Below are 115,343 nucleotides of genomic sequence, written 5' to 3' on the forward strand. Positions count from 1 at the left end.
TCCTTGCCGTACGCAGGAATGGTAGACAAAATGCTTGTACCTGGTGCAACAATATCCGGTTTGATGTCCAGCGTTACCTTTGCAGGTCCACGTGAACTGGATGAACTCATTTCATCGCCCGGAGTTTGGGAACGTTCAAAATCACTAAAGCTCACTTCAACGGCTTGGCCTGCGTCCAGCTCAGCCTTGATCACATCTCCATCTTCCTTGGACATGCTCAGTGTTGGAATGAGTTCAAAGTTATCTCCCAGACTTACACCGATTGGACCGGGAATGTTGTTATATACAATAACAGCCAAGGCTCCGGCTGCTTTAGCATTGGCGATTTTCTCTACAAATGCGAGTTCACCACGCTGTATTAATGCCACTTTACCTGTAAAATCCTTGCCTTCAAAATCAGTTGGCTTACCCAGTGCTGCATATTCAAGCTCATATTTTCCTGTCAAAACAGTTTCAGGGTCCGCTGAAAGGCTCCATCCCATCAGATCCAGACGGTAAACCGACTCTGTAATAGCCAGTGGAGCTTCAGTCGGAGCAATTACAGACTCTTCTTCCACAGGGGCAACTTCAGGAGAAGCTTCAACAGGTGCAGAAGGTGATACAGATGGAGTATTTTCTTCTGTTGTAACCTCTTCTACATTCGGAACTTCAGCTTCGTTAGAAACTGTGTCCTCCACAGCCGCTGCACTTTCCTCATCAGCAGTTGCAGGTACACCTTGCTCTGAAACTTCTGGTGCTTCTGTTCCAGGTGCCGTCCCCAGTTCAGGAGATTGTTCAACCTCTGGCACCGGTTGTTGTTCAGGTTGTGCCTCTTCGCCTTCCTCACCAATCCAGAAGTGAGTATCGGCTGTAATCAGCTGGCTAGGTCCTGTAGAGTTACCTACCGTAATGGCCATTGCAGACGCACCCGGAGAACCGAGTGTATAACGGTTAGGTCCACTGTTACCACTTGCTACAACCGCTGTCACACCAGACAACATCGCATTGTTCAGGGCAACTGAAGTAATATAACTTGGGTCGTTGGCGGCGTTACCCAACGAGAGATTGATTACGTCCATGCCATCTTGAACAGAACGATCAATTCCGCCGAGTACCCATGAGGTTTGACCACTACCATACGGTCCAAGTACACGGTAAGCATAGATATCTGCTTCAGGAGCAACACCAACAATACCGTAGTCCCCCGCCTCGCGAGCAGCAACGGTACCCGCTACGTGCGTACCGTGAGATGTGTAATAGGGGCTTCCAAGCTCGTTAAGCTCAGGCTCGCCCGATCCTTTCCATTCTTGATATGTTGTTTCATACGGATCATTGTCGTTTCCAACAAAGTCCCATCCGCCTTTGTAAGCTTCCTGCAAATTAGGATGTTCATAGTCAATCCCAGTATCAATGACGCCGACTTTAATGCCATTTCCTTTGTAACCCAGATCCCATACTTCAGGTGCACCAATAAAAGGAGCTGTGTCTTTCATGTACGGGTTCACTTCATCTGTCTCGGGCGCTATTGTAACTTCAAGGTCTGGATATACGCTGACCACGCCAGGTATTTGAAGCAATTGTCCCACCTGGTTTCCTTTAAGCTCAATCGCTACACCATTCAGGGCATATGCATATTCTTCCAATACTTCATGTTTGATTTTCTTCTGAGTGAGGCTATGTACAAATGACTGTTGTTGTTGCTCAACTTGAGTCACAGCCTTTGTTTCCATAGAGGAGGTAAAAGATTTTCCGGAGAGGGTTGATTCACCTTGCGCTACTGCAACAGGTTTATTGGAAAGCTCAACGATCACTCGGGTGTTCTCGCCACCCAGACCTTCCAAGCTTTTATCCAAAAATGGATCTGCGGCAAGTTTTGCTTCCCGTCCTGCAAGAATCTCTCTCCATTGTTTGGCTTCGGCTGTACTGGGTAAGTTGTCAAGCTGAATAACTGAATCTGCGGGAGCGGCTCCAGCCGCGGGGAGAATAATGGAAAAGACCATCAGAACACTTAATAACGTGGATAACAATCGTTTACTCAAGGCTTTGCCCCTCCTTTTAAATGTGAATACGTCACCAAATGATGGGTTCCTGCTGTTTGTGCGTACTGCAATACACACTCCAATTTCACCGCCTATCTGCAAGAAGATTGACCCTTGGTAAATTATTCTATCAAAATACCACATTTTCCTTCTAAATACTTACAAATATGATATAGAAATTACTTATATGGGTCTTGAGTATGATAAAAATATCCATTTGTAATTATTTGTCGTTTGAATATTTCATTTTTGAAATAATGCATCAAAAAAGACCAAGAGCCTCTTTATCCGAAAGAGGCTCTTGGTGTATAGGGGAAGCGTGGTTAGTATACAAAGAATACCGGAATTCGTTTAACATCGATAAAATTGCTACATATCACGAAATTTTACTTTATTCTGGCTTCACGGCTTCAATACGCAGGCGCTTGTAATCGGCATACATCGCATCATCTTTCCAAAGGTGAGACATCACGATCTGACTGGTTTCATGGCATATTTGTTGTATCTCTTCATGACTGAGACTCTCAAAATAGTCCCCTCCAAAATGAGCCAACCAGCCTACTATACCCTGCTCACCATCTGCTAGTCTCGTAGGACGGTCGTAGTGATAGGCCTGTCGCACCACAAATCCACGTTGCTCTAAAATATGGCTATATTCTCCGATCGAAGGAAAGTACCAAGGGTTGCGTTCCGATGCACGAATGCCCGTGTTTCGCTCCATAACCTGCTCTAATGCATTCACAATGGTCTGCACGTTCCCTTTACCACCGAACTCTGCGACAAAACGCCCTCCGGGCTTCAAAGATTTCCATATACTATCCACCACTAATCGCGGGCTTCGCATCCAGTGCAGGGCTGCATTGGAGAAGACTGCATCATACAGTCTATTCGTCTCAAACTGATGACCGTCTCCTTCCACGAACTCAAGTTCAGGGAATTTCTTCCTCGCACGGCGAATCATGTCCGTCGATGCATCCATGCCAATAACTTCAGCTTCGGCCAGAGAAATTTCATGCGTCAAATCCCCCGTCCCGCAACCCAGATCAAGGATGTATTCCCCTTTTTGGGGTTGAAGCCACGAAATCAAGTTTTTGCCGTATCCGGACACAAAAGCCAGTTTGTTGTCATACTCATCTGCTTGCCATTGATTTAATGATTTCATAGATACCACCGTCGCTTTCGTTATTGATGTCCTCATTGTGGCATAGAATTGTTTATTCTTTAAATATATAAATTCTATATTATTTATAGGTATAACCAATAGAAGACTTCCTCTGAACGCAAAAAACTTCCCAAAGGAAGTTTCTTTTTAATACGTCCCAGGAGGGATACTCTCCTTCCAGTCGAGACTGCGATGTAGTGCTAACGAAGCGGATGCTCCGACGAACCATTGGGGGTTCTCTTCCCCTGAACGAAAAAGAAGAAGCTTCCCGAAGGAAGCTTCTTCTTTTTTTACGTCCCAGGAGGGATTCGAACCCCCGACCGACGCCTTAGAAGGGCGTTGCTCTATCCAGCTGAGCTACTGAGACAAATATGTATAATAAATTTTCGGCGCGGTTCTTATTATACTCTGATTTCTATATTTTTCAATAGTTTTATAAAAAAATTAATAATTATACTTAAATACAGGTTCAAAAAGTCCGGTTTTCAGTACCGAGAAGATGGAATGAAGCTAGAAATGGAGTAGCGGAGCGTAGGCAAACTACGTGAGCAACGGACATTTCGGCTGAATTCCATATTCGATGTTGATGATGCCACTAGGCATCATTCGTAATCAAAGGCGATAAATGTACTTTTCGGTGTTATTCTCATACTTCAGCCCCTTTGAGAATATGATAGCTTGAACCAGGTTATATTGAGGAGATTGGGACATTTAGAGTAAGATTAACATCAGACATTTTCAATGTCAGAATTGCTGGGTAATCTTTTGCATACATACATTTCAATGATCCATTGAAGGAGAGAATCGTCATGAGACAGCTTTTATCAGCCCTATCCTATTTCAGTATTTTCTTTGCCCCGTTCCTGTTTCCGATCATTATATGGATTGTTGCCAAGGATGATTACATTGAGGGACATGCAAAACGCGCCTTATTCTCACATGTATTCCCCTTTCTCGCTGCCATTCCGTTATTTTATTTCTTCGTGACTGCGCATAGTCTGGGTTCCGCCGTTGGGTTTGTCATTCTATTCTTTGTGATTTACGGATTAAGCTTTGTGTACAATGTGGTTAAAGGGATTCAAGTGCTGCGCGAGTATGCTTGATCACATCTCCACCTGATCTGACCATCGCATAACAAAACCCGCCGTTCAACAACGGCGGGTTTTTCCAGTTACAAATACAGTCAGAGCAACCAGCAACAGGTCACATCTACATATAGCTCAACATCGAACTCTATCCCACTATCGCCACATGTGTTGCTGGAGCGTTACCTGTTAAGCCTGCCCGATCAGATAACGCTGAAGTGTTGGACCAAGCAAACCAAAGGAAAACAACTCACTTTGAAACCGAGCTTTATCTTCTTCTACTGTCATACCTTCGCTGTTCTCAAATGCGGTATCTGTCGCCTCTTCAAACGCAGTATGCATATTATTGTTATACCAGTCGATCGCCGAATCGGAGTGATTGCGTACAATCCGAACCACTTCCAGCGAATTTCCGGGCTGTGTTGAAGCCACGTATACAAGTAACGATGGATCTCCGGCATTTCCAGGCTGCACTTCAACCTCTGCACAAGACAATCCATCCACCTCGGTTAATCTGCGTATTTTGGCATCTTGAATGGCATACATTCGTCATCGCGCTCCTTTTCCTTTGTGCTTATCATGTACTTTGTTCAATCTGGTATCGTGTCTCTGGTGTGCCCAATCGGTAAATCTCTCGATACACCTGTTGTAATACCGTTTCATAAGCTTGGTTTACGGACTCCTCCGGTGTATCTGGCCATGGGAATACCATGCCAGGAAAGGCCTCTTCCTCCTTTTCCTGCATGAGGCTCAGCAGTCCCAGTAATTGCTCCGCTTCCTGCGGCGTTGCCTGAATGATCCATTCATATGATGTTACCGACGGATCCGGAATAACGGAGCGGCCCATGACAGACACATAATACTTCATACTGTCCATTGCATGTTCTCTCCTTCACAGGCATGTTGAGGCCGTTGTCCCTAGAACTAGTTTCCGAAGAGGACAGACATTTTATGCCTGCTTTCGGCATATATTTGTTACGACCTCTGACGAAAAGACAACATTTGCTGGTTGCCAGTAACTAAGCAGCCATACGGATGAATGACTCGACCAAGAAAGGATGAACAAACCATGTGCGGTATTACCGGCTTCATACAGTGGAATCGGGATTTGACCCAGGAATCAGAGCTGCTGGTCCGTATGACGGATAGCTTGTCGAACCGGGGGCCCGACGCTTCAGGTACATGGATCTCCAATCCTTGTGCCTTTGGACATCGGCGTCTTAGTGTAATGGACCCCGAGAACGGCGCACAGCCCATGCATGCGTTACAGGGAGATACCTCCTATACCGTCGTGTATAACGGAGAACTATACAATGCACCCGAGTTGAAAAAGGAATTGCTCCAGCGGGGGCATCAGTTCCGCACGCAATGTGATACGGAAGTGTTGCTCGCCTCTTATATTGAGTGGGGACCGGCATGTGTTGACCGGTTTAACGGTATTTTTGCTTTTGCCATATGGGATGGGGGACACGAACAGGTTTTTATCGCACGAGATCGCCTTGGCGTGAAACCTCTGTTCTACAGTAATAACAAAGACACTCTCGTATTTGGTTCAGAGCCCAAAGCTCTGCTTATTCACCCGGATGTGGAAGCCGCTGTGGGCCCGGAAGGATTGGCCGAAGTGTTTATCGTAGGGCCTGCACGGACACCAGGACACGGCGTATACTCTTCACTAAGCGAACTCAAGCCTGCGCACGCGCTGATCTATAACCGAAACGGTATCCGAACCTATGCCTACTGGAAACTGGAAAGCCAGAACCACGAACATAACCTGGAAGAGACGGCAGCAGAGGTACGCTCTCTCTTGCAAGATACACTGGAGCGCCAGTTGGCTTCGGATGTTCCAGTATGCTCTCTTTTATCAGGAGGACTGGACTCCAGCGCCTTGTCTGCATTAGCCGTTGATTATTACAAGCGAACCGGGCAAGGCCAAATCAGTACGTATTCTGTCGATTATGTGGATAACGCCAAGCATTTCCAGGCGCATTCCTTTCAGCCGGGTGCAGATGGACCCTGGATTAAGCGAATGGTGGATGAACTCAAGACCGACCATCACTGGATTGAGATTGAGAACGGAGAACTGATTCATGCACTGACACAGGCCATGTTAGTCAGGGATCTGCCAGGTATGGCAGATGTAGACTCCTCGCTCTATTTGTTCTGTAAAGAAATCAAAAAAGGGGCCACCGTTGCCATTTCAGGCGAAGCAGCGGATGAAGTGTTTGGCGGTTACCCCTGGTTCCATCGAGAAGATATGCTGAACTCCGGTACGTTTCCGTGGTCTGTAGCACCTGATATGCGAGCAGCGTTGTTATCCCCGGATATTCGGGAATGGATTCGGCCACTCGATTATTTGGCAGACCGCTATTCGGATGCAGTGGCTGAAGTGCCTCTGTTGGATGGGGAAACAGGTAAAGCTGCACAAATGCGGGTGATGTCCTACCTGAATATTACACGTTTCATGCCTACACTTCTGGATCGCAAAGACCGGATGAGCATGGGGGCAGGACTGGAAGTGCGGGTACCTTACTGTGACCATCGTCTGATCCAGTATGTGTTTAACATCCCTTGGGAAATGAAAATAACGGGCGGACGGGAAAAAGGTATTCTGCGTAAAGCACTCGAAGGTGTCCTGCCTGACGATGTGTTATATCGCAAAAAGAGTCCGTATCCGAAAACACATAATCCGCAATATCTGGCCGCGGTCAAACAGCAGGTACTTGATATCCTGGATGATCCCACTTCGCCGATTTTGCCTTTGATCGACAAAACTCAGATCAGGAATCTTGCGTCTTCACCAGATGCAGCTTCCAATCTCCCCTGGTTTGGACAGTTAATGTCGGGTCCCCAGTTATTTGCTTATCTGACTCAGATCAATACCTGGTTGCGGACATATAAAGTCGCTATTCGTTAAGATCAAGTTATGCATTGATTCAGCATGATGAATTATTTAAGGGTGCCCAAACAGTAACTACTGTGTTTGGACACCCTTTTATTACTTTTTATAAGAATCTCTGTACGTATGCGCTCGTTCTTCATCCACATTCCACTCAGTTCGATTTATTGCACTTTGAAACGACTGACGGTCTGTTGCAACTGTTCTGCCATCAAGGAGAGATCATTGGCTGCGGAAGCAATCTCCTGCATCGCAGACAACTGCTCCTCTGAAGATGCACTCACTTCTTCTGTTCCAGCGGCCCCCGTTTCGGTCACTTCCATGATTGTTTTCATAGACCTATTAATCTGTTCTACCCCTGTTGACATTTGCTCAATTGAAGCAGAGACTTCCTGTGTTTGCCCCGCTACGCCCCCAACCGCTTTACGAATTTCATCAAATGTGGCTCCCGCCTGGTGAACAAGTGTAATCCCCTCTTGAACCTCTGCGGATACAACCACCATAGATTCAGCAACATTTCGCATTCCCTTCTCAATCGATGCCACCAATGGAACAATTTGATTAGCAGAAAGCGCAGACTGCTCAGACAGCTTCCGAACCTCTGTAGCAACAACCTGAAACCCTCTTCCCTGTTCGCCAGCTCGTGCAGCCTCAATAGCAGCATTAAGGGATAGGAGATTCGTCTGTGCTGATATTTCCGAGATGCTGTCCACCATTTTCACAATATCCTGAGAGTGTCTGCTCAGTTCCTGGATCACGACCGACAGATTCGACACCGTCCCTTGTATAGAATTCATTTGACCTATCGCAGACTGAACTGACTCGCTACCCGATATTGTTTTTACGGAGACTTTGGTAGCTTCTTCAGACATATGGAGTGTGTTCTCCGTAACTTGTTGAAAGCCTGTCGTTAACTCATTCATCGTCTGGAATCCATCACTCGCCATTCGAACCTGTGTATCCATACCTGTTGCAATCTCACCCATTGTGATGGCAACTTGCTCTGTGGCGGTTGCTGTCTGTTCGGTGCTTGCCGTCAACTCCTCTGAAGAGGCAGCTACCCGTTCTGCACTGTCTCCTACCTGATGAATGAGTGCACGCAAATTGGCAGACATGATATTAAAGGCTTGGGCGAGATCACCAATCTCATCCTTGTTACGGACCACAATAGGCTCACCAGTCAGATCTCCGTCTGCAATCCGGCTCGCGGATTGGGCAATAGCAGCAACAGGCAAGGATATCATTCTGCCAATGACATACGCCACAAGTGCCCCGATTAGAAGAGAAGCCACTCCAATAATTGCAATCCACCTAAGGACCTGCACAATCTGAAGATTAGCCTCCACAACGCCTGAGTTCATGGCATCTTGTTGATGCGTTTCCATACCTTCCACAATGCCTTCAAATTCAGAGATCAGACTTGGGGCTGTATCCTTCAGTAATCTTGAGATTTCACTGTTATTCCCCTGTCTTGTCAATGTCATAATCTGCTGCGCAAGTTCATAATATTGGCTCATCGCTTCATCCGATCGTGAAAGGTAATCTTTCATCTTTGAACTTGAAACTGATGATTTTAATTCTTCATTTAATGCTATGTAATCTTCATAAGCTTTATTAAATGCCTGTTCGTTCTCCGCACTGTCTTCCAGAATATAATTTCTCAAAGCAATCTGCTGTGATTTAAGATCAATCGACATATTTTTAATGAGTAATAGTTTGCTTGTTCTATCATTAATTAATTCTGTATACGTTTTCTCAACGGCTATAAACTGCGTATATGTTATAACCGTTATAGCCACCAATAATAAAAGCACAGATGAGAAACCCATAAGTAATTTACGGCTAATTGAGATTTTTTTCATGTGTACTCCCCCGAAAGTTCAGATAACGTGCATGATACTTCCTACCTCCACCCTCCTTTCAATTAAATTGAGACTTTAGACCCAATTAAAAATATAATTCGCGATTATATGTACAAATACTATTCGTAACAGGGTCTTTTTTCCTATTCATACTAACCCATAAAATATAAAATTTGAATCATAAACTTAAAAATATTATTTTTCAAAATTGTCAAGGCCCTTTTAATAAAGAACACAAACACTAACTCTAGTCCGGTAAAACAAAAAAACACCTTCCAGAAGGCAAGTCCAAACCAAAGGTCTGATCCTGCCTATACTAAAAGATGCGTTTGAAGTTACGCTGATATGTGGTTTAGAAACGAATAAACATATTCCAGCTCCCCAGTGGAATAGCTAAATATGAAATGCCGGTCAACGAATCAATACCGGATTTCGTTCAAGCAGCCCGCTGCCAAACGTTTCTCTGAACGGGGAATCCTCCATATGGATATAACCGATGTAACAGCCACATTTTTTCATGCGGCAAGGCCGATCCTCAGACAAAGCCTGCAAACCATCGCGATATAGATGTCCAATGATTCGTCGATCCTTGTAACATCTCTTCACATGCCCGGACCCCTGTACATAAAATACTTCCGAACCGGCAGCACATCGTTTGCCCAAGCTCTCATAATCCTGCAGATTACCTTCAAAAAGCGGATCAAGCCCACGTAAAAACTGAATCTCTTCCGGCGTGTAATACTTGGGCCGATCTTTGAAGGCATTAACCCACATATACACATCATCCGGCAAAGCCTGTCTCATGGACTCGATTGCGGGGAAAGCACTACGGAGTCCGACAGTACCGACACTAAAAGCAAGTCCCATCTGACGCAAGGTCAGACATTGTTTCACAAAAGAAGCCTCTTTTGTCTCACGAGGATGGTACGTCGCCCAAAAGGCCGCTTTATTCGCATCCAACTCCCTCGCCCAATCCAGTTTGACGGACAGGTTGGTTTGAATTGCAACTTTATCCACATGTGGCATATGTGACAGCTCAACCATCGCTTCCCGGTACCAACGACGCACCAAAGCTTCACCATAGGGATTAAAGAAAATCGAAAATTGATGCCCGGCACTCTCTTGCTCCCTGACCCAATTCACAAATTGACGCAATTGTTGTTCATCCACTTCCAACGTCTCTTTGGAATCCACGGTTTTGCTAAAAGGGCAGTAGGGACAGTCGTAATTACAGGAAGACAACTTCCCCCGATAATACAAAGTCGCTCTCATGAGAAAACAAACCCTTCCATCTGTTCGCGAATTTCGGCAGATATAAGCCAATCTCCAATCGCATCGGAGTAACCTAGTCCTTCTTCTGTCAGACGCAGCACCTGATTGCCCTCATCACTCTCCAACTCCGCCATGCCCTCTGTCAACAGTTCAGCCAACCAGACATAGTCGGACATCACATCGGTACCAAAGCGCTGTTGGTAGTCAGACAACGTCAATCCCTCCCGATGCAGCAAGGCTTTCAGAATAAAGCGACGTCTCTGTTCCTCACGGCTTAACACGATACCATAATCCGCCACATCGTAGCGCTCGGTCGCTACATAATCGGCAATGATGCTTTGTGTGGCCTTGTAACTTACGCCGTACTTGGAAGCATAATGTACCTCACTCGTATAAGAGCGTGCGCCACATCCCAGACCAACCATGCCCTCCTCCTGACAACTATAAGGCAGAAGCACTTTGGACGACGACTGTTCCTTGGCAAATCTGCGCATCGAATATTGCACATAACCTTTACTTTTTAAAGTCTCACGTGCAGCTTTATACAGTTCCATCCGAATATCAGGTCCCTGACGGCGAATGTCATCAGGCTTCACGATTGTATTTTCCCGTGTATACAAGGGATAGATAAAGATTTCGCCCGGTTCGTAAGCCAGAACTCTTTCCAATGAATAGATCCACGATTCCACCGTTTGACCCGGCAAACCATAGATCAGATCCAGATTTAACAATGGGAAATCATACCGAGTAAGCTTCTCAAGCGCTCGTTCAACTTCCTGCGGTTTTTGTGGACGATAGATGGCAGATGCTTCAGCTTCAATAAAACTCTGGATACCCATACTGACACGATCCACACTTCGTTCCTTCATGATGGCCAGCTTGGCTTCCGTAACGGTATCCGGCGACGTTTCCACTGAAATCGATGCTTGCGCAGGGTCCAGCCCCATCACATGTTCAGCAATATCAAACAGACGATTCAACTGAACCTCATTTAATAATGTAGGCGTTCCCCCACCAATCGCGAACCGCGAATACGGTCTTCGAGATGTAATAGGTGCCCACTGCTTCGCCTGACGTTCCAGCGCATCTACATAGCGTTCATGCGTATCTTCCCGTCGATCCGGCAGTGTAAACAGATTACAGAATCCGCAACGAGCAGCACAAAAGGGAATATGCATATATAAAAAATACGTATCGGTATTCTCTCGTTCCCACAGTGGCCCTAACGGCAGTGGTGGGTCAAGCTCCCGATAGGCGGTCTTGTGTGGGTACGAGTATAAGTAAGAACGATAAGGGAATGCCAGTACTTCACTGAGACTTGTAGCTTTATCGGATCCGGACTGTGTGGAATGGCCTGTTGTTGTATGTTGTATATGTTTCTCCATCGGTTTCCTCCTGTCTCCGGTTGTTGTCCTCATAAGATCAATACATTCTATACTAAAAATTCACGGTAAGGCACCGTCCAGACGACATCATGCGCAAGCCGGTGTCCTTGATACCCGTCTTCACCGTAAGCTGTACCATGATCGGAAAAAGCCAGGCAATACGCAGGCCGGGCGCGTTTCCTCATCGCCTCGAACAATGGTCCAAGAGCCTCATCTACATATCGAAGTGCAGCACGTTGAGTCTCCACCGAGTCCTCCTTCGCTCCTTCTACAAAGTAACGATTGGGTCCATGAATGGCAGACACGTTCAAAAACATAAATATCTTTTCATCCGGCGCTGTCTGTTCAAGTAGCTTTAATGCATGCTGTACCTGATGCTCTGTCGATTTGGGGTTGGTTACCCCAAAGTTCATTCTCCAGTAGCTGTGTTGGAAATAGCCAGGCAATACTTTCGCAAGCGGGTTTTTTTTCGTAAAAAAGATGACGCCGCCAATACAGATGGTACGGTAACCTTCAGCCGCGAACCCGGATACGATATCCGGTGTATCAAACAGCCAGGTGTGCGGATGTGTTTTGAGCCCAGTATTTCGGGAATGAAATAGCCTTACATGAGATGCCTTATCTGTATTGGCAGGAGTCGGCATAAAACCACCAAAAAAAGCATGGTGTGCCGCATATGTAAAACTGCCTGGGGTATGACGCTTCTCCCACGGACCCGAACCACACAGATTAGGACAATTCTCCTCTTCCAGCTTGGCTACGTCATAGCGTAGCGTATCCAGCGTAATCATTAACAGATCATGGGAGCCCACAATGGTGTTCATATCAGGCATGTTGAATAGGCTCCTTTCGTAAAAGTTCCATTTCCCACTCATAGGTTCCGAGGCCATGATGCTCAACCCTGTATAACAGATCTCCAAATGGATTCACATCCAGCACATAGGCACGCGGATTCGAACCACTAGTAAGCATCACATCAATCCCGGCTGACCACGAGTTGGGAAATGCAGACATGGCTGCTTGCGCTGCCAACCGTACCAGCGACATCCGCTGTTCATCCAGGCCTGCTTCAGCAGGCAGCATACGCTCATTGCGCAGATGCAGATTGGTAATCGGGGTACGGCTCAGCCGCATAATCGCATGACCTGCCTGTCCACCCGCAACCAGTTGGCGGATATCATAGGCCCGCTGATCAAGCGTGGCTTTTGGCATCCATCGTTCAATCTGTGCACCTTCTGCACATAACCAGTTCATCAGCGTAGCAATCTCTTCACTGCGGGTATACTTGCGTAGACGTCCTTCATTGAAGAAAATCGTCTTGCCCTGTCTCTGTTCCATCCCCATCGTTGTTACAGCGATTTCATCACCCGTTCGAGGATTGACTTGATAGGCAACAACTCCTGAAGCCCCGGAGCCGCACGCAAGCTTCACAAACACACGATGCATCTCGGCAGACTTCATTGAGCTACGCAGGTCCATATAATTACGGATTGGCCGCGAAAATTGCAGCGCCGGAGGTACATCAACTCCATGTGAAGATAGATGTTGCTGACAAGTTCTCTTGTCAAACATCAATTGGATATCGGCGGGATCATTCATGAATCGGACTTCAGACCATATCTCCCGAGACTCACGGCCGATTCGATCCAAGCATGCTTTCCAGCCACGAAACCACTGGGCGGGAGCATAGATTCTTCCCCACTCCTGTTCCAGCGCAAGTGCCTGTTCTGCGGAAAATGCTTCTGTACCCATCCCAGCCGTTAATGTTGACGAATCATTCATAGCTCCAAGGAACAGTAGTTCACGCTCCACGTCCCAATCCTCACCAGGAGCATCAATCCGAATCAGGGGTACAGGCAGATTGAAATCTACTGTATCAGCGATGGTTCGTCCGTGTCTCCAATTCTGGAGCAATTGAGCATATGGCAGTACAACCGCAGGTTTCAGACCCAATCTATGCCTAGCCTCTTGCAGCCCTTGTGTTCGTCGGTTATCAGGGTTTCCGATCAATAAAAAGGGCTGATCTTGCGTTAGATCAGGTACATCTATTGGTTGATGCAGGCTTTCATTCATTTCCTTTACACCTGACATCAACTATTCCGTTAACGATGGATAGCGCCAGTCATCCTCATCACTCTGTTGCTGGTCGCTAACATCTACAGATATACCCGATTGGTTCCAGCGACTGATCATTTCATTGGTCATGTAATGGTAACTTAGATCAAGATGTTTCAGTTTCTTGATCTTGTCACTGGCAAGCAACGCCTCAGCCCCTTCATCGGACAACGTTCCTTGCGATAGATCCAGTACTTCAAGTTGATCCAGAATAGATGCTTCAGCTGCTGCTTTGGCAATCTCATCCTGAATTTCACTGTCTTTCAGACCCAAGTAAACCAGCCTTGGAAACAATCCTTTTTCTAACAAAGGGAGTACATCTTCAAGTGATCCATTGAAACCATAATTATCCACACCCAGGTACAGTTCCAGTTTACGCAATTCAGGCAACTTGGCATGGGTGATTGAAGATAACACTTCTTTCGGGAGACCACCACATATAATAATCAATTCTTCAAGCTTGGCATGCTGGAGTGGTTCCAGACTGAGGCCGCTACTGCCCATTACAGAGAATGATTTTAATTCTGGAAAGGCACCTAACAGTGGTGTGAGATTTGTCTGGATAATCCACGATACTTCACATTCTTCGAATCCCATATCTCCAATAAACAGTTTCTTCAATGACGGAAAACTTGGAGCCGACTCGACAAGCGTTCCTATGAACTCATCAGGCGAATTTTCATAAGCCTGTCCCCAATCTCCGATGACCAGACTTTCCAATGAGCTAGCCTCCGGTTTAGCTGCCAGTTCCTTAATTAATTTTTCCATACGAATGCCGTCCTCATAATCATCGTAAGATACAACAAGCTTCACTTCTTGCATGAGTAGATCCCTCCGTTTAAGGTTCATATGTGATTCGTTAGTTTGAATGTTAACCCATACCACACAAGGCTTGCAACTTCTTCCAACTCCAGTCCCAATGAGATTCCCAATCGTGCAATGTAAACCATTTCTCATGTAGGTACAAGAACATACGTTCTTGTATGTGGTCGCAGAAATAACCCTCACCATTAGGTATATGGATGGACCTCACCTAACCCGATCAAATACTTCATTTCATACAAAAAGCGTTAATGGCGGATGAACCATCCCTTCGGAATGCTTCTGTCCTTCCATTAACGCTTTGATGTTCACATATCATGAAGTTAAATCAAAATGTTTCGTTTAGTCTCAGCCTTCAAGTCTGGATACAAGCGCTCTCAGCGCGTGACCACGGTGGCTAATCGCCTGCTTTTGCTCAAGCGTCAGCTCTGCCATCGTCATCTCGTATTCAGGTACATAGAAGAGTGGGTCATATCCAAAACCGCCAGCACCTGCAGCTTGAGCCGTAATCCAGCCTTCCGCAGTGCCTTCTGATTCATACTTATCACCTGTTGTCGGATCGTACAGGACCAGCGCACAGACGAAACGAGCCGGACTTAGTAGCGGCTGCTCGGTGTCCTCACCGGATTTCAACGATTCCAGCGTCTCCAGCAACTTCGCATTATTCTGTGCATCCGTTGCTCCTTCGCCTGCATATCTCGCTGAATATACCCCTGGCTCACCATCCAACAGGTCTACACATAAACCTGAATCGTCTGCCAGAACGGGCAAACCAAGCGCATCACCAACCGCCTTGGCTTTCTTCCAGGCATTCTCCGCAAACGTTACGCCATCTTCTACCACATCCGGCAGCTCCGGATAGTCAAACATGCTCTTAACCTCTTTGCCAAGCGGTGCGAAAGCATGAGCGAATTCACGGACTTTACCCGCATTGCGGGTAGCAACAATGAGGATTGGGCTGTCCAAACTCATCTTAGGCTTCCCCTAATCCACGCGCGCCGATCTTGAGCGCAATCGGTCCAAGCACTTCTTTTTGACGCTCGATCATTTCCAGAATTCCCTGTTCGCCCAGTTCCAACATGTCGTTCAGCTCACGGCGATCAAATGGTGCTTCCTCACCTGTTCCCTGAAGCTCGACGTATTTACCGCCACCTGTCATCACCAGATTCATGTCTACCTTGGCTTTGGAATCTTCATCATAGTTCAGATCCAGTACAGGCTGTTCACCCACAACACCCACACTTACTGCGGCAATGAAATCCGTAATCGGGAACACTTGCAGTTTGTGCTGTTGGGAGATCTTGTTCACGGCAAGCGCCAGCGCTACAAACGCACCGGTAATGGACGTTGTGCGTGTGCCTCCGTCAGCTTGAATAACATCACAGTCCAAGGTAATCGTACGCTCACCAAGAGCCTGCAGATTAACTACCGAGCGCAGTGCCCGACCAATCAGACGCTGGATTTCCATGGTGCGTCCAGTTAATTTGCCGCGATTGGCTTCACGTTGATTCCGAGTATGTGTTGCACGTGGCAACATGGAATATTCCGCTGTTACCCAGCCTTTACCCTGCCCTTTCATAAAGGGAGGAACACGTTCCTCTACTGTAGCTGTACAGATCACCTTTGTATCTCCAACTTCAATCAGTACAGAGCCCTCGGCGTATTTATTCGTGTTCACTGTTAAATTCAGCGGGCGCAGCTGTTCGCTGGTTCGTCCGTTTGATCTCATATTTTCTGCCTCCTACGACTTAAGCATCCTGTAATGTTGAACTTATTCACACTTTTAGAGATTGTTCAAAAAGCTCGCTTTTGATTACGAAAAATGCCTTAAGGCATCATCAGCATCGAATATGGAATTCAGCCGAATAAGCATAAGCTTACGAAGGTTGTTTCCTTCGGAAACATTGTAGTTGCTCACGTAGTTTGCCTACGCTCCGCTACTCCATTTCTAGCTTCATCCCATCTTCTCGGTACTGAAAACCGATCTTTTTGAACACGTATTTTTACGAATCCCTTATATTTTACCAAAGAGTTCGGTTAAAAGCATCCTTAAGCATTCCTTGGTCATTAAATCGGAATTTCGTTGATATATTCAGGCTTGGAAACCGGCGCACTGTAATCCCTGTTGTCGTCACCCATGACCGTTTTTTGGCCGTTCCACTCGATCTGTACTTTGGCATCCTTGCTGGCTGTGTTCTCCGCAGTGGTTAATACGACAGACTGTAACAGCTCGCTTGGCACGATATCCCCTTCGGCAAACATATCATCTTTCAAGGCAACCGTGACCGTGCCATCCTCTGCCGTTTTGACCGATTGCAGCTCGGTTCCGCCTGTCATAACCTCTTCCAGTTCTCCACCTTTGTCAGGTCCTTTGATCAGTTCGTTCAATGCTGCCTGCACCCGATCTTCACCAGGTGTAACCAGACGTGTCACCGGAACATAATATTGGATGCCTGCTGGTGAAGCAGCGGAGAAATAGACCGTGACCGGGCTGCTATTCGTCACAAACGTATCACCCAGATCCAGATTGATTCCCACAGCCCGATTCAGCGGTTCAGGCAACGGCGTGCTGTTCACCGGCATTTGTGTTAACTTTTTGCCATCCACCCAGATCTGCACATTCTCCACATCAGGTGTTCCCGTCAATGTCCACGTGACAGCTTCTAGCATTTTCCGTTCTTCCTTCGCATCATACTTGGCAAAATTACCCGAGAACTCAACGACCGCCAGCTTGTCATCCGCGTGAATCGTTACATTCTGCACAACCGTTCCCTGCGGGAGAACGCCCTGGAATCCTTCAGGCAGCATACCCGCGTAGGCCCCACCTGTGACAAGTGTATCCAGAGCTGTCTTTGGACTGCTTGCGTCTGTTCCAGAAGGAAGTGTCAGGGATACCGGAGCGAGCAGCCCCTGCTGGTCTTGCAGATATACCGTCGTTAACGGGAGCATTGCGAGTGCTCCATTCCCTTCGGCCGCTTGAATCATAGCTGCTTCCTGGATGGGCGGTGGTGGATCAACAGCTTCGGAAGACTGTGCTCCAAACATGCCGCAGCCTGACAATACCATAGGAATACTCAGCAGCGCTGCTGCCGATACCGTACGCAAAGAATGGATCTTTCTCATGATCACGTTCCCCCTCATCATTTTTACAGTTTGTACTACCATGTATACGAGCCTTTGTCCAAAAAATAACTAAAAGATAATAAGAAAAATGTCTATCAACGCACTTTCACGGAAGACAGACCGTGTTTAGCTGAAATTTTCCATGTGGTAATCAAATTGTTCCACTTCACTGAAACTTATAATTTTATTATCTTAAAGAAACGTAAACCAGGTTAATAACGTATTAGGAAGCAAGAGTAGGGACATTGCTAACTTCAGAGGAGGAATCGCCCATGGAACATCCTGAGCAAGAAAAAATCCCTTACAGCCTGAATAGCCGCAAGGTGGCGGAGGCCACAAGGGAATGGCTGCATAAGCGGGGCGTCACGATCCCTGAGATCGCAGAACTGGTCATGTTATTGCAGCAAAAATATTATCCAGGTCTTACGATGGAAGAATGTATCGAAAATGTGGAGATGGTTCTCCGTAAACGTGAGGTACAGAATGCTGTTCTGACCGGGATTCAGCTTGATATTCTGGCAGAACAGGGGCAGCTCATATCTCCTTTGCAGGAGATGATTGAGAACGATGAAGGATTGTATGGCGTGGATGAGATTTTGGCATTCTCCATCGTCAATGTATATGGCAGCATTGGATTTACGAATTATGGTTATGTGGACAAGCTGAAACCAGGGGTGCTTGAACGACTGAATGACAAGAGCCTGGGCCCTGTCCACACGTTCTTCGATGATATTGTCGGTGCGATTGCATCAGCAGCGAGCAGTCGGATCGCCCATCGCAAACAATCCGAGCTTGAAGAAGCACTGGGAGAAAAACCTGTCAGTGATGACGCTGTATAATGCGTAACTTGTTTCATATCTGAAGCCATGTGGAACATTGGACATGTGTATGGATGCTTCGTGAAATAACTGTTCAATAAAATAACTGTTCATGGAAAAAGCGGCCTGATGGCCGCTTCTTTTGCATGTGTAACGATACATATTGGATAATCCACATGTTATTATTTCAGATGTTTAGGTCGTACCGTTCCCACCAAACCAAAACCTTCAACCCAATTCTGCTCGGAAGGTGAACCAGATGTTGCCCGTTTCGGTCCAATCGTGATTTCCGGACCTTTGCGTTCTCTCAACATGCCACGCAACACCGTGATACCGAGAATGCTGAGTCCGGTAAATACATATATCATCCGCATGATGATGTTGCCAGAATCCGTTCCGGTAACCATGCCGTGAACCAGCAGACCAATGAACACCGGATAGGACAACATGTGGAACATGAACCACCATTTACGGCCCAGCTTGTTCCGCAGATCACTGGATAACAGGACAATCACTAATCCGTAGAAGGCTAACGTTCCCAGACCACTGCCAATCGGATGCACGGAGGCGGTAAAAGGAATCAGAAGTTCTCCCCAGGTAAATGGGCTGTAATGATCAATATATAACGTTAATGCGTGCACGAGTCCAAGTCCGAAGGCGAGCCAGGTCGTTCGGGTATGCCATTTGAACATGGCTGCTTTTGGTTTGCCTTTGGCCATAGGCATCCCTTGCGCAATACCCAGAAACACACCGGCAAAGAGCAACACATAAGCAGCAATTCCACTAATTCGAATGATATTCCACGTTGGCAGGTAATCTACAATCCATTGTGCCATAACCGGCTCCCCCATATCTGTTAGACTTGTCCTAGATCAGACTGAAGCGATGATCCGGATCAAAACCGGGCCAATGCTCAGCAAGCGTATCCGTATTCCCTCTAAAATAAATACTCCCATCCCGTGTCATCCACAGGACGTCATGCCGATCGTAATGTCGGTTTAACCAGCCCACGGCTTCGGCACTCCCCAGAATGCATACCGTCTTGGCAATGATCTCGCATTGCGAAGCATGCTGTCCCATAACGGTACACTGCAATACGTCCGTATCTGCAGGCTCCATCGTCCGTGGGTCAATGAGGTGGTGTGCAAAGCTTCCATCCGTATTCTGCCATTGTCTGCGGGAAATACCCGAAGTGGCAACAGCTCCTCGCTGTAAACGGATCGCTCCCGACATAGCACCCTGATTCTGCAAAGGATCTGCTACTTGCAAGGTCCACTGGGAATGGTCTGGTGAACCCCATACTTGAATATCTCCACCCGCGTTAATCAACCCCGCTGGAATACGCAATGTTCGCTGCAACCAGTCTGCGATACGCTCTACTGCCCAGCCCTTAACAATGCCTCCTAGGTCCAACTCAGCTCCGGGGTCCAGATGAACCATCCGGCTACCTTCCCGCTGAATCCAGCTCGGACGGCTGTGGTCATATCGATCTTCCATCCATCCTGATGATTCAGGTGTTCTCGTTCGCAATACACGTTCAATTAATGGACGTTTCAATTGTCGTTGCTGCACCTTCTCGAAGCTTAGATCATATCCCGAAGCCTGAAGAGCCTGCGAGATACCCGGTTGAAAAATCCCTTCGGTCAGGCCAATATATCCATAGGCCAAACTCAAAACTTCATCCATCGCAGCGGAGATGGGCATCCATCCGGTTGAAGCATTCAAACGATTCAGTTCACTGTCTGCAACAAATCGGCTGAAGCGCTGCTCCTGCGTCTCAAACCAATTCTTCACCACGGTTGCTGCATGTTCAGCTTCTTCCCGCCCAGCTGACAGTTGCACTTCAACATCCGTGTTCATCGCACGGAATTGAAATCGGAGCGGACGAGCAACTTGCTCCGTGCGGCTCATGATGCACCTGTACGTGACTGATAGTTGCCACTGCTGTATCCGGAGTCTGTACCCTGGTTATTTTGCCCGATACGCTGAGAATCTGAATAATTCCCCTCGTTACTCGAGCTCTGATCTGGCCGAGCTGCTTGTGTGCTATCGGATGTTCCATTATATTGACTATCATTATTGTCATTGTCCTGCGTGTTCCAGTTGTTGCTGTCCGTTGTACTGTTGATCCATTCATCCATCACATCATCATGCGTATCCACTTGGCTTGAAGCAGTAACGCTTGTATCTGTGCCATTTGCTGCTGCATAGGCCACATCAAAGGCATCCGAAGTTCTTACATATTGAAAAAGTGCAGCCACAGTCAACGTTGCTGCCGCTGAAGCTTGCCATTTTCTCCATTGATTCCGTTTTCTTCTGGTCATCGCTCTTCCCTGCTTTCTTTAGGGTGTGTCTCAAGACATGCCCTAGCGAAGTTCATAGATGTATCATAGGCGCGCTGGCTTAAAAATAGATGAATGAACCGTTAAGAGAGGCTAAAAAGGCCCAGAACAGGTGAATTTCCTGTCCCGAGCCTCTATATAAGATCGTATTATCATTTCATATCGATATCATCATTCCGTTTAGATTTGAAAATAGAACGTGCCATCCGGTTGCTGCTCTTGCTTCACTAGTTCGCGTCGAATTAACTCCTGCAAATGGGCTAACGTCTCACTCATGGCAAACCGCAGTTGATGGGTACCCAGCCGATTGCCAAACATGTGCACACAGATGTCATAAGCATTCGCCGGTGACTCCTGAATTCGCTCCGTCATCTTCTGAAGACGTTCCTCGTGATGAGCCAGCAATTGAACTGTCCGTTCGTTGAACTGGGCAAAAGGATTCCGATGCCCCGGATACGCCTGCTTGACATTCAGCTCCCCAAGACGTTGCAATCCTTCCATATAAGACAATAATGGCTGAGGGTCACTGCCGGGTTGCAGACTGATATTCGGTGAAATCTGTGGCAAAACTGCATCTCCGCACAGAATCTCCATGGACTCCGGCGCATAAAAGGATAAATGGCCTGGGGCATGTCCACCCGTCTCCACAGCAACCCAACGTTTCCCGCCCATATCAAGCCACTCGCCATCTTCAATGGGTGTCACCTTCGGAAGTGGTGTGATCTGCGAAGTAAATGCCTTCATATGTTCATGTATCTGCTCAGTCTTGTCTTCCGGCATACCATGACGACCATAATAATCAGGTAATATTGTATTGATGCGTGAATCAGGTCCCCACATATAGTCGGCCTCTTGGCGGGAGCGTGTGGACATTCGAACGGGTGCCCCCGTCATCTGTTGCATCCAACCCGACAACCCAAGATGATCGGGGTGATGGTGGGTCAGTACAATTTGACGAATATCGCTAAAGGTCAGGCCGAGATCTGCCAGTGCTTCACTCCACTCCTGTTCTGTTTCCGAATTACGCGGTCCCGGATCTATAATAGTTATCTTCCCATCCGGTTCTGATAACACATAACTGTTCACCCATCGTAAGGGAAACGACATGCTGATCTTGACCCGGTGTATGCCCTCTGTCATGGGCATCTCTTCTGTGCGCTTCATGTTATCCCCCTTCCAGACTGTCTCTGTTCACTCCACAGGACGACGACCAACAAAAATCATGCGCGGAGAAGTCTTCTCGTCATATTTCTCTTCATCATAGCCGCCATGTACCTGATCTACCCGGAGTCCGGCGGCACTTAACATCTGACTCAGTTGTTCCCGTGTGTACAACTTCACACGTTCCTGATATACCCGCGGTTCATGTCCGGATGTGGTATCCGTAATGCGAATTTCCTTTTGCACAAACCCTTTCTCAATCTTGCGATACTCCTCAATACGCTGTCCTTCATCCTCTCGAACGGAGTGCTGCACCAGATGACGCGTTACATAAGCCGTATTCATAAAATCAATAATATAGCTGCCACCTGGGCGAAGCATGCGATGAATGGCACGTAATACTTTCAATTGTTCTCCGTCCTCCAGGAAATAACCAAACGATGTGAACAGATTAACTACAGCGTCAAAGCCACCTTTCAGCGGCAGTTCACGCATGTCTGCGTGACACCAAGATACTCGGTGTTCAGTGTCCATTAGGCGCGCTTCACGTAGAAGCACATCGGACAGATCAACTCCGGTCACTCGCAATCCTGCGTCAGCAAGTGCCATGGAGTGCCGTCCCATACCGCAGCATAGATCCAATACTTCAGAATTGGGCTCAAGCTTCAACCAATTAATCATTTTATGTACTTCCTGATGGGCACCCTGCACATCCCGGTGCTTGTATACGAGAAGATAATCTTCTCCAAAACTCTTTTCATACCATTCCGTCATCCATTCTCGCCCTCCACTTGGTCACTGGCTCTCTATCTGTAGTACGCTATGTACAGGCCTGATCATTTCCCCTAGCTTTAATGTATTGTAACGTCTTTATTCTGCAAACTCAAAAAATTCCAGTAATTTTCCAACATTGAAGAGCCAAAATGCACACGATATAATGTTAAGCATATGCCTGCAAATCGGTTAATTATAAGAGGTTGTTCAAAAAGCAACAGGAGGTGTTCTTATGATTCGCATCGGACTTACCGGATGGGGGGATCAGGAAGATCTCTATCCAAACCGTACCAAAGCCAAAGACAAGCTTAGTCTATACGGACAATACTTCTCCACCGTGGAGGTGGATAGTTCCTTCTACGCCGTTCAGCCGCGGGATCGAATGGCACGATGGGCTGCCGAGACACCCGAATCCTTTGCTTTTATCATCAAAGCCTATCAGGGAATGACCGGACATCTGCGAGGCAAACCATACTTCACCAGCACGTCGGAGATGTATAAGGCTTTTCGGGAATCACTGGAACCCGTCATTGAAGCTGGTAAAATGCAGGCAGCCTTGTTTCAATATCCACCTTGGTTTGAGTGCAATAAAGACAACGTGAAAGAGCTTCGTGAAGTAAAACTTCGAATGGAGGGCATTCCGTGTGCCCTGGAATTCCGTCATCGTAGCTGGTATGAAGGTGACATGCGCGAGCGGACGCTTTCGTTCCTGAAAGAGCAAGGCTGGATTCACAGCGTCTGTGACGAACCTCAGGCAGGTCTAGGTTCTATCCCCATCGTGCCACAGGCGACAGATTCCGAGATGACGCTGGTGCGCATGCACGGACGCAATGTGTCCGGGTGGCATCAGAATGGTGCGCCTAATTGGCGCGAGACCCGTTACCTGTACCGTTACAACAAGGAAGAATTGTTGGAGTGGAAAGGATATCTGGAGCAATTGCAGGAGCAGAGCAAGGATGTCTATGTTATTTTTAATAACAACTCCGGTGGCGATGCAGCGACGAATGCCCAGATGATGATGGACCTGCTGGATCAGCCGGTGAAGCCTTTCCCTGACCGTTCTGAACCGGAGAAGGAAGAAGGACCGGAGCAGCTGGAGCTATTTTAATACGTGCTATAAACGGAGTTATTCATATTATTGGGTGAAGGTAAGTGTATTTATCATTGCTATTATGCAGATCGGATTCGAAATTGGAAACAAACTAAAAGCGGCAAGCCCGGGGGCTTTGCCGCTTTCTTTAGCTGGTAATCTACCTATAGAAGGCTATCCACAAATATCCGTTCAGTTGCGTCAAACATCAGCGCTGCGCGGCTGTAACCGAAGAATCGATATGCGCCTCACGGAGCTGCTGGTTCATTTTATGCGCTTCAATGCCTGCCAAGAGCACAATGCCGATCCCATGGGTATCGTTTAGATTCCATCCCAGATCATCGCGATAATACAAGGCGGTAAACGAGTACCCGGAACCCCGGCATACCCCGTATATATTGCCTTTATAGTCAATCGACAAACGTGTCATGCCGTACCATCCTTTGCGTACTGCCTCCAGATAGGGCTCTGGCTGTTCCAGCCAGCCTTCCCGAATACCACGGGCATAAGCGTAGATGAACATGGACGTGCAAGAGGTTTCTTCATATGAATCCGGGCGGTTCAGCACCTGATGCCAAAGCCCATTTTCCCCTTGCAACGCTAAATAACCTTCACTTAAATCACGATAGAACTGTAATAGTTCCGACCGTTTCACATGATCATGTGGCAGGATGGATAACAATTCGGTTAAGGAAAAGAGCACCCAGCCGTTCCCTCGTCCCCATGGAATACCTGTCGCCCGACCACGTACAAAATCATACACATGGGACATGATCTGTTGATCGGGAAGGTAGAGGTATTTACGGAACATCAGGAACTGATTGACCGCATCATCCCAATACGTCGCATCTCCTGTCAACTGACCATAACGCATCAGAAAAGGTGTACTCATGTACAAGTCATCACACCACATCGTTTCCTGACGCATCTCTCCACTGCCGCGAACCCGGTAAAAGGCACCATCCTCCAGACGTTCCTGCTCATCCGTAATGTAGCCCGCAATCCGATCCGCAGTATCTCTTCCCCCACGAATATCACCCAACTCCATCGCAGCAAGCAGCGTAGACCCAAACGAACCGCAATCATCCAAACTGTCGATGGCAGACAGCTGATTATTAATCCCTGCCGCACCGTACCCTTCTCGATCCCACAGACCATAGCGGTCAAATGAAGTACTCAATTCAATATGTTGCCGTACATACTGAATGTAATCATCCCGTCCCAATTCCTGTCCCGTCTGGAGTAGTCCAAGCAGGGTAACGCCAAGCGGATAATTCCACTTTCCGTAATGTGTGTTCTCCAGATAGGGACGAACATGCGTATCAGGAAGATCTACCCGCCAATACACACCTTGTGCACCATCATCAAATACGGTATCTGTTCGCACGATGTCGGCATGCGATGGTTCAGCACCGGGAGCAAACACACCCGTGTACAGCCAGGGGTTAGAACATCCCGCAACCGGATGAGGCGATTTCAGTCTCCAGCCTTTGGAATCCGAACGCTCGGCATATTCCAACGTGAATCCCCATGAGCCGCCGACTGCCTGAATTTCACCTTTCGCTACCAGATCGGATGTACCGTAACGGCGAGGAAGTTCAACGCGGAAATTACCGCTGCTTCCAGCAGAGTATACTTCCGTGCCATCCACATACAGGGTCAAAGCTCCATCATGACATCCTTGTAAAATAACTGGCGTTGATCCGGGCAAGGTTACATCCAGTTTGGACCACGCATAGGCAACAGCCGGTTGTTCCGTTCCAAAGATGCGGGCAAAAGAACCCATGCTCTGCTCCTCATCTGTCCAGCCCCTGCGCGGATACCAGGTAAGACCCGTTTCTTCTTCCGTCATGCCGTCACGAGGAAGAGATACTACAGGTTCATCGACGGGTTCCGAATATAACCAGCCCTCCTGACCCTGACGATCTGCCCCAGGAGTGAGGAAGTGCAGCGGGAAATTTTTGAACGAGGCTGTTCCGTAGATACCGCCGAATCCCACTTCTGTTTTGACAAAACACAGCAATACATCATTCCAGCCATAGTTCACGGAAATCGGAATCTGGGTTCTTCGCTCGGGAAATAACTCCTGTAACAACTCAGACTTGAATACCTCTTCACCGTTCACGTAAATCGTCACCGGACTATAACAGTTCAGGCCCGTATTTAACGTTGCATTCTGCTCGCTCCATAACTTGCCCCATACATACACGTATTGCCCTGCATGCGCCTCTACGCATTTCTCATTCAGATTCAGGTCGTAGCAGTAGTCCCCACGTCTACGAAAACCTCCCTGATGATAGGCTCTGAACAAAAATGAATGTTTCGGATGATCGCCAATATAACGCTGAGCCACCGTTGTCAATATATCCGGAATTGAATCGTACACCTTGCCTGCAATTGCCTCGTTCTCATGAAAATAACGAATGATCGTCAGCTCCCTTCCTTATACCTTGATTCGTTCGCTTAGCCGCAATGTCTCTCCGCCCTGCACTTCAACAACCTGTTGATCTGCGGTGAACCAAACCGGGATGGCAGACGGATTATGGATGATGGAGCGATCTGCTGAACACTCCAATCGTTGCACCGCTTTCCAATAAGCAATCACTTCGATGTTCGTGGCATACCAGATATCGTCCCTGCCGCCAATCTGCTCACCGAACTGTTCGATGATCTCCCAGTTGTCGTTGTCATTGAACTCATAACTGTGACCCCAGACGTAGAGTAATAGTGGCGTACCTGTTTTGGAATGTTGGATAAAACGTTTGGCATGCCCCGCCAGATCATGGTTATGATGACACGTCGGATGCCATTCAAGCGACCGATCTGGCAACGTGTATCTGCCATGTGATTCAACGGTACGGGCATAATCAATGCCAAGCCACTCCAGCTTTGTACTTAACGCACGGTCGTACCCTCCGTTGGGATAAGCCATGCCTCGTACCGGATAACCGACGAGCTGCTCCAATGCTTTTCGGTCTTCGATAATCTCTTCGGTCAATAGTTCATTCGGAACATAAGGCAGCGTAGGGTGAGTAACCGTGTGAACGGCTACTTCATGCCCCGTATAAAGTTCAGCGACTTCCCCAGCCTCAATGCGGCCTGGATTACCCAGGGTACCGGAGTTCAGATTAAAGGTTCCCCGCAGACCATACCGATTACAGATTTCCACCAGTCTGCGATCATGCACCACTCCATCGTCATAACTGAGCGTTAACGCTTTCATCACACCACCTGGATAGCGGTCAAACTGAATACGATGTCCCATTCCTTACTTCCACTCCTTTATCCCAATTCTTCAACAGGTACATGACCTGCATCCTGTAATCGATGATGTTCTGAATCAAAATATGTACCTTCCAGCAGGCCAATTAATGTGTTCGTGATCCGTACTTCAATGTCGTTGTCTCCCGGACGCAACCAGGAGGCCTCTCCTTTCCAACGATACGGAGACCAGCATCTCACACCCAGACTATGTCCGTTCACCCGCACTTCCGTCACATCCTGCACCCGCCAATCGCTAAATTCTAATTCAAACGAGGTAATATCTTCCCCTGGCTCATCCAGCCAGAACGTGCGTTTATAACTCATTTCCCCGGCAAAATGGGGATACAGCGGCTGCGGTTCTGGTCCGATACAAAGGGCCGTGTCCGACTCCCGCACGAGCGAAGCCATGCCTTCATGATGGAACTCCACGCCGAATCTTCCCTGTAGATACAAGGGATCCACAATGCCATCCTCATCTTTCGTTACCTGTACGATGACCGTCATTTCGTTGAGACCGCTGTGCAGCAACTCCGTAATCTCACAAGCGATGTTATTGTGGTCGGTTATTTCGATTGGATCGAATTGTTCTTTTCCAAGTGGTTGCCCATTAATCTCCATGGACCAAGTGCCCGAGATCGCCGCTCTGTCCATGAATAAAAGGCATGCAGGCAATGCCGTTCTCAGTTCAAATGTGGTCGTATAACGGCACTCGATCGGGTAAGCAACGGATGCCTTTTTCGGTGTGCCAAATACCTGATTAAACTGGACTGGCAGATGCTGCTGCTCCGATAATTCTGCCGCCTGATCAATAAACGGTTTTACAGCTACATGCTGGCTTTCCAGAATCACACCATTAACATTGGAAGCCTGAAGATGGAATTGTCCCATTCGCAAAATGTTAGGCTGCACCGTTTCCAGTCGCCATGGCTCTTCCGAAGGGACCATGATCTTACTTGCTTGATTGGCCCCTGCCAAAACATCCGCTCCGAACGTCGAACCCGTTTTGTCTGTTACATCCACCTTCGTTGGTACTACCTCTGTCCCCGCAGCTTGTAAAGTAAGGCGTACAGCATGCGCTTCATAAGGCGCCAGTGTTAGTGAAATGCACCATTCCCCACCACTACTCGTATACGGCAATGTCTGAAGCTGCCCTGTCTCCAGATCAAGTCGTTCTGCCACCAGACAAGCGCCCTCTGTCAGATCCGCTCCATCCCACAGCTGTCTGGCGACCAGCTTCAATTGACCCTTCAGGTCCTGACCCTCCTGATTGGTCAAAAAAACCATGTGCTCTCCAGCCGACAATTGACGGGTGTGCATCAGCAGGGAGGCACTTTCCTCCTCCATGATCCAGCAGATGGGTTCCGGCAATACCTGATCGAGCAGGAGAGAGATTAGCTCCAGCGAAAAGTCATCTCCTTGCCCTGTTCCTGCGGGTAGAAAATAAGCATTCCCCTCACCCCGATGCCACATGGTTTCACGGTTATCGTGATCTGTTGTCACGCTACGGCCCCAGTACACCTCTTGCGGCTGCTCGCCCGCACCAAAGAACTGGGCAGCTTCCTCTCCCTCCGGACTTCCCGGCTGAATCGCAATATACGGAGGCATCCCAACAGAGATGACAGTTCCTCCCTGCCGAACAAATCGCTTCACCTGTTCCCAGGCCACGGCCTCCAGATTCAGCATCGGTGGCAGAATCAGTACGTCATAACGGGCAACGCCGATCTGAATGATGCCATCCGTTAAGTCAGCTTCAGCCAACAATTCGGGGTCAAGGTGATCATAGTCCCGTCTGTTTTCGAGCAGATGTGTCGTGATCCGCATCCAGTCCTTCGTTAGACGATCCAGTTGTACTCGCTCGGTTTCGTCCTCGCCGCTATACTCAAATCCATGGAGCGGATTACCCATCAGACTCCAGAATGTCGTCGTTGGGTCAAGCACGGCAATACGAATGTCTGCTGTTCCGGTGCTCATGAGATAGCTCAACCGTCCGGTGTAATCCCCTAACTGCCGGAAATGCTTCCAGTAGGGATTCTGCAAAAATTGAGACGGTGGTGCGTCATGCTTCGCAAGTCCACCAATCGTATAGAAAAAGGCGTGAAAGTTATAAAAATTGGTGCCCATGGCGGCCATTCGATCAATCATCCACTTGGCATCCTGTAGCGTCATGGACCAGCCTACACTGTGAAAACATTCAATCAGATTGCGGCTTCGGCCCAATTGCCGGGCAAGCGAACTGACCATCTTGGGATTGTCACGCATCTTTTGGCCATATCGTTCCAGAATCCACGATAAGGATCGTCCGATTTTCTCATGTGCCGAATCACCACCTGGCATATGGCTGAACAACTGGGTGGTCATCCGTACGCCAGGCACTTCAGCCGCATACTGGATTCCTGCTTCCTCACACCAATCATGCACCTGTTTGTGATAGGACTCCCGGAGAAGCAGGTGCAGCGACTGGTAATAGTCATACCGAATTCGATGCGCGTCCGGAACATCACCATATATCAGGGCCGGTAGCGAATCGATCAGACTATAACCACAACGCTCACTGAAATAACGGGGAAGTTGTGGCGACCAGGGGATACGACCCAGTGGTGCGATCTCATCTGAGAACATGCCTTTGATTACGCTTTCAAATCGATCTCCAACCGCTGACTTATAACGCTCATGAGTCAGTTCAATAAAACGACTCATCGCTTCCTTGTGGCATGGATCAACGAAGTTGCCGTAATATTTGAAATCATCGATCTCTTTTTCCTGAAATATAACCAACTCCCAATCACCCACGGGAACATCCCACAATAGACGGAAAGCTGTTCGGTAGGTGAAAAACCGCTTACGATTATACGAGGTGAGTCCGGTCTCCTGATAGACTTGATCGGTCTGGATATTGCCGATTTTACTGCGCAAGTCAATGGATTCCTGCCACAACCGTTTGCCCTGTACATCCTTGGGAATCGCCTTGGCAACCAACACTCGTCCCCATGGCAACTCCAGATCCACAGCTTCTCCACCCTGAACCACCAGCTGGTGATGTATGAGCTGTCGCTGCTTCGCTTCAGGGAAATCAAGGGTCACTTCTCCGCCAGCCATCCCGCTTGGATATGGATATTCGTCATATAACCATACCTGCATGCCATGGTCGGCAGCTGCCTGCACTGCAACCCGCACCTTATCGAACCATGCTTCAGAGAGATAGGGAATCTGTAGTCCCTGACGCGGACAGATGAAGAATCCGCCTACACCTTGCGCGGCCATCTCGGCCACCTGCCGCTTAATCTGCTCTTCTTCCATATCCCCGTTCCAGAACCAAAAGGGATGGACCCTGTACTGCGCCTCGGGATTTTCAAATGCATCCCCATTCCACATGTTGCCTTCCTCCCTGCATGTTCAAGAGTGGTCGTTAAACTTTACCAATAACGTTCATTTGAGTTCAAATAGGTTTGTTTCGCTTTGATTATACATCAAAAACCATATTCAGGAAGTCATAATTTCCAGAAAGTTGGATGAAATTTTTGTTCACGGATCAAGCCATTACAGCGATAAGAAAAAGCCCGGCTGTCCCCGTCACGCTGAAAGCACGGCTGCCGGGCTTTGGCTTATAAGACTACTTCAGTGCTGCGTACAGTTCATTGACTTCTTTCACATAATCGTCTCCGCCGTTGTTCTTCCACAGGGCAACAGCATCTTCGAATCCTTTCTCATCAATCTGACCTACGATATATTTGATCCGTGCATCATTAATGATGTTGTCCAGCTGCGGTCCTTTCTGAGCGTAAACATCAGAGATCAGCGGTTCGCCAGGATTGGCGATGACAATCTCTTCGTTGGCTTTCTGCACCTGTGCAACCTTTTCACGGACAGGTGTCTGTTGTACACGAAGCGTTCTGTCTTCCGGCACAAACATCAAAATCTGATTTAAGCCCTGCAGGTCGCGGAGCGCAAGCTTGTCAGTGCTCGGTACGATGTAGTCTTCTTTTTTCTCGTATTGCTTACCTTCCAGTCCGTTGTACAACAATGCCTGCAATTCCGGTTCGTTCAACTGATCCAGGAAGCTCAGTACCTTCTTCAAGTCTTCTTCCGTTTTGACACTGCTTTTGGAAATGGCAATCAGGCCCGAGTAACCGGACGTTGGCATATCACGCAATCCCTTTGGACCTTCCATCGCTTGCAGCACGTCCACACGTCCTGTCGCATTTGGGTCTTTATCCAGTATTTTCTGATCCATGCGCTGCGCATTATCTGCTACATCCACCATGACACCTGCTTGACCATTTACAAATGGATCAGGCAGTTTGGTCGCATCCATCACGGCAAAGTCTTTATTGACCAGACCTTCACTATAGATTTGACGGAAAAATTTCAGGGCTTCCATGTATTCTGGTGTCTCATGCGCCGGGATCAGGCCTCCGCTGCCATCATCTCCCCATTTGTTCGGTGCACCGAACCATACCTGCATGTTATCCCATGGGCCCGTGAATTTGCTGGCAACCAGACCGTACGTATCATCCTTGCCGTTACCGTCCGGATCATCCTTCGTGAACGCTTTCAATACATTGTAAAATTCGTCAATCGTCTTCGGCTCTTCCAGCCCCAACTTCTCCAGCCAATCTTTGCGGATTGTGACCCCATTACGTCCCAGGGCGCGTGCCCGGTAGATCCCATAGGTTTTGCCATCGATTGACGCATTGTTGGTGATGATTTCATTCATCTGGCTCAGATTCGGATAGTCTTTCAGATATGGACCAAGCTCCCAGAATGCTCCGGTTCGTGCCGCATTAATGAAACTTGGGGACTTCCCTAACACCACCATAATCTGAGGCAGTTTTCCCGAGGCCAGTGTAATGTTGAATTTGTCTTCGTACGAGCTGCTCGGCACCCATTGCAGGTTCACATCTACCTTGGTCAATTCTTCAAGCTTCTGGATGACTGGGCTATTCTCCGGCGGATTCTCCGCTTCAAAGTTCGGCAGCATGATTGTAATCTGATCGGTGCCACCCGTAGCGGTTCCTGAACCTTCTTTGTCGGTGGAGCATGCGCCCAGAATTGTACTTAGTACCAGTGAAGCAGAGAGTAGCAGTGCACCTTTTTTGAATCCCGTTTTTTGTCCCATACGTTCTCCCCCTTGGCTTTAGCCTTTGATTGAACCTAACATGACACCTTTGGCAAAATGCTTCTGCAAAAACGGATACACCAGCAAAATCGGAATGGTACCCACAACGATCACCGCCATTTTGATCGACTGCTCTGGTGGCTGTACAAAATTGGGGTCCATGTTCGCCATATCTCCGACACTGGCCTGCGAGAGTAATACGATCTGCCTCAACATGACTTGCAGCGGCCATTTGTCACTGTCGGAAATGTACAGCAGTGCCGAGAAAAAGTTGTTCCAGTGTCCTACGGCGTAAAACAAGGCGAACGTGGCGATGACCGGCTTCGATAAAGGCAGAACGATTCGCCACAGCACCCCGAGATCCGAACAGCCGTCGATGCGGGCCGCTTCCTCCAGCCCGGGCGGCATTTGCTGAAAAAAGTTTTTGACAACAATTAAGTTAAAAGCGCTGATCGCGCCAGGAAGCATAAGGGCCCAGTAGGAATCAAGCAGTCCCAGTCCACGAATGACGAGATACGTCGGGATCATGCCACCGCCGAATAACATCGAGAAGATCACCATGTTCATCATGACGTTACGGCCCCAGAAGTCACTTCTGGATAGTGGATAGGCCATCGTTAGGGTGAAGAACAGATTGACCAGTGTACCTGCCACCGTGATGAAAATGGAAACACCAATGCTGCGAAAGATCGTGGACGAGGAGAAAATATACTCATATGCACTGAAGGAAAACACCTTCGGAATGAGGAAAAAACTGCGTTCGGTGATCTCGGCTTCAGTTGCGAAAGAATTCCCTATAATATACAGGAAAGGAAGGACGGTTAATATGCCCAGAATCCCCAGCATGACGTAATTGAAGATATCAAATACCTTGCCGGCAGGGCTGTTGTATAGACGGCTGTTCATGGGCGCTCCTCCTTAATAAATTCCGGGGTGACCGAATTTTTTCGCAAGTTTATTACTGCCAAGCACCAGGATAATCCCCACCACAGACTTGAATAGTCCAACAGCGGTACTGTAACTGAATGCACCTTGCGTAATCCCCACCGTGTACACATACGTATCAAACACATCTGCGACATCCCGGTTGAGGGAGTTGGTCATCAGATAGATCTGCTCAAATCCGGTATCGAGGAAGTTCCCCAATCGGAGAATAAGCAAAATGACTATGGTCGTACGAATCGCTGGAAGCGTAATATGCCACATCCGACGTAATCGTCCGGCGCCATCTACAATGGAGGCTTCATATTGTTCCGTATCGACACCTGCGAGGGCCGCCAGGAAGATAATCGTGCCCCAACCCATCTCCTTCCACATCATCTGAACAATAATGAGCGGACGGAACGAACCCGGACTGGAGAGTACATCAATGGGCTTGCCTGTAATCCAGGCGATCAGGTCGTATAACACTCCGCCCTGCGGGGTCAGGAACACGTACGTGATACTGGCGATAATCACCATCGATACAAAATGGGGTACATAGACCAGCGTTTGAATCGTTCTTTTGAAGAAAGCGACCCGAATTTCATTTAATAACAAAGCGATAATGATTGGTGCCGGGAAAAAGAAGATGAGATCATACAGGGCAAGGACCAGCGTATTACGTAATAGTCGGAAGAAGTCCGGATTGGAGAAAAAGTTCGTAAAGTTCTCTAACCCCACCCAGTTACTCTCCCGGATGCCCAGGAAAGGCTGGTAGTCCTGGAAGGCAATGATGACCCCCCACATGGGCAAGTATTTAAAGATGACAAAGTACAAAAAGCCGGGAAGTACAAGCACATATAACCATTTGTTTCGTTTGATCTGCCTTTTCCAATTGGACTCCTGTTTTAATGGTCTTGTTGCCATATCCGCTTGAGCAGTTGCAGTGCCGTTGGTATTCCAGTCCGTCTTCCCGTTCATCATGTCTCCCCTCCCTCAACGATGTAAGCGTTATCAATTTATCTGTTATTCAGACTATACAGACGCCTAGTTTCCGGCAACCTTCATTTTTTGCATTGCTGCGACATGATGGCCGAAAAGCCCGCTATAACGCTATTTTCACAAGAAATTGCACATAACGTAGCAGGTAGAATTGCACATTTTTGCGGGTTTATCCTTCTTTGTATCACGGTAAAAAAAAGAAAAAACCGACATTCACTAAAGCTGAATGCCGGTTTGAAATGACAAATATATAAACGGTTATTGTCCGAACCATTGATCGCGATACTGACTCGGGGTAACTCCCTCCTGTTTCTTGAAAATCCGATTAAAATAACTATGCTGATATCCCACAGCCGCCGCAACATCATTAATTTTCATCGTTGTCTCCCGTAACAATTGCTTCGCCGCATCCATTCTCACACATGTCAGATAATCAATAAAGTTGATGCCCGATACCTGTTTGAATGCCTTGCTCAGTGCATAGGGTGTCATCTGCTCCTCGTCAGCACAGTTTTCCAGCGAAATGTCGCTGCGGTAATGTGTATCGATGTACAACATCGTTCGTTCCACCACTAGTTTCAGCGGTTCCTGCGATCGTACCTCAACCTCTTGTATATAAGGTATGAATACCTCATTCATCATCCATTGTCTCATCTGTATAGGTTCACGAATACCGGATAAGCGCTCATACATGTTGCTACCACCAAACAGCTTATAAGGTGTGACTCCCGTTTGCAGCATCATGTGCTGAATGCTACCGAGCAATTGAAGCATCATCTGTTGCACCTGAAATTCGGTACTGCCCGTCCGCGTAATTTCACTCATGAATTGTTCCAGCACACGTTCCGCTTCGGTTTGTTTGCCCAGCCTGACCGCCTGTAACAACTCCCGTTCCAGCCCAAGTGGATAGGAAGCTGCTTCATTTCTGCGGAAACACGCCTCATCCTCCAGATCGAGAATCTGACTTCCTTCCTCCACACTGCGATAAGCCACGGCCTGTTCCATCTCGACAAATCGTCCGGGCAGTTCCTGAAGTGAAGCTGCCGGACGACTGACCATCAAGGTCACCTTCATTTTGAGCGTACGTCCAATGACCTCCACCAGTTCCTGTCCCCATAACAGCGCTTGTGACTTCACAGGTTCGTCCTGGGGAGCAATCACAAGCATGGCGGAAGACAGGTCATGGAAGTTCATGACACTGATCTGCCTGAAATAATTTTTCGCAACTTCCTGTGTAATATTCACTGCTGCAAAGGTGACTAATCCCGTGTCCTGGCTTCCAAATCTGCCTTGCAGCTGCTCGTACCCCGTAAAATACATCTGCACCAACAAATACTGCTGGCCCTCCAACTCAAACCCGAGATGACGCATGCGCTGCTGGAGATCCTGCTCGCTATAGGCATATAGATGCCCCTGTACAAGTTGTAAAACAAAACTGTCGCGCAGATGGGGAAGCTGCTCCTGCAATTGGCGATGTGCCGTGACATTGCGGGAGGTCAGTTCGTTCCATTGTTGCTCCAGCAGCTCAAACTCGTCCAGCTTGGCATCCGTTGGTGTTGTTTCGTTTCTGCCAGGCGTAAGCAGATGCAGCATCCGCGCTACAGGCGAATAGATGCGGCGGGAAGCAAACCAGGATAACAACAATCCCAGGATGAGACTGCCTGCACTCGCAATGACGATGATTTTGGATACCAGCTTGACTGGCGAAGTGACTGAGGTCAAAGGGGCTGCGGAGACGTAAGTCCAGTCTGAATCGATCCGACTCAATGAACCGTATGAAACAGAATAGGTCTGATCCTCATATCGGAACAGGAATGAGCGGCTGCCCGCATGCAGGGCTACTTCTTCTTTTAGCTGCTGCTCAAAAGCAGAAGTCTCTCCCGCCGTTCCCGGATTCCCGGTAACCAGTGTGTTTCCTTCCTGATCCATAAGGAACGTTAAACCTTCGTCATACGGAGTAAGCGTTTTCAATAAACTGGCGACTTTCTCGTTATCCAGCGTGATGATCAGTGCACCAAACGGATTAATGCTCTCCCCCGGTATCTTATGTACTAGAACAAGTGCATTGCCTGCATCCGTATGCAGTGGACTATCGTTGGTCGAAGGTTCGGTATCTCTGTTGATGCTGGAAACCCAGTCTGTCCAGTACACGTGGTTCCCCATGGAAAGGTATCGATCATATGCTTGTACTTTGGCTTCATCGTTCAATTCGGTATAATCCCGATTAAACAAGATTGGCTTAGGCTCTTGTAAATACAGCTGTGCTGACTTGATCAGTGGATGGGAACCTTGTAATACATATAAGGTAGTCACAATCTCCTGCGTTTCATTAAAATAATACACAAAATCCAGCGTTCGCAAAGCATTGCCAAACCTCGGTTCAAAAGCCCAATGGGATAAGTTCATCTCCAGATAAGCCAGCTGGTCATCCACATTGCGTGCCCGGTTCTCGATCTGGTTCTGATGCATCTGATTGAACTCGGTTTCCATCCGGCCAACAACCTGTTGATACATGACGATACCTGTGATTAGCCCGGGAATGCTGGCAATGAGTAAAATCAGCATGAGGCTGTTTCGATAAAATCGCCCTTTATGCCTTCCAGCCTTCAAATCGGATAAGCGCTTGATTCTGCCAAATATTCGATCGCTCCTAGTCGGTTCCATCGCTGCTCACCTGCCTGCTTGCATCGGGTCTGACTTTCATGGAAACTTCCTCAACTCCCCTGAGAATATATGGATGAAATCCTTTTCTTGTATTATACGCACAATCCTCAGGTGAATGAAACGATCTGTAACCGATCATTTTTTTAACCAATGTTTTATTAACATGACAAAATGGATTACAATGAGATATAGCAAACATGAAGGAGGCCTTTTTAATGAAAGAACAGACTTATTTTGAACAAAATAGAGAAAAACACCTGGCAGAACTGAATGAATGGTTGTCCATTCCAAGTATCTCTGCCATTTCAGAGCATAAAGAGGATATTAACCGTGCAGCACAATGGGCAGCAGATGCGCTCACACGTGCAGGCATGGAAAACGTAGAGGTCATTCAAACGGCTGGACATCCGATTGTCTATGCAGATCACCTGCATGCACCGGGCAAACCGACGGCGCTGATCTATGGACACTATGATGTACAACCTGTTGATCCGCTTAACCTGTGGGAGACACCTCCTTTTGAACCTACAATTCGTGATGGCAAGCTGTATGCCCGTGGGGCAACGGATGACAAAGGACAGATTTTCCTACATATCAAGGCAGTTGAAGCCATTCTGGCCGAAAACAAAGAACTTCCGGTTAACATCAAGTTCTGCATCGAAGGCGAAGAGGAAATCTCCAGCCCGAACTTGCCCATCTACCTGAATGAACATACAGACAAGCTGCGTGCAGACATGGTACTGATCTCGGATACGTCCCTGCTTGAAAAAGGTAAACCGGCGATCTCCACTGGCCTGCGCGGCCTCTGCTCGCTTCACGTAGATCTGAACACAGCCAATACCGACTTGCACTCCGGTTCATTTGGTGGTGGTGTACCTAACGCACTGCACGCACTCGTATCCCTGCTCGCTTCGTTGCATGATGAGCAAGGCCGTGTGAGTGTAGATGGTTTCTACGACGGCGTACTGCCACTGTCTCCTGAGATGAGAGAAGAATTTGTGAAACAAGGCTTCAATGAAGAACAGCTTCGTCAAGACCTCGGGCTGGAGCAATTGTACGGTGAAGAAGGTTACTCGTTCGTGGAACGTGTTGGCGCTCGTCCAACATTGGAACTGAATGGCGTATGGGGTGGTTTCCAAGGCGAAGGCAGCAAAACGGTTATTCCGAAGGAAGCTCATGCCAAAATCACCTGCCGCCTCGTGGCGGATCAAGATCCACAACATGTATTGGATCGTATTGAAGCACATCTGCGCGCTCACGTTCAACCAGGTGCAACGCTGCATGTGAAACAGATCGAAAAAGCTTTTGCTTTCAACACCGATCCTTCCAATCCAATTCTGCAAAAAGCAGCAGACGCGTATGAGCACGTGTATGGCGTTCGTGCCCTCTTTACCAAAGATGGCGGCTCCATTCCGATTGTTGAGAAGCTCTCACGTGTACTCGAAATCCCTGCTGTTATGATGGGCTTTGGTTTACCGGATGAGAACCTGCATGCACCGAACGAGCACTTCAACCTGGAGAACTTTGATAAAGGGTTGTTGACGATTGTTCAGTTTTTGAAGAGTTTGTAAACACTCTTACACGGAGGTCACTACGCGGGGAGAATAAGCTTCCGATCGCTGTTAACGTGTAAATTATTTACTCAACTTCATAGAGTAGGGCAGATAGATATTACAAAAACGGTGGCCTACAGGTCATCGTTTTTGTTTGAATCGAATTCGTCCCCTTCACTACGTTACAGCTTGTCTCAGACTGATTTTAGGATTGAGCCTACTTTACAAATGAAGGGTAATAGGTAGGTATATAAGTATATAAAAGGGGCGTGCCGTCCAACTTCATGACGGTACACCCCTTTTATAATTGGTGATCTAGATCTATTTCGTTTCAATGGTTCGGTATTTACTTTTTAACGAACTGCGCACTTGCTATTCGACGAAAATCCGCAGTTTTGACGATATAACGAATCGTAGACGCTTTATTTCCTCGTTTTGCATGTCATGCATCAATTTTCTACCGGAATAACGTGGCTGACGTTCATTAGCCCTGTAACTAGAAGGAGAAACCCTCTTTCGGTACATCCTCCAGATTCTACTCCCCTCATCCCCTTTATGTGCGGAATGTTGTGAACTTCAGCATGTGCACAAGCTTGGATAAATGTGTGATCTCCTGCTGGACTCCAGCGGTGTCCGTACCTGCCATTGCCTGGTTTGCTCGGAGCGTTCTGCGCGTGTTCAGCATACCTTCGATCAGTTTCATGACCGTGTTGCGTCCACGATGATCAACAATCATATACTTTTTGCGTGCATCCAGCTCTACCCATACGATGTTGCTGAATGATGTGAACAGATGCCTGCGGTACAGCTCCATATCGGTCTCATTGTAATGCTCGCCATAAAAGGCATAATATCCGTGTATGTGCAACTTCTCCGCCAACACTGTGATGAACGGATCATGTTCGAGCATAGCGTTACGTTCCATGTTTCACGCCTCCGTTATGCGTGATCCGCAGATCCCGTCTTTTTGAGATCTATTTTAACATATTGTGCAAGGTGTTGCCTCTCCACAGATAAAAGCCAAGTTTTAACTCCGAAGGCTGATGCATCACAAATGAGAGTTATTAGCTCGATACTAATTTTCTAAATCTAATATGACTCGCCGATCCGTCTGCCCTTCACCCACACACCCTCAATATCCAGCTCCGCATTCAGCAAAACGATATCTGCCTGTTTTCCTTGAGCCAGGGAACCTGTCCGATGATCAATGCCCAGCAGGCGTGCCGGTGTCAGACTTGCTGCACGTGATGCAGCGTTCAGACTCAGGCCCACTTCCTGTACCAGGTAACGGAAACCGCGAATCATCGTCAGTGTGCTTCCCGCCAATGCGCCGCCGTCCTTCAGTCTGGCCTCGCCATGCTTCACGATTACGGGCAGGTCACCGATCTTGTATTCCCCATCATCCAATCCCGCAGCAGACATGGCATCCGTGATCAACACGAGTTGATCGGTATGTTGCTTCAGCTGAGCGAGGATCGATATCGCCGCAGGGTGTACGTGAATACCATCGGCAATCACCTCAGCACTGATGCGCGGATCACTCAGCACGGCTCCGGCAGCCCCGGGTAGCCGATGATGCAACGGTGTCATGGCATTGAATGTATGTACCGCATGATGCAGTCCGGCTTCCACTGCCCGCTCCACCTCTTCATAGGTCGCATCTGTATGGCCGAGTGCCGCTGTAATCCGTTGTTCTCGCAGCCATGAAATGACTTCCAACGCGCCTTCACGTTCCGGTGCCAACGTAACTTGACGGATCAGGCCAGGATATTGCTTCTCCCATGCTTCGAGCCAAGATACATCAGGCAGAATGATGTGTTCCGGATTTTGCGCTCCAGGCCATTTCGGACTAAAAAACGGACCTTCCAGGTGCACACCCTCAAGCTGTGCATAGGGCATTTCACTCGAACGATAGCGGTCGACTTCGGCAAGTACGCTGTCCAGGCGCTCTTTCGGAGCCGTCATGGAAGTCGCAAGCATCGCTGTTGTGCCCTGTGTACTATGAAAAGAAGTGATCTTGTCCAACACCTCCGGGCTTGCGTCCATAAAGTCTTCTCCGTTCCCACCATGCACATGGATATCAATGAATCCAGGCACAATGAGACCACATTCCGGTACTGACAGCGGCAAAGCCTCGCTTCGAATCCGTTCAGGAAGACCTTCCGGTATCCCGGCATAAAGGATTTCCCCATCCCTCCAGGCTATTACACCGTCTTCCAGTATTTCATCTGCAAGGAGCAGCTTGCCCCGAAGAAGAGAAATATTTTCATCACGCTGGCCCCAGCTAACATGGCTATTCTCCTCGGTCATCTCACCAGCCTCCCTGCCGCACGGTCCAGCAGTACCACCACATTTGGATGACATTGCAAAAGCGATGCAGGACAGGCCGTTGTGATTGGGCCCATAAAAGCTTCGCGAATAATCTCGGCTTTTTCCTCGCCACGGGCAATGAGCAGAATCTGTTTGGCTTTCAAAATGGTACCGACACCCATTGTAATCGCCTGAGCCGGAACTTCATCAATGCTGTCAAAGAAGCGTGCGTTTGCCTTTCTCGTCTCGTCTTTCAGATCCACGACATGTGTTCGTCCTGTAAGTTCAGTTCCCGGTTCATTGAAGCCAATATGACCATTATGTCCGATGCCCAGCAGTTGAAGGTCTACCGGGCCACGATCGTCCAGCCTTTGTTCATAGGAATTACATTCCTGTTCCAGATCGGCAGCCTGACCATCAGGCACTTGCGTTCTAGTAATATCTATATCGATATGATTGAATAATTGTTCGTTCATAAAACTGCGGTAACTTTCACGATGTTCTGTTGGAAGTCCGACATACTCATCGAGATTAAAAGAAGAAGCCTGTGAGAAGCTGACAAGCCCCTTCTGATATAGCGTGATAAGCTGTTTATATATGCCTACAGGAGAACTTCCTGTCGCAAGCCCCAATACAGCCCGTGGTTTGGTCTGCAACAAGCTGGAAATGAGGCCAGCACCTGTAGCGTTCAAATCTTCTTCATTTTCAAAAATGCGTATATTCATCTTCATCTGTCAGGCACCTCCGTTGTGTTGGACTCGATAAGATTGCACATTGTGATAGGATTGTTCCAGTCTGGGGATAAAACGGTCAAAGTCGGCACTTACCATGCCTGTGAACAAAATATCGACCACATGCAGCAGTGCAATACGTGAAGCCATATCTCCACGCCTCATGCCTTCTTCCAGAGAAGAGGTGAATAGTGGGATATCCGATACCGTTGCAAGCGTGTTGCTGCCATAGGAAGTCAGTGAAATCGTAGAAGCTCCGGCCTGTTTGGCACAATGCAGGGCATCGATGGTTTCTGGTGTTTCGCCCGAATAGGATACGGCCATCGCCACATCTCCCTCGGCGAGCGAAGATGCGGATGTAATCTGCATGTGTGAGTCGGAGAAAGCCGTACAGCTTTTGCCAATCCGCACAAGTTTCTGATAGAAATCCTGTGTAACAATCGAAGAGGTAGCCACACCGTACAGATCGATGCGGCGAGCCTGGCACAATAATTGCACTGCTTGCTCCAATCTGCCCAAATCCAGCAAACGAGTGGTATCTGCAATAGACGCGAGGTGGTTGGCTTCGATAGCTTCAACAATTTTGGATAGGGAATTGCCCGCTACAATATCCTGATACGCCGTTTCATCAGATGCGTGGGACAATTCTGCGGCGAGTTTCATTTTGAAATCGGGAAAACCTTTGAAATGAAACGACTTGCAAAAGCGGGTCACCGTCGCCGCACTTGTGCCACTCTGCTCTGCCAGATGACTAATCGTCCAGCCGGGAATGTTCGATGGAGATTGCATAATGACTTCGGCAATACGTCGCTCCTGAGCCGGAAGGTTATTCAGTTCTTGCTGCAACGCACGTAATATGGCTGCCATGAGGACCTCGCTTTATGAAAATTATTTTTATTTATTTTTAATAAATTAAGAAAATCATTTTTATAACTCCATTTTAATCAAGACGATCCTGCAAATCAAGAGGGATTTAACATGACTTTTGCAATTATGCTGAGCGTGTATAGACCCTCACCTGCTTGATACGCATAGTGGATGTCCTTAATATTGAGAATCTAGATATGATCGTATTAAAAGAAGGAGCAATTCAATGAATCAAAGACAACGGAAAAAGTTCATTCCTTCCGCCTGGATTATTGCTACCAAACAAACAGAAGGACATGCCTATTATGCCCTCTATGCCATCGACTGGAAACGCGGAGGTCGGCTGAGTTGGGAAGGCTGGAATCAGCTCGAAGATCTGCTGCAATTTCATATTCCGATCAAACGAAAAGCCGGAGGCCGAAAATTTTCTTCCCAGCCTGCCGCCAAAATAGCGAAAAGAGCGCTCCATCTTCATCTGAATGATGCACAGTTTGAGCAATTGGAGCAGCTCTTTTATCAGCCATTTTCGAAGAAAAGATGGAGGATGTTCATTCAAACGAATAGGAATCTATAAGTGATATGAATTCGGTTATTTCATTTTTTCACGCTAAAACAAAAAAAGCCTCTTCCCTTCTTTGGATTAAAGAATAGGAAAGACTTTCGTGGTACTACGATTCAATTCTTTTGATTCAATTTAACTCAAGTCAACTCGTTCTAATTCATGCCATCATATCGTTTTAAGAAGTTGCTGGCTAAGCTGCGGACAGTCATGTGATGAACCGATTGATTTTCAATCTCCTCCGCCAGATCGTCATCTGTGAGAGAAACAAAGAACGTAATGTCTGCTTTGGTTTGTCCATATCGGGCAAAAACTTCATCTGCTGTCTCATTCACAACTTTGGCAATGATTCGAATGATCTCATTCTTATACCTCTGGACATCTTCTGTTGCATACAACAATCGGCTGATGTGGTTAAAGTGCGTATCCTCGCCATATTGATATTCGGAGCAGCCCCATCTGTAATAGATCTCGTCCTGCTCGCTGTCGCACAAACCCTGTTCCTTCATACTCGAAATATGCCTAGCCAGGGATTCCTCTGTATTTACCGCCATGAACAGCGTTACCCAATCACTGTCTGTGCCAAATGCACAAGCATATACTTTTTCATGTTGCACTTTAGCCAGCGTTTGTTCCAGATCGGGGAGAAAACCCGCTCGAAATTGTTCTTCGAATTCATTTAAGAAACGGTCCATTCAGCTCGTCCTTTCATTTTTTATTATAAAGTTGAAATACCGAATCGTTACACTTGCCACTTCGCTGACAGAATAACCTTCTGATCACGGTTACCCCTAGATTTTTCGAATCCTTTTATAAGGTGAAAATCTAGGGATAAAGGCGAACGCTCCGCTTCTTCAGGTCATTTCTGTCCTCTACGTTCTAGTGTAATATGTAGTTTAACTTACATAGATGTAGTACAAAAAAATCCCAACCATTTGTTCAAGTCATTGTTTCACTTTAAAGCCTTACCTACAATCTCATCTGCTTCATATATGTAATCATTATGGTCTACCAAAATAATGAAAACAAGCGATGCTGCACTTCGGATCTTCCCTCAGTTTAGTATTAACTCCTTCATTTCATGGTCCATAGCAGCAAAAAAGCCTTGCCCCATTCTTCATGACAAAGAATAGAGAAAGGCTTTCATACTGCTACTTCATCCTAACTGCAATTCGCAACTAAATCTTCAGCTCTCGTTGAGTTTCTGCATCACATTCGTGATAGGATTTGAAGTACGCTGAGATATATCACTTAAATGTATCAAATCTCAAAATAGTCTAAATAAAACTTTTTAATCTGATATCCCAGTTCATCTTCGACAAGTGATTTCACAAATTTTTTTCTTAGAATCTCCTTATTACTCGAGCTACTAAGTATCTTTTTAATTTCATCTTCACTAAGGTATGGAAACCAATCTAAATTGAATTTCTGAAAATCGAAATTATTCTCTTGTATCACTAGATCATAAAAATCATCAGTCCCAATAAACTTAGTGAAAGGATCTTTATTATTTATTTTGTTATGCCGTAAAAGTAGAACCAGGACCCCCAATTCGCTTATTAACGGATCAGGATAACTCTTCATCGAACTGTTTTCAACTTTATTTTTCGTTTGTTGTATTTTTAAAAACAGTTTTCCTTCAAAATACTCAGTTGATTGTAAAACACCAGCCTCACAAGCTGCACCATATATTTTAACTTCAAAGTTCTGTAATAAGAACTCTTCTAAAATGAGTTTTACTGACTTCTGATCTACTGGTCCCATAAATCTATATAGTGGAATTAGAACTTGAAGTAATATACTGCGCTTATTATTTGATAGATTGCCATGTTCAATTGAGATGATTAACTTTTCAATATCTAATTCAATACTAAAATTCTCATACTCACTCTGGTTAATAAGATTGATTAGTCCTTGAATGTAATTGTTATTATTGAGCGCATCAAGTTCGAATCCTCCTTGATGACCGTTATGCTTATAATCTAATAACTTGTTGATAAAAGCTATAGTTAACTTTGCGATTAACGGTGATTCTAATTTATCATTTTGCTTCTGATCATATAAGAATTTTAATAATGTGAAATAAATATCATGCTCAACATATCCCGAACTTAACAACCTTAGCATATCATCGATTAACTCATTTAAATCTTGTGGATCAATCTTAATCTTACCAAATAAACATAACATATTTTTAAGAATCTCTCTCAAACCAATAGTATAATAAATTTCTAAATAGCTTGTTATTAAATTCGAGAATAACCCCTTTAAATGGATACTTGGAAATGATATCTCAATTTCATTTATATCATATTCTTCAAATATTTCATTTAGTTTTTTACAATCTAAATATTTCATGATTATAATGACATCTTTGCGCGAAAAACTATGATTCGGTAATCTATGAAGGAAAAATCCAGAAAAAAGAGAGTCTTGAGTTGTTTGGACCTCCGATTTTACTTTGACTGAATAAGTACTGAGGAGCGATTTTATATAAGAATAGTAGTATTCCTTCACTTCTGAATATTGATCCACCATAATAAAATTATTGTGTGTGTAATCAAAAAACTCATGTACATTACTTACCATATTATTAACTGATGTAGAATTGGGACTATCAAATCTGGTATTTAAGTCTTTTGTTACTTTCTCAGTTAACTCTTTAATACGAAGTAGTTGTTGTGAAACGTACCCTTGTTCTTGCAATAAATCGTGAATAAATTTAACTTTATCTTTATCTTTTTGAGCTAGCATCTCATATACATCATTTATTTTAAGGTTCGAATGTTCATATGTCTCAATAATCTTAGTAATTTGTTCAATAAAAACACTTTCTCCTAAGTCATTCAATGAAATTACAGTTTGAACACCAGTGTTACGTTTAAGTTTTCTAATTAGATATCTCTTGTTGAATTCAATAATATAGAGTAAGATAAAATCTTTATTTCGATACGATTCTAATGAAATTTTCTCAAGGATTTCAAATGCAGAAACAAATTGATTGACCAAATACTTAGCATATGCTCTCATTAGTTCATTAATAATTTTATTCTCGAAGTCATTAATCATTTTATAATCTTGTTTAGCTACAAGATTAACTGAAAAATAATCATTCAATAGAATATCTTTAATAATGCGGGGTTCATTATTGTATGAAAAATCAAAAGTAAAACTTTGCTTTCCAACACTCATCTCTGACAGTCTTGTTTTTGCGAACGTAAATTTTATAAAGTCATATTTCCGTTTTATTTCCCAATCTTGTTGTTCATAAGACTGTTTTATAGTGTTTAAGTGTTCTAAAAGATCACTATGATAGGTTTCATCTTTAGAGGGAAATAATTTTAACTTCCCACCTTTTTCTATAAAGTAATTATCTATATCAAATAGATTTACCAGATCTTTGACTCTTATTGTGTTCAAGCTATTAAAAGCTTGAAGCTTTTCATAACAAGAATCTAGAGGATTTTGATCTGACTCTTTATATTGAAAAATGTAGTCTAAAATTTTAACAACATTCTTCCCTTGGGAGGATTTAAGCTCAGGAAATTCTTTATCTAAATATTTGTTTGGAATGTCAAATTTATCAATTACATTTACACCGAGATTCCTAAAATACTCTTTTTCCACCGATAATCTAGAATTATCTGAAGAATCAACTAAATATGCCTTCTGAAAATGCTCACCTAAGATACCCTGCACATTTTTCATTATTAACTTCAGATCATAATCTTGAAGTGAGTAACCTACAAAAAGTACAGTGTTGTTGATAAAAATTGATTTAATATAAGATTCTATCAACTTGAAATTTGTAGAATAATTTAAATAATCATCTTCTTTTAGTACAATATTTTTTCTCTTTAAGTCCCCGTGCATTTTAATAAGCATTCTTCCGTTTGATGAATAGGGAAGATCAATATCCTCTTTAACAGTATCATAGAACATAAAATGTTTCTCAATTGCTTGCTCAATTAAATTATCATAGTTTGTTGTTATTATATGTCTGGGTTTAAACCTTAAAATATAATCATGTAATAAATTTGGAGACACTGATGTGTCAAAAATTTCCATTATCTTTTTGAAATATTCATTCTTACCTCTCTGGTTGTAGAAATATTGAGGGATTTTTAGAAAATCATCTGAGTTTACCTCTCTATTAATACCTAAACCTACAGCAAATTCTTTTATGAGCCCCATCCAACTTGGTAAATTAGAATTTGCTGAAATACCAGCCCCTACAAACAATACAAGATGATCTCTGCTCATTGCTTCCAATATCGCTTCTATATCTAAATTCTTTTTAAATGTCATTGATTATCACCTCTATTTATAGCAGTCTTATAAAGAAATAAATTAATGTGTTTAGATTTCATTTACTTTACAATTGTACCATGAAATTGAAACCTCCGTGCTTACTTCCTGCATCCTTAAACAACTATGCTATAATACAAATACGACTATCCAAGCGAGGTGATGCCGATGAAATGGGAAGAGATTACTGAATTACACCCAGATCGTTTTGTACTTGTGGAAGCAATCAAGGCAAGCTCCAGCAACCATGTACGTCAACTAGAGGATATCGCTGTTATTCAAAACTATGATAATCCTCAAGAAGCCTGGAGCGGTTATAAAGAACTGCACAAGCTCCATCCGACACGCGAGTTATACGTATTTCATACGAGCAGAAACGATGTTGAGGTAGTAGAGGAATTTTTCTCAGGAGTGCGGCAACGAACATGAAACTACAACTACAGCAAGGCTTACCTATCGTGTCCTTGACCATAAGACATAATGAACAATCTATCATTTTGCATAATATTTTATTTGATACTGGCTGTGCAGCAACTGTATTTGATACCAAAGCATTAGCTGCAGTAGGTATACAGCTTGATTTTATTAATGGACGAGCTAAGCGAATGTATGGGGTAGGTGGAACGAACGAAATTTGCTATGAACAACATATTCCCAATCTTCATATTGAGCATATTGCTTTGACTGATTTTCCAATTCAACTTGGTTCAATTCAGGAGCCTTATGGCTTTGACGGAATTATTGGCATTGATTTTATGATGAGAGCTTCTTGCAAAGTCGACTTTGAATTAATGAATGTTCAATTTTCAACATAAGCTATGTAATGATAACCTTTCGGATGGTTCATTACGTGGCTTATTTTTGTACATGATGATTGGGTGACTTCAATGCCATAACAACGAATTATCTGATATTAATAAACTGTAGATCAGCAGCAAAAAAGCCTTGCCCCATTCTTCATGACAAAGAATAGAGAAAGGCTTCATGCTGCTACTTCATCCTAACTGTAATTCGCAACTAAATCTTCAGTTCTCCAAGCTTAATCAGGCTCGACAACTGCCTGCGAACGACCCTTAACATTGAGTTTCTGCATCACATTGGAGATGTGGTTTGAAGTACGCGGAATATGAGTTATTAAAATACTTACAAGTCTTAAGTTAACTCGATTCTTTTAACTCTGTCTTACTTTTAATTCCTTCAGCATTTAATACGATTATAGATATATATACTAGAAATAGGATAGATTCAACTATTGAAGCGAATTTTGCAATACTAATAGTAAAATTCGCATCTTCATACTTATCTTTGTATTTTGAAGCAAGAGTATCACCTGTTAGGTTCATGTAATCATTATATCTTAGGCTAACATCACTTACATCGGTGCCAAAAAAAGCATCTGCACTATAATAGAGAAAATCTATTGGCATTACAGCTTGTGAATAACTCATATTTTGTTCAATCTTGAACCCTTGAAGTTCATATGGGTAATACATCGAGTATAAAGATAGATAGAATCCTCCAAAATTCAAAATAACCGTTATTAAACTGATAATTAAATACAAATTGAAATTTTCGAGTAATTTAGTTTTAGCTTTCCACAGAAGAATTAAACCCAGAATAACAATAGCAATAAATGAGATTGCTTTAAACCATAACTGAAGTATGTCCCTTAAAAGAATGTTACCTTCTAGAATATTTATCAACGATACAGCATTTATTCCGAATAGATAAATTAAAGAAAATTTATTTACCACTCGGTAATTTTTGTACAAACCAATTAACAAAAGAATAATGCTTGTAACATAAATAGGAGTATTAACGAAATTTGCCATTATCCAATAATTCTCTATTAGAAAATACCGACAAATCAATGATGAGAATACATTAATCAATAATATAGGTGCAACTATTTTCAGGTTAATTTTCTCTGAACCCACCCATTTATATATTTTCTTTTTCATTAAACACCTCAAACAATTTTATTTTTATTAGCTTACAATACTAAAAAACATAAAAAATTATGTATATTACTTCAAAAAATATTCCGGTTAATTCCTTAATCAACTTTCCTCCTTTCTTATAGCTTTTAAAATTATTAACTCCATTTTTTTAGCATTAGAGATTTCATATATGTTCACTTCATCATCTATGCAAGTAATAGTACTATATAGTTAGTTACAATACACATTATTATTTTTCGTTCTAAGTTTTGTTGATGCAACCTAAAAAAGGTGAAGTGAATAAATCGAAATAATATTACAAAAGTATATTTTAACCCCTTGACAAAAACTTTATTGTTTCCTTGCATCATTTTAGCGCACTATCTGTGCTTGTCACGGAAGTTAATTTTTTAAGAACCACTAGAAACAGCAAAAAAGCCTTGCCCCATTCTTCATGACAAAGAATAGAGGAGAAAGGCTTTCATGCTGCTACTTCATCCTAACTGTAATTCGCAACTAAATCTTCAGTTCTCCAAGCTTAATCAGCTCGACAACTGCCTGCGAACGACCCTTAACATTGAGTTTCTGCATCACATTCGAAATATGGTTACGCACCGTTTTCTCGCTGATGAATAACTGCCCTGCGATGTCACGCGTTGTTTTGTCTTGAACCAGTAATTCGAATACTTCGCGTTCACGGTGGGTCAACAAAAATTTGCTTTTATGATCGATACCCTTCAATGTTCACCCCTCCTTGCTCGGGTTGTGTTGGTGTAACAAGGTTAAGGGGATACAGTCAACTCATCTTATGTCAGGTCAAGGGCGTTGGTTCAGTTTTATAAGAAAAATGGGCAGTAAACATGTGATTCATTGTCCAAAGATAACGTATGCAATTGTATATGTATTGGATCATGTAAAACAAACATGCCCCTGCAGCAGATGTTACCATCTGCGCAAAGGCACACTTGTTCATCTGTCTTCAGAACTACCGATTCATTCGATTCATGACACCACCGTTGTGATTACGGTTCATCAGGCCATCGTCAAGGATACCATCACGGTTATTCGTATCTGTTCCGTTCGTTGGGAAGATGCGCTCCACCATCGATTGGAACGTATCGATCATGCCACTAACGGGCTTACCGTTACGAATATCTGTGGCATAGTTTTCGACATGCTCCACAAAGTCTGGATTGGCTGATACATATACATTCTCGATATTTGGTGCAAACTGTTTGATTTTGGCTGAAATCTTACCCTTAATCTCAGCTGATGTGTTATCGTCCGAGCTATCTACACGTTGTCCCTCACTTTTCATACCATAATGCCCATCGTCCGTCCCACGTGCTTTGCCGCTGTTTGTCAGACCACGCATCATACCAACGGGGCCTGTGCCCATGGTTCCATAGATGCTGCGGTCATTCCCCATATGGCTGCGATCCGTTGCCGAATTTGTGTTCAGTCCTGGAGCAATTCCGCTAGTGCTGTACGGAGACATTGTGCCCGTACCACCATTCACACGCATACCACCCATATCGTGATTCATGTTGCCTCCACGCATGGTATCACTGGCATGATTACGCATCGTTCCATTCAGCATGCTCGTACGACCATTGGACTTGCTTTCCAACTTGCCTGCATGACCATCTGCCAAACGAACCGCGACATAAGCATTACGATCCGTTAACATGACACGGGCGGATTTTACTTCCTTCATCTCCGTGATACGTTTTGCCAGCTCTTCACTGGATTTCAGGTCAGTAACATTGTGCATGCGATAACTTTTCGCACGGATGCCATCCATGCCATTTGTTTCCACACCATAACGGTTAATGCCGTTGGCTTGCTGACGAACACTTTGCGTATGCATATTGTTGGTGTCCCGATTCGTGCCACATCCTGTCAAACCGGCCATTACAAAGATTGCAGTAGATAATGATAACGTAATAGCTGTTGCCTTTTTGACTGCTGGCATGTACTCATCCTCCAATGTTTGTTGGTTTTGGTCACAAAGATAGGATGCGCTTCTGTACGTACCGATATGCTGAAAGGATATGGTACCTTACCCTGTAGATTTAGGTATTCTGGTTTTGGTCTTTGTTTATTGATCTTTAGTTTTGATCTGTGGACCGTGAGATTCTTCGCTATATAAAATAAAAAAACAGTGCTGCTAGTTCGCAGCACTGCCTGGAAATCATATTTGCATCTCAACGCAATAATATCACTTATCTTCCGCCCCGCTCATTTCCCGTCTGTTGATGAGGAAGTCGTTTCGTCATTTGCAGAACTCGATGATTCTTCCGAAGAAGTTGTAGATGCTTTAATTGTATCCGGAAATTTCTCGGCTTCCGTTAGACTTGTCGTATCCATGCCATATGCCCATTGACCATCAGGCGTAATAACCCAGATCTGATCAGGTTCGGATGGCACCGTAAGTCCCCGATACACATCTCGAACTTGTTGCCCATTGACCGTCTGTTCAACAGACAGGGTGAATCGTGGAACCGAATTCTTCAGCTCGGACGCTTTACGCACATCATCTGCTGTCGACAGATTTTTGATTTTGCCGATAAGAGATACGGCATCTGTGGCTTCAATCGTTTTTCCATTAAGTGTCCAGCTCTGCTCTGCTGCATCGTTCTCTGATGTCGATGTTAACATCCAGGTAGCTGCTTCACCTTCCCACTCCAGAGACCCAACATTTGTCTCATCCATGTTAAAAGGTGTCGTGTCCAGCAAATCACGACGAGACAAGGCTATGCTGCTAATCGCCTCTGTCTGCACAGCAACCACAGGGCCCGAATCAACACGCACATAACGTGCATCATCTGCTGGAAGCTGGCCGCCAATAGCCAGTTTGATCTCCCGATTATCTTTGAGTTTGATATCCATACGTGTAGCATCTGTTCCTAATCCGTACTTATCCAGATCCGTCGGCGCTTCTTCCACCACCAGTTCCTGATTTGCACCACTCAGAGCATCCAGCCAGCTGCTTACACTGTAACCGTTCAGAGGATAGGCTTTTGGCTCAACCATGTGCCATACGCCATTATCAAGCGTCAGGGTCGAAGATGCTGTTGTACCGGATGTCTCCTCCGTTGTGTCATGTATTGTAATGGATTGGATATCCCCGGATTGAATACCAAGCAACTTGGCTTGAACCGCTTCTTCTTCCCGAAAATAATATTGACTGGCCGCGTACACCCAGCCCACAATTAGTACGATGACCACCAGAATCGTTGGGACCCATTTTCTCATACTCGTCTGCGCCTCCACCATAAGAGTACACCAATGATAACAAAGATGAGTGGGAATGCTACAATAGCCACGAAGAAAATCGTTCTGGCTTGTTCGCCATTCAGGTATGCCATCTCATACCCGGCTTGCACCCGTGGACGAATCGTCAATCCATTTTCTTTCTCACTCAAATAGTTTACCGTATTCAAAATAAAGTCCCGATTGCCACCATTCGCAATTTCCGAATCCTGCATGAAAATGGACGAACCCAGAATAACTGCCTTCGGTTTACCATCCGTCGTATCGGCTGCATATCCTAATTCAACGGGTCCCTGAATGTCCTCTTCGGCATCATTGGTTGTTTCATTCTGCAATAAGCCGCCGATATTCGTCTCCCCATAACTGTCATTCGAAGAATGAATTAACGGTGAAAGAGTATATTTATCCTGTTCTTTGCTGGTCAACGCAATCGACAGCGACAACATCGGATACAATTGGCTCGCAGCGAGTTTGTCCGTAATTGCATGTGTACCATACTCCGGCACCACCCAGAGTGGCCCCATCGTACTGGCTTGCTGATTATCCACCATGACCGCATGCTCATCAACGACACCATAGTCAGCCATGAGGGCATCGATGTTTTTCCAACTGGATTTCATATCTTCTACAAATCCGAGGGATAATAACAGCTTGCCTCCATTACTCAGATATGTGCGAATGGCTTTCATTTCCGTATCACTGAGATCACGTTGTGGACCAATAATGGCGAGCACATCTGCATCTTCTGGAACCTTACCAGCTTGATTCAGCTGCAACTCTTCCGTCTGCATATTATTTTGTTCCAAGGAGGACTGCAGCGTAGTCATCTGAGCGAGACTCAGCTCTTCATGCCCAGTCAAAAAGACCATTTTGTTCATCTCCGTGGATGACATATTCATGAGCGCCTGCGTAAGTTTTTCCTCACCTGTGAATTGATATGATCCGTCACTTCCGTCCCCTGTCGCGGTGAACAGACTGGCGATATCAATCACTTTGTGTTGATCTCCCTGCTCCAGCACAATGGAGCTGCCTGTTATGCCGTATTTGGATGCAAGCGCAGGTTCCTGCGTCAGATTATACTGTTTTAGCTTCAACTTGCTATTGCGTTTCGTGTATTCCTCAACCATATCCGTGACCTCACGGTTCAAGACGGTGTTGTTGGCATTTTCGACCGTTAACACCAGAATGTTGACGTCATCCTTCACATTTTTGATCGCAGTAAGAGACTGGTCAGATAACGTGTATTGTTTGTTCGAGGTCAGATCCAGCTGGAAGCCGCCAAGTGAATTCAGGAACAGTGTTAGCAAAATAAAGATGCCAATCACCGCTACGGACAGCACGGTACTGTTGGTATGACTTAACCATTTTTTCATCTTCTCACCTCCACCGCTTCCGTTCCACAATTTGAATGCTTAACAGCAGAAACACACCCGAAAGGGTGACATAATACAAGATATCCGGCCCACTAAGCACACCTTTCATGAAGCTGTCGAACCGGTTGGTCAGAGCAAACGGGTCCAGCCACTGCTGTAAAACAGAACCTGTATTGCCTGCGAATGAATCAAGCATCCACAAAACGAGCAAAATAATAAAACCCGCCACTGCAGACACCATCTGATGCTGGGATAATGTAGAAGCGAACAGTCCAATCGCCATCATGCTTCCGCCCAGGAAAAATAACCCCAGCGCAGACATCCATACCGTCGTCATATCCAATGTCCCATAGAACGACATGATGAAAGGGTACACGAGACTGCACAGGATGAGCACGACCAGAATGGCCAGAGAAGCAAGATATTTGCCAAAAATAATTTCTGTTACTCGTGCCGGAGAAGTCAGCAACAATTCATCCGTTCCTTGTCTAAATTCCTCTGCAACCAGTCGCATCGTTAACAATGGCACGACAAATAGCAGCATGGACAACGTATCGCCCAACACGAGACGATAATCAACAATACTCGGCTGGTAATATACAAAGCTTGAATAGAACAGCAGACTGGTCATCAGTACATATACGGCAAAAGCAAAATAGGACGTTGGTGACAGAAAATAAGCTTGCAGCTCTTTATTACATACCGCCATCATTCGTCTCATTTGGAGTCCTCCCCTTTGCGAGCTTGGGGCGAAGCATCGGCTGCTGTACTAACTGATGTTCCCGATATACTCGAAGAGTCGATGTCCGAAGTTACGTCCTGATCCATCTCTGCCCCAACAACCTTATCCACATCTGCCGAATTTGCGTCTGTGTCTGTTGCCTCGGTTGTGGTCAGCTTCAGGAAGATTTGCTCCAAACTCAGGTTCTCCTTTTTCATCTCCAGTATCGGTAATCCTGCACCTGACAAAAGGTAGAACAGCTCCTCCCGGAAATCTTCCGAGTTTTCTCCAGTAAGCAGCATTTTAACCGTATCCGCTGAATTTGAAGTAAGTGAAGTATCTTTGCTGGTACTCACATCCGACGCTTGAATGACTTCACTCCGCACCTTCTCCCATGGTGTCAGCACATTATGTAATTGCTCCGCAGTGGCCTTCACTTCAATCGACACCTTGAACTGATCCCCCATTGCTGATCCGAAATGCTGAGGTGAACCATCCAGCACGAGCTGTCCCTGATTGATGATCAACATTCGATTACAGAGCGTGCTCACTTCAGGCAAAATATGCGTACTGAGCAGCACCGTATGATTCTCCCCGAGTTCCCGAATCAGATCCCTAATCTCGATAATCTGATTTGGATCAAGGCCCGATGTTGGCTCATCCAGGACCAGCAGATCCGGCTTGTGAATAATGGCTCCTGCCAGCCCAAGGCGTTGTTTGTATCCTTTGGATAACCCACGTACCATTTGTCTTTCCCGACCCTGAAGTCCCAGTCTGCTAACCATCTCACTGACCCGCAGCTTAACCTCACGTGCCGGGACATCTCGCAAATTGGCTATGAATTTAAGATAGGACTGCACGGTCATATCCGGATAGAGTGGCGGAGTTTCAGGCAGATACCCAATCTTGGAACGAACACGCTGACCCTGCTCATGCACCGATATCCCATCCACCATAATGGAACCCGCGGTTGGATGCACATAACCCGTAATCATACGCATCGTTGTTGTTTTTCCGGCACCATTGGGTCCGAGAAAGCCAACAATCTCACCACGTTCCATGGTGAAATCCAGTTGATGTACGCCGCGTTGCCCTTCGTAAACTTTGCTGACCTGTTTCACTTCGAGCACATCATTCATCCTTTCCCGTTAAAATACCCGTGCAGCATCGTTCGTTATATAAATTCAACTGAAAATATTTACACTTGCACTCCGATGGCAGAATAACCTTCCGATCACTGTTATCCCCAGATTTTTTTGATTCCTTCATTCAGAAGGAAAAATCCGCTGATAAAGGTGACCGCTTCGCTTCTTCAAGTTATTTCTGCCCTCTCCGTTATCGTGTAAATGTTACGTTGAACTTATGTAATAGATGATGGGCACGGGAAGTTCCTTGTATATTACGGGAGCTATCCTAGCCTCAGCTTAATGACACTTAAAAGACAGCTTAAAAATATATGTCCAAAATGTGAACATTCTGACCAACACCCACACCCTGCGCTTAAAGCCAACGTAACATAGAGTACAGGAGAATGTGCTCCTGACCAAAAGTCAGAGGGTGAATCGTGTGAAAGTATTATTCACGTTTTATGTTCCGAGCGGTGGCGTGGATACGTTAAATCGACTGCGCACCGCTGTTCTGAAACGCCATGGCATTGAAGCGCACCTATTGTATCTCAGCACAGGCTCGGGATTGCAGAACAACAGTGATACACCTATTTTCACCGCGTCCAGTGACGAGGATATCCATCATATCATCCATACTCATCATTATGATGCCATCATTGCCACTTCAGACATCGCTATGCCCGGCCGCTTGAGAGGACTTGGTTATACCGGACGAATTATTTTTGAAGCGCAGGGACTCGGAGCACGCGATCAAGCTCTGGAAACGATACAGATGGGTGTCCCATACCTCCAAGCTCATTGTGATGCTGCCGTTATACCTCCCACAGACCACCTGCTGGATATGTTCATTCATATCTGTCCCTGGCTTCATCGGTTTGTTATTCCCAATATGCTGGATACAGACACCTTCGCACCAATCTTGGTGGATACCCCACCCTATCCGGTGCTGGCTTGGGTAGGACGACTTGAACACAACAAAAACTGGCGTGAATATCTAATCATATCGAGTGAAATCGTCAAAAAAAATCCGGAAGCCAGACTATGGTTGTTCCACGATCCAACTTTGGCTAATCCAGAAGATGAAGTCATGTTCCGGCACATGCTGGCAGAATACGGGCTTGAGGATCGGATTGGGATCTTCATCAATGTTCCTCACTCTCAGATGCCTGCATATTATTCCATGATTGCCGCTTCAGGGGGCATCATGTTATCCACTTCCCTGCTTGAAGGATTCGGTTATGCCGTCGCTGAAGCCATCAGTTGTGGCTGCCCGGTGCTCAGCACGGATTCGGATGGTGTGCGTTCATTTATCACACATAATAAGACTGGTAAGTTTTATCCAATTGGAAATGTAGAGGCCGCTGTAGCCGAAGCAAGGGACCTCATGAATAACAAGAAATTGCGTGAGTATATTCGCATTCAGGGCAGACAGCATATGAGCTTGTCTTTTTCACCAGATCGATATGCCATTTCCTTCCGTGAAATGATGACAGCACTGCGAATTTTCCATTGAGCATAGCAAAAAAGGCAGTTCAGCAAAATTTCTCTGAACTGCCTTAGTATGGTTTTTATGATTTTTATGGTTTTTATAAAATCTTAGTGTCCCATCATCATCGCGGGATCAGGCTTGTCGCCATTTTGAAGTTCTTCTTCCGGCATCGGCTTAGGTTTGCGCAGAATCAGACTGAGCAAACATCCGAACAATGCAATACAAGCGGCCAGGAAAAACGTATCATTGAAACCAGCCACCAAACCATGAACGATAGCGGTCGGCTCTGTACTCGTTGTATTGTCTGCGATTCTTGAAGTAAGGAAGCCTGTAAGCCCTGCAACCGCAAAGGACACGACCACTTGCTGTGCAGCGGCCGTGAGCGGTGTCACCCGTCCAACCAACTTGCGCGGAGCAGCATTTAATACATGCGTATTGAGTGGCATCATGGACAAGCCCATACCCAGACCCATCATGACCAGAGCCGTTATAATCAGGCCAAGACCTGTCTCTGCCGTAATGGAGGACAGAATAAACAATGCTCCTGAGATAATACCCAGACCCACGAAGGCCAGAGGTCTAGCACCGATTTTATCAAACAATCGACCACCAAGCGGCATACCCACTCCGGAAGCCAATGCCTGTGGCAGTAGAATCAATCCTGTTTCCAGTGCAGTGTACCCTTTGATCTGCTGCAAATAAAGCGGGATCAGGATCATCGCACCGAACAGCGCCACTTGTGACACCCATGCGAGAATAATTCCCCGTGAGAAATCAGATGATTTGAATACCCGGAGTTCGAGCAATGGATTTTGATGACGAAGCTCCACAATAATGAACAAAATGAGCGCTACACCACCCACAATGACACCCGTCAAAGTTGTTGCAGACGTCCAGCTCGTTCCGCCCTCACTCACACCGTAAGCCAGCATCGAGAACGCAATTGGCGCCAGAATCATGCCGAGCAGATCCAGTGCAGGTGTGCGTCCACGATCTGTATCCGGCAAAAACTTGACACATAGAATGAAAGCTGCAATACCAATTGGCAAGTTAATCAGGAAGATCCAGTGCCAGCTCAGTGATTCAATAAACCACCCGGACAACACCGGACCCAATGCGGGGGCAAGCAACATCGGAATTCCCAGCATCCCCATGATGGAACCTCTTCGCTCAGGCGGAGCCAGACGAAAGACCATCGCCATACCAATAGGAGCAACCATGCCTCCACCAAGGCCTTGAATGATACGGTAAATGATTAATTGCTCAGGTGATTGAGCGATCGAGCATAATACAGAACCCAAGGTAAACATGGCAATCGTGAACAGAAATACTCTTTTGGCACCAAAACGGTCCGTTAACCAGCCTGCCAGTGGAATAACTGCAGACAAAGCCAAGGTGTAACCCGTAACCGTCCATTGAATGGTCTTCAGGTCGGTCTCGAAATATTGAACGAGATTCGGAATGGCCACGTTCACCACCGTGCTGTCCAGAATAACCATAATCATTCCGACGATAATTGCCAGGAGTGGCAGTATAATGGCTTTAAGCGAAAACTCTGCCGGCTCCTGGGGTACTGCTGTTTGTTCTTTCACGTTCTCCACACTCTTTTCCAGCCAGGAGATCGCAGGCTTATCCATGCGTCTCACTCAGCCTATATTGACGACTAATTTCAAACTATCGTTTTAAATCGTCGTTTTAAACTTTCGTTTAATACTGATCTAATTCTAATGAAAATACCTTTGCTGTCAAGCTATTTTTTCAGACAATTCTACTATGGATGCACCACAAAAAAATGGAACAGGCACCTTCCCTGCTCCACACGTTGGTTAATCATGATTATGCAATGATGTCCATATCAATCTGCAAGCTTCATCATCTGATATTCTGACAGTATGCCCAATGTCTGACCGTGAATACTTCTGCAATATATTCGAATAACCAGATGCTTCGGTGAAGAACTGTTGCTGATGATCCTCAGTTCATAAGGCTCGGATGACACATCCAGATTATGAATGACCTGATTACCGCCCGCTCCCCCCGTATTTGACGTTAGGTGAAAAAGGTGTCGGTACAGTTCTCCGTGAATACTGGCTCCACCAACAAATACATCCGTCCCTTCCTCGCCGCCCACATAGGCCAACTCCACATCCATGTACTTGACGGGAACAAATGTCTGTAACAGATTCTCATGAATCTCAAGTAAATATACCGCCACTGTAGATCCCTCCTTCGGAGCACATGAACCTTCCTGTACATAGGATATGCTTCCTCTCGTCCATTGCCATTTGCATTCACCCATTTTCGACCAATTACACGGAAATGCCCGACCTTCCGGTCCTCTTTTTTCATAGAATAAAAGGATAGAAGCTCGGCCGGTGCAGGCCGTGACAAGGAGGTCGCTATGAAAGTTCTGCTCGTTACGTATTGGGAGCTTACACATATGGGAGGCATATGGACATATGTTAAACAACTGGCCGACAGGTTAATCGCACTTGGTGTAGAGGTTGATATCATGGGCACAAATGGTGCCAATAACGAAGTATATGTTCGTAATCTGAACCGAGCTTTCTCCAAGGATAAGGTGTGGCCCATGTTGCAAGCCAAACTCAATCCGACTGATCTGCCACAATTCACTGCCGATCCTCTTCTCGCTTATTATGAACTGAATAGATATGCCTTCGAGATGGCAGCCGCTTATCTGGGAGTGGACCACTATGATGTTATTCATGCGCAAGATCCGGTAGCTGCCGTAGCCATAAAACGCATCTTGAACCGCAATATCCCACTGGTTACAAGCTATCATGGCGCTCTTGCACGCGAAGCCTTTTACGATGCTCAAAATTCCAACCCACAGCTTACTCTCCCTTCATATTTGCAATCCAAGCGTGGACGTTATTTTCTCTCATTGGAAGAGCGAAGTGCAGCACAGTCCGAGCTCATTCTCGTGTCAAGCCACTGGATCAAGAGTACGCTTACAGAGCTTGCCGTTCCTGAATCAAAGTTCAGACAGATTCCCTATGCTGTAGATCTCCCAGCCTACCGTGCCTCAGCAGCTGTGAAGTTCCGCCAGCGACCACCTGCGGGCAAGAAAGTCATTGCCTTTACCGGACGACTTGAATACATCAAGGGCGTTCATGTGTTAATCAAGGCCTTAGCCAGTCTGAAAAATAAACGTTCCGATTGGGTCTGCTGGATCGCAGGAGAAGGCAATCTAACTGATGAATTGCGGTCACAGGCCGCGTCAACGGGTATTGGAGCCGATGTTGTGTTCTGGGGCAAGCTGGACAATATTCCTTCCTTCCTGCGCCATGCAGATATCTATGTCCAGCCCAGTCTGCAGGACACCCAGCCGTTCTCCGTTACCGAAGCGCAACTGGCGGGTGTACCTGTTATCGTCAGTGGTACAGCCGGCATGCCTGAGATGGTTGACCCTGGACGCACAGGATGGGTTGTTCCTCCGCAGGATGTCGACTCGCTCCGTGAACTGTTGGATGCACTACTTGAGGATGATGTTACCCGGAGAACAGTGGGTGCGGCGGCGAAAGCCTGGGCTGAACAACATCGTTCACTGGAAGTGATGGGATTGCGTACATTTCAAGTCTACCAAGAAGCCATCTACAGAGGAGGACATTCGATATGACGTTACTTGTACCAAGTGATCTATACAATCGCTGGTTTTCGACTCCAGTTTCCACACCTCACATCAACGTGGATTACGCTGTAATGAATGAATTGATGAAGAAGCTGCCTAAAGGATATGTATTTCCCGATCCTGCATCCATGGTGATCATGAATTCAAAAGATTGAGTTGTCCAATGATATGCCGTCTTTATATAACATGCCGAAATATCAAACAAGGGGTGTCCCATCTGTCATATGAATGACTGAGGACACCCCCTTCTCGTTTCAAATGTTTTCTAACGGACCGAGAACACGCTATTCCAGATCTCTCTAATCTGTCGCCAACTTGGAATACATATTCAGATCACTGAACGTTTCGCCTGCCCTCTCGTATGCTCTGAGGGTGCCTTCGTATGTGAAATTGAGCTTTTGTAATAGCTTGATAGAATTCACATTATCGGGGTCAACCTTTGCTTCCATTCGATTCAGCTTCATGGTCGAGAATGCATGAACTAACAAAGAAGAGATCGCTTCCGTAGCATATCCTTTCCCCCAGTGTGATCTGGCAATGTCATACCCAATTTCTGCTTTGAGATTGTCAAAATCCAGTGCATTATAACCACATGAACCTATGATTTCGTTGGACTCTTGCACAAGGATAGAGAACCGAATGGCCTTGTTTTCCTGAGCAAGATCATTCAGAAGATTAATCATGGCTATAGCTTGATTTTCATCCGTAAAATGAGTGATATTCATAAATCTAGTCACATCCGGATCAGACCAAATTTTAAACAAGCTGGCCGCATCCGATACGTTCATTTTTCGCAAATATAACCGTTCTGTGTATAACTCTGTAATCAATACTCTTACCTCCATTAGTTTATTAATAGTTGGGTTTAAGATATTGATATCTGCGCATAGTCCAGTCCCTTCCGTGTATGAATCATTTCATTATACAGAGACTTCAGCAATCGATCACCCTTTGTGTCCACGTATCTGTCCATAAAGTAAAAAAAGAGCTTCCACTTATAACACTTAAAAAGTGTTTCATAAGGGTGCTCTCCTGTCCATTTAACACCTATTTCATTCAGCCATCGTTGCCAAATCCATCTACTTCCAGTACCCGCCAACCTGAAGTAGGTTAAACAGAATAGGCCGATGCTTCTCTTGAACTTTTTCCATCTCGGCAACCAGTGCCTTGAAGTGACGTTTGGTTCCCATCGACTCATGCAATCGGTAACACATCAGAGGTTCATTGTAGTAGAACAGCTCATACATTGGAAACAGCCTCATCCACATCTCATAGTCATGGGTGTAGCGAAAATCAGTGTCGAACAGTCCAAACCGCTCAAATGCTGCCATCTCTAACATGACAGTACAGCCGTTGATTGGACAACCTTCCAGCAGTACCTGCAACATCTCCAGACGACTGCCCACTTCCGGATGCACCGTATCCAACCATTCACTCTTCTCATTCACATAATGGTAGGCACCATGGCAGAATGAAGCCTTGACCTCGCGCATAAACGTCAGTTGTTTCTCCACCCGATCCAGCAGCATCACATCATCTGAGCTGAGCCAGACAAAGTAATCCCCTGTTGCATGTTTGATGCCCTCATTTAATGCTGTCGCGGTTCCACCGTTTTCCTTGCGAATATAGCGGATGGAATCCATGAATGGCTGTAGCCGCTCCACGTGCTCGGTTGACCCATCATCCACCACGATGACTTCGATATGCGGATACGTCTGGTGAATGGCACTGTGAACAGCCTGCTCGATATAAGCACAATTGTAAAAAGGAATGACGATCGATACTTTTGGCTCCATTCGGGCCTTCCCCTCCTCTTACTGTCTTAGGTAAAATGCTGCGCAAAGAGGGCGTTAATCAGCCATCTTTTGGCTTTCTTAACTGCCCTCCCTACGCTACCCGCCAAGCGTCGCTATTCGCTGCAACAGCGGTTCCCGATATCTGGACCATACCATGGATGCCTCTCTGCCGATGACATCCGCATGACGTACCGATCCCATACCCCCATGCCACCGATAGGCAGTAAGCGGTTCATTCAGGTATGGGAACCGATGACCGTTCAGTACAATACGCATCCAGAGATCCAGATCATGGGTGTAGGGAAGAAGTTCATCGAACAGCCCCACTCCGCTAAAGAGATCCTTGCGAATCATGACCGTGCAGCCATTCACTGGATTGCCGTTAACAAACCGTCGTAGTAAATCCATATCCGACATCGGTTCAGGCCCACCATGCATTTTGGTAACTGCCGAATGCTCGTTGATATAGTGAAAGTTTGTATGTGAGACGAGCACATTCTCGCGTTGCATAAACTCCAGCTGATAACGAATTTTATCCGGGTACAGATAATCATCCGAACTGAGCCAGGCTACATAATCACCAGAGGCATGGCGGATGCCATGATTAAGTGCCGAAGCCGTCCCGCCATTGCTTTTGCCAAGCACATGAATATAAGGAAGATAGGGTTGAAGCAACTCTGCATGCCGGGTTGAACCGTCATTCACAACAACGATCTCCACATCGGGATACGTCTGGTTCAGCGCACTCTGAATCGCCTGAGGCACATAAGGGCAGTTGTAGAATGGAATGACAATGGATACTCTCGGATTCAACTTGTCGTCCTCCCTTGCTGGACACGAACATCACTCAGGATATCCTGAAGCGATGTGGCAAATGGAATCATCGGCTGCCAGCCAAGCTTGCGCAGCAGTGATAATTCCTCCTGTTTCCCCGAACCATCCGGACCAGAAGATGCCCCATCCCAGCGAACAGGCACTTCCGCTTCTGTCATGGACAACAGCAGATCTGCAATTTCACCAAGACTGCGCTCGACTCCAGACACCACCGGGTATACTGTACCACTGGACCCTTGTATCAAGAGGGTTGCATACGCTCTGACTGCATCCCGCACATCCAGAAAGTCACGGGTATTGTCCCGTCCGGACAGACGGAATGCCTCGGTTTTACCCGCCTGCTCACAGGCAACAACATGGCGTGCAAGCAGTGAACAGATGCCTGTGGAAGGACCCGCACCAATCAGATTGCCTGGCTCCGCCAGCATGATCTGTTGTCCGAAGAGCGACATCCACGACAAGGACACCATCTCTTCCAGCGCTTTGCTGAGGCTGTATGGATGCGGAGGCTGGGGAATCCGGCCAGGTTCCGGCGTATATTTTAACCGCGATCCTACAATAACGGTTCGTGCTGTCGGACAACTGCGAAGCGCATCCAACAAATACAGCACGGCCATCACATTGGTCTCCAAGACCAGTAGCGGATCAGACCACGAATCAGGCACTGAATTTTTGCCAGCGAGATGCAGCACATAGTCGGGCTGCACCTCGCCGATCAGATGACGCACTTGCTGTTTATCGTTCAGATCACAGACATGGACTTGTGCACCTTTACCAAATGAATACACATCCGGCCTCCGGACTACCGCCGCAACCACTGCACCAACTTCCCGAAAATAAGATACGGCATGTCGCCCGGTAAAACCGGAGGCGCCTGTAATCAGCACTTTTTTGCCTCTCAGCTCTGCTCCATCCATAATGCCAACTCCTTCAGCATTGTAGAATAATCCGGCAGGTCTGTCTTCACATCCTCGCGAGTGGACACCAGCGTACGGTCCTGCACTACACTGTCATCACGCACAATCGTCACATCCTGCTTATCCCAGGTCTGCTTGAACAATACAAGCAGGTCATGCTTGCTGACAGGTGCCGGATGAGCTAAGTGGATCAGACCACTAACCGATGAGGCCAGGTAATGGTTTACCCATTTGGCCAGCTCAAGTGTGGTCACACCGTTCCAGAATACGCGGGTATACCCCCCGACTTCACCTGTGCTGGACATAAACCATTGCATCAGACCAATGCCGCCCTGGCGAATCTCGGGTCCAATGATGGACGTACGGATCGTCAGATGACCTTCATCCTGAACTTCGCCAAGCGCTTTGGTGATGGCGTAAGCTGAAGTCCCATCCGTAACATCATCTTCCCGATATGCTCCCCGTTCTCCGCTGAACACACAGTCCGTGCTGATATGAATCAGGCGTGCACCAATCGTATCTGCAACCCGCCGCAGACGATGTGGCAGGAAACCATTAATATGATATGCAGTAATTTTGTCCTCATCTGCGAAGTTGTTCAACACACCTACAGCATTAATAATCACATCCGGGTGCACAGCTTCTACCAATCGATCAACCATGAAGCTGTCGTTCACATCCAGGAGCAGACCATTGGGGTCTGTTACATCCCGAGATGTGTAGAAGACGCTGTGTACACCTTGACGGCGGAAATAGTCGACCAAAATATGGCCGGCCATTCCGTTTCCACCAAGTATCAGCAGTTTCATGACAAGAATCCTCCGCGTTTCAGAATTTCACGAATCTCCTCTTTGGTCATGAGTTGGTGTTCAGAACTGAAACTGTTAAAGGAGACCGGGGGACAATTGGTATAATGTTCACGCAGACCCGGTATGCCCAGGGTAGGAAGAATTACCAGGTACTGCTCATCGTAAACAACGGTGGTCATGCTCTCGAATTCACTCATCAATATTTCATGGATTTTCTCCCCTGGACGAATGCCACGTTCCACAATGCTCACATTCTCCACACCGGAATCCTCAATCAGTACTTCCGCGAGATCAACGATTTTGCAGGTAGGCATCGTCATGACAAAGATCTCTCCGCCGACACTTTCCACCGAAGCTTTGAACAGCAAGGTAATTGCATCCTTCAGCGTAAGAAAGAATCGAGTCATACTCATATCCGTGATGGAGACCTGCCCTTTCTGGCGGATTTGATTCTTGAACAGATGTACCACACTTCCATTTGTTCCTAGTACATTCCCACCCCGTACCGTAACAAACTTGGTATCACTGTGTAACAAGTTTGCATATACAATTAATTTCTCGCCGATCGCTTTTGTCATGCCATAAAAGTTGGACGGATTGGCAGCCTTGTCAGTCGAGATATAGATTACTTTTTCCACCTTGTTCTCAATAGCGGCCTCAATTACGTTCTGTGTACCAATCACATTGGTTTTGAGTGCTTCGTACGGCTGGTCTTCACACACCGGAACATGCTTGAGCGCTGCCAGATGAAATACATAGTCCACATGCTGGCAAGCCGCCGTCAAAGCGTCCTTGTCACGAATATCTCCAATCCGGAAATGAAGACGCGGGTCTTCAAATTCACGACTCATAGCTACTTGGCTAGACTCGTTCCGGGAATATACAATAATTTCTTTGGGCTGCTGGGGCAGTAGTTGAGCCACAAGTTCATAACCCCATGATCCCGTACCGCCAGTCACGAGTATACGCTTATTTTCAAACATGCATTTTCCCTCCAAGCAGAAATTTAACCACTTTACTGGATACATCTGTGGCTTTGTAACCTTGCGGGCAATCCCAGTCGCTAGACATCTTTGTCATGACTTTCACGCAATCAGCGATGCGCGCGGCATCCAGACCGGAGACTACATTGCTGCCGCAATCGACCGTTTCCGGCCGCTCGGTAGTTCGACGCATCGTTACGGTCGGCACGCCCATAATGCAACACTCCTCCTGCACGGTACCGCTATCCGTAAGCGCACAGCGTGCATGACGTTCAAGCATTACAAAGTCGAAGAATCCAAACGGCTCGTGAAACTCCACCAGCGGGTTCATCTCCAGATGCAGATGCTCCGCAATCCGGATCGCTGTACGCGGATGAATACTGCAGATCACACGCAACCCGTGTTCCTCTGCGACCTGGTTCAGTCCTTTCATAATCTCCAGCAAATGAGGGGCATGATCCACATTCTCGGCTCGATGGGCAGTAACCAGGAAGTATTGCCCGGACTTCAGCTTGAGCTTTTTGAGTATTTTGCTGGAACTTACTTGCGCGTCGTAGTGCTGCATGACTTCATAGATGGGATTGCCCGTTAGCACGATGCGCCTGCTTGGTACCCCTTCACTGACCAAATGTTTCTTGCTCTGTTCCGTGTAAGGCATATTAACGGTGGAGATGGCATCAATAACCTTACGATTTTTCTCCTCAGGCACATCCAGGTCAAAGCAACGATTGCCTGCTTCCATATGAATAACAGGAACACCCATGCGCTCAGCCAATATTGCACATAATGCGCTATTGGTATCGCCAAGCAGCAGCAATTTATCAGGCTTTTCCTGCAATATCAGATCTTCCATCTGCATAAACATCGAGGATAGCTGTCGTCCCAGAGTGGCCGCTTCATCCTGAAGAACGTAATCCGGTGCGCGCAGGCCCATTTCCTTGAAAAAGAGACCGCTGAGACTTTCCGTGAAGTTCTGTCCCGTATGCACCAGAATATGTTTGGACGCGTACTGGTCCAGCTTGGAGATGATCAGGCTGAGCCGTATGATCTCAGGTCTCGTACCCAGCACCGTCATGATCTTCATCGTAATCCCTGCCTTCATCTTGTATTGGAACCCTTGCGCCCTGCTCGGCTACGTCCCGCTTTGGCAGATTTGCGTCTGCGACTAGCCGATTTCCCCATATGTGGACGCGGTCCCTTCGTTGTACGGGTTCTCCCCTTACGTCTGCCAGTTCCGGAAGTACGTTTCAGCCCCTCACGGTCTCGGCGAGAATGAGGTGCAAGTGGCTTGCGACGACGTTTCCGCGTTTTGCCCCTCTGTTGAATCGGCTTTGCAGCCGGGACAGTACCTGAGGCAGCAGGAGTATCGTGACCCAATGCGATTGGAGGTAATGAGGAATGTGGCAACGCCTGTATGACGGTCAGTGGGAATAATAGTGCCCGAACCGTAGTCGGCTCCAGAACCAGTACAGTGCGTAGTCCTCCCTCCCCATGGGTATACACAGGTCCATTCGGAGGTTGGATATAAGCAAACCATCCGGGAAAACGCAATAACCACTGTGTCACCATCGTATGCAGTTTCGTTCGGTAGGTTTCAACGCCGTAGAGCCTTTCCGCTTCTGTCCGATTACGCCACCCCGTATTTGAGGCCAGCTCTGCATCATTCAGCAAGGTTGTTGCCAAGGTGACAAGCGCTTCGGTATCACCCGGCGGGGCCAGAAATGCATCACTTCCTACAGATTCCATTAATTCCTTCAGTCCACCCTGAGCAAAAGCGATGACCGGTTTGGCAAAATAGAGACCCTCCAGTGCGGTCATGCCAAATCCTTCTTTGACCATGCTTGGGATGACCAGGATATCCATCGCGGTATACGCCAGAGATACGTTCTCTTCAAATGTGGTGAAGGTAAACCGACGTGAATACCCAGATTTTTTCACCCGTGATACACACTCGTCGTAATACTTTTTATCCGATGCTGCCCCGATGATCCAGAAGCGACAGCGCGAATGTGTTTCACAGATCCTCAAGGCCATATCCACAAAAGGTTTCAACCCTTTGGCATCATATATAAATGAAGAAATATAACCGATACAGGTCTGCGATGATTTGAAACCGAGCTCCTTACGCTTACGTTCGCGCAGATGAACCCAGCGGTCCGGTGCTGGTAGCGCGGGTTCCCAAGTTGGGGATATGATGGTCACTTTGTCACCTATGCCGGCTTCCTGGAATGGGGCTACAGCTGTCTCGGATATACCGATAATCCAATCCGCGTAACGGCCAATCATCTGGACCGCCTCGGTTGTATGTTCATTCGTATGAATGATCTCGGTAATCTTCCAGATGACCGGAATCTGAAGGGACTTTGCTGCTATAGCCGGCATCACATTAACGCAGGTGTTCGTTAACACCATATCGGGAGCAGTCTCCCGTATTAGGGAGACTGCTTCCTGATACGCTGGTGTATGACGAAGCTGCTCCGCATCATCTGCAATGCCCAGGTAAGGTGTGTACACACCGTGAAGCATCGGCAGAGTGCATATTTTGACCTGAATGCCGAATCTCCGCGCAAGCCCCGCAAGCTTCCCCTCCTGAGGGGCTACGAGCACACATTCAAATATCGTGCCGATCTCTCTCATAAAATGAAGCAGTAGCTTCTCGGCACCTGTAATGCTGCGAGTATTGCACACATGTGAAAATAACATCATCTTTGGTTTCGTTGCCATGGCCGCACGGACCCTGTACACGATTATCCGATACAGGGTACTGTGCACACCTCCTCCCGGCCAGAATTAAGGGAATATGATGGTTAACATTTCATTAATTCTTTTGCCATACGTGTGGTCTTTCAGTGTACGTTCAAGTCCACGAAGTGCAATCTCACGGCGTTCCTTTTCATGAGTAAGATAATATTCCACTTTGTCGAGTAACTCCTGCGGCGAGGAATATGTCTCAATCTCCACACCGGGTTTGTAGAAACGCGCAATGTCATCCCGGGCGTCGGTCAGCTGTAGCGTCGTGGACGCGGCAATTTCAAACGTTCTCGGGTTAGGTGAAGCTGGCGCGATTTTGAGGTGATTATTATTGACGGAATCATCTTCGTGGGATCGATGCAGGTTGATGACAATTTTGGTGCCATTGTACACATCATTGGTCTCCGGCGGACTCATCCAGCGCCCGAGCTCAATCTTCTCGCCATAGGCAGTATAGTCAGGCAGACGGTCCCACCAGATTCCGTTAAATACCGTATTGTGTGACATCAACTGAGGCATGATTGGATTGAAGAAGTATACCCGGTTCCAGTAGGCCGAGCCGATAAAGCTGACATCCCGTTTTAATGGGGAAGGAGTTGTAATCGGAAAGTAATGATTAGTGAATGCGGCAAAAGGGAGGTAGTGAACTGACGCGCAGCCAATTTGTCGATATAGATCGATACAGTTCAGTTCCAACGTGAAGACATGGTCAAAATGTGTCACAATATCCAGCGTCATATCTGTATAGTACGGGTCATCCGTGAGCCAGATCGCCGTCTGAATACCCGCTTGGCGAATCGCATCGATATGCTCGATGGGGATATCCATTCCATCCAGCACAAGCACAAGATCAGGACGCGTCTGCAGCGCAATCTCAGAAACCGGTTGACGCGGATCAGAGAGGGTTACTTGAGCTACCATACCCTGTAGCGTGGCCATAATGGCCTCATCCAACGGGGAGTAAGGGAAGCCTTTACCCGAGGATACATACAGCACGTGAAGCTGTCGGAAAGGCAACGGTTCCTGTGCACAATTCACAATATAGTTGGCGCGACCGCGCAGATATCCTTCTTCCTTACCTGCGTCATATCCGGCATGTTGCCCATTTTTGCGTGCTTGATCAGCCAGGCTCAGTACGGGTGCATGAACCTTTTTGGTTTTACGGTGTTTGAGAGACATACCGCCACTCCTTTATTTTTTGGGATAGGGTTCTCGTTGGTGCTGCACTTCAGATGGAATTACAAATGTTCCAGCAACTGACCGATCCGACGAGTGAATGTATGCTGGTTCATCGTGGTGAGAAGTCCACGCCACGCCATCGCCTGTCGTTCTTCTTCATGCTTCAGATAATAGTGGATTTTGCGCTGAAGTTCTGCTGCGTTGGTGAACGTCTCGATGTCATATCCCGGCTTATAATAACGGGGTAAATCTGCACGTGCATCCGTAATCTGCATTGTGCCGCATGCGCTGATCTCATACGTGCGTGGATTAATCGAGTGACCTTCAAGATGATGTGTATTGCGATTGTCTTCCCCATTCTCGCAAGTCCGGTGAATGTTAATGACAATCTTGGCGCCATTGTAATAATCTACTGTCTCTCCAGGAGCAATCCATCCTTCGTGGATGAAACGGCCTAGTACATCAAAGCGTGCCAACCGATTCCACTGGCTACCCGCAATGAATACCTTTTTGTCCGCAAGAAAAGGGGCCAGCTCATCAAACAAGGCAATCCGGTTCCAGAATCCGGTACCGATAAAACAAATGTCGTGCTGATGCTGCGGTGCCGCGCGCCGCGGTTGAAACATGCCTGGATTCACCGCGAGTGGCATATAGATAACCTGGTTCGCTCCATGTCCCAGATAGAAGGGCACCGCGGCCTCTTCATGCGTGAACACGATATCATAGTGCTGGCAAAGGGACGTTGTATCTTCGGTGAAATACGGATCATCCACAAACCACACGGCAGTTCGGATACCGAGTGCACGTATGCCATTCACCTGCTCTACATGATCTGCGGGAAATACATGCAGACCATTCATGACGAGCACAACATCGGGCCGATGCTGACTGGCTTCCTGCAACATCGCTGCTGGCGATCCAACAACGCATTCACGTACAGATTGCTGCAGAGCCAAGGTAACACCTTCATCGATGGCATCGAATCCTTGCGGGATATATAACACCTTCATGTCCCGCAGGGTCGGTTCAAACATCTGCACCCGCTCCATCATGGCTTGACAGCCGCCAAATCTGCGGCCTTCTGCATATCCGCCGCGGTAAGCTGTTTCCGCTTCGGTCAGCGGACGGTGCCTTCGTTTTGCCACATTCTTCACCCTGTCTTCCTTTAGGAGATCTCACTTCCAGACTCTCCCCGAGATTGGTCTTCCCTCTAAAGGATATGCCTCGGGGTCAGATGCATCATGGACGGGTGTCCTGCAAGGCGCAAAATTGGCGCATGCCCTCCACATCCGCCTGTACGGGCATGTCCGCTTTTGCGGCGATGCAAATAGCCCGGAGGGATCTGTCCCCCCGGGCTAACTGTTATACAGGTATCATTCCATGCAGGAATAATCCTGTCTACTCGGTTACTGTGCTTTGTAAGCCAGCTGATGTCCGTCCTCGAATCCCTTGGCGAAACCCGCGTTGAATCCCTCGTTGTACGCCTCGTTGTATCCCTGACTGTACGCACCGTCCGGGTTCGGATCGGTAGGGGTAGCCGGGACGACTGGTTGTACGGGCTTTGGACTCCGGTGCCGCCGTACCGCACGTTTCTTTTTTTTGAGCCACGCACTGCGTCCTTTAAGTGGGCGTTTGTGAAGAACACGTTTGGCTCTGAGCGCACGCAGTTTGCGAATTTTGCGCAGACGGGCTCCACGGATTAACAAAGCTCTTTTGGTTCTCAGTCGTATTTTCTTCTTCTTTAACATGTCAACATTCCTCCTGTATGTCCCGAACGATACGAATTGCACACCCGGGGTCTTTGAGCCACGGCAAGCCAGGCTCCCCATGCTGGATTCGGGCCAGCCTGATTCCCGTAACCATACGAGACATTTCTGCCTGATAGCGACTCAGCAAACGAATGTTTTCGGCCAGACTGCGGGCGGATACTTCCGAATGAGCGGTTACACTGGCTACACTGTCCAGAATGCGTGCCAGCGCCTGCTGACTGTGTGCAATGGATTCAATGAGCGCCAGTTTGGCTTCCTGCTCACGCCGCATCAGACTCATTTTCCCATGTCTCCCAGATCCATGCCGCCAAACATGCCACCGTCCATACCGCCGCCATCTTCGCTGTCGTTCTGTACCATCACCGCTTTGAGATTGTTGCACAGTCCGGTCTCCATCCGGGTTAATCCTTCCAGCAATTCCACCAGCTGATCATGCATCTTGAGCGGCTCGCCTACCTGATCCCCATGCGTCAGAAAGGTATCCCCATTCAAATGATTCAGCGTCCAGTTCCGTACCTTCTCGGCCTCAATCGCTTTTGCCTCCAAGATCAGGGCAATATTCCACTGCATTTTGGCTGCTGCGTCCAGCATCAGAATGAGGCTCTGTTCTCTACTCATGTTCCTTCACCCGCCTTCCGGGCTTATTCTTCTTCTTGAACCGCGATCTCCCGCATGACTTGGGTCAGCGTTTCGGCTACAGCCTCTTCCAGATCTGCAAGGCCCCCCAAGTAAGAGATAATGCTTTTGTTGATTTGCCCAGAGCTATCCAGCAGACCGTCAACGCCATCCAACTCCGGTTCGATATCTGGCAAATGATTGATGATTTCAGACATGCGTACAGCGACTTGGCGTTTGGCATCCAGCACACGTGCGATCTGCTGGTGAGAGTGTGCAATATGTGTGATGATTTCATCGATTTTGCTCTGCATGGTCCTCCTCCTTACCGTCACGGCCTGCTTCACCCATAGAAAAACCCGGCCTATCAGCATTTGCCTGTTACAGCATATGCCGGGCCGGGATCGTCAGTTACTACAGCTTGCGCCTATATCGTCAGATGACATAACTCCAGTCGGAAGAATATCGACTGAGGAATTGGCGAGTACGTTCCTGCTTGGGACGTACAAACACCTCCTCCGGGGTTCCTTCCTCCACAACGGAACCTCCATCCATGAAAACAACCCGATTTGCCACCTCACGGGCAAACCCCATTTCATGGGTGACTACAATCATGGTAATCCCCTCTTGAGCAATGGAGCGGATGACAGACAACACTTCTCCCACAAGCTCGGGGTCCAGCGCCGAGGTCGGTTCATCAAACAAAATCACTTCGGGATTCAGTGCCAATGCTCTGGCGATGCCCACCCGTTGCTGTTGTCCACCTGACAACATACTTGGATACTCATTGATTTTGGCAGACAGTCCGACTTGTTCAAGCACGCGCAAGGCACGCGTGTGGGCATCGGCTTTGGACATTTTCTGGGCAATAATTAAACCTTCCGTGACGTTATCCAGCACCGTCTTGTGTTTGAACAGATTATAATGCTGGAACACCATCGCCGTTTTTCGTCTCAGCTGCACAATGTCATGTTTGCGTGCATGCTTGCAATCAACGGTTAATCCACTGATCTGAACCTCGCCCTCATCGGCACGTTCCAGAAAATTGACGCAGCGCAGCAGCGTTGTTTTACCTGATCCGCTCGGTCCAAGGATCGCTACGACATCGCCCTGTTCCACGGTCAGATCAATTCCCTTCAATACTTCCTGCTTGCCAAAAGTTTTGTGTATGTTGGTTAGTGTAATCATGACACGCCTCCTTTGCTATACACGGCAACCCGACGCTCAAGCAGAGCAGTGATCCGCTCGGCAATGATGGTCAGCCCCCAATAGATGAACGCTGCGGCGATAAAGGCCTCCAGAAACTTCAGACTGACGGATGCCACCACATCCGCTTTACCGAGGATGTCCATCTGAGACACGGTAAAAGCGAGTGTTGATCCATGTAGGAACCCAACAAACATACTGCACAGGTTAGGCAATACAGCCCCGATCGCTTGAGGGATGATGATACGCCTTAAAGCCTGGAATGTGCTCATGCCTACAGCGTGAGCCGCCTCCATCTGGCCGATATCCACAGCAAGAATGCCTGAACGGATAATCTCGGACATATAGGCGCCCGCAGTGAGTGAGAAAGCAATCAGTACAAATACGAGAATTGGAATCGACGAGGATTGGAAAGCCCAACCGTAACGTTCCGCCAGCTTATCGATAATCATCGGAATACCGTAATAGATGAGGAATAGATGCATCAACATCGGTGTTCCACGCAGGAATGAAACGTAGAAGTCAGCAATGCGGTGAATCCACCGCACGCGATAGATACGGATCAGAGCCGTAGCCAGACCGATTCCGAAGCCTGCAATCAACGGAACAATCGTAATGACGAGTGTCAGTGGCAATGCCTTCAGGATTTGAAAAAAAGATGTATAGATAAACTGGAGATCAATCGACATATGCTCACCCCGCTATTCGTTTCAGTGAGAGTTCAAAAAGTCTGGTTTTCAGTACCGATGCGCCAGGCATGATTCGTAATCAAAAGCGGACTTTTTGAACAACCTCTTTCAGGCGTTTGGCTCGAATTGCCGGTTTGTGTACGACTCTTTTACGTTCATGACGCTGGAGTCTGCGTTCTGCAAAGGCAAATCCTTTTTCAAGCACAATAACAATGACATAATAGACCACAGACAGACTGATATACACTTCAAGTGCATGCGATGTAGCCGAAATTAACGTCTGCCCTCTGCCCACCATATCCATGACACCAATGGAGAAGGCCAGAGACGTATCCTTTAATGAACCGATTAACGTATTGGCCATGTTCGGAAAAGCAACAATCAGTGCCTGCGGAACAACAATCCGCCGAAAAGACTGGAATGTGGTCATACCCGCAGCATAGGCTGCTTCCGTCTGACCTTTATCCACACTGCGCACCGCTCCGCGAAAGATCTCGGCAAAGGATGCCGCGTCACTAAGCGCATAGGTCACAATGACAAATAACAACGGGTCGGTTCTCGACAGGTCGATGCCAATGGGTTTGAGCAACTCGGGAAGTCCGTAATACACCAGGAACAATTTGATCAGGATCGGTGTGCCCCGCATGAATGAGACGTACAGGGTAGCCAATTGGCTTAGTACCGGAATCCGATACAGCCGGGGGACGGCCAGAAGCACGCCGCCCACCAGTCCGAGCACGATGGAACCACCCAGTACAATCAGTGTTATATGCAAATATCGTAGCAGTTCCGGGATGAAATCCAGAACCAATGACAGATCAAATGATTTTCCCATTACCGCTGCACACCTTTCTCAGACTACTCTTCAACCGTATAGTCAGCTCCAAGCCACTCTGTGCTCAGTTTGCCTAACGTTCCATCTTCTTTGATCGCTTTGAGCGCTTCGTCCACTTTGGTTTTGAGCTCCTGCTCATCTTTGTTCAGAATGAAGTATACTTTGGAGTTGGAGAGGGCATCTCCTACCGTTTTCAGCTGAGCATCAACCGCCTTATTCTGATAATCAATGGCAAACTGCGTGCTGATGGTGGCATCCACCCGGCCTGTTTTGATCTGGGTAATGGTATCCTCACCCGCTCCGGAATAAACGATATCAATCCCGTTGCCGTTCGCTGCATTCCATTTCTCAGCAAGTACAGCCGCATTACTTGTAGCACCAACAATCAGTTTTTTCCCTTTGAGATCCTCAATCGATTTTACTTCCTCATTTTTCTGACTTACGACAATTTTATTTGGAAAAATATTATAGGCTTCATCATTAAACAGGAACTTGGCCTGTCTCTCATCATTCACTTCCATCTGGTGAGCGATCAGGTCAATTTTTTTTGTTTCCAGACTCAGCAACAGATTTTTAAAATCCATCGTGCTGAATTCGAATTCATATTCAGGCAAACGTTTGTCGATCTCCCGGATCAGTTCCACATCATAACCTGTTAACTTGCCATTCTCATCAATGAAGCAGACATTCGGAAACTGTGTACCTGTTCCTACAATGATCTTTTTCACTTTGGTGTCGCCTGCTGCCAAAGCAGATTCTGAATCATTACTTGCAGTTCCTGTGCTGCATCCAGCCAGTACCGCCAGCATTGTAATGAACAGCAGTGCTGTCCGGAATTTTTGAATCCCCCGTTTTTTAACCATTCCCAATCTCCTCCACAGGCTGTTATCACAGCAAATATGATGTGTACTCCCATTCCTCTTCCTATTAACAAACCATTCTTACTTGTATAGTCGGAATTAGGTTGAACAAAGAATATCATTACAAGTCATCTTAGGGCAATAACTAAACTAATAGGACATCCTGATATGGTTATAGGACTTCTCTATAGTACAAGAAAAAGCCATCCCCCATATCGATTGGCGGATGGCTTCTTCTTGTATGACTCTCATTGATTATACCATTTTGGCGGTGCATCACTTGGTGTGTACACTACTCATCTATCTGCGACTCGCCCATTTAATTTTACGTGCAACTTCCACTCGCTGTAATTGTAAGAGACCGATCCGTTCCTCGAACTTCTTGCGTTCGTCCATGGAATGAGCGGCATGAATCTGGTGGCACAGACCTGTCAGTTTGCTGTTGATGTAATCAAACCGTGTCCATAGTTCCTCTTCAGGTGTGCGTTGCTGCTCCGTCGCCGTCTGAAATATTTTGAGTTGGCGGATAAGGGATTGTTGCCATTCCTGATCCTGAATTTGGATGGCAAAATGCAAAAGATCCAGATAGTCATCAATTTGCAACGAAACGCCGCAATCAGATTTAGTGTTCATCGTCGTCTCTCCTTATTTCAGTACTTGGCTGGAATCCATTACTTCTATCTTACAGGAACAAGCCCACTGAAAGCGAGTACTGAACGATTAAATTTCGGGAAAATTTTTATTTTTTTATGTTAAAACAGCTTTACATTTCCATTAAGACCAATTTGGCAGGATATTGATATTGGTACATATGAAATTGGTAATAAAAATCCGCGTTAAGGAAAAAAGTTCTTTCCTCAAAACGGATTTTTCATCATTTTATATATAATATTAACACATATCAAATTAGTCATTTTTTCCATCTCGCTGCTGTCTGGTCATCAGTAACATGAGAAACGAGATGATAATAATGGAAACAGTCCATGCCCAGGCCATGGTCTGATTGCCCGAATCCACAGCGACATAGATTGCCGTGGGTACCGTTTGTGTTTTGCCCGTAATATTGCCTGCAATCATCAGTGTCGCACCGAATTCGCCGAGTGCCCGGGCAAAGCCCAGGATGAAGGCGGTCATCAATGCTCTGCCTGCGAGCGGCAAGGAAATGTAACGAAAGACCTGCCACTCATTCGCCCCAATCGAACGACCCGCATCCTCCAGATCACGATCCACACCACTGAATCCCGATTTCATCGTCTGATACACCAGTGGAAAAGCAACCACCACCGAAGCAATCACCGCAGCCCACCAGGTGAAAATAACCGGTGCGGAGAATATGGCTTCAATCCATTGTCCAAACAGACTTTTACGCCCCAATATGACAAGTAACAGAAATCCAACCACCGTCGGAGGAAGGACTAGCGGCAGCATAAATGCCGTTTCCAGCAGAATCTTTCCCCGAAATGAAGAACGTGACATCTTCCAGGCTATCGCAATTCCGAGCACAGTGGCCACTACGCTGGATAATAACGCTACCTGAAGCGATAGGCGCACCGGTGACCAGAATACGGACCAGTCTATGGCGTTCACATTCATTCCGGAATTGTGAATCCGTATTTCGCGAAGATATCGAGCACTTCAGGGGTTTGTAAATACGCATAAAATTGTTCGGCCTCTGTACGGTGTTTGGTTCCTTCAATAATGCCTATTGGATAGTTGGCTGGTGTGTAGCTGTTCTTGTCCACCTCAAACGCAATTTTCACCTGATCCGAAGTAAGAGCATCCGTTTTATATACAAATCCTGCATCTGCATTACCCGTCTCTACATATTGAAGAACCTGTCTAACGTCTTTCCCCTGCACAAGCTTACTTTCCAGTTCATCCCACAGCTTGGCATTGGTCAGAGCTTCCTTGGCATAGGTTCCCGCAGGAACACTTTCCGGAATCCCAATGGCTACCGTCTTGATGGAGTCGCTGGTGAGATCCGTTTCACTGGTTACTGTGTGGGTCCCATCTGCTGGCACTATGGCCACCAGTGAATTCTGTAGCAGATTCTTCTGATCGCCCGATGCAATCAGGTTTTCATCCACTAGCGCATTCATATTTTTCGTTGCCGCCGATACAAAGACATCAGCCGGGGCACCCTGTTCAATCTGCTGTTGCAAGGCACCCGAGGCTCCAAAGTTAAAATTAAGTTCTATATAAGGATTAGCTAGCTCATAATTGGTTTCAATCTCTTTCATTGCATCGGTCAGACTGGCCGCCGCAGAGATCGTCAGATCTACCGTTTCCTGAGGATCGTTATTTCCTGCTGATGAACTTTCACCTGATGCCGCTGGCGTTGAGGTCGTTTGTTCTGCACCTGTGGATGTATCCGTAGTGCCCGTGTTTGCGCCGCAACCAGCCAATACAAGAGCCAGTCCCAGTGACATACTTCCCAACACATATCCGATTCTCTTTCTCATTCATTTCTCCCCCAACGTTATCTTTAGATATAACTAGTTATAATTGATTATATCTAATTATACACAAGACAAAAAAAATGGGAAGGTGATTAAGATCACATTTGATTTTTGTTATCTGTCCTATGCGTGTATTGCGTGCTCTCAGGTTTATGGCATCCCTCAATTAATGATATAGTACAAGAAACATTCATAATAAAACCATAATTGCTCTATACCTTTGAAGGAGGATCTTCACTTATGACGGAGGAGCAATCCTACACAACCGAAGAAATATCCAAGCTACTCAAAATATCGAAACTGACGGTCTATGACCTGATCAAAAAAGGAGACCTCGTCGCATACCGTGTGGGTAAACAAATGCGAATTGATGCAACCGATCTGGAGGCATATAAACGTCGCTCCAAACAACTTCAGTCCTCAGCGCAGCGTATCCCGACTCCTCATCAGACCTCGGCATCAGGGACCCAGCCAGGTCAGGGTGATTTTCAGGGAACTTCCTTACAATCGACTACACCCGTTGGGTCTACGCATGCGATTACTCCAGCGAGTTCTGCTCATGCAATGACTGCTGTACCACGGCATCTGGTCATAACAGGTCAGGATGTCAGTCTGGATATTCTAATGCGCCATATGGAAAAACAAACTCGGGACATTCGTCCGCTACGTTCGTTCATGGGTAGTTTGGATGGGCTTATCTCGATGTATCGCGGTGAGTCCGATCTGGTCAGCACCCATCTGCTCGACGGAGATACCGGTGAGTATAATCTGCCGTATATTCGCAAAATTCTGACGGGGCGGTCCTATGTTGTGGTAAACCTGCTGTCACGTCCTGCCGGACTATATGTACAGCGTGGTAATCCGCAGAACTTACAGAATTGGACCGATCTGAGCAAGCCTGAACTGAGACTAGCTAATCGGGAGAAAGGTTCTGGCGCGAGAGTATTGCTGGATGAGCAACTTCGGCTGCATGGAATTCCTGCCGCAGGTCTGATCGGATATGAAACCGAGGAAACCAGTCATATGGGCGTGGCTGCCAAAGTCAGTTCAGGTGAAGCTGATGTCGGAGTTGGCATTGAAAAAGCTGCACGACTTGTGGGTCAGGTTGATTTTGTCCCGCTCACTCAGGAGCGCTATGATCTGGTCATGCTGAGGAAGCAAGGTAATGAAGCCTGGACCGAATTGGTCCTGCGGATTCTCCAATCGCCGGAGTTCAGGCAGGAACTGCAATCATTCGAGGGATATGATGTATCGCGAACAGGTGAAATTTTGTACGAAGCATAGTTATACGAGATATAGCCAAAAACACCCATGCTTAATGGATGTTGCGCATCACAATTACATCATGTATATACAAAGCACCTTGCAATGGCTGCAAGGCGCTTTTGGTGTTTCATTCTATAAATAATGCATGATATGGATGATTGAATTTTTTAATGTGGCAAATCGATCTCCAGGATGAATACACCATACGCCGGCATGTTGATCTCATTCTGAAGTGTTGTACCTGACATTAACTCTTTTGCTTGCTTCTTAAGGTTAATGGGGACTTGTTGATCCGAGTAGTTGAGTAAAAATACATAAGCTTTATCCTTACCGGAACGGATACCAAGTTCAACTTCAGACGGTACCTCTATCAGGTCATTCACAGGTGAAGATAGCCCTATTTCATCTAGTAGAGCATCTACCACCGGCTCGTTGTAAGCTGCCCCATAATACCATACCTGCCCCTGACCTACCGTACGTTTGGTCAATGCAGGACTACCTGCATAATATTCAGATGTATACTCAGCCATGACCTGCACGTCAGCATGCTCCACATAAAGAACTTCGTTAAATCCGGCCGTTGACGTTCCCTCCTGAAGTCGCTCACTCGCCCCATTCCATTGCAGTTTGGCTGCTGGAATGGTTCCTTTGATTAAGGTAAAGTCCTCTACGGTTACACCACACAACTCAGCGACAGCCCCAGGGAACGGTCTCATATAACAATGCCCCTTGAGATCCTTATATCCGGTGCGAGCACCGAAAAACAGGGTTCCCCCTTGACTGACATAGGCTTGCAGAAGTTCTGCTGTCTCGTCTGTCATGATGGCCGGGTGAGCATAGATGATCACCTTATACTCGGATAACTCCTCCAGTGTTGTCGTTGGTTGCAGTGTAACCATGTCCGTCGGAATATGACGATACTGGAGCTGTTTATACCAGGAGCGTACACTCTGTTGCTGAAGCGGGCCGTGCCACTCATCCAACTCTCCATCCCAGATGTTATCGTAATCCTGTAGGATCGCAACATCGGCTTGATATGTAGTGCCCGCAATAACACGCCCGATCTTGGCAAACTCTTCCCCTACTTGTGCAACCTCGCGTACTCTTCTGTTGGGTTGATTATGGTAATCATTGATGCCATGCCAGTACATCTCCGTGCCAAATGTTGCCGTCCGCCAGCGGAAGTAGACGAGTAGATCTGTTCCGTGAAGAACAGATTGATACGACCATAATCGGATCTGTCCCGGTCTTGGCGTACCCATGCCTATACTGTCGACCCAGCCTCCTGGCCCAGACTGTTGTTCCATGACGCAGAAGTTCGGTGACATGTTACGTACGTTCGACAGTTTCATGCTCCAGGCCCGATCTTGTAATGAGTTATCGTCTGTCCCTGGGAAGATCGTGGCAAACTGCGGATACGAATCATAGGAGAAGAAATCCAATAGCTCCTCTGTCATTTCATGATTATCCAAGTGTCCAAACGTACCGTTTGTTGTGATCCAATGTTCCGGGTCCAGTTCCCGAATGATGTCCACCTGAAGCTTGGCAAATGAAATGTTATTGGCGGAGATGAATCTCTTTTCATCTAGTGCCAAATGAGGGTTGGGCGATTGGCTGACCATATTTCGGGTAAGGTGAACTTGCTCCCAGTCAGTATAGGTCTGACTCCAGAAAACGGTTCCCCATGCTTGGTTCAGATTCTCTAACGATTCATAACGATCCTTTAACCATTCACGGAAGGCGACATGGTCAGCCTCAGCATAGAAAACATCCATATGACAATTGAATTCGTTATCGATCTGCCATCCAATAAGAGCCGGATGATCTTTATAGGCAATCACCATATTGCGCACGATTTTTTCACATTGCTGTCTGAAGATTGGGCTGCTGTAGTTGGTATGACGCCGCATGCCGTGTTGATACAACACCCCGTCTTTATTTGCGTTTAATACTTCTGGATATTTGGATGTTAACCACGCTGGTGGAGTTGCAGTAGGTGTTCCCAAAATAACGCTCAAACCATATTGATGCGCCAGATCCAGTGCCTTCTGGAAAAAACTAAAATCGAACTGGTCTTCTTCCGGCTCAAAGATGGACCATGCAAATTCAGCCATCCGAATAACTGTGATATTCATCTCTTTCATTCTACGGAAATCGTCCTCCCACAACGCTTCCGACCAGTGCTCAGGGTAATAACAGACCCCCATTTTTAATTCATCCAATTGGATTGATTTTGCCACCTTTGATTGCCCCCTTAACCTGCCATATTGCCTCCATTCTATTGGAACCTTCACATATAATAAATGACAAGATTATGCGACTTATAATAAAATATTGTCATTGCTGAATATTCAAATAACAGTGGGATGAATCCATTTCAGTTCACTACATAAAAATATTGCGTTTAAATGGAGGATGCACGTGAAAGAACACATCTTTCTCCCCAAGCCGGTTTTCCCCAGACATGTATGCTTTCCCGATTTTATTGGAGGGTACAGTGACTTTCCGAAACATCGTGTACATCGAGAATATGGCACAACCGAAATCAATTTGGATCAATGCTATAATCTGCACCTTGTACTTGAAGGTAAAGGATTTCTGGACACGGGAACCACTCGTTATGAGCTAACACGAGGGCAGGGATTCCTCTACGGTCCCGGTCTCAGACAAACCTACTATTCAGATTTGGATGACCCTTGGAGTATTCGTTGGATTCACTTCTACGGTATTCGTCTCGAAGAACTGTTAAATGGAAAAGGCGTTGACGAGCCCTGGCTGTTTCAATGTTCCAACTTTCCGGTGGTTACCGCGCTCATGGATCGATTGCTGGAGCTAGGCAGAGGCTATCAGGTGGAGGACGAGCACAGTGTGGCAGCAACATTATATGAACTTCTGACCCGATTGCAATCCGCAGCGAGTCAAATCAATGTTTCTTTAAATCACACTTCAGAGCGAATTCGTGAAGCAGGGAATTATATTCGCTCTCATAGTAATGAGCACATCACACTTGATCACGCTGCCGGAATTGCCGGATACAGTACAACATACTTTAGCCGCAAGTTCAGTCAGACGTTTGGCATCTCCTTCCCGGAATTCCTCTTGGAATCCAGGCTACTACATGCGAAACAGCTGCTCGCAACAACCAACCTTTCCATTAAACAAATTACACTGGAAACGGGATTTTCACAGTCAAGCTACTTCATCCGCTGTTTTAAAACCCAGGAAAACGTAACACCTATGCAATTCCGTATGATGCACAATCATTCGTTATAGGGCACGGGACGTATTCCTTGAACAAGCTGATGTAAAAAAAGACTCTGCATATAACATGCAGAGTCTTTTTCGTTCATTTTTTATATAAGTTCATTTGTATCTTCGTCCTCATCAGCCTTATATTCCAATATATCTCCAGGCTGACAATCCAGTGCTTTACAGATCGCATCCAGAGTGGATAAACGGATCGCTTTTGCTTTTCCTGTTTTTAATATGGAAATATTGGCGATTGTGATCTCAACTCTCTCTGCAAGCTCGGTAACCGTCATTTTCCGCTTTGCCAACATCACATCAATATTGATTATAATGGCCATATATTCACCTCAGACCACCAGGTCATTTTCTGATTTGATATCAATCGCTTCCTGTAACAATCTTTGGAGCACCGCTGAAAACACTGCAATGACCAATGAAGCAAAAATAGGAACCATTCCCATAAGAATGAGGCCTGGGGCATCATCTTTCTCTGCTACAACATAAACAAATGGCAACATCACAAAATAGAGACTACTGATTACAATAGCACAATATTTTATTGTTTTTAAAGATTTCACTGACATTAGAGAGAACGCTTCATTTTTGTCGATGTAGCTCAGCAGACGGAATGCCTGGTACAGTGCAACGATAAACGGAATAACGGACACATACATAATAATCACTATGGGGTATAGTGCACCTGCATAATTCGGATTCACCGGATTGTTTGCTAACCAGGGTATGCCGAATATACATAAGGCAAGAATGGGAACACCAATAAGCAACACAGCCAATTTTAAAAAGATGGTTGTACCTCGCTTCACAAAAAGCACCTCACTTGTTTTAAGTGATATGAATTTATCATAATATTTATCGTTTTACAATAAATTTTTATTGTAAAACAGATTTTATTTATTCTTTTGCCCATTAAGGAAGGCAGACCAAAAGATCGCCCCCCCTCTTTGCTTCAATGATTTTTGGACACAAAAAAAGCCCGATGCTAGCCACTGTTTCGCTAGCTTCGAACTCGGTTGCATATACGCCATATTTGTCTGAGTTAACATTAATTTTCACGAATGAAATATACTCTTAACCGATCTCGCTCACGTACGCCAGAACAGTCCAGCCTCATCCCGTTCCACCTGCTCGAGCACATTCTCAAAATCAGAACAAGGTGTAATAACATCTACCGGATTCCAGCTGCTCTGTTCATCTCTGGCATACACTTTCCACTGATTTTCTTCCCAGTAAAATCGGGCAATATGCAGCTTATCCCATTGATACCGTTCCTCGGCGGGTCTTTCTTCGGTCAAGATCAATTCATTATCATTCATCTCATATGTCAACTTCACCATCGTAAGTAGTGGCGCGGGTACCTTCTCGTGAATATATCCGTTCATTACGGACTGAATTCTTCGTAACGTAAACAAGTCCAGCATGAAGTATGTACATCCTTTCAGCAAAATACCACCTCTGTTCTACGCACCACATGCAGCTCCAAGCACACAACAACCTGCCTTCATGCAATGGTGGTCAGCTACATCCCTTGATCATTTTACCAGCTGGATTTTGTTACACCAGGAATCTGTCCTTGATGAGCCAGTTCTCTGAACTTAATCCGAGATACCTTGAACTTGCGTAGATAACCCCGCGGGCGACCTGTCACTTCACAACGATTCTTTAGTCTGGTCGGAGATGCATTACGCGGCAATTTCTGCAATGCCTCGTAATCCCCTTTCTCCTTCAGTTCCCGGCGCAGGTCCGCATATTTTGCCACGATCGCCTGACGTTGCTTCTCACGTACCACTTTTGATTTTTTAGCCATGAAATACAGCTCCTTTATCCATTAAATTTATGTTTAGAACATCATCTTCCGAGTTTACACGGCTTCCACAGGCCATGGCAGTGGATTGTCGAAATGGCCCCAGTCTCCCAGCATTTCTTCATCACTGAGCAGGCACTGGTCCAGCTCATCTTCAATGCTTGCACGTTCCATTTCGATCCCAATCATGACAAGCTCCGTCTGACGATCTCCCCACTGGGCATCCCATTTCTCCAGAACATCCGGCTCGTTACGCAAAATCTCTTCTTTGTCCGCTTCGGGCAACGCCGCGACCCAAAGTCCCGCAGGACCGAACTGAATGGATGACCCTGCCTGACTGAGGCTTGCCGCAACATCCCCCTCGGCCGCGAGCCATACCAAACCTTTGGCACGTACCACTTCTTCCGGCCAGTAACTCATGAATTCAGCCAGACGGGAAGGATGGAATGGCTTTCTCCGGCGATAGACAAAGGAACCAATACCATATTCCTCGGTTTCCGGTGTATGCGACTCCTTCTCCAGCTCCTGAATCCACCCAGCGGACATGCTCACTTTCTCAAAATCAAAGCGGCCTGTATTCAGAATCTCAGACGGATTCACCTGTCCATTCTCAGTCCGAATGATCTTGGCGTTAGGCTGTAGCTTCCGGATGATACCTTCGAGCTTGTTCAGCTCGGTGTCATCGACCAGATCACATTTGTTCAGCAGCAGCACATCACAGGTTTCGATCTGATCAATCAACAAGTCTACAACGTCACGGGTGTCTTCATCTCCGGTCGCCTGATTACGATCCAGAAGACTCTGTCCTGATCCAAAATCATGCCAGAATCGATTGGCATCTACTACCGTTACCAAACAATCCAATCGGGCCAGACTAGTCAGGTCAATACCCGACTCTTCATCGGCATATGTAAAGGTCTGTGCAACTGGAACAGGTTCACTGATGCCGGTGGATTCGATCAAAATATAGTCATACTTGCCTTCGTTCACCAGCTTCTCAATCTCCTGCATCAGATCATCCCGCAAGGTGCAGCAGATACAGCCGTTCGACAACTCCACCAGCTTCTCTTCGGTTCGAGACAAGGTTGCCTCCCCCTTGACCAGCGCTGCATCAATATTGACCTCACTCATGTCGTTAACGATTACGGCAACCTTAAGCCCTTGTCTGTTGTTCAACACGTGATTCAAAACCGTCGTTTTCCCTGAACCGAGGTAACCACTTAGTACGGTTACCGGAACTTGCTTTTGTGTCATAGAAATCTACTCCTTATATGTGCAGTCTGTGTAATTCGGACTTTAATAGTAATTATTACGATTAACAACAATGACTATAATCCTGTTAGACGGTCATTGTCAAACTATTTTTACGAAATAGTCCAGAAAAATGGATAAGAAAAAACATCTATCGACGTACTTTCACAGAAGGAACACCGCGTTAAGTTGTAGTTTTTCTTGCGATAATCGAATTGTCCTGCTCCGCTGAAAACTTATAAATTCTAGATATAAAAAAGACTCATGATCTGTCTCCTTCAGCTTCGTATCCTGACAATACGTTCCGGAAAATTCAGTCCATAAGCCTTTACTTTACTATTCACATCGGCGCTCCAATCGCACCACAATAACTGATACCTGGCAGTAATATCCGACTGCCTATCACTGCCCAGGATCATTCCACTACAATACCGTTTAGCTTGCCACCACAGATGCAACCTTATTGCCCGCTTCCATCCGTTGCCTGAACACCAACACCAGTACCATCGCTGCAACAAAGAGCAACGTGCAGATCATAAACATGGTCGAATACGAACTCGCTTGCACAATAAGCCCCATCGCCAATCCGCCCATAGAGAATCCAAGGTCATACGAGGACATGAAAATCCCCATGAGTACATATCTGGAATCCGCAGGCAGCACAAAGGACAGATATGTGGTTAATGTCGGGTACAACAGTGCCAGGGCAAAACCGCTGAACACCGCGGAGAGATACACCAATGGCCCGATGATCTCCATTAAGCTGAGTAACTGGGTTCCCAGTGCTGCACACAGCATTAACCCTGCCATCAGCCAGGTATTCCAGCTACCGTCGGACGGAATTTTTTTACGCAAAATAAACCTGCACAGGATCACAACCAATCCCTGTATCGTCAGAAATACCCCTGCACTCTCCATTCCGGTGGATACCATATACAGGGGAAGAAAGGTCGCTGTCGCCCCAAAGACGCAGGACGCAAACAACATCACCACACTGCTAATCAGCAGTGGCGTACTGCGCCAGATGCCGCCGAATGAACGAAACATGTCGCCCAAGGTGTACGATTTGTTCTGCACGGTACTCCGCGGCAAATCCACATTATATCCAATCAGAAGTGGCAGCGCCGCCAGTCCGATCATCAGCAGCGTAAACGCCAGATCACTGGCATTTTCCCAGATTTGTATGGCGAGGATCGGAATGACCAGAGAAGGAACCATCGTAAACAGGGTGTACATGGACAGCCCTTGTGCCCGGTCTTTGTCCTCCAGCTTTTCCACAATGCCTGCCTGCATCGTCATGGAGAAAAAGGCCGTAGCTACCCCTTGCAGGGCCCGCAACCACAGATACGTCTCCACACCAAAAACAACAAATAACAGCAGCGTTCCCGCATGCAAAAGCAATAGCCATTGCATCACTCGAAGTGGCCCATGCTTACCCAGCAACTGCGCTGCAAAAGGTCTCAAGAGCATACAGGTGAACATATATGCCCCCATCATCAGACCAATCTCAGCCTGATTTAATCCAGCGGCTTCGCTTCTCAAAGGCAGAATAATCGTCAAAGCTGAATTTGCCGCAAAAAATAAAAAGGCCAGCATATAAAACCGGATAAACGAAAAGGATACCGGATTTAATTTTCCATTGGATGTTGCATTCATCGAAGACTTCAAACGTTCTTCACCACTTTCTCTCCTGGCAGTCAACTCACAGATGTACCTGTCACGGGTCTTCGCCGTTCATAGGCAAAAACGATCATTACCGCTCCTAGGATAGCACAGATCATGTACATAAATGAATAGGAAGAGAAGTCAGCGACGGGTCCCATAATCACACCACCCAGAGAAATACCCAGATCAGCCATCGCGATAAATAACCCGATCAGGACATTCCGGTTCAGCTTAGGCAACACAAAAGACAAATAGGTCGTGAGCGTCGGATACAGAATGGCTTGAGCAATGCCCATGAATATAGCCCCGACATAGAAAAAGACTACGCCTCCTGTCACCGAAAAACTCACACATTGGGCAGCAACGGCCAAAAGAAACAGGGTACCCATGATAAAAGGAGAATGCCATCTCCCATCAGAAGGAATCCTTTTCCGGAGCATGATTCGAGCCAGCACAACTGTCCCGGCCTGAAGCATCAGATACACACCCGCATTCCCATTTGGTACTTGGCTCGCATACAGCGGAATAAAGGTCGTAATTGCACCAAATACAACGGAAGCAGCAAGCATCAATACACTGCATCGAAACAGCAACGGATTCTTCACCAACTGAGCAAAGGATTCCCACATACTCACGTTCTGCTCCGAAAGATTCTCAGCAGGTTGCTCCTTGTTTGGTTCCATTTTGGCGGTATATCCGAAGACACCCGTACAGACGGCAATGCCGATCAGAACCACTGTAAAATAATCCATACCACCCGTCTGCCAGATTCCTAACGCGATAACAGGCCCCACGATCCCCGGTATGTAACTGAACAACGAATAATACGAAATTCCCTGTGACCGATCTTTCTCCGGAAGTGCATCAATAATGCCAATCTGCAAGGCCATGGAGAAAAACGCTGTCGATACCCCCTGCAAAATACGAGCAACCAAATAACCCTCGAGTCCCGTAAAGGTATATAAAATCAGGGCAAATCCATTGATGATCAGAATCAAACGCAATATTTTGATCGGACCGTGCTTTTGAATAATCCGACCTGCCCAGGGTCTGAAAAACATCGTTGTGAACATATAAGCGCCCATGATCAGTCCAATCGTTGTACCGCTCGCGCCCAAGGACTCCCCTTGTAATGGGATGATCACGTTAAGAATGGCATTGGCACTGAAATATAGAAGAACCAGTATGTACAAGCGCAGAAAAGGCCAAGACATCACTCCACTCACAATGGGTGTTCCCCCTAAAATGTAATTAAATGCTTCAATAATTTCTTCGCATAGTCTGACTGAACATCCTTTAGCTGCTCAATAGGAACGATCTCTTCAATCTGACCCTCTCTGAAAATGATAACCCTGTCACAGATATAAGCTGCCGCCTGTATATCATGCGTGATAAAGACATAACTCAGCTTGTAGATTTCCTTAAGCTCTTTTAACAATTGCAGTACCTGAATCTGAACAGACACGTCCAGTGAGCTGATCGCTTCATCAAACACGATGCATTTGGGAGCGGTGGAGATGGCCCTGGCTATGCACACTCTCTGAGCCTCCCCGCCGGATAGTTCATGCGGATATTTGGATCTATAGGAAGGGTCCAGTCCAACTTGGTGCAGCAACAGATCCACCTTCTCTGAGTTACCCTGATCTTTTCGCAGCTTTTGCTGCGCTTGCATCGGTTCCATAATGGCAGCTTCCACGGTAAGAAATGGATTGATGGAGGACGTATAATTTTGAAAAACAGCGCTGATGTTACCTATCCGTACACGTCGATCCTGTACGTTTTTACCATGCAGCGAGATCGTTCCACGATCAGGGCGTTCAATGCCCAGAATCAGACGGCCCAACGTGGATTTGCCGCTTCCGCTTTCACCGATGATGCCCAGACATTCGCCATGCCGGCATTCAAAGGTAACCTGATTCAACACCTGTTGTCTGTGCTTGGAGAACAGTCCACCTTGGTTATATGATTTTTCAATACCTTCCACCTTTAGCATCTATAAGTCCTCCTGCATCAACGCCTTAAAATGATTGCTTAGCTCCAACCGGGTAGAGACCAGATACTGCGTATAGGCATGCTTCGGCTCTGTCAAAACAGAATGCATGCTGCCACGCTCTACGATGCTTCCATCCTTCATGACCATCACGTCATCTGCAATCTTCTGAACGACGCCGAGATCATGGGAGATGAACATCATGGAACAGCCCATGCGTTCGCGTAATTGAATCAATTGCTCCACCACTTCATATTGAGAGATCGTATCCAGCGCCGTTGTTGGCTCATCCGCAATAATGAGATCGGGCTCAAGCACCAATGCCAGTGCGATCATGATTCGTTGCAGCATCCCACCGGACAGCTGATGTGGATATTGATTCAGAATCTCGCGCGGATGTCTGAGCATGACGCTTTCCATGGCATTCATGATTTTCCGTTCAATCTCGCGGGTATTCCAGCCAAAATGCTGCTGAAGCGTCTCCCGAATATGGACACCAATGACACAGGAGGGATCAAATGCACTCATGCCATTCTGCAAAATCATACACAGATGCTTGCCCCGCTTACGCCGCATCTCCGGTTCCGAAAGCTGGTTCAGGTCTTCGCCCTGAAATAACATTGTGCCCGATTGGCGAATCCCTGGCTTGTTCAGTCGCATAATAGCCCTACACGTAACGGACTTGCCGCTACCACTTTCCCCCACGATGGCCATACAGCTTCCCGGCTTAACTTCAAATGAACTGTCATGAATGATCACTTTACCTGTATTGGTGTCCCAGACTTTCAAATGTTCAACCTCGACTATATTCATAAGTAGTCTTTCTCACCTCACTTTCGTAAGACTTGTCAGACTTACCTTGAGAGGTCATCAATTTGGGGTCCAGAGCCACTTGAAGGGCATCCGATAGAAAATTAAAAGCAGACACGACCACCACAATGGCCAGGCCCGGTGCCAACATCAATTCAGGTCTGGAGAACATGACTTCCCTCGCCTCATTGAGCATCATGCCCCACTCCGCATGCGGAGCCTGGATTCCAAGCCCCAGAAAGGAAAGGCCGGAGATCTGCAACATCATCGAACACATGGAACCACTGGCAATGACAGCAATATCGGCAAAAGTAACCGGAACAATATGTTTGGTTATAATTCTCAGATTGGGTGTGCCGGAGGCTTTGGCAAATTTCACATAATCCATATCGGAGAATTGCATCACAGATGTTCGAATAACGCGGGCAAACCAGGCCCATTTCATCCACACAAAGGCAATCAAAATATTCTCCAGTCCTGCACCCAGAATGCCAACCACCGCCAGTGTCATCACGTACCCAGGGAAAGACAGCATAATGTCACAGACTCTCATGATCCACGCATCCACTTTTCCCTTGAAGTAACCCGCGACGAATCCGACAATAGCTCCAATCAGAACAGAAAGGCTCAGCGCAACCAGAACCCATAACACACTTGGACGGATTCCATAGATAAGCCGGGATAATACACATCTACCCAGATGATCATTGCCTAATAGATAATCCCAGGATGAGGAGGCATAACGAAGCTTCATATTCACTTGTCCAGGATCATGCGGCGCAATAAGAGGGGCGAAAATGCCCGCTATAATCATGACGATAATTACCATCAAAGAGGTCAACGCAAGCTTGTCTTTGCACAGATTTTTCAATATTCGCATCAGAATTCCTTTCTCAAACGGGGATTCATCGCCGCATTAATGATGTCGGATAACGTGTTAAACAAGACAAAGGTGACAGCCAACATCAGAACATACGCCTGAATAATCGGAAAATCCCTGCTTAAAATGGATTTCACGCTGAGCCTCCCGAGCCCCGGCCAGGCAAATACATTTTCGATAACCACCGTACTGCCCAACACGATCGGGATCGCCATGCAAAAGATGGACACGGCCACCTGTAATGAATTTCTCAGAATATGCAGGGTGACTTTCTTCTCGCTCAGACCACTTGCCCGTACATATAACACATAGTCCTCATTCATATTGCTCAGCATGGAACTTCGAACCGTTCGGAAATAAATGCCCGTATAACTCACTGTGATCACAATCACCGGTAGAATGTAGCTTCGATACGAATCCATGCCACTGGTAGGTAACAGGTCCAGCTTGACGGAAAAATACCAGATCATCATGGCTGCAAGCCAGTAGGACGGCATGGCGGTAAGGAAAAAGGAAATACCTCTGACCGATCGATCCAGCAGCTTGCCTTCTCTCATGGCACAGATCACACCCAGCAGGATGGACAGCGCAATAATAAATACCGATGAGACAAGCGTTAACTTCAATGTGTTCATAAAAGCCGGCCCCATCAGAGACCACACGGGTTCACCAGATACATAAGAATTGCCAAAGTCCAGCTGCACAACAGCCATAATCCAGTTCACATACTGGATCATGAACGGCTGATCGAACCCCAATGCCTTGTTGGTCTGGGCAATTAATTCCTCTGTGATCTGCGGAACTTCCTGTGCCTGTAACACAACAACCGCCGGGTCCAAGGGAGATAGATTAATCAGGACAAACGTTATAAATGAAATGATAATCAGTAAAGGGATGGTTAACAGAATCCTTTTGATGATATAACTTCCCATATCCATCTCCGCTCTATTTAAAATTCATTTTTTCAAAAGGTAGTTCATATTGGGTCTGCTTGAATGAGATTCCATCGAGATTCTCAGGAGCGACTATGGTAACACGCCCGTTGGTAATCGGAATGAACAACGCTTCATCATGGACGATCTTCATAATGTCGGCATAAATGGATTGGCGTGATGTCTCATCCGTGGAAACCATGACCGCATCAATTTTCTGGTACAGTTCATCTGCTTCGGCAATTCCGCTTGTCGTATGCTTGTATGCCGAATCTGACGTAAATGCTGCAATGGTACTCTGTGGATCATAGGCCAGTCCCCAGGTTTGATTAAAGAGCAGATCATATTCCCCGGTAGCTCTCCGATTCGCAATGGAAGTGGACTCTTCGCCCAATATTTCAAGCTGAATCCCCAATTCTTTCGTGGAATACTGAATCAATTCGGCCTGTATTTTCTGTGAAGACGAGTTGCTGTCATAGTATAGTTTCACGGCTAAAGGCTGACCGTTCTTCGTTCTCACCATTTCACCATCTGCCAATGTCCAGCCAGCTTGGTCCAGAAGATTTTTAGCCATTTCCGGATCATACTCCCGTTTCTTAAGGTCTACCTTGGCGTAATTGACATTGGCTGAAAATAGCGTGTCCGCTACAGTCTGCGTTCCGTTGAAAATATCTTTACTGATCGTTTCCCGATCAATGCCCACCCATAACGCTTCCCGCACTGCCGTTTCCTGAACCGGACTATTCTCGCGACTGCTATTGGCTACGATCATATTGGTATTCATCGCTTCACTTCGAACCACTTGATAATCACCGGATTCAGCCAATTGGTCCATGGCCTCCACATCGATACTATCTGCTCCCCGGTCATCGGTGAACACAAAGTTGATCTCTCCCTTTTGCAATGCCAGGAATGTCGTTTCACCTGCCGGAAGAACCTTGGATGTGATTTTCTTGATTGCAGGTGCACCACCCCAATAGTCTTCATTGGCTTCAAACGTGGCATTCTCTTCAACTTTATGAGCAGTAAGCTTGTAAGGTCCTGTACCGTGGAAACCACTCACTCCGTCTTTGGTTCCGCCATCTTTGAAATCCTTGGGTGATATGAAGACGTAAGGTCTTGTCATGGACAATTCCACCAGTGCCGGATAATAGGCTTCCGACAGCGTCAGCTCCACCGTATGCTCATCGATAACTTTTACACTCGTGATTTTGGTAGACAGCTTGATCCAGGCATGTTTTTCGGCATTCGCCTGTACTGCATCGATATTTTGTTTAACTGCCTCTGCGTTGAACGACTCTCCGTCATGGAATTTCACATCTTGTCGCAGATGAAAAGTATACGTCTTGCCATCCTCGGAGATATCCCATGATTCAGCCAGCAATGGCTTGATCCCGTCAGGCGTGTTTTCCACCAGTGACTCGTATACCATCCCTTGTGCAGGCATGGAACCCGTGTACAGATGGGGGTTCATATCATTAATATCTTTGGCAGAAGCATAGATAAGTTCAGTTTGTACCTGGCTATTGGCAGGCTCCGTTTGGGCGCTCTCTTTCTCTTTTGTGCTCTGAGCGCATCCGGCGAGCAGCGCAATGGCAGACACCAGCAATAGTATGGATGTAAAAGTAAGACCCTTTTTCACAACATTTCCTCCTGATGAGCAAATTAAAATTCAAACTTTACACAAGACCACTACGTGGTCAGAACAACCTTCCGATCGCTGTTATCCCCAGATTTTTTTGATCTCTTTTCCAAAGAGAAAATCCGGTGATAAAGGCGAACGCTTCGCTTCTTCAGGTTCTTTCTGCCCCCTCCGTTACTGTGTAAAACAAAATTTAATTTGCATTATTTAAATGTAATCAGACCCTATTACTCAAAGTCCGGTGCAGATCATACGGATATCCTCGTCAAAGGATTGGATCACAAAGGCGTCGGACAAGCGTTGATTTGGGTTTGCCTCAGCCACTTCCTGAAGCTTCGCTTCATATCTGGCGATAAATTGATCAATCGTTGGACAGCTCACATCGAGGTGTCTGGCTATGCCCTGAATGATTTTGATGCGGTAGTAATCTTCCTTGGGCATACGGGGGATGTCCAGTTCTCCTTCGCGGTTCATGAACGTTTTGCGGAATGGGACTGCTGAAAAGTCAAAATATTTCCCTTCCGAATCGGGTTCCGAGAATGGATCAATCAATAATGAGGTGTACCGTATGTATAATAAATACTCTTGATGAATGACCTGCAGCTGATTGAAATTCTCGATATCCTGGCGTGATATACTCTCTAATCGAACCGGATAGTTGTCATCCGTCATGAATTGAAGCAGGTTCACTCCCTGGATATGGAGTCGGTCCGTAATATTCATAATCTCCTGCCACTGTGCCCGCATTTCCCGTATCAAAACTTGTGTAATCGGACCTTCAGGATACATCTTGTATATGTATTTCTGAATATTCGATGCTCCAAAGATGGCTTCTAATGAGAAGTCGTTCATGAACAAAGGTGGATGCACGTACAACGAAATATTTCTCGTTTCCGCCTCCAGTGGGGATCGCATCACTTCCAGCGCAACACCCAAACGCTCATACACTTGGCATAGCTTACTGACCTGTTCAGACGGGGAACGTGTGGAACCGATATAAACCTTTTTCTTGACCCCTGTAGTAATCACATGATTCGACGGATGCTCGTGCATCCAACGAGTATCTCCGAGGTAGGTAGAGAAACTGATCACTTCCGGCGCCGCATTCCGCTCTCTCATATAATGGGTTACCAGTCGATTGGACCCGAACGTTGGAGAAATCAAAATGATACATTTCAGTTGTTTGATGAATTCATCATTCATTTGTTCCAGTACATCGATATACGCATCGGTGGTAACCGCCAAAATGAGTGTATCCCATTTACCATCAATGGTGTCATATCCCTTGAACACATGATCAACGTAACACTCACCTGCGAGCGATTGATGTTTCTCATTTTGAATGTTGACCTGAATACGCCCATTGCTCTGTTCGAGGGCTGAGAATACGGACGCTGAACGAACCGATTGTCTCCCCGTAATGCCTATACAGCAGTTGAGATGATCTTTGAGCGTTACCGCAAGCTGAATGGATGCAGGTCCGGTTCCGAGTATCAGAATTCGCTGAAGATTGCTCATATAAGCCTCCTTAATTCAATGTTCAATCTGTAATCCATTTGGACGCACTTGGATGCACTTGCATACCTATGCTTTCTGGTACAACGCAATATCAAACACATCATCCGGGCGCAGGATCGTATCCACCAGCTTCCACTTGCTGCTGTCCGTCTCTCTCATGGGATAATTGAACAAGGACTTCAACTGATCACCGTATCTCATGGCTACAACCACCTGTGCATTCGTCAGGGCATGCAGTTGATCAAGCAGCTCATATTTAGGGGCCACCGTAGAGCTGAAAATGATATGGGTTGCTTCCTTGGTATACTCCAGATTTTCCAGCAATGTTGACTCCAAACGAATCTTCAAACCCGTGCCCAGTGTCTCCACCACTTTTCGCCCGAGTGTAATGGACTCTTCATCAATATCGATCCCGACAACCTGTGCACCTGTTCGCTTGGCGATGAGTAATGGTGTCATTGGGAATGAACCGGAGCCTACCAACAATACGTTGGAATCGGAGGTGACATGGAAGCTGCCGAATTCTTTATCGATACACTCTTCTATGTTTTTGAAATAATCGGCAATCTGCACATCCCCGTTCTCTAACTTTAATGCACGATATTTCTCCATGATCGCCACACACTGGGCGGATTTATTTCTTAACGCCCACACAAGCGAATCCAGTTCTTCCAGCTCCGAATGCTCCAACTGTTCCCAGGCTGCCTTATTGTCCTGATCAGTCACAAAGCGGGAATAGTCATTGATCACAGCCTCCAGCTCTGCACTATGCTGAATCGTATGATCATACTTGCTCGCGAGCTTATCGAATTTCTCTGCAAATTCACTCAAACATGTCTGAAAATGAACCAATGTGATCATTTCTTTTCCCCCTACACGTTGTCTCGATCATGTATCATGTACCTCATGCGTTTACAGCGCTCCATTCTGCTGGAGCATCTATGAAGGCTTTGCCTTGTGCCACAATGCCAACCGATCCCTCAATCGTAATACTCCCAAGTTCTGCGCCATTCCACTGGGCTGCCACTTTGATCGCCCCACCAGGCTGCTTGATGTACTGAGTAATCCCTCTCTGCTGGCTCCATGCGAGATAGGCTCCCACGGAGGCTGTACCCGAACCACACCCTCTCTCCCAGATCAGGCTATCCAGCTCCGGAACATAGATGAGTGGGGCCATTTCTTCCAAGTGTGATTGATATAACAAGATACCGATCAGCTTATCTCCCAGGGTTAGTCCCAGTAACCTTGCAAGGGTCTGTGCCCTCTTCTTCATCGTATCGTTGAAGTCATCGACTTCGATCACGATATGGATGAACTCAGCGTACCGGATGATCACCATATCGAGTTCGATGCCTTCGTATCGGATTGTTCGTTGTTCGATCTGCTTTGGTATCGGCATAGTTACCTGGCAGTCATATTCGTTCTGCTGCTTCTTCACATGGCACATGATCAATTGATCGGTTCCGGAAACCTCCAGCATGATGTCCATAGACTCCTGATGTGCCAGTCCTGCTTCAGATGCGTGGTGTGCTGCAAGTGCCATACAGGCATTGCCACAGAACTCTCCTCCGGCCATTTCCAGACGGGCAGCAGCTTCCGGTCTCCTCGTTGGTTCAATGAATCCCACTTGTTCAGCGTAAACGTTATCATACGACATTAGACGAGTTGCAATATGATTGTATTTCTCGGCTGCATGATCCGTTTTAACCAGAATCGTCATGTTTTGAGTGGGACTGAACTTGATAAAATCGATCTCCTGTTTCATCGCAGCGACTACTCCTGTTCTTCTTTTTATCTAATAGTAATTATTACGATTAAAGGTCGAGAAAAATATAGCACATCTTTTTGGGGAGCGTCAACAAATATTTCCATTTAAAAAAATAAAATTTCATAATACCTTTAGCTGCACCTCCTGTAAGAAAACGCAAACAGAGCTGACGCTTCTGCGCCAGCCCCAGCCATAATTACACCATCTGATAAGATTCAACAAATCGTCGTTCCTACCCCGCTCTTACTTAAAAAAGGGAATACGAAAAACGGTTGCCGTCGAACGGAACCGTTTCGATCTGGATATGATCCAGTGATTCACTGTACTCATCACGCTTGATGTGCTTGCACATTGTGCAGTGCTTTCTCAGCCAGTGCAGCCAGAAGATGTGCTCCCAGCGACAGAGCCCGTTCATCCACATCAAAGCCAGGGTGATGCCACTCATGCGGGCCAGAGGTGCCCAGGAAGAGGAACAGGCCGGGAACTTCTTTTTGATAAAAGGAAAAGTCCTCACCTGCTGGAGAAGGTAGCGGTCTAACACTGTTCAATCCAATCTCACTTGAAACTTGCTCCGCCGCAGATGCCAGAGCTTCGTCGTTGACCACGGCAGGTGGTCCCTGAATCCAGCGAACCGTAGCCCGTGTGCCATAGGCTGCGGCCACACCGGCGACTACCTGATTGAAACGCTCGCGAATCCGTGCACGCACTTTCTCATCAAAGGTACGCACTGTGCCATCAAGGATCGCTTCATCCGGAATAACGTTCCAGGCTGTGCCACTGTGGAGCTTGGTGACACTGATTACAGCACTCTCCTGTGCTCCCACATTGCGGCTTACGATGGCCTGTAATGCCGTAACAATATGTGCGGCAACCACAATTGGATCAATGCCTGCTTCAGGCACGGCTGCATGGGTGCCTACACCTTCCACTTTGACAACAAAACCGTCTGCTGCTGCCATCAATGCGCCTTCTCGAATGCCCACCGTACCTACCTGGAGATCAGGCTTGTTATGCAAACCAAATAAGGCCCGAACATAGGATAATGCGCCGCTCTGGATCACTTGCCGAGCACCCGTTGCTTTTTCCTCCGATGGCTGGAATATCAACCGTACTTTTCCCGGTAGAATGGACTCGCGCTGTTTCAGTAATCGTGCAGCACCAATCAGAATTGCCGTGTGCGCGTCATGTCCGCAAGCGTGCATCTTTCCATCTACTTGGGAGGCAAATTCCAGCTTTGTCTCTTCCTGAATGGGCAGCGCATCAATGTCCGCTCTTAAGGCAACAACAGGACCGTCCCCTTGACCCACTTCAGCGACAAGCCCTGTCCGCAGCGCATATTCGTCTGCAATACGGACACCTTCCTCTTCCAGCCAACTGCGAATGGCAGCTGTCGTCTCCTTTTCCTCGCCGGACAATTCCGGGTTACGATGCAGATGTCGCCGAATGGTGATTAAACGTTCCGCGAATTCTTCCGCCCGTTCACCATGAAGTTCATGCTCGGGGCCCTGTACTTGTTGCTCAGAATGCTGCTTGGGCTGTTCCAGATCACTTTTCATCACATGGCCTCCCATTCGTATATATTCACTGCTATATTAACTGCCTAATTCTATCCGATTGCAGCTTCCTGTTCCTTGGATTCCAGTGCAAATTCACTCAGTCCCTGCTCTGCCAGAATCTCACGCAACAATTCGAATGAACGAATTCGCTTGGTAAAGTCCCGTGTAGCTGTAGTCACAATGAACTCTTCCACAGCAAACTCCTGCTGGAACTTCAGCAGCGCCTGACCTACGCTTTCCTTCGTACCCCGGGTCACACTTGGCTCCAAAATCTCGATCCGATAGGTTTCGTTTGATTGACGTCCGAATTCTTCCGCCTGTTCCACAGAACCGACAGTGAGTACTTTCCCACTCTCCAGATGGATCTTCACCAGCATATGCTCGCTCGCAAGTCCTTCCGCTTCCTCCTCACTCTCGGCCACAATTAACGATATGGCTAGTGCAGCGTAGGGCTCCCGTCCCTGGGAACGATCAAATTGTTCACGATATACACGGATCGCTTGAAGTGCTACCTCTATATTACTGTTAATGAACAGTGAAAAGACATATGGAAGTCCCAGTTCCGCAGCCATGCCTGCACTATCAACACTGGCTCCGAGCACGTACAGCTCCGCTGGAATGTCGGACAAGGGCGAAGCGCTGAGACCTGCAAGTGGATGTGATGGATCTTCAAGCGGCTCATTGTGGATGTATCGTTTCACTTGAACAATTTTCTCTTTCAGAGATGAGGCTTCCTGAATACCTTCCTGCAACGCCTGTGTCGAACGTGGTAACCCGCCTGGTGCACGACCGATTCCCAGGTCAACTCTTCCTGGTCCAAGCGCTGCGAGGATATTGAAATTCTCGGCGACTTTATATGGGCTGTAATGCTGGAGCATTACTCCGCCAGACCCCAGCCGAATCCGCTTTGTATACGCAAGCAAGTGGGAGATGAGTACTTCCGGGGAGGAACCTGCAACATGCCCTGAATCATGATGCTCCGACACCCAGAATCGATGGAATCCAAGCTGCTCTGCCCGCTGTGCCAGCTCAATCGTATGGCGAAAAGCATCCACCGCCGTTTCCCCTTCATAGATGGGAGTCTGATCCAAAATGCCAACACGAATACTCATATCCTTCTCCTCCTTGATTGTGCTGAACCGCTGTTCTTGAATCTTACAAACAATCTATAGTTGCCGCAGCAGTTCCCCGAAGGGCTCTGCCAATGGCGAATATTCTTCCTTTAAAGTAACGACGCTGATCTGCAACGATACACCTGCTACCTCATGTACCTGAATGGGGAACAGCTCCTGATTCTGCACTTCCTTCTTCACCGTAAGTCCTGGGAGAAAGGCAATGCCTGCCCCTTGCATAACCAGTTTCTTCGCCGTCTCCGAATTATCGACATGATATGTAATATTCGGCGGATGTTCCAGCGAGTCGAAAGCCCGGTGAATGCGAAGCCAGTCCAGTGAACCACATTCAAAAAAGACCAGTTGCTCATTCCGGATAGCTTCCATGCTGACATGCCCGCTCTCAATGAATGGATGCCCTTTGTACACATAGAGCTGAATCGGATCTTCATAAAAAGCAACCGTACGGATCGCAGGATGCATGACCTTGCGCACAAAAGCAAGATCGATCTCCTGACCAAGCAGTTTGGCAATCAGCTGATCCGTCGTTGCGGTCGTCAATTTGATATTAATTTCGGGGTAAGCTTCCTTGATCTTGGGTAAAAAATCGGGAATGACATAGTTGGATACCGATACTGTACTACCAAGTCGAAGAGCATCCGGTGTTGATCGCCGTTGCTGAATCTTCTGCTTGCCCTTCTGAATCACTTGCAGCACTTGCTGCGCATATGGCAGGAATTTCCGACCTTCATCTGTCAGCACAATTTGTTTGCCAAGCCGATCAAACAACTTGCAGCCCAGCTCCCTTTCCAGTGACTGAATGCGAGCTGTGACCGAAGGTTGGGACAAGAAGAGTACTTCGGCAGCCTTATTGAAGCTTCCATAATGATTGATATATACAAATGCTTCAATATTCTCGATATTCATGAGCGCCTCCGTATCCACGTCCGCAGACGTTTGATCTTATATTGATTTATCCAATACACTTACTTGGTTTTATGATATCGTAATCCCATCCTTTTCCAGTGTCAATATCAATTCATCCAGCGAGCGATCCAAACGTGTAGTCACATCTGCCGAGAGTACAAATTTTCCATCATCCAATCGCTCAATTCCCTGATCCACAGCATACACGCCACCCAAGATATGTCTTCCACCAAGGGCTGCCAGAACAGGCTTCAATGCATAATCAATGGCGAGCAGATGAGCTATAGAGCCACCGATAACGAGCGGAAGTGTCAACTTGCCCCGCAACCCTTCTTGCGGAATCAGATCCAGGAACAGCTTGAGCACTCCCGAGTACGATGCCTTGTATACCGGTGTAGCCACAATAACTGCATCCGCCGCTTCCACGACAGCAAGTGCATCACGAATGAATGAGCTGTCAAACCGGGCTTGCACCAGATCCTCAGCGGGCAGGTCCACAACATGAATGACTTCAACAGTGATGCCTGCCTCCGTTAATTTTTGGCTGCTGTAATCCGTCAGACCTGTCAAACGCGAACGTTTGGAAGGTGATCCTGCAATAATGACAACATGTGACATGAATATCTCCTCCTCAAGCGTAAACGGCTGTCGCCGTCCTCTGGTGGCACAGCTACCGTTTCGCAGTGAAATATAAAAATGGATAGGGTGAAACTTATAAATTCTTATATTTTGGAATAGCGGTCAAGCCGCTCCTTTTACTTTGGGGTCCAGCCGATCGCGAATATCGTCTCCAATCAGATTAACCGCCAGTACAAACAACGTGATCGCCAGACCCGGGAACGTACATATCCACCAGGCAACCGTCAGATAACCTCTACCTTGTGAGAGCAATGCGCCCCAATCCGGTATTTCCTTCAACACCCCAAGTCCCAGAAAACTGAGTCCGGAACCCGTAAGAATTGATGTCCCTACACCAAGCGTAGCCATGACCAGCAAGGGTGACAACGAATGTGGCAGTACATGTTTCCAGAAAATACGTGCATTGGAACCGCCCAGTGAACGTGTCGCTGTAATGAAAGGCAGACCTTTAACTGATATGACCTGCCCACGCATCACCCGTGCGTAGCCCGGAATGGAGGAAACCGCAACAGCTAGTGCAATGTTCATCAGTCCTGGCCCGAGAGCAGCTGCAACAGACAATGCAAGGAGCACGCCGGGTACAGCCATCAGAATATCGACTGCCCGCATCGTGATGGTATCAACAATTCCTCCGGCATAACCTGAGATAATACCAAGAGCACTACCGACAATACCGCCCACAAGAACGGAAGCAAAACCAATGAGCAGCGAATCCCTGCTTCCATGCACAACTACACTGAAGATATCCCTGCCAAAATAGTCCGTCCCGAACAGATGCGCAGCAGAAGGAGCCTGCAGAATGGCATCCGTCATCATCTGAGTTGGATCATAGGGCGCAATCCAGCCCGGTACAATCGCACATGCCACGGTAAACACCACCACCAGCAATGCTGCATAAAAGAATAATCGGGATACCGCGAATGAGACGCGATAACGCCAAGGGCGGCGATTCCACAGACGGATACGTCCTACACTGCCCGCCCATGCTTTTTTGTCACCAACCAAAGGTTTCATGCTCATGAGCAACAACTCCTCCTTCCATACTCCGCGTCAGGACACTTCTGACTGTTCCGGCTGTCATCATGTTCGGACTGCACGCCGAACCCGGGGATCAATGTACGAATACGAGATGTCCACCAGCAAATTCAAGACCACATAGATAATGGATGTAAAGAAAATACCCCCTTGCACCACTGGCAGATCCTTGGCCATTAGCGCATCCGCAATAATTCGGCCGATCCCCTGTCTGGAGAAGACGGTCTCCACCACAACGGTTCCCGCAAGCAGATCACCGATCAGCATGCCGATTACCGTTACGGCAGGGATCAGGGCATTACGCAGCGCATGGCCATACATGATGGCACGCTCCGAAAGTCCTTTAGCCCGTAATGCCACGATAAACGGTTCATTGATGACTTCCAGCATGCTGTTCCTCACCATCCGTACGATAAATCCTGCACCCACGAGCCCCAGCGTAGCTGCCGGAAGAACCAGTGAGCTGAATCCGTCGGAACCCATCGCCGGGAACCAGCCAAGCTGTACCGAAAATAACAGGATGAGAAGAATCCCCGTCCAAAAGGTTGGCATGGAGATACCAAACAGTCCAACGAGCCGGGCAACGAAATCAATCACGCCATTGCGATGAATTGCAGACAATACACCGAGTGTAATTCCAATCGTGATGGCAATGATTGAGCTGAGTGCGGTCAAAGCCAGTGTGGCTGGAAAATGTTCCAGTATTTTTGGCAGAACTGGATCGGAATTGATCATTGATTTACCGAAATCCCCACGCAGCATATCACCGAAATAGTTCGCAAACTGGATGTAAAACGGCTGATCCAGTCCAAGCTGAACCCGCAGATTCTCGATCATCTCCGGGGTAGCCGAGGACGGGTCCAGCATGAGCAGAACCGGATCACCCGGCAGAAGATACATGATGCAGTACACCAGCACCGAAGCTCCGAAAATAACCAGAAGCGATGTTGCGAGTCGTGACAGTATCGTTTGAACCATACCGGGATATCTCCTTCCTGAATCTGGATTGGTCGTTCCTATAGTACGTGTTCAAAAAGATCAGTTTTCAGTACCGAGAAGATGGAATGAAGCTAGAAATGGAGTAGCGGAGCGTAGGAAACTACGTGAGCAACTGAAATGTTTCCGAAGGAAACATCCTTCGTAAGCCCCCCGCTTATTTCGGCTGAATTTCATATTCGATGCTGATCATGCCATTAGGCATGACTCGTAATCAAAAGTGGACTTTTTGAACAACCTCTGTTAGGGCTGAATGCGGACGTCGTTAAAGAGTGGATACCCCAGTGAATCAAACTTGATGCCTTCGACCTTTTTGGATGCAGCGACGGTATACGGGAATACATAGATCGGCAGAATTACCGCTTGCTCAATCAGGTATTGCTGGATTTGATTGTAGATCTGAACACGTTTATCAGGATCCGTCTCGACCGCTCCCTGCTCCAGCAATTCATCGATCTTTGGATCAGACAAACCGGACAATGTCGGGCGCTCGCCCTCTGCACTCGTATGATAGAAAGCGTACAAGGCATTAGGATCAGAATTGACCTGACTGTTGCCATAGAGATCATAATCCCAGTTCTGATAGATGACCGTTGCTACGTCTTTTGTAATCTCGACTTCAACAGCAATGCCAACCTGTTTCAACTGTTGCTGGATAATGGCGGCAATGTCATTGCGTTTCTCCCGATTGGGCGAACCATCGACATAACGCAGGATCAGTTTCTGGCCGTCTTTGGCACGAATACCGTCAGCGCCTTTCACCCAGCCTTGTTCATCGAGCAGTTGATTGGCTTTGTTGATGTCCGGGTTAATGCTACCTTCCAGCGATGCATCATAACCCAGGATTCCAGGAGACAGTGCGGACCATGCACGTTCGTAGTTGCCCAGATACAATGTTTTGACAATCGATTCCACATCTACAGCGGATTGTACCGCCTGCCTTACTTTCACATCATCCCAAGGCGCTTTGCGCAGATTGAAAAAGAGTGTGTATGGCAACCCAACCGTATTGGCCTGCAACAATTGCTGGTTCGGATCGTTTTTTAATGCAGCGATATTCTGCGGTGGAACCGTCTCGGCAGCGAGTACCTGACTACTCTGTACACTTCCGATACGCGTTGCTTCTTCCGGTACAATCTTGAATGTGATCGTATCCACATGGGGCGCGGCTTTATTTTCAACCGTCTCAGGTCCCCAGTTGTAATCCTTGTTTTTGGCAACGACGATATCCGCATTTTCATCCCATTTCACAAAGGTATACGGACCTGTGCCCACCGGATTTTTACCTAGCTGGTCACCATATTTTTGGGCAGCTGTAGGGGATACGATCCCCAGAAGTGCCTGGCTCAAGTTGCCAAGAAAGGCTTGTGATGGTGCTTCCAGATTTACCTTGATGGTAGATTCATCAATGACTTCGGAGGAGCTATACGGTCTAATCAGGGCCAGAGAATTGGCAGCTTTGGTGGCCGGATCAATCACCCGGTCCAGATTGTATTTCACGGCTTCCGCATTAAACGGTGTACCATCATGGAACTTCACACCTTCACGCAGCTTGAACGTATAACTCTTGCCGTCCTCGGATACGCTCCATTCCGTGGCAAGCCACGGTTTGATGGAACCATCAGGCAGCTGCACAACCAGATTGTCGTAGATCGTCCGGATGGCACGCACCGTTACGGCAAGCCCACTGCGATGAGGGTCCAGCGTATCGGGTGAAGTTGCAAGTGCAAAAGTCATGTTGCCTCCTTCGGCTTGCCCGGCCTGCCCCCCGCCTGATGCCTGTGCCGTACTGTTCGTGCTGCCTCCCGCCGCTCCGCAACCGGATAATACCATCACCAATACTGCTGCCAATGCCATATATTTCATCCATGAGATAGACCTGTTCATATCGCTTCCCCCTCTGTGTATACAGGTGTCATTAAATTGATGTTTATACCAATACTCTATATATCCTATGAGTTAAGTCGGTTTTAAGATAGTACGAAACGTAGTGATTACTTTAATACCGTTTGGAGAACACAACAGACAAAATCAAATGCTCGTTCGCTCCCTATCCGTTATGCCAAATCAGATACAACTTGCTTCTTCGCAGCCGTATAACGGTTAACCGGAATCTGTACCCCAAGGTTACCTCGCAATGTATCGTGTTCATAGTCCGTACGATACAGACCGCGTTCTTGCAGAATCGGAACAACCAGTTCCACAAAATCAGACAATCCACTCGGCAGTTCCGAAGCAATAATGAAGCCATCCGCTGCTTCCGTCTCGAACCATTCCTGAATCTTGTCAGCAACCTGCTCCGGTGTGCCCAGGAATTTGCTACGCGGTGTTGCTGCCCGCAGAGCCACTTCACGCAAGGTCAATCCCTGCTCTTTGGCATCCTTCTTGATCTTGTCGGTTCCACTGCGGAAACTGTTGCTTCCAATGCCATTCAGCTCCGGGAACGGTTCATCCAGCGGATATTGGGAGAAATCATGGTGTTCGAAGAAACGTCCAAGGTAATCCAGCGCTTTATCAATGGTAACCAGACTTGCGATCTCCTGATATTTCTGTTCAGCTTCCTCTTCCGTCCGTCCAACAATAGGATTGATGCCTGGCAGAATAACAATATCCTGTGAAGAACGTCCATAGGAAGCCGCCCGTGTTTTCACATCCTTATAAAATGCCTGTGCATCTTCAATCGTATCGTGTCCGGTAAAGACAGCATCCGCTTCTTGCGCCGCCAGCGTTTTGCCATCTTCCGATGAACCTGCCTGGAAAATCACCGGCTGTCCTTGCCGTGAACGGGCAATATTGAGCGGACCTTGTACGGAGAAAAACTCTCCTTCATGATTAAGCGTGTGCAGCTTGGATGGATCGAAGAAGACACCGCTCTCTTTGTCTCTCACAAAGGCATCATCTTCCCAAGAGTCCCACAACCCTTTGGTTACCTGTAAATATTCCGCGGCAATGCGATAACGTTCTGGATGCGAAGGGTGACTGCTCTTGCTATAGTTCTTCGCTGTACCTTCCAGCGGAGAAGTCACGACGTTCCAGCCTGCACGGCCATCACTGATCTGATCGAGGGAACCGAACTGTCTGGCTACGGTGAACGGATCACTATAGGATGTCGAGAGGGTGCCTACCAGTCCAATATGTGAAGTAACGGCAGCCAAAGCGGAGAGGATACTGATTGGTTCGAAGCGATTGAGGAAATGCGGAATGGATTTCTCGGTAATATACAGACCGTCTGCGATAAAGACCAGATCGAACTTGCCTTCCTCCGCTTTCAGTGCCTGACGTTTGTAGAATCCAAAGTTAACGCTGGCATCCGACAGAACCTCCGGGTGTCTCCATGTGGTGTTGCTTCCTCCAACCCCATGAATAATGGCTCCAAATTTCAAACTGCGTTTCGCTGTCATATGCACTCCGCCTTCCTTGGATTAGAATCTTCAAAAGAATGATCAAGGGCCAACTGAACTGATTACGTATGCGAAATAACTTAAAAGTTAACTATTCCTATGAGTTTGGTTTGTTTTAATTTCACAAATCTTATCACTGCCCCGTAAAAGGGTCAACAGCGTGACTAATAGATTTTTTCTATATGAACATTGAAGATGTAAATAAGACCATTTACATCCCAAGAGAGCTATAACTTATTGAACGTTCCGGCTGCTGTACAAATGCGATCTTGCATCATGCAGCAACCGGAACGGCTTGCTCCAAAGGTATATATCCACTCCCGTTAGACTGCTGCCGCTTCGTCCGCTCGTGCCAGAAGTTCCGCCAGCTTCTCCAGATCAGGTTCCAGCAAGGCTTCAAACTTGCCGTCCCCTCCCACTTCAATAACGGGTACATGCCGAATGCCATATTTTGCTTCAAGCACATCACGCAGCACGTCATTGCCCTGCACTTCAATGTTCTCAAAAGGCTGGTTTCGCTCTGTCAGAAATGCTTTCACTTCCCCGCAGAAATGACAGCCTGTTTTGCTCCACAGCACGACTTTTTTGGTTGATGATGACATCGACATACCTCCTGATTAGTTTTAAGATCAAGATCTGGGCGGTTGAATATGAACGCCCTAGACCCTCAATTCCCATCTGTTAAATAAGAATTATGGCTATAAATGTACTCCTGCACCCTTCAGGCGTCAATGGATCTGCTAATAGAATAAACCTATAACCAAATAGAAAGATTAAATTATAAATTTGAAAGATGGCTTATTTTACAGGAATGAATCGCTATTGGCCTCTCCTAACCTGGTTAAAAGCTTGTTTTGCTAGATCAGTGTAGAACTCGATCTGATCCGGACTTCGATCTATAGCCCACCTCAGGGTATCAAAAGCTTTCAATAACAACACATGGCTCGCTTGATTCAGTTCGCGCTCTTGTTCTTGTGTGCCTGTCCCATATCCTTCTAAAAACGCTTTCAATTCTTCCTTGTCAGGACCCTCACCCCGTAGCTGGCATTGCATGAGTTGAATGATATCGCCATACGGCACCACGGTGACCTCCGCACTCCCCCAGTCCAGAAGGGTAATCTCACCCGTTGAACTTACGATTGTATTCTTCAAGGAGAGATCGCCATGACATAAACCAAAGCGGAACTTTTGCAATTTCAATTGTTCGAACCATTGCCTTACGAGCTGTGATTCCTTCATCGTAATGACACCAAGCTCGATCAATGGATCTTGCTCCGTGAGACTATTGATATTGTATTGCACATATCCTTGCCAGCTGCCATCTGATCCTGCATGAGGGGGAGAGTAGAAGCGATCCTGTACAGAATTGTGCAGATCCCTTCCGAAACCTGTAACGGGGATGGATTGCAAACGTTGAGTATACTCACCAAGTTTCCTCCAGATCACAAACGTGGGCACTGTCGTATCCAATCCGTTATCCCCTTCCACAACCGTTTGAATCATATAGGCATGTTCAGCATTGACCCCAATGGATAATGTCTGTGGCCCAGGAATACCGGCACTTGTTGCTCGTTCGATGCACCATTTTTCTTTCAAAAAGGTGGGATATGTATCTGGATTATTCATCCGTACAATCACTTTATGACTTGCCGTTTCCACCAGGCAGACCTGATTAACAAAACCTTTACCCACGATATGATGTGAGCAGGTTACCTTTTCCAGCAAAAAATCACTGGCAATCTGTTCGGCTTGGTTAACTATAGAATTCTTCACCGTGCATCCTCCCTCAATTGCTATACTTTAAGTGGTCTATATAAGTTGAACTAATCATTTATACGATAACGGAGAGGACAGAAAAAACCTGAAAAAGCGAAGCGTTCGCCTTTATCCCCGGATTTTCCCTTGAGAAAGGGGAATCGAAAAAATCTGGGGATAACAGCGATTGGAAGGTTATTCTGTCATCGTAGTGTCAGTATAAATAATCTTTAGTTCAACTTATATAGCTACCAACTCATATGTAATATTCGGATGCGGAATGAATCAGAGCGATTACACAGGGTACCGCTACATTTTCCATTCCGCATCATGCTACTGATTCGCATAAACAGATCGCCTGACATTACAGATCGGGGTTCAAGAGCTGAGGTGGGGCGATAATGGGCCAGCCTTCTTCCATCGCATTCAGTTGGTCCGCAGACACGCTGATAATATGCCCAGAATGTACACCCCAACGTTCTGCCGCATAGACCGATACAAATCGTCTCCGCTTGTCTCCGCTGATCTGATATCGAATCTCGGGTGCATCCACTGCGGCAACAATACTTCCTTCTGCCCATCCATGGTGAGAACCATGAACCGCTGTCGTATGCACCTGTTGTGATTCCCTCGGCCATCCTTGCACGTCCCCCGCTGATATCAGTGCTTCTCCGGCAGGAATGGCGAGCAGGTCCGGTTTGGCAACCTGAACAGGTGATATTCCACGCGGTACAGGGATATTCAGCTTCCGCCGCCGACCGCCAGTTAAAGTATAGACATCTCCTTTGGCATCGGATAGGAACGAACCTTCCGGGTAGAAGTCATAACTGTGTCTGAACTGTAATGCTGGATCTTGGCTGCCCTGCGTTGAGATTCGCTGACGCGGATCCATTGGGTTTGTATCACCCTCCTCTTGTTGACCGGATGGGGTACCAGAGGTTTGTTGTCTAGCCAAGCGGGAAGTTTCGGCAACCAGCGCATGGGGATCTCCCCACTTTTGGCTATAAAACTGCTCGTTATCCTTATTCACTACAGCAAAGTCTTGCTCACCCAAGGCTTTCATACTGACACTTCCGAAGTGGTGGATAAAAGCATCCCCGGCTACCGCAAGCTGGTATCCTGCCAGCTTCACCCGGATGATCCAATCGTCATCTTCAAAATTACCCACCGCGTACCCTTCGTCCAGATAACCTACCCGTTCCAGCAGCTCCCGTGAGAACAGCCAGCAGAATCCGACCAAGCGATCGGTTATTCGATGTTTGTCTGCATCCGGACAATTATGTGTGGCGGCAAAAGACCACATCTCTTCTACCTCACGGTACGGAACCTCAATCTGCTGATCCCCGCCAATATAGTTGGTCACCGGACCCACCACACCAATCTTCGGATCACTGGCAAGACAAGTCATCATGTTATCCAGCCAGCCCGGAGTAACGAGCGTATCGTTGTTCAGCACGATGATATGTCGTCCTCTCGCCATCATCAGCCCATGATTGACACCTCCGGCAAACCCCCGGTTCTTATCCAGGGCAGCCACCCTCACCATACCGCCTTTGCGGAGCATGGCCTCGGCAGTTCCATCCTTGGAGGCATTATCCACGACAATGATTTCGAAGGGGGCAGGGGTATGTTTCTCGATACTGGACACACATTTCAGCACATACTCCCGCTGATTGTACGTGGGGATAATGATGCTAACTCCTTCAAATACAAGACCAAACGAGCTCTGTCCCTGGCGGACACCTTCGTTGTATCCTCTGGTATACCCCTGTTTGTAGAGCCTGGCACCTTTGGGTGTGCGCCTGCTTTTGCCTTTACGTCTGGATTTCTGCATTGAGCGGCGACCTGTTGCATGCAGGACTGCCATGTCAGATCGCGAGACATCGTGCTGTGTGGCACGGCGGGCCGCTTTTTTTTCGCTGCTTCTGCTGCCATTCCGGTTGTTTTCACTGCGGCTGTTGTCACTGTGAGTGCTGATATTTGGAATGATGTTGTGATGACTGTGACCCTTTCGACGGACGACGTTTCGAGCCTTAACCTTGTTGCTGCGGCTATGACGTTTTTCCCCGCGCTGTTGATCGGGTGTGCTCATGTTGCTCCCTCCATTTCCACTTGTCCGTGAGGCTAACACGCACATGACCAGCCCCCGGACGGTCCACTAGAGTTGAAGCTCTCCTGTTACCAGTTTGTCAGCCAAATGTCCAAAATCCAGAGCGACCTTGCCGAGTTCACCTGCAATTCGCCGACACAGAATGACCGCCGGAATTCCCGCCGCCACCAACGCGATATCAAAAGCATGTTCTGCGGTTTGCTGCATCACCCTCGGAATGTCCATGACTCCCGCCACAGAACCAATGATGCCTGTGACATGAATCCCCCGGTTATGCAGCAGTGCCGCAAGCTCTGGTGCCTGGCTGCCTATGAGCAGAACCCGCCGTCCTTGCAGCAAGGGCAACACCAAGCCGGACTGATGCAGACTGTAATTGATCGTGGAACTGGTCAATTTCAGCCGAGACCAGTCAATCCCGAAGTGGCGCAATACCGGGAATAACAGCCCCTGGAATGTCGGCGCCCGCGAGATCGGCACGCCAACCCAGTCGGCGGCCTGTATGGCTTCCGCAAGCATCGCGCGGATGTCGGGGGTTGAGCAGGGCACCCCTGCATAGGGCAGAAACGGTGCCAGCTCCTGCACTTCGTGGCCTGGCAGCACCGTATCGGCTGCCAGCGTGAGCAGTTCGCCATCTCCGAGGCGAACGACAGACAAGGGGCGCTGCGCATCCAGCGCCGCCGTGATGTGTCCAGCCATCTCATGCGGGCTGGACAGCCGGGCCAGGCTGGGCGCGTATTGGCGGAATCCCGCCGCGATCAGATCTGCCGCCGCCACGGCAGGCAGAATGTGATCCGGCGGGATGTGCTGCGCCACCAGCGCCTCCCCGCCGGCGAATACGCCGTCGCGGTAGCCCTCGGCGTAGCCGCCGGGCACGGCCTCCGCCTGCACTGCGTGCTCCGCGGGCGGAGGCGGCAAGCCCTTCGCGCCGGCAGCGCCTCCCCGCCCCGCGGGGGCGACACCCTTCGGGTGTGTCGCCTGGCGCGGGGCGGGGCCAGCACCGCTGGCAGGCATCGCCTGTGGCGTGCTGGCTTGCGGTGCTGGCATGGGCGCACGGCGCATCGCCGTGCGCTGCTTGGCGCGGGCAGCGGCACGCCGGCCCCGCGCTGATGCCGGCCTGCGCCCAGCAGTGGCCTGGCGCAGGCCGGCTTTGCCTTTGCCGGTGCGGCTGGCTCTTGCCGCTCTGCTCGCGCCCGCAGAGCCAGCTTTGCCTGCTCTGCCAACAACACTGCCTGTGCTGCTGGCTTTCCTTGCAGCAGCCTTATGCGATGCGCCGGCAGATGTACCCGCTTTGGTCGGGGTACTCCGTTTCCCTGACTTCACACCTTTGACTCCAGCAGACCCTGTACCTGCTGCTGCCGGAGTGCCACTGCCCATAAATACGGCCGGGTGGATGCCCCGGGGCTTACCCGACACGGAGGCCCTAGCGGCCCCGGTGCGTATCACTACTCTCACGCCATTCCCTCCTTTGGCATGCACGAGGATTGTCGCTGCGCAAAGCGCCGGAGCATCCTTCCGGCTCCGGCGCAGAGTGTTCTGCTCCCATGGGGCACCGCACAGCGGCAGCATCAGTCGCATATATTTTAGGGCAATTGTCCTTTCATACGGACAGCTGCTTCCTGGAGCGATTCAAATGTACCTGCATCACTCCAGTATTTCTGCAAAATGTCGTATTCCAGTCCGCCAGCAGACGCGTAGTGATTATTCACATCCGTAATTTCAAGTTCTCCGCGCGCAGACGGCGCAATATTGCGAATCAGGTTAAATACATGATCGTCATACATGTATATGCCCGTCACACAATAAGAGGTTTTCGGCTGGCTTGGCTTCTCCTCAATGTACGAGATTCGCTCAGGATGCTTTGGATCAAAAACAGGCACCCCGTAACGTCGTGCATCATCCACCTCTTTGAGCAGAACTCGCGCTGTACCAGCAGGTTGCTGCATGTAACGGTCCACATAAGGCTTCAGATCATCGCTGAAGAGATTATCTCCGAGAAGCACAACGAATTTTTCGCCAGGAAGAATAAAAGAAGTTGCCAGATCCAATGCTTCCGCAATCCCGCCTGCCTTTTCCTGAATGCGATAAGTCAACTTGACCCCATGATCTGCTCCGCCACCAAGATACTCTGTATATAACCCGGCGGAATGTTTGTTGATCACTATCAATAGTTCATCAATGCCTGCCTGGCGGAGCCTGTCGATGCCATACATAATCATCGGATGTTTACCGACTGGAAGCAGATGTTTGTTAATGAGCCGGGTCAGCGGATACAGTCTAGTTCCTGTTCCGCCGGCAAGAATTACACCTTTCATTCCACGTTCCCTCCTTCATCGGATATGTCCATATATTCAAGCGGATCGACATGCCATTTGTTCATAAAAATCGAACGATTACGCTCAAGCAGCTGTTTCCACGCTACCGGATCTGTCTTCTGGAAGCTGGCACTTCCCTGATGATGCACGAGAACATCTCCACATACCAGCAGGCGGTATCCCTGCAATCTTGCTCTATAACAATAATCGTCATCCTCATAGTGTCCCGGAGAATATGCCTCGTCAAGCAGTCCAACCGATTCCACCACATCTCGTTTCATCAGCATGCACAGACCGACGATCCGGCGTACTTCCCTCCACCTTGAAGAATCCGCAACATTATTGGAATTGGCCAACTCCTGAAAATGTTCCATGTCCCGAAACTGCAGTTTAATCTGCTGGATGCCGCTTGCATAATTCGTAACAGGACCCGTGATCCCAATACTTGCGTCACTGTACAGAGCCGTTCGCAGGTTCTCCAGCCAACGGGGCGTGACCGTAACATCATTGTTCAACAGCAACAACTCATCCCCGCAAGCTGCACGAAGTCCAGCGTTACACGCTGCCGGAAACCCCCGATTGTCCGGGAACCTTACAAATCGAATTCGCTCCAGCGCACAATATTCAGCCGTTCCATCCGTCGAACCGTTATCTACCACGATAATTTCATATGACGCAGGATCGCCCGAGTATTGACGTATGGCATCGATGCAGGGCCTGATCAGATCCAGCCCATTGTAAGTTGGGATAATCATACTCGTCAGTGTCATTAGGCGTTCCTCCTGTAAGCGACTTCTACACGGGAGAGTGTATGTGCCTGGGCTGGATTCCAACCTGTACCCAGCAATGTAGCCAGTGCCTCCAGATGATCTCCGATGATCAATTTGGCGACATCATTCCCACTTCCCGTGTTACCAGGACGCAACCGATTGGAACGAATAACATCCACCTGACTTGGTGCCGAGACGTTCATTCCATGCTGAATAGCTAGACTTTGTGCCTTAGGTGGAACGGCCAGTGATGCTGGCTTCACGGTCTGAATCATACGACGAGACAATGCATGAGGCACGGCTGTCATGGAATTGGAACCAAGATCTGCCCTGCCTAATGTCCGGTTCAGATATGCTTTGATCCGGCTTACCTCATCCTGGCCTGCAAACGCAGGCAGCAAAGACGTCAGATTATTCAACGCCACATCCTGTCCCCGATCAACCTCGAACAGAAAGGGTGCAAGCTGTTCAGCCGAGACGACCATATCTCCATCCACAAAAAGTACCGTCTCCGCATCCGTCATCTTGGCTCCAAGTGCCCGGCCCACATCATGTCCTGCCCGATCCGGTTCATAGATTACTGTAAGTCCCGGCTGCCTTAGTACCTGCTTCAAACTGTCATCTGTCGTTCCATTCAGTACCACAATAATATCCGTCAGAGGCAACCGCTTTAGTTGCAATAACACCTGCCCCAGTGTGTGTTCCTCATTACAGGCACAGACAACAGCAGCAGCCGAATGACGAAGAGGTAGCGGCACGATCTGGAATGAATGCCCCGAGGCCTGAGCATAACCCTGCATAAATGCCTTACCTGCCTTCAGAGCTAGCTCGAAGTTGCTTAGCTCCGCAACGTTTGCCGCGTGTGCATTCCATACGAGACGTGCATGTTCTTCTGATACTGTGTTGTTTGCCTTTGCCTCGCTTCCTGCAACTTGCCCCACTTTCCACATCAAGTGCAGATTTACTGGGCCAGACTTTGCTCGGCTTCTTCTTTTTTTTTGAATATCTACATGTTTCTTGTTCCTATGACGCTTGTTCATTACTGTTCTTCCTGCTGTCGTTGGTCTACTTGTTGTCCGCCTGCGGCGGACAACCCCTGAACGTCCCTTCATTTCCTCACCTCCAGCATGCTGCATCATCCGATGCGACATGCTTACCTCGCCAGGTTGCGAACACGTTGCAGATCGGTATAACCTCCGCGGGGACCGAGCGTATCCGTAATCCACTTGATTGCTGCCATATGATCATTCAGTACCACTTGACTTAGCGGATCAGGTCCGCTTCGCTTCTTGATTCGTACTGCATTCATTCTACCCACAGGTACGTGATGAACAGCGCGTACCCGAAGTCCGCCGATCACTGCCTTCGCTTGTGCGAGTGGCGGAACTTCCAGTGAGGATATCCCCATGACCTCAAGTCCTTTTCGGCTTATTGCAT

Annotated in this window: 106 protein-coding genes, 1 tRNA gene and 1 pseudogene (2 of these 108 cut by a window edge); 13 read left to right on the top strand and 95 right to left on the bottom strand. The window is 47.2% G+C overall.

Annotated features, from left to right (window positions below; genetic code table 11):
* From EL84_RS07140 to EL84_RS07150, 3 genes are all read right to left on the bottom strand, one after another.
* Positions 1-2,018, bottom strand: the 5' portion of a protein-coding gene (locus EL84_RS07140; protein WP_053061407.1) for a S8 family serine peptidase. 1,942 nt of this gene lie to the left of the window's left edge; the window shows 2,018 of its 3,960 coding nt (coding positions 1-2,018); it begins with the start codon at positions 2,016-2,018; the stop codon falls past the left edge of the window.
* Between the two features lie 391 nt (positions 2,019-2,409).
* The gene (locus EL84_RS07145; RefSeq protein ID WP_047841196.1) at positions 2,410-3,180 is read right to left on the bottom strand and encodes a class I SAM-dependent methyltransferase; all 771 of its coding nucleotides are present in this window, start codon (positions 3,178-3,180) and stop codon (positions 2,410-2,412) included.
* Positions 3,181-3,473: 293 nt separating this feature from the next.
* Positions 3,474-3,547: transfer RNA gene (locus tag EL84_RS07150), tRNA-Arg, on the bottom strand.
* Between the two features lie 442 nt (positions 3,548-3,989).
* On the opposite strand from EL84_RS07150, the gene EL84_RS07155 reads away from it, so the two are divergent.
* Entirely contained in the window at positions 3,990-4,283 is a 294-nt protein-coding gene (locus EL84_RS07155; protein WP_017692583.1) for a DUF4870 domain-containing protein, read from the top strand.
* 171 nt (positions 4,284-4,454) lie between these two features.
* Here the strand turns inward: EL84_RS07155 and EL84_RS07160 are convergent, their stop codons facing one another.
* On the bottom strand, positions 4,455-4,811 hold the full coding sequence (locus EL84_RS07160; protein WP_036605881.1) for a hypothetical protein: 357 nt from the start codon (positions 4,809-4,811) through the stop codon (positions 4,455-4,457).
* 31 nt (positions 4,812-4,842) lie between these two features.
* Complete coding sequence (locus tag EL84_RS07165; protein WP_047841197.1) at positions 4,843-5,142, bottom strand: hypothetical protein; 300 nt, start codon at positions 5,140-5,142, stop codon at positions 4,843-4,845.
* A gap of 192 nt (positions 5,143-5,334) precedes the next feature.
* Here EL84_RS07165 and asnB point away from each other — a divergent pair, with 192 nt between their 5' ends.
* Entirely contained in the window at positions 5,335-7,179 is a 1,845-nt protein-coding gene (gene asnB, locus EL84_RS07170) for an asparagine synthase (glutamine-hydrolyzing) (protein ID WP_047841198.1), read from the top strand.
* A 146-nt stretch (positions 7,180-7,325) separates the two neighbouring features.
* Here the strand turns inward: asnB and EL84_RS07175 are convergent, their stop codons facing one another.
* The 9 genes from EL84_RS07175 to EL84_RS07215 all read right to left on the bottom strand — a co-directional run bounded on the left by EL84_RS07175 (position 7,326) and on the right by EL84_RS07215 (position 17,740).
* Positions 7,326-9,023 carry a methyl-accepting chemotaxis protein gene (locus EL84_RS07175; RefSeq protein WP_047841199.1) on the bottom strand — a complete coding sequence of 566 codons (1,698 nt, stop codon included), beginning with the start codon at positions 9,021-9,023 and terminating at the stop codon, positions 7,326-7,328.
* Positions 9,024-9,434: 411 nt separating this feature from the next.
* Positions 9,435-10,295, bottom strand: coding sequence for an STM4011 family radical SAM protein (locus EL84_RS07180; RefSeq protein WP_047841200.1), 861 nt, complete (start codon positions 10,293-10,295; stop codon positions 9,435-9,437).
* Complete coding sequence (locus EL84_RS07185) at positions 10,292-11,680, bottom strand: STM4012 family radical SAM protein (protein WP_047841201.1); 1,389 nt, start codon at positions 11,678-11,680, stop codon at positions 10,292-10,294. Before EL84_RS07185 ends, EL84_RS07180 begins: the two co-directional genes overlap by 4 nt.
* A 47-nt stretch (positions 11,681-11,727) precedes the next feature.
* Entirely contained in the window at positions 11,728-12,513 is a 786-nt protein-coding gene (locus EL84_RS07190; protein WP_036605877.1) for an STM4013/SEN3800 family hydrolase, read from the bottom strand.
* Positions 12,506-13,753 carry an STM4014 family protein gene (locus EL84_RS07195; RefSeq protein WP_047841202.1) on the bottom strand — a complete coding sequence of 416 codons (1,248 nt, stop codon included), beginning with the start codon at positions 13,751-13,753 and terminating at the stop codon, positions 12,506-12,508. Before EL84_RS07195 ends, EL84_RS07190 begins: the two co-directional genes overlap by 8 nt.
* A gap of 21 nt (positions 13,754-13,774) precedes the next feature.
* The gene (locus EL84_RS07200) at positions 13,775-14,617 is read right to left on the bottom strand and encodes an STM4015 family protein (protein WP_047841203.1); all 843 of its coding nucleotides are present in this window, start codon (positions 14,615-14,617) and stop codon (positions 13,775-13,777) included.
* Between the two features lie 348 nt (positions 14,618-14,965).
* Positions 14,966-15,589, bottom strand: coding sequence for an XTP/dITP diphosphatase (locus EL84_RS07205; RefSeq protein ID WP_017692573.1), 624 nt, complete (start codon positions 15,587-15,589; stop codon positions 14,966-14,968).
* A gap of 1 nt (position 15,590) precedes the next feature.
* Positions 15,591-16,346, bottom strand: coding sequence for a ribonuclease PH (gene rph, locus EL84_RS07210; RefSeq protein WP_047841204.1), 756 nt, complete (start codon positions 16,344-16,346; stop codon positions 15,591-15,593).
* Positions 16,347-16,684: 338 nt separating this feature from the next.
* Positions 16,685-17,740 (bottom strand): GerMN domain-containing protein, encoded by a 1,056-nt coding sequence (locus tag EL84_RS07215; protein WP_047841205.1) that lies wholly within the window; start codon positions 17,738-17,740, stop codon positions 16,685-16,687.
* Positions 17,741-18,012: 272 nt separating this feature from the next.
* On the opposite strand from EL84_RS07215, the gene EL84_RS07220 reads away from it, so the two are divergent.
* Positions 18,013-18,579 (top strand): phosphatidylglycerophosphatase A, encoded by a 567-nt coding sequence (locus tag EL84_RS07220; protein ID WP_017692570.1) that lies wholly within the window; start codon positions 18,013-18,015, stop codon positions 18,577-18,579.
* Positions 18,580-18,740: 161 nt separating this feature from the next.
* Here EL84_RS07220 and EL84_RS07225 read toward each other — a convergent pair whose 3' ends face one another.
* From EL84_RS07225 to EL84_RS07245, 5 genes are all read right to left on the bottom strand, one after another.
* Entirely contained in the window at positions 18,741-19,394 is a 654-nt protein-coding gene (locus EL84_RS07225) for a ferric reductase-like transmembrane domain-containing protein (protein ID WP_053061408.1), read from the bottom strand.
* A 31-nt stretch (positions 19,395-19,425) separates the two neighbouring features.
* Entirely contained in the window at positions 19,426-20,469 is a 1,044-nt protein-coding gene (locus EL84_RS30745) for an FAD:protein FMN transferase (protein ID WP_053061409.1), read from the bottom strand.
* The gene (locus EL84_RS07235) at positions 20,466-20,882 is read right to left on the bottom strand and encodes a hypothetical protein (protein ID WP_036605873.1); all 417 of its coding nucleotides are present in this window, start codon (positions 20,880-20,882) and stop codon (positions 20,466-20,468) included. Before EL84_RS07235 ends, EL84_RS30745 begins: the two co-directional genes overlap by 4 nt.
* Before the next feature lie 198 nt (positions 20,883-21,080).
* A complete protein-coding gene (locus EL84_RS07240) occupies positions 21,081-22,064 on the bottom strand; it encodes an MBL fold metallo-hydrolase (RefSeq protein WP_047841206.1) in 984 nt (327 codons plus the stop codon).
* 27 nt (positions 22,065-22,091) lie between these two features.
* Positions 22,092-22,835, bottom strand: coding sequence for a class I SAM-dependent methyltransferase (locus EL84_RS07245; protein WP_047841207.1), 744 nt, complete (start codon positions 22,833-22,835; stop codon positions 22,092-22,094).
* 232 nt (positions 22,836-23,067) lie between these two features.
* Between EL84_RS07245 and EL84_RS07250 the strand changes: the two genes are divergently transcribed.
* Positions 23,068-23,943, top strand: a complete 876-nt coding sequence (locus EL84_RS07250; RefSeq protein ID WP_047841208.1) for a DUF72 domain-containing protein — start codon at positions 23,068-23,070, stop codon at positions 23,941-23,943.
* A 190-nt stretch (positions 23,944-24,133) separates the two neighbouring features.
* Here EL84_RS07250 and EL84_RS07255 read toward each other — a convergent pair whose 3' ends face one another.
* The 7 genes from EL84_RS07255 to EL84_RS07285 form a co-directional block, all read right to left on the bottom strand.
* Positions 24,134-26,311, bottom strand: coding sequence for a glycoside hydrolase family 105 protein (locus EL84_RS07255; protein WP_235431497.1), 2,178 nt, complete (start codon positions 26,309-26,311; stop codon positions 24,134-24,136).
* 57 nt (positions 26,312-26,368) lie between these two features.
* Positions 26,369-27,190 carry a polysaccharide deacetylase family protein gene (locus tag EL84_RS07260; protein WP_047841210.1) on the bottom strand — a complete coding sequence of 274 codons (822 nt, stop codon included), beginning with the start codon at positions 27,188-27,190 and terminating at the stop codon, positions 26,369-26,371.
* Between the two features lie 17 nt (positions 27,191-27,207).
* Positions 27,208-30,561: a glycosyl hydrolase gene (locus tag EL84_RS07265; RefSeq protein WP_047841211.1), complete on the bottom strand. Its 3,354-nt coding sequence runs from the start codon at positions 30,559-30,561 to the stop codon at positions 27,208-27,210.
* A 238-nt stretch (positions 30,562-30,799) separates the two neighbouring features.
* Positions 30,800-32,305 carry an extracellular solute-binding protein gene (locus EL84_RS07270; protein WP_047841212.1) on the bottom strand — a complete coding sequence of 502 codons (1,506 nt, stop codon included), beginning with the start codon at positions 32,303-32,305 and terminating at the stop codon, positions 30,800-30,802.
* A gap of 18 nt (positions 32,306-32,323) precedes the next feature.
* Complete coding sequence (locus EL84_RS07275) at positions 32,324-33,211, bottom strand: carbohydrate ABC transporter permease (RefSeq protein ID WP_017692544.1); 888 nt, start codon at positions 33,209-33,211, stop codon at positions 32,324-32,326.
* 12 nt (positions 33,212-33,223) lie between these two features.
* Complete coding sequence (locus EL84_RS07280; RefSeq protein WP_047841344.1) at positions 33,224-34,153, bottom strand: ABC transporter permease; 930 nt, start codon at positions 34,151-34,153, stop codon at positions 33,224-33,226.
* A 333-nt stretch (positions 34,154-34,486) separates the two neighbouring features.
* A complete protein-coding gene (locus EL84_RS07285; RefSeq protein WP_082218903.1) occupies positions 34,487-36,892 on the bottom strand; it encodes an AraC family transcriptional regulator in 2,406 nt (801 codons plus the stop codon).
* Positions 36,893-37,107: 215 nt separating this feature from the next.
* Here EL84_RS07285 and EL84_RS07290 point away from each other — a divergent pair, with 215 nt between their 5' ends.
* Complete coding sequence (locus EL84_RS07290; RefSeq protein ID WP_047841214.1) at positions 37,108-38,463, top strand: dipeptidase; 1,356 nt, start codon at positions 37,108-37,110, stop codon at positions 38,461-38,463.
* Positions 38,464-38,998: 535 nt separating this feature from the next.
* On the opposite strand, the gene EL84_RS07295 is transcribed toward EL84_RS07290, so the two are convergent.
* From EL84_RS07295 to EL84_RS07310, 4 genes are all read right to left on the bottom strand, one after another.
* On the bottom strand, positions 38,999-39,370 hold the full coding sequence (locus tag EL84_RS07295; protein WP_047841215.1) for a hypothetical protein: 372 nt from the start codon (positions 39,368-39,370) through the stop codon (positions 38,999-39,001).
* A 164-nt stretch (positions 39,371-39,534) separates the two neighbouring features.
* On the bottom strand, positions 39,535-40,755 hold the full coding sequence (gene nagA, locus EL84_RS07300; protein WP_047841216.1) for an N-acetylglucosamine-6-phosphate deacetylase: 1,221 nt from the start codon (positions 40,753-40,755) through the stop codon (positions 39,535-39,537).
* On the bottom strand, positions 40,752-41,480 hold the full coding sequence (gene nagB, locus EL84_RS07305; RefSeq protein ID WP_047841345.1) for a glucosamine-6-phosphate deaminase: 729 nt from the start codon (positions 41,478-41,480) through the stop codon (positions 40,752-40,754). Before nagB ends, nagA begins: the two co-directional genes overlap by 4 nt.
* Positions 41,481-41,489: 9 nt before the next feature.
* Entirely contained in the window at positions 41,490-42,353 is an 864-nt protein-coding gene (locus EL84_RS07310; protein WP_047841217.1) for a MurR/RpiR family transcriptional regulator, read from the bottom strand.
* A 226-nt stretch (positions 42,354-42,579) separates the two neighbouring features.
* Here EL84_RS07310 and EL84_RS07315 point away from each other — a divergent pair, with 226 nt between their 5' ends.
* A complete protein-coding gene (locus EL84_RS07315) occupies positions 42,580-42,927 on the top strand; it encodes a hypothetical protein (protein ID WP_047841218.1) in 348 nt (115 codons plus the stop codon).
* Between the two features lie 140 nt (positions 42,928-43,067).
* On the opposite strand, the gene EL84_RS07320 is transcribed toward EL84_RS07315, so the two are convergent.
* Together EL84_RS07320 and EL84_RS30750 are read right to left on the bottom strand one after the other, a co-directional pair.
* Complete coding sequence (locus EL84_RS07320) at positions 43,068-43,607, bottom strand: DUF4303 domain-containing protein (RefSeq protein ID WP_047841219.1); 540 nt, start codon at positions 43,605-43,607, stop codon at positions 43,068-43,070.
* A 565-nt stretch (positions 43,608-44,172) separates the two neighbouring features.
* Positions 44,173-47,220: an SIR2 family protein gene (locus EL84_RS30750; RefSeq protein ID WP_053061410.1), complete on the bottom strand. Its 3,048-nt coding sequence runs from the start codon at positions 47,218-47,220 to the stop codon at positions 44,173-44,175.
* A gap of 168 nt (positions 47,221-47,388) precedes the next feature.
* Between EL84_RS30750 and EL84_RS07330 the strand changes: the two genes are divergently transcribed.
* On the top strand, positions 47,389-47,649 hold the full coding sequence (locus EL84_RS07330; RefSeq protein WP_047841220.1) for a hypothetical protein: 261 nt from the start codon (positions 47,389-47,391) through the stop codon (positions 47,647-47,649).
* Positions 47,646-48,035: an aspartyl protease family protein gene (locus EL84_RS07335; protein WP_047841221.1), complete on the top strand. Its 390-nt coding sequence runs from the start codon at positions 47,646-47,648 to the stop codon at positions 48,033-48,035. The genes EL84_RS07330 and EL84_RS07335 overlap by 4 nt, the downstream gene beginning before the upstream one ends.
* A gap of 202 nt (positions 48,036-48,237) precedes the next feature.
* Here the strand turns inward: EL84_RS07335 and EL84_RS31675 are convergent.
* The 8 genes and pseudogenes from EL84_RS31675 to EL84_RS07370 all read right to left on the bottom strand — a co-directional run.
* Positions 48,238-48,334 (bottom strand): annotated as a pseudogene (locus EL84_RS31675) (LuxR C-terminal-related transcriptional regulator); the annotation flags it as partial.
* Positions 48,335-48,377: 43 nt separating this feature from the next.
* A complete protein-coding gene (locus tag EL84_RS07340) occupies positions 48,378-49,181 on the bottom strand; it encodes a hypothetical protein (protein ID WP_047841222.1) in 804 nt (267 codons plus the stop codon).
* Between the two features lie 495 nt (positions 49,182-49,676).
* Positions 49,677-49,901 carry a helix-turn-helix domain-containing protein gene (locus tag EL84_RS07345; protein WP_017692532.1) on the bottom strand — a complete coding sequence of 75 codons (225 nt, stop codon included), beginning with the start codon at positions 49,899-49,901 and terminating at the stop codon, positions 49,677-49,679.
* A gap of 244 nt (positions 49,902-50,145) precedes the next feature.
* A complete protein-coding gene (locus tag EL84_RS30755) occupies positions 50,146-51,135 on the bottom strand; it encodes a YhcN/YlaJ family sporulation lipoprotein (protein WP_053061411.1) in 990 nt (329 codons plus the stop codon).
* Positions 51,136-51,401: 266 nt separating this feature from the next.
* Positions 51,402-52,418 carry a DUF4340 domain-containing protein gene (locus EL84_RS07355; RefSeq protein WP_053061412.1) on the bottom strand — a complete coding sequence of 339 codons (1,017 nt, stop codon included), beginning with the start codon at positions 52,416-52,418 and terminating at the stop codon, positions 51,402-51,404.
* The gene (locus EL84_RS07360) at positions 52,415-53,809 is read right to left on the bottom strand and encodes a GldG family protein (RefSeq protein ID WP_047841223.1); all 1,395 of its coding nucleotides are present in this window, start codon (positions 53,807-53,809) and stop codon (positions 52,415-52,417) included. The genes EL84_RS07355 and EL84_RS07360 overlap by 4 nt, the downstream gene beginning before the upstream one ends.
* A 4-nt stretch (positions 53,810-53,813) precedes the next feature.
* Positions 53,814-54,530: an ABC transporter permease subunit gene (locus tag EL84_RS07365; protein WP_047841224.1), complete on the bottom strand. Its 717-nt coding sequence runs from the start codon at positions 54,528-54,530 to the stop codon at positions 53,814-53,816.
* Positions 54,527-55,660, bottom strand: a complete 1,134-nt coding sequence (locus EL84_RS07370; protein WP_053061413.1) for an ABC transporter ATP-binding protein — start codon at positions 55,658-55,660, stop codon at positions 54,527-54,529. The genes EL84_RS07365 and EL84_RS07370 overlap by 4 nt, the downstream gene beginning before the upstream one ends.
* 436 nt (positions 55,661-56,096) lie before the next feature.
* On the opposite strand from EL84_RS07370, the gene EL84_RS07375 reads away from it, so the two are divergent.
* Positions 56,097-57,170 carry a glycosyltransferase family 4 protein gene (locus EL84_RS07375; protein WP_235193923.1) on the top strand — a complete coding sequence of 358 codons (1,074 nt, stop codon included), beginning with the start codon at positions 56,097-56,099 and terminating at the stop codon, positions 57,168-57,170.
* Positions 57,171-57,253: 83 nt separating this feature from the next.
* Here EL84_RS07375 and EL84_RS07380 read toward each other — a convergent pair whose 3' ends face one another.
* Complete coding sequence (locus EL84_RS07380) at positions 57,254-58,783, bottom strand: DHA2 family efflux MFS transporter permease subunit (protein ID WP_235431498.1); 1,530 nt, start codon at positions 58,781-58,783, stop codon at positions 57,254-57,256.
* A gap of 218 nt (positions 58,784-59,001) precedes the next feature.
* Positions 59,002-59,361 carry a hypothetical protein gene (locus EL84_RS07385; protein ID WP_047841226.1) on the bottom strand — a complete coding sequence of 120 codons (360 nt, stop codon included), beginning with the start codon at positions 59,359-59,361 and terminating at the stop codon, positions 59,002-59,004.
* Positions 59,362-59,547: 186 nt separating this feature from the next.
* On the opposite strand from EL84_RS07385, the gene EL84_RS07390 reads away from it, so the two are divergent.
* Entirely contained in the window at positions 59,548-60,786 is a 1,239-nt protein-coding gene (locus tag EL84_RS07390) for a glycosyltransferase family 4 protein (protein ID WP_047841227.1), read from the top strand.
* The gene (locus EL84_RS32230) at positions 60,783-60,953 is read left to right on the top strand and encodes a hypothetical protein (RefSeq protein ID WP_179086550.1); all 171 of its coding nucleotides are present in this window, start codon (positions 60,783-60,785) and stop codon (positions 60,951-60,953) included. Before EL84_RS07390 ends, EL84_RS32230 begins: the two co-directional genes overlap by 4 nt.
* Positions 60,954-61,097: 144 nt before the next feature.
* Here EL84_RS32230 and EL84_RS07395 read toward each other — a convergent pair whose 3' ends face one another.
* From EL84_RS07395 to modA, 21 genes are all read right to left on the bottom strand, one after another.
* The gene (locus EL84_RS07395) at positions 61,098-61,628 is read right to left on the bottom strand and encodes a GNAT family N-acetyltransferase (RefSeq protein WP_047841228.1); all 531 of its coding nucleotides are present in this window, start codon (positions 61,626-61,628) and stop codon (positions 61,098-61,100) included.
* A 249-nt stretch (positions 61,629-61,877) separates the two neighbouring features.
* Complete coding sequence (locus EL84_RS07400) at positions 61,878-62,594, bottom strand: glycosyltransferase (RefSeq protein WP_047841229.1); 717 nt, start codon at positions 62,592-62,594, stop codon at positions 61,878-61,880.
* Between the two features lie 96 nt (positions 62,595-62,690).
* A complete protein-coding gene (locus EL84_RS07405; protein ID WP_047841230.1) occupies positions 62,691-63,407 on the bottom strand; it encodes a glycosyltransferase in 717 nt (238 codons plus the stop codon).
* The gene (locus tag EL84_RS07410; RefSeq protein WP_047841231.1) at positions 63,404-64,345 is read right to left on the bottom strand and encodes an NAD-dependent epimerase/dehydratase family protein; all 942 of its coding nucleotides are present in this window, start codon (positions 64,343-64,345) and stop codon (positions 63,404-63,406) included. Before EL84_RS07410 ends, EL84_RS07405 begins: the two co-directional genes overlap by 4 nt.
* The gene (locus EL84_RS07415) at positions 64,327-65,154 is read right to left on the bottom strand and encodes a dTDP-4-dehydrorhamnose reductase family protein (protein ID WP_047841232.1); all 828 of its coding nucleotides are present in this window, start codon (positions 65,152-65,154) and stop codon (positions 64,327-64,329) included. The genes EL84_RS07410 and EL84_RS07415 overlap by 19 nt, the downstream gene beginning before the upstream one ends.
* Entirely contained in the window at positions 65,151-66,137 is a 987-nt protein-coding gene (locus tag EL84_RS07420) for a polysaccharide biosynthesis protein (RefSeq protein ID WP_017692517.1), read from the bottom strand. Before EL84_RS07420 ends, EL84_RS07415 begins: the two co-directional genes overlap by 4 nt.
* Positions 66,130-67,221 (bottom strand): non-hydrolyzing UDP-N-acetylglucosamine 2-epimerase, encoded by a 1,092-nt coding sequence (gene wecB, locus EL84_RS07425; protein WP_047841350.1) that lies wholly within the window; start codon positions 67,219-67,221, stop codon positions 66,130-66,132. Before wecB ends, EL84_RS07420 begins: the two co-directional genes overlap by 8 nt.
* 14 nt (positions 67,222-67,235) lie before the next feature.
* Positions 67,236-68,861 (bottom strand): glycosyltransferase, encoded by a 1,626-nt coding sequence (locus tag EL84_RS07430; RefSeq protein WP_152682973.1) that lies wholly within the window; start codon positions 68,859-68,861, stop codon positions 67,236-67,238.
* 66 nt (positions 68,862-68,927) lie between these two features.
* Positions 68,928-70,067: a glycosyltransferase family protein gene (locus tag EL84_RS07435; RefSeq protein ID WP_047841233.1), complete on the bottom strand. Its 1,140-nt coding sequence runs from the start codon at positions 70,065-70,067 to the stop codon at positions 68,928-68,930.
* A 59-nt stretch (positions 70,068-70,126) separates the two neighbouring features.
* Positions 70,127-71,221 carry a glycosyltransferase family protein gene (locus tag EL84_RS07440; RefSeq protein ID WP_047841234.1) on the bottom strand — a complete coding sequence of 365 codons (1,095 nt, stop codon included), beginning with the start codon at positions 71,219-71,221 and terminating at the stop codon, positions 70,127-70,129.
* Positions 71,222-71,473: 252 nt separating this feature from the next.
* Positions 71,474-71,815, bottom strand: a complete 342-nt coding sequence (locus EL84_RS32120; RefSeq protein WP_051446920.1) for a hypothetical protein — start codon at positions 71,813-71,815, stop codon at positions 71,474-71,476.
* 1 nt (position 71,816) lies between these two features.
* Positions 71,817-72,116 (bottom strand): hypothetical protein, encoded by a 300-nt coding sequence (locus EL84_RS07450; RefSeq protein ID WP_017692511.1) that lies wholly within the window; start codon positions 72,114-72,116, stop codon positions 71,817-71,819.
* Positions 72,113-72,454, bottom strand: a complete 342-nt coding sequence (locus EL84_RS07455; protein ID WP_017692510.1) for a hypothetical protein — start codon at positions 72,452-72,454, stop codon at positions 72,113-72,115. The genes EL84_RS07450 and EL84_RS07455 overlap by 4 nt, the downstream gene beginning before the upstream one ends.
* A 23-nt stretch (positions 72,455-72,477) precedes the next feature.
* Complete coding sequence (locus tag EL84_RS07460) at positions 72,478-72,765, bottom strand: hypothetical protein (RefSeq protein ID WP_017692509.1); 288 nt, start codon at positions 72,763-72,765, stop codon at positions 72,478-72,480.
* A gap of 121 nt (positions 72,766-72,886) precedes the next feature.
* Positions 72,887-73,639, bottom strand: coding sequence for an amino acid ABC transporter ATP-binding protein (locus tag EL84_RS07465; protein WP_047841235.1), 753 nt, complete (start codon positions 73,637-73,639; stop codon positions 72,887-72,889).
* Positions 73,636-74,346, bottom strand: coding sequence for an amino acid ABC transporter permease (locus EL84_RS07470; protein ID WP_036673453.1), 711 nt, complete (start codon positions 74,344-74,346; stop codon positions 73,636-73,638). Before EL84_RS07470 ends, EL84_RS07465 begins: the two co-directional genes overlap by 4 nt.
* A 79-nt stretch (positions 74,347-74,425) precedes the next feature.
* A complete protein-coding gene (locus EL84_RS07475) occupies positions 74,426-75,181 on the bottom strand; it encodes an amino acid ABC transporter permease (RefSeq protein ID WP_036605839.1) in 756 nt (251 codons plus the stop codon).
* 23 nt (positions 75,182-75,204) lie between these two features.
* A complete protein-coding gene (locus EL84_RS07480; RefSeq protein ID WP_036605942.1) occupies positions 75,205-76,026 on the bottom strand; it encodes a transporter substrate-binding domain-containing protein in 822 nt (273 codons plus the stop codon).
* Between the two features lie 315 nt (positions 76,027-76,341).
* Positions 76,342-76,674: a hypothetical protein gene (locus EL84_RS07485; RefSeq protein WP_017692504.1), complete on the bottom strand. Its 333-nt coding sequence runs from the start codon at positions 76,672-76,674 to the stop codon at positions 76,342-76,344.
* Positions 76,675-76,947: 273 nt separating this feature from the next.
* Positions 76,948-77,634 carry a molybdate ABC transporter permease subunit gene (gene modB, locus EL84_RS07490; protein WP_082218905.1) on the bottom strand — a complete coding sequence of 229 codons (687 nt, stop codon included), beginning with the start codon at positions 77,632-77,634 and terminating at the stop codon, positions 76,948-76,950.
* The gene (modA, locus tag EL84_RS07495; protein ID WP_047841236.1) at positions 77,631-78,503 is read right to left on the bottom strand and encodes a molybdate ABC transporter substrate-binding protein; all 873 of its coding nucleotides are present in this window, start codon (positions 78,501-78,503) and stop codon (positions 77,631-77,633) included. The genes modB and modA overlap by 4 nt, the downstream gene beginning before the upstream one ends.
* A gap of 237 nt (positions 78,504-78,740) precedes the next feature.
* Here modA and EL84_RS07500 point away from each other — a divergent pair, with 237 nt between their 5' ends.
* Positions 78,741-79,784 (top strand): substrate-binding domain-containing protein, encoded by a 1,044-nt coding sequence (locus EL84_RS07500; protein ID WP_047841237.1) that lies wholly within the window; start codon positions 78,741-78,743, stop codon positions 79,782-79,784.
* 149 nt (positions 79,785-79,933) lie between these two features.
* On the opposite strand, the gene EL84_RS07505 is transcribed toward EL84_RS07500, so the two are convergent.
* The gene (locus EL84_RS07505; RefSeq protein WP_047841238.1) at positions 79,934-82,006 is read right to left on the bottom strand and encodes a beta-galactosidase; all 2,073 of its coding nucleotides are present in this window, start codon (positions 82,004-82,006) and stop codon (positions 79,934-79,936) included.
* Positions 82,007-82,181: 175 nt separating this feature from the next.
* Between EL84_RS07505 and EL84_RS07510 the strand changes: the two genes are divergently transcribed.
* Entirely contained in the window at positions 82,182-83,039 is an 858-nt protein-coding gene (locus EL84_RS07510) for a helix-turn-helix transcriptional regulator (RefSeq protein ID WP_047841239.1), read from the top strand.
* A gap of 80 nt (positions 83,040-83,119) precedes the next feature.
* On the opposite strand, the gene EL84_RS07515 is transcribed toward EL84_RS07510, so the two are convergent.
* From EL84_RS07515 to EL84_RS07665, 31 genes are all read right to left on the bottom strand, one after another.
* The gene (locus EL84_RS07515) at positions 83,120-83,353 is read right to left on the bottom strand and encodes a helix-turn-helix domain-containing protein (protein WP_036605834.1); all 234 of its coding nucleotides are present in this window, start codon (positions 83,351-83,353) and stop codon (positions 83,120-83,122) included.
* 9 nt (positions 83,354-83,362) lie between these two features.
* Entirely contained in the window at positions 83,363-83,839 is a 477-nt protein-coding gene (locus EL84_RS07520) for a DUF2975 domain-containing protein (RefSeq protein WP_047841240.1), read from the bottom strand.
* 279 nt (positions 83,840-84,118) lie between these two features.
* On the bottom strand, positions 84,119-84,454 hold the full coding sequence (locus tag EL84_RS07525; RefSeq protein WP_047841241.1) for a DUF3024 domain-containing protein: 336 nt from the start codon (positions 84,452-84,454) through the stop codon (positions 84,119-84,121).
* A 116-nt stretch (positions 84,455-84,570) separates the two neighbouring features.
* Positions 84,571-84,840 (bottom strand): 30S ribosomal protein S14, encoded by a 270-nt coding sequence (gene rpsN, locus EL84_RS07530; protein ID WP_036605831.1) that lies wholly within the window; start codon positions 84,838-84,840, stop codon positions 84,571-84,573.
* Positions 84,841-84,894: 54 nt separating this feature from the next.
* Positions 84,895-86,091 carry a GTP-binding protein gene (locus tag EL84_RS07535; RefSeq protein WP_047841242.1) on the bottom strand — a complete coding sequence of 399 codons (1,197 nt, stop codon included), beginning with the start codon at positions 86,089-86,091 and terminating at the stop codon, positions 84,895-84,897.
* A gap of 432 nt (positions 86,092-86,523) precedes the next feature.
* On the bottom strand, positions 86,524-87,789 hold the full coding sequence (gene cntE / locus EL84_RS07540; protein ID WP_321163418.1) for a staphylopine family metallophore export MFS transporter CntE: 1,266 nt from the start codon (positions 87,787-87,789) through the stop codon (positions 86,524-86,526).
* Entirely contained in the window at positions 87,786-88,979 is a 1,194-nt protein-coding gene (gene cntE / locus EL84_RS07545) for a staphylopine family metallophore export MFS transporter CntE (protein WP_047841244.1), read from the bottom strand. Before cntE (EL84_RS07545) ends, cntE (EL84_RS07540) begins: the two co-directional genes overlap by 4 nt.
* Positions 88,980-88,993: 14 nt before the next feature.
* Positions 88,994-89,746, bottom strand: coding sequence for an ABC transporter ATP-binding protein (locus EL84_RS07550; protein ID WP_047841245.1), 753 nt, complete (start codon positions 89,744-89,746; stop codon positions 88,994-88,996).
* Positions 89,747-90,556 carry a staphylopine uptake ABC transporter ATP-binding protein CntD gene (gene cntD / locus EL84_RS07555; protein ID WP_047841246.1) on the bottom strand — a complete coding sequence of 270 codons (810 nt, stop codon included), beginning with the start codon at positions 90,554-90,556 and terminating at the stop codon, positions 89,747-89,749.
* Entirely contained in the window at positions 90,537-91,433 is an 897-nt protein-coding gene (gene cntC, locus EL84_RS07560) for a staphylopine uptake ABC transporter permease subunit CntC (protein ID WP_047841247.1), read from the bottom strand. Before cntC ends, cntD begins: the two co-directional genes overlap by 20 nt.
* On the bottom strand, positions 91,433-92,365 hold the full coding sequence (gene opp1B / locus EL84_RS07565) for a nickel/cobalt ABC transporter permease (RefSeq protein ID WP_047841248.1): 933 nt from the start codon (positions 92,363-92,365) through the stop codon (positions 91,433-91,435). The genes cntC and opp1B overlap by 1 nt, the downstream gene beginning before the upstream one ends.
* Positions 92,366-92,378: 13 nt before the next feature.
* Positions 92,379-94,007 carry a staphylopine-dependent metal ABC transporter substrate-binding lipoprotein gene (gene cntA, locus EL84_RS07570; RefSeq protein ID WP_082218906.1) on the bottom strand — a complete coding sequence of 543 codons (1,629 nt, stop codon included), beginning with the start codon at positions 94,005-94,007 and terminating at the stop codon, positions 92,379-92,381.
* A 231-nt stretch (positions 94,008-94,238) separates the two neighbouring features.
* A complete protein-coding gene (locus tag EL84_RS07575) occupies positions 94,239-95,525 on the bottom strand; it encodes an opine metallophore biosynthesis dehydrogenase (RefSeq protein WP_047841249.1) in 1,287 nt (428 codons plus the stop codon).
* 66 nt (positions 95,526-95,591) lie between these two features.
* The gene (locus EL84_RS07580) at positions 95,592-96,386 is read right to left on the bottom strand and encodes a class I SAM-dependent methyltransferase (RefSeq protein WP_047841250.1); all 795 of its coding nucleotides are present in this window, start codon (positions 96,384-96,386) and stop codon (positions 95,592-95,594) included.
* A 43-nt stretch (positions 96,387-96,429) separates the two neighbouring features.
* Positions 96,430-97,290, bottom strand: a complete 861-nt coding sequence (locus EL84_RS07585; RefSeq protein ID WP_047841251.1) for a diaminopimelate epimerase — start codon at positions 97,288-97,290, stop codon at positions 96,430-96,432.
* 332 nt (positions 97,291-97,622) lie between these two features.
* Positions 97,623-98,849 carry an amidohydrolase gene (locus EL84_RS07590; protein ID WP_235431499.1) on the bottom strand — a complete coding sequence of 409 codons (1,227 nt, stop codon included), beginning with the start codon at positions 98,847-98,849 and terminating at the stop codon, positions 97,623-97,625.
* Positions 98,850-98,899: 50 nt separating this feature from the next.
* Positions 98,900-99,961, bottom strand: coding sequence for an LLM class flavin-dependent oxidoreductase (locus EL84_RS07595; RefSeq protein ID WP_047841252.1), 1,062 nt, complete (start codon positions 99,959-99,961; stop codon positions 98,900-98,902).
* A gap of 54 nt (positions 99,962-100,015) precedes the next feature.
* Complete coding sequence (locus EL84_RS07600; RefSeq protein WP_047841253.1) at positions 100,016-100,888, bottom strand: LysR family transcriptional regulator; 873 nt, start codon at positions 100,886-100,888, stop codon at positions 100,016-100,018.
* Positions 100,889-100,957: 69 nt separating this feature from the next.
* The gene (gene ssuE, locus EL84_RS07605) at positions 100,958-101,506 is read right to left on the bottom strand and encodes an NADPH-dependent FMN reductase (RefSeq protein WP_036605818.1); all 549 of its coding nucleotides are present in this window, start codon (positions 101,504-101,506) and stop codon (positions 100,958-100,960) included.
* A 123-nt stretch (positions 101,507-101,629) separates the two neighbouring features.
* The gene (locus tag EL84_RS07610) at positions 101,630-102,547 is read right to left on the bottom strand and encodes an ABC transporter permease (protein ID WP_082218907.1); all 918 of its coding nucleotides are present in this window, start codon (positions 102,545-102,547) and stop codon (positions 101,630-101,632) included.
* Between the two features lie 60 nt (positions 102,548-102,607).
* A complete protein-coding gene (locus EL84_RS07615; protein ID WP_047841254.1) occupies positions 102,608-103,540 on the bottom strand; it encodes an ABC transporter permease in 933 nt (310 codons plus the stop codon).
* A gap of 261 nt (positions 103,541-103,801) precedes the next feature.
* Positions 103,802-105,445, bottom strand: a complete 1,644-nt coding sequence (locus EL84_RS07620) for an ABC transporter substrate-binding protein (protein WP_047841255.1) — start codon at positions 105,443-105,445, stop codon at positions 103,802-103,804.
* 170 nt (positions 105,446-105,615) lie between these two features.
* Positions 105,616-106,959, bottom strand: coding sequence for an LLM class flavin-dependent oxidoreductase (locus tag EL84_RS07625; protein WP_047841256.1), 1,344 nt, complete (start codon positions 106,957-106,959; stop codon positions 105,616-105,618).
* Positions 106,960-107,282: 323 nt separating this feature from the next.
* Positions 107,283-107,561 (bottom strand): glutaredoxin family protein, encoded by a 279-nt coding sequence (locus EL84_RS07630; protein ID WP_036605813.1) that lies wholly within the window; start codon positions 107,559-107,561, stop codon positions 107,283-107,285.
* Between the two features lie 217 nt (positions 107,562-107,778).
* The gene (locus tag EL84_RS07635; RefSeq protein ID WP_047841257.1) at positions 107,779-108,732 is read right to left on the bottom strand and encodes an aminoglycoside phosphotransferase family protein; all 954 of its coding nucleotides are present in this window, start codon (positions 108,730-108,732) and stop codon (positions 107,779-107,781) included.
* Between the two features lie 346 nt (positions 108,733-109,078).
* Positions 109,079-110,806 (bottom strand): glycosyltransferase family 2 protein, encoded by a 1,728-nt coding sequence (locus tag EL84_RS07640; protein WP_053061416.1) that lies wholly within the window; start codon positions 110,804-110,806, stop codon positions 109,079-109,081.
* Between the two features lie 66 nt (positions 110,807-110,872).
* Positions 110,873-111,712: a GT-D fold domain-containing glycosyltransferase gene (locus EL84_RS07645; RefSeq protein ID WP_235431500.1), complete on the bottom strand. Its 840-nt coding sequence runs from the start codon at positions 111,710-111,712 to the stop codon at positions 110,873-110,875.
* Positions 111,713-112,404: 692 nt separating this feature from the next.
* The gene (locus tag EL84_RS07650) at positions 112,405-113,136 is read right to left on the bottom strand and encodes a sugar phosphate nucleotidyltransferase (protein WP_036605812.1); all 732 of its coding nucleotides are present in this window, start codon (positions 113,134-113,136) and stop codon (positions 112,405-112,407) included.
* Positions 113,133-113,906, bottom strand: coding sequence for a glycosyltransferase family 2 protein (locus EL84_RS07655; protein WP_047841258.1), 774 nt, complete (start codon positions 113,904-113,906; stop codon positions 113,133-113,135). Before EL84_RS07655 ends, EL84_RS07650 begins: the two co-directional genes overlap by 4 nt.
* Entirely contained in the window at positions 113,906-115,018 is a 1,113-nt protein-coding gene (locus EL84_RS07660; RefSeq protein WP_161799410.1) for a glycosyltransferase family A protein, read from the bottom strand. Before EL84_RS07660 ends, EL84_RS07655 begins: the two co-directional genes overlap by 1 nt.
* A gap of 41 nt (positions 115,019-115,059) precedes the next feature.
* A protein-coding gene (locus EL84_RS07665) for a glycosyltransferase family 2 protein (protein WP_053061417.1) crosses the window boundary here: on the bottom strand, positions 115,060-115,343 show its final stretch. It continues 673 nt past the right edge of the window; the window shows 284 of its 957 coding nt (coding positions 674-957); its start codon lies beyond the right edge, outside the window — the gene reads right to left on this strand; it ends in the stop codon at positions 115,060-115,062.

Source organism: Paenibacillus sp. VT-400 (genome assembly GCF_001029205.1).
GTDB classification, from domain to species: Bacteria; Bacillota; Bacilli; order Paenibacillales; family Paenibacillaceae; genus Paenibacillus; species Paenibacillus amylolyticus.

What these genes read in the sequence shown, in the direction of transcription:
- EL84_RS07145 (WP_047841196.1), bottom strand. Translation starts at nt 3,180, where the DNA reads ATGAAATCATTAAATCAATGGCAAGCAGATGAGTATGACAACAAACTG.
- EL84_RS07155 (WP_017692583.1), top strand. Translation starts at nt 3,990, where the DNA reads ATGAGACAGCTTTTATCAGCCCTATCCTATTTCAGTATTTTCTTTGCC.
- EL84_RS07160 (WP_036605881.1), bottom strand. Translation starts at nt 4,811, where the DNA reads ATGTATGCCATTCAAGATGCCAAAATACGCAGATTAACCGAGGTGGAT.
- EL84_RS07165 (WP_047841197.1), bottom strand. Translation starts at nt 5,142, where the DNA reads ATGGACAGTATGAAGTATTATGTGTCTGTCATGGGCCGCTCCGTTATT.
- asnB (WP_047841198.1), top strand. Translation starts at nt 5,335, where the DNA reads ATGTGCGGTATTACCGGCTTCATACAGTGGAATCGGGATTTGACCCAG.
- EL84_RS07175 (WP_047841199.1), bottom strand. Translation starts at nt 9,023, where the DNA reads ATGAAAAAAATCTCAATTAGCCGTAAATTACTTATGGGTTTCTCATCT.
- EL84_RS07180 (WP_047841200.1), bottom strand. Translation starts at nt 10,295, where the DNA reads ATGAGAGCGACTTTGTATTATCGGGGGAAGTTGTCTTCCTGTAATTAC.
- EL84_RS07185 (WP_047841201.1), bottom strand. Translation starts at nt 11,680, where the DNA reads ATGGAGAAACATATACAACATACAACAACAGGCCATTCCACACAGTCC.
- EL84_RS07190 (WP_036605877.1), bottom strand. Translation starts at nt 12,513, where the DNA reads ATGCCTGATATGAACACCATTGTGGGCTCCCATGATCTGTTAATGATT.
- EL84_RS07195 (WP_047841202.1), bottom strand. Translation starts at nt 13,753, where the DNA reads ATGAATGAAAGCCTGCATCAACCAATAGATGTACCTGATCTAACGCAA.
- EL84_RS07200 (WP_047841203.1), bottom strand. Translation starts at nt 14,617, where the DNA reads ATGCAAGAAGTGAAGCTTGTTGTATCTTACGATGATTATGAGGACGGC.
- EL84_RS07205 (WP_017692573.1), bottom strand. Translation starts at nt 15,589, where the DNA reads ATGAGTTTGGACAGCCCAATCCTCATTGTTGCTACCCGCAATGCGGGT.
- rph (WP_047841204.1), bottom strand. Translation starts at nt 16,346, where the DNA reads ATGAGATCAAACGGACGAACCAGCGAACAGCTGCGCCCGCTGAATTTA.
- EL84_RS07215 (WP_047841205.1), bottom strand. Translation starts at nt 17,740, where the DNA reads ATGAGAAAGATCCATTCTTTGCGTACGGTATCGGCAGCAGCGCTGCTG.
- EL84_RS07220 (WP_017692570.1), top strand. Translation starts at nt 18,013, where the DNA reads ATGGAACATCCTGAGCAAGAAAAAATCCCTTACAGCCTGAATAGCCGC.
- EL84_RS07225 (WP_053061408.1), bottom strand. Translation starts at nt 19,394, where the DNA reads ATGGCACAATGGATTGTAGATTACCTGCCAACGTGGAATATCATTCGA.
- EL84_RS30745 (WP_053061409.1), bottom strand. Translation starts at nt 20,469, where the DNA reads ATGAGCCGCACGGAGCAAGTTGCTCGTCCGCTCCGATTTCAATTCCGT.
- EL84_RS07235 (WP_036605873.1), bottom strand. Translation starts at nt 20,882, where the DNA reads ATGACCAGAAGAAAACGGAATCAATGGAGAAAATGGCAAGCTTCAGCG.
- EL84_RS07240 (WP_047841206.1), bottom strand. Translation starts at nt 22,064, where the DNA reads ATGAAGCGCACAGAAGAGATGCCCATGACAGAGGGCATACACCGGGTC.
- EL84_RS07245 (WP_047841207.1), bottom strand. Translation starts at nt 22,835, where the DNA reads ATGACGGAATGGTATGAAAAGAGTTTTGGAGAAGATTATCTTCTCGTA.
- EL84_RS07250 (WP_047841208.1), top strand. Translation starts at nt 23,068, where the DNA reads ATGATTCGCATCGGACTTACCGGATGGGGGGATCAGGAAGATCTCTAT.
- EL84_RS07260 (WP_047841210.1), bottom strand. Translation starts at nt 27,190, where the DNA reads ATGGGACATCGTATTCAGTTTGACCGCTATCCAGGTGGTGTGATGAAA.
- EL84_RS07265 (WP_047841211.1), bottom strand. Translation starts at nt 30,561, where the DNA reads ATGTGGAATGGGGATGCATTTGAAAATCCCGAGGCGCAGTACAGGGTC.
- EL84_RS07270 (WP_047841212.1), bottom strand. Translation starts at nt 32,305, where the DNA reads ATGGGACAAAAAACGGGATTCAAAAAAGGTGCACTGCTACTCTCTGCT.
- EL84_RS07275 (WP_017692544.1), bottom strand. Translation starts at nt 33,211, where the DNA reads ATGAACAGCCGTCTATACAACAGCCCTGCCGGCAAGGTATTTGATATC.
- EL84_RS07280 (WP_047841344.1), bottom strand. Translation starts at nt 34,153, where the DNA reads ATGGCAACAAGACCATTAAAACAGGAGTCCAATTGGAAAAGGCAGATC.
- EL84_RS07285 (WP_082218903.1), bottom strand. Translation starts at nt 36,892, where the DNA reads ATGGAACCGACTAGGAGCGATCGAATATTTGGCAGAATCAAGCGCTTA.
- EL84_RS07290 (WP_047841214.1), top strand. Translation starts at nt 37,108, where the DNA reads ATGAAAGAACAGACTTATTTTGAACAAAATAGAGAAAAACACCTGGCA.
- EL84_RS07295 (WP_047841215.1), bottom strand. Translation starts at nt 39,370, where the DNA reads ATGGAACGTAACGCTATGCTCGAACATGATCCGTTCATCACAGTGTTG.
- nagA (WP_047841216.1), bottom strand. Translation starts at nt 40,755, where the DNA reads ATGACCGAGGAGAATAGCCATGTTAGCTGGGGCCAGCGTGATGAAAAT.
- nagB (WP_047841345.1), bottom strand. Translation starts at nt 41,480, where the DNA reads ATGAATATACGCATTTTTGAAAATGAAGAAGATTTGAACGCTACAGGT.
- EL84_RS07310 (WP_047841217.1), bottom strand. Translation starts at nt 42,353, where the DNA reads ATGGCAGCCATATTACGTGCGTTGCAGCAAGAACTGAATAACCTTCCG.
- EL84_RS07315 (WP_047841218.1), top strand. Translation starts at nt 42,580, where the DNA reads ATGAATCAAAGACAACGGAAAAAGTTCATTCCTTCCGCCTGGATTATT.
- EL84_RS07320 (WP_047841219.1), bottom strand. Translation starts at nt 43,607, where the DNA reads ATGGACCGTTTCTTAAATGAATTCGAAGAACAATTTCGAGCGGGTTTT.
- EL84_RS30750 (WP_053061410.1), bottom strand. Translation starts at nt 47,220, where the DNA reads ATGACATTTAAAAAGAATTTAGATATAGAAGCGATATTGGAAGCAATG.
- EL84_RS07330 (WP_047841220.1), top strand. Translation starts at nt 47,389, where the DNA reads ATGAAATGGGAAGAGATTACTGAATTACACCCAGATCGTTTTGTACTT.
- EL84_RS07335 (WP_047841221.1), top strand. Translation starts at nt 47,646, where the DNA reads ATGAAACTACAACTACAGCAAGGCTTACCTATCGTGTCCTTGACCATA.
- EL84_RS07340 (WP_047841222.1), bottom strand. Translation starts at nt 49,181, where the DNA reads ATGAAAAAGAAAATATATAAATGGGTGGGTTCAGAGAAAATTAACCTG.
- EL84_RS30755 (WP_053061411.1), bottom strand. Translation starts at nt 51,135, where the DNA reads ATGCCAGCAGTCAAAAAGGCAACAGCTATTACGTTATCATTATCTACT.
- EL84_RS07355 (WP_053061412.1), bottom strand. Translation starts at nt 52,418, where the DNA reads ATGAGAAAATGGGTCCCAACGATTCTGGTGGTCATCGTACTAATTGTG.
- EL84_RS07360 (WP_047841223.1), bottom strand. Translation starts at nt 53,809, where the DNA reads ATGAAAAAATGGTTAAGTCATACCAACAGTACCGTGCTGTCCGTAGCG.
- EL84_RS07365 (WP_047841224.1), bottom strand. Translation starts at nt 54,530, where the DNA reads ATGAGACGAATGATGGCGGTATGTAATAAAGAGCTGCAAGCTTATTTT.
- EL84_RS07380 (WP_235431498.1), bottom strand. Translation starts at nt 58,783, where the DNA reads ATGGATAAGCCTGCGATCTCCTGGCTGGAAAAGAGTGTGGAGAACGTG.
- EL84_RS07390 (WP_047841227.1), top strand. Translation starts at nt 59,548, where the DNA reads ATGAAAGTTCTGCTCGTTACGTATTGGGAGCTTACACATATGGGAGGC.
- EL84_RS32230 (WP_179086550.1), top strand. Translation starts at nt 60,783, where the DNA reads ATGACGTTACTTGTACCAAGTGATCTATACAATCGCTGGTTTTCGACT.
- EL84_RS07400 (WP_047841229.1), bottom strand. Translation starts at nt 62,594, where the DNA reads ATGGAGCCAAAAGTATCGATCGTCATTCCTTTTTACAATTGTGCTTAT.
- EL84_RS07410 (WP_047841231.1), bottom strand. Translation starts at nt 64,345, where the DNA reads ATGGATGGAGCAGAGCTGAGAGGCAAAAAAGTGCTGATTACAGGCGCC.
- EL84_RS07415 (WP_047841232.1), bottom strand. Translation starts at nt 65,154, where the DNA reads ATGAAACTGCTGATACTTGGTGGAAACGGAATGGCCGGCCATATTTTG.
- EL84_RS07420 (WP_017692517.1), bottom strand. Translation starts at nt 66,137, where the DNA reads ATGTTTGAAAATAAGCGTATACTCGTGACTGGCGGTACGGGATCATGG.
- wecB (WP_047841350.1), bottom strand. Translation starts at nt 67,221, where the DNA reads ATGAAGATCATGACGGTGCTGGGTACGAGACCTGAGATCATACGGCTC.
- EL84_RS07430 (WP_152682973.1), bottom strand. Translation starts at nt 68,861, where the DNA reads ATGGCAACGAAACCAAAGATGATGTTATTTTCACATGTGTGCAATACT.
- EL84_RS07435 (WP_047841233.1), bottom strand. Translation starts at nt 70,067, where the DNA reads ATGTCTCTCAAACACCGTAAAACCAAAAAGGTTCATGCACCCGTACTG.
- EL84_RS32120 (WP_051446920.1), bottom strand. Translation starts at nt 71,815, where the DNA reads ATGTTAAAGAAGAAGAAAATACGACTGAGAACCAAAAGAGCTTTGTTA.
- EL84_RS07450 (WP_017692511.1), bottom strand. Translation starts at nt 72,116, where the DNA reads ATGAGTCTGATGCGGCGTGAGCAGGAAGCCAAACTGGCGCTCATTGAA.
- EL84_RS07455 (WP_017692510.1), bottom strand. Translation starts at nt 72,454, where the DNA reads ATGAGTAGAGAACAGAGCCTCATTCTGATGCTGGACGCAGCAGCCAAA.
- EL84_RS07460 (WP_017692509.1), bottom strand. Translation starts at nt 72,765, where the DNA reads ATGCAGAGCAAAATCGATGAAATCATCACACATATTGCACACTCTCAC.
- EL84_RS07465 (WP_047841235.1), bottom strand. Translation starts at nt 73,639, where the DNA reads ATGATTACACTAACCAACATACACAAAACTTTTGGCAAGCAGGAAGTA.
- EL84_RS07470 (WP_036673453.1), bottom strand. Translation starts at nt 74,346, where the DNA reads ATGTCGATTGATCTCCAGTTTATCTATACATCTTTTTTTCAAATCCTG.
- EL84_RS07475 (WP_036605839.1), bottom strand. Translation starts at nt 75,181, where the DNA reads ATGGGAAAATCATTTGATCTGTCATTGGTTCTGGATTTCATCCCGGAA.
- EL84_RS07485 (WP_017692504.1), bottom strand. Translation starts at nt 76,674, where the DNA reads ATGAACACTAAATCTGATTGCGGCGTTTCGTTGCAAATTGATGACTAT.
- modB (WP_082218905.1), bottom strand. Translation starts at nt 77,634, where the DNA reads ATGAATGTGAACGCCATAGACTGGTCCGTATTCTGGTCACCGGTGCGC.
- modA (WP_047841236.1), bottom strand. Translation starts at nt 78,503, where the DNA reads ATGAGAAAGAGAATCGGATATGTGTTGGGAAGTATGTCACTGGGACTG.
- EL84_RS07500 (WP_047841237.1), top strand. Translation starts at nt 78,741, where the DNA reads ATGACGGAGGAGCAATCCTACACAACCGAAGAAATATCCAAGCTACTC.
- EL84_RS07510 (WP_047841239.1), top strand. Translation starts at nt 82,182, where the DNA reads ATGCACGTGAAAGAACACATCTTTCTCCCCAAGCCGGTTTTCCCCAGA.
- EL84_RS07515 (WP_036605834.1), bottom strand. Translation starts at nt 83,353, where the DNA reads ATGGCCATTATAATCAATATTGATGTGATGTTGGCAAAGCGGAAAATG.
- EL84_RS07525 (WP_047841241.1), bottom strand. Translation starts at nt 84,454, where the DNA reads ATGCTGGACTTGTTTACGTTACGAAGAATTCAGTCCGTAATGAACGGA.
- rpsN (WP_036605831.1), bottom strand. Translation starts at nt 84,840, where the DNA reads ATGGCTAAAAAATCAAAAGTGGTACGTGAGAAGCAACGTCAGGCGATC.
- EL84_RS07535 (WP_047841242.1), bottom strand. Translation starts at nt 86,091, where the DNA reads ATGACACAAAAGCAAGTTCCGGTAACCGTACTAAGTGGTTACCTCGGT.
- EL84_RS07550 (WP_047841245.1), bottom strand. Translation starts at nt 89,746, where the DNA reads ATGCTAAAGGTGGAAGGTATTGAAAAATCATATAACCAAGGTGGACTG.
- cntD (WP_047841246.1), bottom strand. Translation starts at nt 90,556, where the DNA reads ATGAATATAGTCGAGGTTGAACATTTGAAAGTCTGGGACACCAATACA.
- cntC (WP_047841247.1), bottom strand. Translation starts at nt 91,433, where the DNA reads ATGCGAATATTGAAAAATCTGTGCAAAGACAAGCTTGCGTTGACCTCT.
- opp1B (WP_047841248.1), bottom strand. Translation starts at nt 92,365, where the DNA reads ATGGGAAGTTATATCATCAAAAGGATTCTGTTAACCATCCCTTTACTG.
- EL84_RS07575 (WP_047841249.1), bottom strand. Translation starts at nt 95,525, where the DNA reads ATGAGCAATCTTCAGCGAATTCTGATACTCGGAACCGGACCTGCATCC.
- EL84_RS07580 (WP_047841250.1), bottom strand. Translation starts at nt 96,386, where the DNA reads ATGATCACATTGGTTCATTTTCAGACATGTTTGAGTGAATTTGCAGAG.
- EL84_RS07585 (WP_047841251.1), bottom strand. Translation starts at nt 97,290, where the DNA reads ATGAAACAGGAGATCGATTTTATCAAGTTCAGTCCCACTCAAAACATG.
- EL84_RS07590 (WP_235431499.1), bottom strand. Translation starts at nt 98,849, where the DNA reads ATGAAAAGTGATCTGGAACAGCCCAAGCAGCATTCTGAGCAACAAGTA.
- EL84_RS07595 (WP_047841252.1), bottom strand. Translation starts at nt 99,961, where the DNA reads ATGAGTATTCGTGTTGGCATTTTGGATCAGACTCCCATCTATGAAGGG.
- EL84_RS07600 (WP_047841253.1), bottom strand. Translation starts at nt 100,888, where the DNA reads ATGAATATCGAGAATATTGAAGCATTTGTATATATCAATCATTATGGA.
- ssuE (WP_036605818.1), bottom strand. Translation starts at nt 101,506, where the DNA reads ATGTCACATGTTGTCATTATTGCAGGATCACCTTCCAAACGTTCGCGT.
- EL84_RS07610 (WP_082218907.1), bottom strand. Translation starts at nt 102,547, where the DNA reads ATGAGCATGAAACCTTTGGTTGGTGACAAAAAAGCATGGGCGGGCAGT.
- EL84_RS07615 (WP_047841254.1), bottom strand. Translation starts at nt 103,540, where the DNA reads ATGGTTCAAACGATACTGTCACGACTCGCAACATCGCTTCTGGTTATT.
- EL84_RS07620 (WP_047841255.1), bottom strand. Translation starts at nt 105,445, where the DNA reads ATGAACAGGTCTATCTCATGGATGAAATATATGGCATTGGCAGCAGTA.
- EL84_RS07625 (WP_047841256.1), bottom strand. Translation starts at nt 106,959, where the DNA reads ATGACAGCGAAACGCAGTTTGAAATTTGGAGCCATTATTCATGGGGTT.
- EL84_RS07630 (WP_036605813.1), bottom strand. Translation starts at nt 107,561, where the DNA reads ATGTCATCATCAACCAAAAAAGTCGTGCTGTGGAGCAAAACAGGCTGT.
- EL84_RS07640 (WP_053061416.1), bottom strand. Translation starts at nt 110,806, where the DNA reads ATGAGCACACCCGATCAACAGCGCGGGGAAAAACGTCATAGCCGCAGC.
- EL84_RS07650 (WP_036605812.1), bottom strand. Translation starts at nt 113,136, where the DNA reads ATGAAAGGTGTAATTCTTGCCGGCGGAACAGGAACTAGACTGTATCCG.
- EL84_RS07655 (WP_047841258.1), bottom strand. Translation starts at nt 113,906, where the DNA reads ATGACACTGACGAGTATGATTATCCCAACTTACAATGGGCTGGATCTG.
- EL84_RS07660 (WP_161799410.1), bottom strand. Translation starts at nt 115,018, where the DNA reads ATGAAGGGACGTTCAGGGGTTGTCCGCCGCAGGCGGACAACAAGTAGA.